The sequence below is a fragment of the Dactylosporangium sp. NPDC006015 genome (assembly GCF_040614215.1).
GTDB lineage: Bacteria > Actinomycetota > Actinomycetes > Mycobacteriales > Micromonosporaceae > Dactylosporangium > Dactylosporangium maewongense.
Genome location: NZ_JBEXUD010000006.1, coordinates 283,842 through 383,742, shown reverse-complemented (window position 1 = coordinate 383,742; position 99,901 = coordinate 283,842). Strand labels below are relative to the sequence as shown.

The window sequence follows — 99,901 nt, the reverse complement described above, 5'->3', positions numbered from 1 at the left end:
GCACTGATCGACTCGGCGAACTGGATCCAGGTGTTCGCCCGCGGCACCGACAACACCCTGCAGCACATCTGGTGGAACGGCACCGCGTGGAACCGCGAAACCCTCCCCGGCGGCGCCGGACTCGCCGGCGACCCCGCCATCTCCATCGACTCACTCAACTACATCCAGACCGTCACCCGCGGCACTGACGGCACCCTCCAACACATCTGGTGGAACGGCACCACCTGGAACCGCGAAACCCTCCCGGGTGGCGCCGGACTCGCCGGGGATCCCGCCATCTCCATCGACTCGGCGAACTGGATCCAGACCGTCACCCGCGGCACCGACAACACGCTGCAGCACATCTGGTGGAACGGCACCACCTGGAACCGGGAAACCCTCCCCGGCGGCGCAGGACTCGCCGGCGACCCCGCCATCTCCATCGACTCGGCAAACTGGATCCAGACCGTCACCCGCGGCACTGACGGCACCCTCCAACACATCTGGTGGAACGGCACCACCTGGAACCGCGAAACCCTCCCCGGCGGCGCCGGACTCGCCGGCGACCCCGCCATCTCCATCGACTCGGCGAACTGGATCCAGACCGTCACCCGCGCCACCGACAACACCCTGCAACACATCTGGTGGAACGGCACCACCTGGAACCGCGAAACGCTCCCCGGCGGCGCCGGACTCGCCGGCGACCCGACCATCACTCTCGACTCGCTCAACTACATCCAGACCGTCACCCGCGCCACCAACGGCACCCTGCAACACATCTGGTGGAACGGCACCACCTGGAACCGCGAAACCCTGCCCTCCTGACCCACACCGCCCGGCGTCCCGCACCACGGGACGCCGGGCGGCCGGTTTCACGCGAGTGCGGCGGTGACCGTCTCCGCGGCGACCAGGCCGGTCGCGAAGGCGTGGGCCAGGCCGTTGCCCGGCAGGTAGGTGTCGGGGCCGTCGCCCGAGATGCCGGCGGCGGCGCCGCCGGCCGCCAGCAGGCCGGGGATCTGGTCGCCGCCGGGGCGCACGACGCGGGCGGCGGTGTCGATGGTCAGGCCGCCCTGGGTGTGCACCAGGCCGCTGGAGACGGCCGAGGCGTAGTACGGCGGGTGCAGCCGGCGCCGGGGGGCGGCGCGGCCGAGCCAGCAGGGGGCGTCCACGGCGGCGTTGTAGCGCTCGACCTCATCCGTCAGCGCGGCGGCGGGGAGGCCGAAGGTGTCCGCGAGCGCGTCGAGGGTGGTGAAGGTCGCGACCACGCCGGCCGAGAAGGCCTCGGCGTAGGCGCCGTTGGCCAGCGCCCGGCGGTGGATCGGCTCGTCGAAGATCTCGACGCCGCGCCCGCCGGGCTGGGCGGCCAGCGACGCGGCGAACCCCGAGTTGGAGACGTCCTCGCGGGCGAAGCGGCGGCCGTCGGTGCCGACGATGATGCTGCCCAGGGCCGGTAGGGCGCCGCCGAGCCGGGTGCCGTACTTCGGGTTGAGGTGGCTGTGCCCCTCGTAGGCGGTCAGGTAGGCGGTGCCCGCGCCCAGCCGCAGCCCGATCTCCAGGCCCGTGCCGGTGCTGTTCTCGGAGCCGATGAAGTGGCTGTCGGCGGCGGCGTCGCCGATGTAGCGGCGCAGCAGGGCCCGGTTGGCGCCGAAGCCGGCGGTGGCGAGCAGGACGTGCCGGGCGCGCAGCCGGTCATGGCCGGTCCCGCCCCGCCGGACGGCCACGTCGAGGGTGCCGTCGTCGGCGACGTTCACGTCGACCACCTCGGCGGCGTCCACGAAGTCGACGCGGTCGAGGGCGCGCACGTACGCCCGCAGGCCGGCGATCAGCTCTTTCCCGGTCTCGGCCGGGGTGCAGTGCAGGCGCCGCACCGAGTGCCCGGCGTACGCGACCGCGTCGATGTGCAGGTCCAGGCCGACGGTGTCGGCCAGGGTGTGCACGACGTCGCGGGACCGGTCCGCCACCAGCTCGGCGACGACGGGGTCGCACCGGCCCCGGTTCTGCCGCAGGATGTCGGCCAGCAGCGTCGCCGGCGAGTCGTCGATGCCGGCGGCCTCCTGGAACCGGGTGCCGGCGCCCTGGACCAGCCCGCCGGAGAACTCGGCGTTGCAGCCCCGCCGCATGTCCTTCTCCAGCAGCAGGACGTCGACGCCGGCCTGTGCCGCGGTGAGCGCGGCCAGCAGCCCTGCGGCGCCGGCGCCGGCCACCACGAACGGCGACGCCGGCTCGGTCATGACCGGCCCGCGATCTCGTCCGTGATCGCGGTGAAGAACCAGCTGTGGTGCTTGCCGTCGAACAGGTCGGAGCGGGCCGAGATCCACGGCTTGCGGCCGGCCGCCAGGGCCTCCGCCCGTTCGGCCCGCTGGGCCCGGATCGCGGCCTGGGCGTCGGCCAGCCTGCCCTCGGGGATCGTGTAGATCACCAGGTACTTCCAGGTCGCGCCCTCCTCGACCTGCTGGTCGGCGAGCTTGAACCGCTGCGCGGTGGCGAAGCCGTCGAGCTCGTCGACGACCTCGTGCACGTGGACGTCGCTGTACCAGGCGTTGAACTCGTCCTCGACCTCCGGGCGGGTGTTGCTGAGCACGATCATGACATTCGATGGCATCGAAGGTTTCTCCGTTCCCGGGGGTGGTCGGTCAGGGCAGGTCCGCGGGGCGCGGCTGGTCGCCGTGCCAGCGCACCCGCAGGTTGTCGGCGAAGCCGGCGGCGAGCTGGTCGACGGGCATCGCGTAGATGAAGTTGAGCGACCGGCGCTGGAAGAGCCACCGTCCTTCGGACTTCACGTAGAGGTCGTGGTAGCGGTAGGCGGCGACGTGCAGGATCCCGGACGGCACCAGCTCGGCGTGCCCGGAGACCCGGCCGGCGACCCGCTCCCGCGGTGAGGCGCCCTCGACCGGGTCGAGCACCTGGCCGTGGTTGACGTGGTTGGTCAGGTCGTAGCGGCGCATGGAGCCGAGGAAGAACTCCCGGATGCCGTCCGCCCCGTCGACGACCCGGCCGGCCCGCTCGAACTGGGCGTCCGGCGCGAACAGCGAGATCAGCAGGTCGATGTCGCGGTCGTCGCGGGCGAGGGAGTACCTCGCGATCAGCTCCTGCAGGAGCAGGCGGTCCTCGACGGTCACGTCGAGCGGGGTCATTGCCTCACCTCACCAGGAAGAACTTGTCACGCAGGCGCATGACGAGCAGCACGACGGCGCTGGCGACCACGGTCATCAGCACGCCCAGGGCGGCCAGCTTGGGGAAGCTGCCACCGGTCCACATGTCGAGGATCACGAATCCCACCACCGGCGTGTGGGTGCCGGCGAGCATGGACGACGCCGTGATGTCGCCGGTCATGAGGACGAACAGCAGCGACCAGCCGGCGATCAGGCTGGGCGCCATCAGCGGCAGGAGGATCCGGCGGGTCGTGGTCGCGTCGCTCGCGCCGGCGACGGCCGACGCCTCCGTCAGCTGCGGGCCGATCTGCTGGTGCGCCGCCGAGGCGTAGAAGGTCGCCTGCGGGATGTAGAGGATCACGTACGCCAGTCCCAGCAGCAGGCTGGTCCCGGCCAGGTCGAACGGCGGGCCCGCGAAGGCGACGATGAACGCCACCGCCAGCACGACGTGGGTCAGCGTCGACGGGATCTTCACGATGCCGTCGACCGCGCCGGCGGCGAGGCCGGCCCGGCGGGTGACGGTCTGGGTGACCAGCACCGCGAGGAGGACGGCGACGGTGGCGCAGACGACGGCCAGCACGAGGCTGTTTCGCAGGCCGCTCCAGACCAGCTCGTTGTCGACGAGGTACTGGTAGTTGACGAAGGTGAGCTTGTCCCACTGGATCCGGGCGCCCCAGAACCGTTGCAACGACACCAGGACCAGCCCGCCCAGCGGCAGCACCGAGGTCAGCAGCAGGAACCCGACCATCGTCAGCCGGGCCACCCACTTCCAGCGGCCGAGGGGCACGGCGGCGCTGGCGCTGGACCGGCCGGTGATGGTCGCGTGGGACTGCAGCGCGACCATCTGCCGCTGCACCAGCCAGCAGGCGCCGACGACGAGGATGACCAGGATGGACAGGCCGAGCGCGCCGCCGGTGTCCCTGGGGTAGTTGTGCGTCATGAGGTTGACGATCTCGACCGGCAGGACGTCGATGCCGGCGGGCGTGCCGATCACCAGCGGGATCGAGAAGATGGCCATGCCCATCGTCGCGATCACCAGGATGCTCGCCCCGATCGCCGGCCGCAGCGACGGCAACGTGATCCGGCGGAAGGTGGTCAGCGCGCCCGCACCCGAGGACCGCGACGCCTCCTCCAGCGCCGGGTCGAGCGACTGCAGGCCGCTGGAGATCGTCAGGTAGGCGTACGGCGTCAGGAACAGCACGTACGCGAAGATCAACCCCGGCCACGAGTAGATGTCGATCGGGCCCTCGGTCACCTTGACCCCGAACAGCTCCAGGAACTGGCGGATCCAGCCGTTGAGGAGCCCGGCCCGCGGCGAGGCCAGGAAGACCCAGCCGATCGCGCCGGCGATGGACGGCACGAACATCGGCATGAGCGGCAGCATCCGCGCCACGAACCCCATGCGCGCGTCGGTGCGCTCGTTGATCCAGGCGAAGACCGCGCCGATCGCCAGCGCCAGCGTCCCGCCGACGGCGACCGCGAGCACCGTGTTGCCCGCCATCCGCCAGGTTCTACCGGCGGTGAGGACCTCGACGATCCTGTCCGCGGTGGAGTCGCCGCCGACGCCGAACACGCCGAGCACCGTGCGGCCGAGGGGGTAGACGATGACGAAGACGATGACGACCGTCGCGGCCACGCCGCCGTACCAGAGAACTCCGCGACGGCGTGGGCGCGTGGCCGTGGAGGTCGTCGGTGCCGCGGCCGGCGCCGGCCGCATGCCGAGGTCAGCCGCCATCGGGCACCACCCACGCGGCGTCGGCGTCGAAGCCGGTGACGACGCCGGCGCCGGGCCCGCCCCACTCGTGGTAGCGGTCCCAGATCCGCACCGTGAGCTCGCCCACCTCGACGAGGTACTCGGTGTAGGCGCCCAGCAGGTGGCGGGCCTTCACCACGCCCTTCCATCCGTCGCGGGCCGACGTTTCCTGCGGCTGGAGCCACCAGTCGTTGGCCCGGGTCATCAGCAGCGCCGTGGGGCCGATGCCGGGCGGGCCGGGCACGTCCACCCGGCCGAGCGCGGTCTGCAGGCCCACCCGGTCGGCCGCCTGCGACAGCACCGTGCCCGCGATGAGGTTGCTGGTGCCGACGAAGTCGGCGACGTGGCGGGACATGGGCCGGAAGTAGATGTCCTGCGGGGTGCCGGTCTGCACGATCCGCCCGTGGTCCAGCACGACGATCTGGTCGGCCAGGTCGAGCGCCTCCACCTGGTCGTGCGTCACATAGATCGCGGTGAACCCCCACTCCTCCTGCATGGCCTTGAGCTCGGCCCGGAGGTTCTCCCGGATCTTCGCGTCGATGTTGGACAGCGGCTCGTCGAACAGCACGACGCTGTTGCCCGCGACCAGCGCCCGGGCCAGCGCGACCCGCTGCTGCTGGCCGCCCGACAGCTGCCCGATCCGCCGTTCGGCCAGGTGCGCGATCCTGGTCTTCTCCAGCACCTCGGCGACCCGCCGCTGCACCTCGGCCTTGGCCGGCCGGGCACCCCGGGGCCCCGTGGTCAGCGGGTAGGCGACGTTCTGGGCGACGTTCATGTGCGGCCACAGCGCGTAGCTCTGGAACACCATCCCGACGGGCCGGTTCTGCGTCTCCAGCACGACCCGGCCGTCGAGGACGGCGGTCTGGCCGTCCACCAGGATGGTGCCCGCCGTCGGCGACTCGAGGCCGGCGATGCACCGCAGCAGGGTCGTCTTGCCGCAGCCGCTCGGGCCGAGCAGCACGCAGAACTGGCCGGCCGGGACCTCCAGGTCCACCTCCTGGAGGGCCGTCACCTCGGCGTGCTTGGCGTCCCGGAAGACCATGTGCAGGCCGGAGACCCGGACTCCGGCCTGCACGGTGCCGGGATTGCGGTGGAGCAGGTCAGGTGCCTGCATCACGAGGACAGTCCCACGGCAGCGAGCAGCCGCGACTTGTCGGCCTGCATGGCGGCGGTGTCGGTGGACCGGTAGTCCTTGGGCATCGGGATGCTTCCCGGGATGCCGGACAGCGGAGAGGCGGCGTAGCCCCGGTTGAGCTGCTCCTGACCGGTGCGGGTGAGGAGGTAGCCCAGCAGCAGCTTGGCGGCGTTCGGGTGGGGGCCGTCGGCGCTGGCCGCGGCGTACTGCTCGACGCCCACCGTCGGCGAGGGGGTCACCGTGGCCACCGGAGCGCCGGCGTCGACGACCTCCTTCACCCCGGACAGCACGTTCGGCACCATGAGGACGCGCTCCCCCGCCGCCAGCTGCTGGGCGCCCGGGACGGCGCTGTCGGTCACCGTCGGCTTCAGCGCGGCGAACTGGGTGAGCACGTCGGGCCCGTACTCGGTCTCCATCAGCTTCAGCCACGACAGGTAGAACGGGGTGTTGGCCGGGTTGACCAGGACGACCTTGTTCTTGAACCTGGGGTCGACGATCTTCTGCCAGGTGTCGACGTCGCTCTCCTTGACCTGGTCCTTGTTGTAGGCGATGCCGATCGGCTGGGTGTTGATGAGCGTGTACTGGTCCTTGTGGACGAGATCCTTCGGCCAGCTCGCGAGCATCGGCGCCTCCGGCTCGGTCAGCTTCGACCACCAGTTCTTCTTGACGCCGTCCTCGAAGAAGGCGGTCTGGGCGACGTTGATGACGTCGCCCTTCACCGCGCCGGCGTCCCGCTCGGAGGCGTAGCGCTGCATGAGGGTCGTCGACGTCAGCCGGACGACCTCGACGTCGATGCCGTAGGCGGCCTTGAACCCGGCGGCGACCTCTTTCACGGCGGCCTCGGGGATGGAGGTGTACCACACGACCTTGCCCTCGGCCTGGGCGGCGGCCTTGATGGTCGACTCGGCCAGCCCCTCCGCCTGCTCGGGCTTCTGGCCGACGGTCGAGTCGCCGGCGCCGCCACCACCGCAGGCGGCGAGCAGCAGACCGGCGGCGACGGCGACGGCGGCGAGACGGAATGAGGGCCGACGCCGCGACGATCTATAGGACGTCATTGATTCCACCTTCTCGAGTGGGTGAGCGGTGCCGGTCCTCGGGGTGTTGACCGCGCAGCAGATTTCATGCTCACCATTTCAATGATTAGGCACAATCTACAGACGCGTGGCCGCCGTCACAACAGTCGAAGTGCCTGGATTTCGGACCGCTCCCCCGTCATGCGAGTTCGAGCAGCGTGGCGTTGGCCATGCCGCCCCCCTCACACATCGCCTGGAGCCCGAACCGCTGTCCCTCCCGGCGCATCCGATGCACCAGGGTCGTCATCAACCGGGCGCCGGTCGCGCCGAGCGGATGGCCGAGCGCGATCGCGCCGCCCTGCGGGTTGAGCCGGGCCGGGTCGGCCCCGGTCTCGGCGAGCCAGGCCATCGGCACGCTGGAGAAGGCCTCGTTGACCTCGTAGGAGCCGATCTCGGCCAGGGCGACCCCGGACCGCTCCAGGAGGGCGGCGGTCGCGGGGATCGGCCCGGTCAGCATCGCGACCGGGTCGGAGCCGACCACGGTCAGCGTGTGCACCCGCGCGAGGGGGGTCAGGCCCCACCGCAGCACCGCCCGCTCCGAGGCGACCAGGACGGCGGCGGCGCCGTCGGAGATCTGGCTCGCCAGCGCCGCCGTGATGCGGCCGCCCTCGCGCAGCGGGCCGAGCGCGGCCAGCTTCTCCGCCGTCGAGTCGGGGCGGGGCCCCTCGTCGCGGCGGAGACCGTGCACCTCGACGATCTCGGCGTCGAACTCGCCCGCCGCGGTCGAGGCAAGGGCGCGGCGGTGGCTCTCCAGCGCGTACGCCTCCATCGCCGCACGGGACAGGTCCCACCGCCGCGCGATCCACTCGGCGCCACGGAACTGGGAGATCTCCTCGTCGCCGAAGCGCTCGGCCCAGCGCCGGCCGCCGCGGGGGTGGGCCATCCCGCGCTCGACCCCCATCGTGGTCGGCGAGGCGATCGGGACCTGGCTCATCACCTCGACCCCGCCGGCCACCACGAGGTCCTGGGTGCCGGACATGACCGCCTGGGCGGCGAAGTGCACCGCCTGCTGCGACGATCCGCACTGGCGGTCGATGGTCGTGGCGGGCACCGACTCCGGCAGGCCGGCGGACAGGGCGGTGGCCCGCCCGATGTTGGACGCCTGCGGGCCGACCTGGCCCACGCAGCCCCAGATCACGTCGTCGACGGCCGCCGGCAGCACGCCCGTACGCGTCATCAGCTCCGACAGCACGGCCGCGCCGAGGTCGGCCGGATGGACGCCGGCCAGCGCCCCGTTGCGGCGCCCGACTGCCGAGCGCACGGCGCCCACGATGAATGCCTGGAAGACCACGCGACCCACCTTCCCTTCCATTGCTCTCATAACTATGATGAGCATAGATTATGCCGACCGATCGGGGAGTTGCGTGAGACTCGGAGTGATCCTGGGCGATGTCCGCAAAAGCCTGCCGCCGGCGGAGCACCTCGACGCCCTGCTGCGCCAGGTCGAGGCGGCGCAGCGCAACGGCTTCTCGCACATCACGATGGGCCAGCACTTCCTCTACGGCGACCTGCGCTGGCTCCAGCCGATCCCGACGCTCGCGCGCCTCGCCGCCGAGCTGGACGAGCACGTCACCCTGGCCACGACGATCGTCCAGGCACCGCTCTACCACCCGGTGATGCTGGCCGAGGACCTGGCCACGCTCGACATCCTCACCCGCGGCCGGCTCGTCGTCGGCATCGGCGCCGGCTACCGGCGCGACGAGTTCGACGCCCTCGGCGTCGACTACACCCAGCGGTTCCGGATGCTCGAGGAGAGCATCACGATCATGAAGCAGGTGTGGACGCAGGACGAGGTGTCCTACGCCGGCAGGTACTGGACCGTGCGGGACGGGCACACCCACATCCGGCCGTTCCAGAGCCCGCATCCGCCGCTGTGGCTGGGCGCCATGGGCGAGCAGGGAGTCCGGCGGTCGGCCCGGCTCGGCGACGGCTGGCCGGTCACGCCCGAGATCCGGGGCCCCGAGCTGGTCCGGCTGATGTCGCTCTACGAGGACGAGCGGATCCGGCTCGGCCGCCCGCTCGTGCGCAACCCGCTCCGGCGCGAGATCATCCCCGCCGCCAGCACCGAGGCGGCCTACGAGCGGTTCGAGGCGATGGCCAAGGAGCGGCTGCTCGCGTACGCGAACCGGCAGCTGGCCACCCGCGACGCCGGCGAGCTCGACCGCGAGTTCCGGGAGGTCGCCCGCAAGGAGACCTTCATCGGCACACCCGACGAGTGCGTGCGCCAGATCGCCGAGTTCGCGCAGGTCTTCCCGGTCGACCCGATCCTGGTCCGGGCGCAGTGGCCGACCATGAGCGGCGATGACGTCGTCGCCTACCTCGACGACCTCGGCCGCGACATCGTGCCCGCGGTCGCCGGGCTCACCCCGGTCGACCGGGTCGTGCGGGTCTGAGTTTCTCCCACGTCACGAAGGAGGTTCGCAGTGGTCGCTCGGCAACCCGCGGCGGTCCTGAGCATCGGCTCGGGATCGGCGTACGCGGACGACCGGCTCGACGCGGTCGCGGCCATGGCCGACAGCGGACGGGTCACCTATCTGGGATTCGACTGCCTGGCCGAGCGCACGCTCGCGCTGGCCCAGATCCGGCGGATGGCCGACCCGGCCGCGGGGCACGACCGGCGCATCGGCGCGCTGCTGCCGCTGCTGCACCGCTATCTCGCCGCCGGCGGCCGGGTCGTCGGCAACTTCGGGGCGGCCAACCCCGGCGCCGCCCGGGACGAGTTCGCCCGCGGCCTGGCCCGGCTCGGCCTGAGCGGCGTGCGCATCGGCACGATCCACGGCGACGACGTGCGGCACGTGCTGGCCGAGCACGACGTGGAGCTGCCCGAGCTCGGGGTGACCGTCAAGGAGCTCGGCGACCGGGTCGTGTCGGCGAACGCCTACATCGGCGCCGACGGCATCGTCGACTGCCTGCGCCAGGACGCGCAGATCATCCTGGGCGGGCGGCTGGCCGACCCGTCGCTGTTCGTCGGGCCGATCTGCCACGAGCTGGGCTGGGCGCTGGACGACTGGGACCGCGTCGGCCTGGCCACCCTGGCCGGTCACCTGCTCGAATGCGGCGTCCACTCGACCGGCGGCAACTTCGAGGACCCGCCCTACCGGGTGGTGCCCGACCCGCACAACCTCGGCTTCCCGATCGGCGAGATCACCGACGGCGCGGTGACCATCACCAAGCTGCCCGGCACCGGCGGCCTGGTCGACGCCATGACGATGAAGACCCAGCTGTACTACGAGATCCACGACCCGGCCACGTACCTCACCCCGGACGTCACCGCCGACTTCAGCGCCGTCGACGTGGACGACCTCGGCGGGGACCGGGTCCGGGTCACCGGCGCCAGGGGCCGGGCCCGGCCCGACACTCTCAAGGTGCTCATCGGCGTGGACCAGGGCTGGCGAGCGGTCGGCGAGATGTCCTACGGCGGGCCGGGCTGTGTCGCGCGGGCCCGCCGGGCCGAGGAGATCGTGCGCCGGCGGCTGGAGCCGTACGCCGCCGACATCGACGAGCTTCGCATCGACCTGCAAGGGGTGGATTCGCTGTACGGCGACCAGCTACGCGGGGGCGCCCCGAGCGAGGTGCGGCTGCGGCTGGCGGTCCGGTCGCGGTCGCGCGAGGTGGCGGCGACGGCCGCCCACGAGACCGAGCTGCTGTACTTCGGGCCCGCCGGCGGTGGCGGCAACACGACCTCGATCGTCCCGGCGATCGGGGTCACACCGGCCTACCTGCCGCGGGAGCTGGTGCCGATCGAGGTGGAGGTGAGCGAGTCGTGAGCACCGTCAAGCTCCGCGAGATCGCGGCGAGCCGGTCCGGGGACAAGGGCGACGTCAGCAACATCTGCGTCTTCGTCTACGACCCCGCGCACTATCCGGCGCTGGTCCGGGAGCTGACCGCCGAGCGGGTCGCGGCGGCGTTCGGGCCGATCGCCCGAGGCCCGGTCACCCGCTACGAGCTGCCCCGGGTGCACGGGCTGAACTTCGTGCTGCAGCAGGCCCTCGGCGGCGGGGTCTCGATGACCCTGCGGGTCGACCCGCACGGCAAGGCGCTGCAGTCGCTCATCCTCGACCTGGACATCGACCTGGAGCCGGCAGCGTGAGCGCAGCGTTGTCGCCGCGCTATCTCGGGCTCGACGTGCGGTGGCTGGTCGAGACGTGGGCGCGGCGGACGCCCGACCGGCCCTTCCTCACCTGGGCGCCGTTCGACGGCGAGGCACGGACGTGGACGCGCCGGGAGTTCGCCCACGACGTCGACCGGGTCGCCGGCGCCCTGGCCGCCGCCGGGCTGCGGCCGGGTGGTCGGCTCGCGATCGTGCTGCCCAACTCCCCGGCCTTCCTGATCACCTGGTGCGCCGTCACCTCCCTCGGCGCGGTCGCGGTCTGCCTCAACCCGAAGTCGTCCCGCGACGAGCTGGCGTACGCGCTGGGCCACAGCCGCTCCACGTTCGCCCTCACCACGGCCGACCGGGCCGGCGACGTCGCCGCCGCGGGACCCCGCGTGATCGTCGACGGCGACCCGGGCCCGGACGGCTTCGCGGCGCTGCTGGCGGCCGGCCTGGCCGCGCCGGCGGTGCGGACGGACTGGTCCGACCCGGCGAGCGTGCAGTACACGTCGGGCACCACGGCCCGGCCCAAGGGCGTGATCTGGTCCCAGGGCAACTGCCTGTGGAGCGGCCAGACCGGCACGGCCCATCAGCGGCTGTCCCCCGGCGACGTCAACCTGGTGCACCTGCCGCTGTTCCACACCAACGCGCTGTCCTACTCGTTCCTGTCGTCGCTGTGGTCGGGCGGGTCGGTGGTGCTCCAGCCCCGGTTCTCCGCGAGCCGGTTCTGGCCGGCCGCGGTCGAGCACGGCGCGACCTGGACGTCGGTGGTGAGCTTCTGCCTGCGGGCGTTGCGGGTGCACGAGGTGCCCGAGCGGCACCGCTTCCGGGGCTGGGCCAGCAGCTCCGTCGTCGACGCCGGCCCCGCCACCGGCGGCGTCCCCGTCATGGGCTGGTTCGGCATGACGGAGACGGTCTCGCACCCGGTGGTCAGCGACCCGCACCACCCCGTCGCCGCCGGGTCGATGGGCCGGGTGGCGCCCGAGTACGACGTCGCCGTGCTGGCCGAGGACGGCGCGCAGGTCCCCGCCGGCACCGCCGCCACCGGCGAGCTGCTGGTCCGCGGCGTGCCGGGCGTCTCCCTCTTCGCCGGTTACCTCGACGCGCCCGAGCTGACCGCGGCGGCCTTCGACGCCGACGGCTGGTTCCACACCGGCGACCGGGTCCGGGTGGCCGAGGACGGCGGCGTGTGGTTCCTCGAACGGGACTCCGACGTGCTCAAGGTCGGCGGCGAGAACATCGGCGCCCCCGAGGTCGAGCGGGTGCTGCTCGGCGTCCCCGGCGTGAGCGAGGCGGCGGTGGTGAGCCGGCCCGACCCGATGCTCGGCGAGGTCCCGGTCGCCTTCGTCACCGCCCGTCCCGGCGAGGAGGTGTCGGTCGCCGCCGCCGCCCACCGCTGCGAGGAGCTGCTCACCCCGTACAAACGCCCCCGCGAGATCCGCGTCGTGGCGGAGCTGCCGCGGTCCACATTGGACAAGGTGGCCAAGGCGACGCTCCGCCGCCAGTTGCTGGCCGAGGCGGGCACCGATGAGTAGCGGACCCCTCGCGGGCGTGCGGGTGGTCGAGCTGGCCGGCATCGGGCCGGGACCGTTCGCCGTCATGCTGCTCGCCGACATGGGCGCCACCGTCGTCCGCGTCGACCGGACCGGCGGGCCCAACCCCGACTACACGCCCAACCCGGTGATCGAGCGGGGGCGGCGGTCGATCGCGGTGGACCTCAAGACCGACGCCGGCCTCGCGGTCCTCCTCGACCTGGTCGCGGCGGCCGACGTCCTGGTCGAGAGCTACCGCCCGGGGGTCGCCGAACGCGTCGGCTTCGGCCCCGACGTCTGCCACGCGCGCAACCCGGCCCTCGTCTACGGCCGGCTCTCCGCCTGGGGGCAGAGCGGGCCGCTGGCCCACGTCGCCGGCCACGACATCAACTACATCGCCATGTCCGGCGCGCTGCACAGCATCGGACGCGCCGGCGAGCCGCCCGTCCCGCCGCTCAACCTGATCGGCGACTTCGGTGGCGGGGCCGCGTCGCTCGCGTTCGGGATCGTCTGCGCGCTGTGGGAGGCGAGGGGCTCGGGGCGCGGGCAGGTCGTGGACGCCAACGTGCTGGAGTCGACCGCCGGCCTGATGGGCCTCGTCCACGGGCTGCGGGCGCAGGGCCGCTGGTCCGGCGAGCGGGCCTCGAACCTGCTCGACGGCGGGTGCCCCTACTACGACGTCTACACCTGCGCCGACGGCCGGTGGATCGCCTTCGGCGCCATCGAGGAGCGGTTCTTCCGCAACGCGCTCGCGGTCCTCGGCGGAGCCGACGAGGAGCTTGCCGACGCGCACAAGGACCGTGACCGGTGGCCGGCACTCCGGGCCTTCCTCACGGATGCGTTCAGGTCCCGGACGAGAGACGAGTGGGCCCGGGCGTTCGACGGCGTCGACGCGTGCGTCACGCCGGTGCTGGACCTCGACGAGGCCCGTCTCCATCCGCAGAGCGCCGCCCGGATGTCGTACGTCCCGATCCCTGACAGCGAGTATCACCAGCCGAGCGTGGCGCCGCGCTTCTCCAGGAGCAGCACACCTGTCCCGCCGCGCGGGTCGGGTCCGGGCGCCGACACCAGGACCGTGCTGACGGGCCTCGGCTATCCGCCGTCGAAGATCGACCAGCTGCTGGCCGACGGGGCCGTCGCCGGACGGTGAGCGCAAGGTGCCCGTGCAGCCAGGCTGCACGGGCACCCATTCGGTCATCGGCGGCGCAGGGACCACATCTGCGCGGGACGTTCGAGCTCGACGGCGACGTCCCACGACACCCCGCCCGAGGTCGTCTCGCGGCGGAAGTTCGCGACCATGCGCCGCGCCAGCTCCGGGTCCCGGGCCACGCGCCGCGCCATGGTCAGGGCCTGCTCCTCGACCTCGCCGTCGTCGTACGCCGCCCAGGCCAGCCCGAGCGCGACCGCACGCTCGCCGTCGACCTCGTCGCCGAAGAGACCGAGCGCGGACGCCGCCTCGCGGCCGGCCACCCGGGCGAGGAGCGTGTAGTGACCGCCGCCGGGGTGGATGCCGATCTGGGCGAAGCCGGGCAGGAACCGGGCGGTGCGGGAGACGATGCGCAGGTCGGTCGCCAGCGCCAGGTTGAGGCCGGCGCCGACGGCCGCACCCCGCACGGCGGCGACGGTCGGCACGCCGACCGAGCCGACGGTCGTGAACGCCTGGTAGACCGTCTCCAGGTTGCGGTAGGCGCCGTCCTCCGCCGGGTCCCGGCCCGCGTCGGCGAGCACGCTGCGGACCGCGCCGGCGCAGAAGTGGGCGCCGCCGCTGACCACGATCGCGCCCACGGACCTGTCGGCCCCGGCGGTGAGCGCCGCGTCGGTCAGCTCCCGCGACATCTCGACCGACAGGGCGTTGCGCCGGTCGGGGGCGTCGAGGGTGATGCGGGCGACGCCGTCGCCGACATCGTAGCGGATCTCGGTCATGCGCGAACCTCCTCGGTTTCCTGGCCGGAACGGCCCGTGGTGATCAGTGTCCACAGCCCGTCGTGGCCGGCGGACGCCGCCAGGTGGGTGATGGTCTCGTCCCAGTGGTGCACCGATCCGTACTCGCCGCGCCGGACGAGGATCGGCAGGGTCAGGGTGTGCAGCTCGTGCTCCAGGGTGGTGCCGATGGCGCCGACGACCTGGTGCGCCCCGCGGACGACGACGGAGGAGGCGTGGCCCGCACAGGACTTGGCCACGCCGACCGCGAAGAGCATCCCGGGGTCCTGCCAGTCCGACGCCACCGCGCGGGCGACCGCGGCGTCCGTCGCGGCCCGGGCCAGCGCGGTCTCCGCGGCGATGTCCGTCACGAGGTGCTGCATGGCCTGGAACCTGCCGATCGGGCGGCCGAACTGGACCCGTTCGTTGGCGTGCGTCAGCACCACCTCCAGGACCCGTTCCATCGCGCCGGCGACCTGCGCCGTGCGGGCCAGGGCGCCGCGCAGGCGGAACTGCCCGGCGACCGCCGGCGGCACCTCGACGCCCGCCGCGAGGTCGGCGCGGTCGAACCGCACCGTGTCGGACGGCTCGCCCGCGAGGTTGCGGCGCTCGTCGACGGCGAGCCGCGCGGCGGGCACGTCGGCGACCAGCCACCGGTCACGGTCGTCCCGCCAGAGGGCCACCACGGCGTCCGAGGAGCGCGCCCACGGCACGTCGGCGGCGGCGCCCGCGGGGTCGGGCCGGCACACCGTGCGCAGCGCGCCGTCGTGGGGCAGCCCGGCGGTGTCGAGCAGCCACGCGCCGAGCACGTCGTGCTCGGCCAGCGGCACCGGCGCGGCGGCGCCCGCGGCGACCGACAGCAGGGCGGCGGCCTCGGCCCAGCTCGCGCCGCTGCCGCCGCTCGCCTCGGGCGCCGACAGCCGGGTCAGCCCGAGGTCGTCGAGCTGCCGCCACAGGTCGCGGTCCAGGTCGGCGTCCGCCTGCCGGGGCGGCCGTTCCTTGCGGTACCGGCCGAAGATGTCATTGAGCAGCGCGACGACGTCGGGGTCCGCGACCACGGGCGTCACGAGCTCGGTCGGGCGATCGGTCATCAGCGCAGCCCCAGTCCTCGTGCGATCACACCGCGGAGCACCTCGTTCGTGCCGCCGCGCAGGGTGAATCCGGGCCGTTGCAGCACCGCCGAGCGCAGCAGCCGGACCAGCTCCTCGTCGCCGGGCGCCCGGCCGGTCCCGATGAGCATGTCGACGTAGTCGGCGATGTCGCCCTCCCCCGTCGTGCCGAGCACCTTGACCAGCGCGGCGGCGGTGTCGGCGTCGACGTGTTCCTCCAGTGCGGTCGACACGGCGAACGACATCTGGTGCAGCACGGCCGTCCGGGCGACGTGCCGGCCCAGACCGGCGTCGCGCGGCAGCCGGCCGTCGGCCATCGCCGAGGCGGTCGCCGCGAGCAGCCGGTACGTCGACAGGATGCGCTCGGGCCCGCTGCGCTCGAAGCCGAGCTCGGAGGTCACCTGCCGCCACCCGTCGCCGATCGCCCCGAGCACCCGGTCGTCGGGGACGAAGACCCCGTCGAGGTGGACCTCGTTGAAGTGGTGGTCGCCGCCCATCGAGACGATCGGCCGGATGTGCACCTCGGGCGCGTGCAGGTCGACGATGAACTGGGACAGGCCGTCGTGGCGGCGCGCCGGGTCCAGCGGCGTGGAGCGGGCCAGGGCGAAGAACGCGTCGGCGTGGTGCGCCCCGCTGGTCCACACCTTCGTGCCGGTGAGCCGCCACCCCGCGTCGACCCGCTCCGCGCGGGTCCGCACGCTGGCGAGGTCCGAGCCGGAGTCGGGTTCGCTCATCCCGATGCCGAAGAAGATCTCGCCCCGGCTGATGCCGGGGAGGTAGGCGTGTTTCTGCTCCTCGGTGCCGTACTTCAGCAGCGACGGGCCGATCTGGCGGTCGGCGATCCAGTGCGCGGCGACCGGGGCACCGGCGGCGAGCAGCTCCTCGGTGACGACGAACCGTTCGAGGAAGGTGCGTTCCTGGCCGCCGTACCGCCGGGGGATGACCATGCCCAGCCAGCCGCGGGCGGCGAGCCGGCGGGTGAACTCGACGTCCCAGCTGGTGACCCACGTGTCGACGTGCGGCACGAACGCCCCGGTGGCGATCTCCTCGGCGAGGAACCGCCGCACCTCGGCACGCAGTTCGGTGAGCACCGGCCCCTCGATGCCGCCGGCGGGAACGAGGCTCATCCTTCGGCCGGTGGGCGGCGCATGATCATGCCGGTGCGCTTGCAGAGGCAGACCACCTCGTCGCGCTGGTTGTAGCCGCGGTGCTCGAACCACACGATGCCGCGGGTCGGGTCGCTCTTCGACTCGCGCTTGTCGAGGATCGTCGTCTCGGCGCGCAGGGTGTCGCCGTGGAAGACCGGGTTCGGGAACTCGATGAGCGTGTACCCGAGGTTGCCCAGCGACGTGCCGAAGACCAGGCCGGGCACGGTCATGCCGCCGATGAGCCCGACCGTGTAGAGGCTGTTGACCAGGCGCTGGCCGTACGGCAGCGTCTTGGCGTACTCGGCGTCGAGGTGCAGCGGCGCGACGTTCATCGTCAACGACGTGAAGAGCACGTTGTCCATCTCGGTGACCGTGCGGGTGAGCTCGTGCTTGAACTCCGCCCCGATCTCCATCTCCTCGAAGTACAGACCCTTGAGCGTCATGCGTGCTGCCCCTCTCCCTCGGCGGCCGGTGCCGCGTCGAACTCCGTGACCTGCTCGGCGCGCGCCAACCATTCGGTCGCCTTGTCGACGTGCGCCTTGTCGATGTGGCGGCCGCGGTAGACGGCCGCGCCACTGCCGGCGTCGGCCGCCGCCTGGTACGCCTCGACGAGCCCGCGGTAGAAGGCGATGTCCTCCGGCGACGGGCCGAACGCCTGGTTGATGACGTCCACGTGCGACGGGTGGATGGCGATCTGCCCGCGGAAGCCGATCTGGCGGCCCTGGTCGCAGAAGGCCCGCAGCCCGTCGAGGTCGTGGATGCGTTCCCACAGCCCGGTCATCGCGTGCACCCCGGCGACGCGGCAGGCGAGCAGCACGCGCGCCCGGTGGGCGAGCGTCTCCAGCCCCTGCGGGGTCCACTCGAAGCCGATCTCCCGCGCGACGTCGGCGTGCTCGGCGGTCGAGCCGAGGATGATGCCGATCCTCGGGGTCGACGCGGCGATCGCCTCGACGTTCGCGAACGCCTTCGCGGTCTCCATGGGGATCGCGAGGCCGACGTCGCTGACGCCGTTGCGCCGCTCGAACCACTCGACGAGCGTGTCGAAGCGCAGCGCGTCGGCGGCGTCCTCGATCTTCGGCGCGAAGATCCCGTCGACGCCCGGCACCATCACCGCTTCGAGGTCGAATCCGGTCATCCCGGTCGGCAGGCCGTTGACCCGCACGAGGACGCCGATGTTCGGCTTGAGCCGCTTGGCGCGGCCGACCGACTCGGCGACCACGGCCCGCGCCGCTTCCTTCTCCCCCGCCGGGACGGCGTCCTCCAGGTCGAGACAGATCGCGTCCGCGCCGGCGCGGATCGCCTTCTCCACCCAGGTCGGGCGGTGTCCCGGCAGGAACAGCATTGATCGGTACGGTCGCAGCATCGTCGGCTGGGCTCCCCACATCGTCCCGCGCCCGGGCGTTCCCAAGGCGTCGACCGGACGGTATGCTACGTATCATAATCATGAATTGCCAAGTTGGGGAGGTCGCCACGTGGTCGACATGTTGAGCGCCGAAGCCGAGCGGGACATCCGCGAGGGCGTGCGGGCGGTCCTGAAGGACTTCCCGGACGAGTACTGGATGCGCAAGGACACCGACCACGAGTTCGCCTGGGACTTCTACCACGCGATGGCGAAGGCGGGCTGGCTCGGCATCTGCACCCCGGCCGAGTACGGCGGCGGCGGCGCCGGCGTGCAGGAGGCGGCGCTGCTCATCGAGGAGGTAGCCGGCAACGGCGGCGGCCTCAACGCGGCGACGATGGTCCAGGTGGCGCTCTTCGGGCTGGAGCCGGTCGTCAAGTACGGCAGCGACGCGCAGCGGCAGCGCTTCCTTCCCGCGGCGGCGGCCGGCGAGCTGCAGGTCTGCTTCGGGGTCACCGAGCCCGACGCCGGCACCGACACGACGAGCATCACGACGTTCGCCAAGAAGGTCGACGGCGGCTACCTGGTGAACGGCCGCAAGATCTTCATCTCCCGCGCGGAGCAGGCCGACCGCGTGCTGCTCATCACCCGTACCACGCCCAAGAAGGACGTCGAGAAGTCGACGCAGGGCATGACGCTCTTCCTCGCGCCGATGGACCGCGCGCACATCGACGTCCAGCCCATCCCGAAGCTTGGGCGCAACGTCGTGTCCACGAACACGCTCTTCATCGACGACCTGTTCGTGCCCGAGGAGGACCGCATCGGCGAGGAGGGCCAGGGCTTCAAGTACCTGCTGGCCGGCCTCAACGCCGAGCGCATCATCGTCGCCTCGGTCTGCCTCGGCATCGGCCGCGCCGCGCTGCGCCGCGCGGTGGAGTACACGAAGCAGCGGGTGGTGTTCGGCCGCCCCATCGGGATGAACCAGGGCGTGCAGTTCCCCCTCGCCGACTCGCTCGCCAAGCTCGACGCGGCCGAGCTGCTGATCCGCAAGGCCGCCTGGCTCTACGACAACGGGCTGCCGTGCGCCAAGGAGGCGAACGAGGCCAAGTACCTCACGTCGGAGTGGGCCTTCGAGGCCGCCGACCGGGCCATCCAGGTGCACGGCGGATACGGCTACACGAAGGAGTACCACGTCGAGCGCTACTGGCGGGACGTCCGCATCGAGCGGATCGCGCCGATCGCCAACGAGCTCGTGCTCGCCTACCTGGGCGAAAAGGTGCTCGGCCTGCCCAGGTCGTACTGAGGAGGCGGCGTGCTACGGGAGATCTATCTCTGCGCCTCGATGGTGAACGAGGCGTCCTTCGACGAGCGCCTGGCGGCGGCCTCCGCCGCCGGGTATCACGGCATCGGGCTGCGTCCGGCCCACGTCAAGGAGGACCGCGCCGCGGGCCGCACCGACGCCGACCTGCGGGCCCGGCTGGACGAGCACGGCCTCGAGGTGATCGAGGTCGGCTTCGCGGCCGACTGGTGGGCCGACGGCGAGCAGGGCGCCCGGGCGGTGGCGCACGAGCGGGCACTCTACGAGCTGGCCGAGGCCGTCGGCGCCCGGCACGTCCTGTTCATCACCGGCGCAGTCGACCTGCCCCCCGAACAGGCCCTTGAGATGCTCGCCGAAAGGTTCGCGGCGGTCTGCGACCGGGCCGCCGGGCACGGGCTGAAGGTCGCCCTGGAGTGCCTGCCGTGGACCGGCGTCCCGGACCTCGGCCTCGGCTGGGACCTGGTGCGACAGGCCGGCCGCGGCAACGGCGGCATCGTGCTCGACACCTGGCACCTGCGGCGGGGCGGCACCACCGAGGACATGCTGCGGGCGATCCCGCCCGAGCGGATCCTCACGATCCAGATCAGCGACGGCCGGCACGAGGTCGTCGGCGGCCACCTCGACGACACCTTCCAGCGCCGCGAGCTGCCCGGTGAGGGCGAGTTCGACCTCGCCGGCCTGATGCGCCTGGTCGAGTCGCTGGGCGTCACGGCACCGGTCGGCGTCGAGGTCCTCAGCGACCGGATGCGCGCGCTGCCGGTGCCCGAACGCGCCCGGCTCGGCCTCGAGGCCACCCGCGCCGTGCTCGCCGCCGCCCGCGACGGCGGCAGCGCCGCGCACTGAAGCCGCCGCCCGGCGCCCTTCCTGTCAGGGGCGCCAGGCGGCGACGACGGTGCCGAGATCGGTGGGCGCTGTGTCCCGGGCGGTGCCACGCGGGGCGGCAGGGGTGCGGGCGAAGCGGGGCGACGGAGCCGGCTGGACGACACCGTCGACGGTGACGAACGCGTCGCGGGCCCGGGCCTGCGGGTGGGCGGCGGCCTCGGCGAAGGACAGCACGGGCGAGACGCAGGCGTCGCGGCCCGCGAAGATCTCGACCCACTCGTCGCGGGTGCGCGAGGCGACGCGGCCGGCGATCCGGGCGCGCAGGGCCGGCCACGTGGTCCGGTCGTGCTGGTCGCCCTCGGCGGCCAGGCCCAGCCCGTCGAGCAGGGCCGCGAAGAACTGCGGCTCGATCGCCGCCACCGCCAGGTAGCGGTCGTCGCCGCAGCGGTACACGTCGTAGAACGGCGCGCCGCCGTCGAGGAGGTTGGACCGGCGCTCGTCGGCCCAGGTGCCGGCGCCGCGCATGGCCCACACCTTCGCGGCGACGACACCGACGCCGTCGACCATCGCGACGTCGACGACCTGCCCCCGGCCCGACACCGCGCGCTCGACAAGGGCGGCGAGGACGCCGGTGAGCAGGAACATCGACCCGCCGGCGTAGTCGCCGAGCACGGCCAGCGGCACCGGCGGCGCCGCACCGGGCTCGCCGAGCGCGCCGAGCACGCCGGTCAGGGCCAGGTAGTTGAGGTCGTGACCGGCGGCGTCCGCGAGCGGGCCGGCGCGGCCCCAGCCGGTGACCCGGCCGTAGACGATGCGGGGGTTCGCCGCCGTCACCGGCTCCGGGCCGAGCCCGAGGCGCTCCATGACGCCCGGGCGGAAGCCTTCGAGCACGACGTCGGCGGCGGCCAGCAGCTCCATGACCGCGTCGCGGTCGCCGTCGGACTTGAGGTCGGCGACGACGTGCGTGCGCCCCCGCAGGACCGGGTCGAACGCGCCCGCGAGCGGCGACATGGCGCCGCCGGGGCGGTCGACGCGGACGACGTCGGCGCCGAGGTCGGCGAGCATCATCGCGGCGTGCGGGACCGGCCCGAGCGCGGCCATCTCCACGACGCGGACGCCGCGCAGCGGCCCGCTCAGGACGCGCCCCGCTCGGCGACGGCGGTCAGGTGCACCGACCCGTCCGGCCGCGTGACCGTCACGCTGAGGGTCGGGCCGTCCTCGCCGACCACGTAGGAGAGGACGTCGCCCGGCCAGGCCGTCGACTGGAACCGGATCCGCAGGCGGCGGACGGCGGCCGTCCCGGCCCGCTCGGCGATCCGGTTCGCCGCGACGCCGGCGGCGAGCATCCCGACCGCGAAGGGCCCCGGGTAGCCGGCGGCCCGGGCGAAGCCCGGGTCGTGGTGGATCGGGTTGAAGTCGCCCGACGCGCCCTGGTAGCGGACGAAGTCGGTCACGGTGAGCGGCGGCTCGTCGCCCGCGACGGGGGCGGCGGCCGGCGCCGCGGCGGCCGGGCCGGCGGTCGACTCCACGGTGATCGTCACCGTCCGCATGTCGGCGGCCGGCTCCGCCTCACCGGCGCGCCAGAACCGGGTCACGACGTCCGTGAACCGCATCATGCCGCCGCGCCGACCCGCCTTCTCGTAGGTCCGCTCGATGAACTGCCGGGCGGTCAGCACGTCGCCGGCGCGCAGCGGGCCGGCGTGGAAGACGTACTCCTGCTCCCCGTGCAGCACGGAGCGGAAGTCGCGCTCCACGCCGTGCCAAGCGCTGTTCTCCGGGGCCATCCACAGCTGCGACGCCGTGAGGAAGGTCAGCGGCGCGAGCGGGTCCTCCGGCCGCAGGTGCTCCTCGCACCGCGACCGGGTCGCCCGGGCGAACTCGTGGACCTTGCCCTCCTCCACCACGAACCGGAACGGGGCGCCGGCCGCCACCGGGTCCTGATCCGTCAGCCGGCCGGAAGAGTTCGACTGGCTCGACATGTCCACCTCCGTTGTGGCCGATCGATGTAGCAGGAGGGCCGCCCGCCGAGCGGCCCTCCTGGTCGCTCAGGCGAGAGCGTCGTACGTGTCCGGGGTGACCCCGGCCTGGCGCAGCACGTTCTTCTGGACCTTCTCCGACGGGGTCCGGGGCAGCGCGTCCACGACCCGGATGAAGCGGGGCACCGCGAACGCCGGCATCCGGCGGGAGGCGAACTCGCGGATCTCGGCGGGGTCGGCCGCGCCGGTGACGACGACGCAGGCGAGCACCTCGTCCTCGCCGGCCTCGACCGGTGCCGGGACCGCGACCACCGCGCACTCGACCACGCCCGGGTGGGCGAGGATCGCCTGCTCCACCTCGTAGCTGGAGATGTTCTCGCCGCGGCGGCGCAGGGCGTCCTTGTACCGGTCGACGAAGTAGTACCACCCGTCCTCGTCGCGCCGCAGCGCGTCACCCGAGTGGAACCACAGGTTGCGCCATGCCTCGACGGTCTTCTCCGGCATGCCGTAGTAGCCGGAGCTGAGGGTCCACGGGTACTTCGACCGCACGACCATCTCGCCGACCTCGCCGACCGGCACCTCCTCGTCGGTCTCCGGGTCGACGAGCTGGATCTCGAACCAGTCCGAGACGAGCAGCCCCGCGGCGCCCGGCGGGCGCTCCACCCCGTACGGCGAGAGGATCGGCATCGACGTCTCGGTGAGGCCGAACACCTCCACGAACGCCTCGACGCCGAACCGCTTGCGGAAGCCGTCGAGGATGCTGCTCGCGGTCGGGGCCGCGAAGATGCACCGCAGCGCGTTGTCGGCGTCGTCCGGCCGCTCCGGCTGCTTCCAGACGAAGTCCATCATGACGCCGAGGAAGTTGGTCACCGTCACGCCGCTCTCGCGCACCCAGTCGATCCACCGGCTGGCGCTGAACTTGCGACGCAGCACGAACCGGGCGCCGGCGACGAGCGCCGGGTAGGCGGCGAGCCACTGCGCGTTGCCGTGGAACAGCGGCGTCGTCACCATGTACACGTCGTCGGCGGTCAGCCGGGTCAGCGCGACGTTCTCGCACGCGTCGAAGTAGAACTGCGAGTGCGGCATCGCGACGCCCTTCGACGGGCCCGTCGTGCCCGACGTGAAGAAGATGGCGCCGAGCTCGCGGCCGCGCGGCACGGGAAGCGTGACGTCGCGGCGCTCCAGGAGGTCGTCGAAGGGGTCCGCCTGCCAGCCGGCGCCGCGCAGGGTGGCCAGCGCCTCGTCCAGGTGGCCGGTGTCGATGACCCAGTAGCGCGTGATGCCCGCGCAGGCGTCGGCGACGTCGACGAAGCGCTGGGCGAACACGTCGTCGATGACCGCGCAGCGCGGGTCGCTCGTGCGCACCTGGTGGGCGAGGAAGTCGTACTCGTACGCCGTGTTGATCGGCACCTCGACGAGCCCGCCGACCATCGACCCGAACCAGGTGAAGACCAGCTTGGAGGAGTTGCCCGCCTGGATGAGCACCCGGTCGCCGACGACGAGCCCCGCGTCGAGCATCGTCGAGGCGACACTCTCACTGATGTCGAGCACCTGGGCGTACGTCCAGGTGCGCCCTTCCTCGGGTGCGTCGAGGTAGACGGCGTCCGGCCGCTCGGCCGCCTGGCCTCGCAGCACGTTGGCAAGTGTCCAGTCGCCCGGATCCTTGATCGGGATCGTCAGGTCGGTGTAGGTGAGCACGCGTCCTCCCTCGTGCGGTTGGGGTGTGGAGGGCCAGGCCCTGTGCTACGGCTGGCCGCCGTCGACGGCCAGCAGTGCGCCGGTGGTGTAGCTGGCGGCGTCGGAGGCGAGGTAGAGGGCCGCGCCGACGATCTCGTGCGGCTCGCCGCCCCGCTTCGCGGCGAACGTCTCCGCCCGCCGCGCGAAGGCCTCCATGTCCCACGACCGGCTGATGTCGGTGAGGAACGTGCCGGCGACGATCGCGTTGACCCGCACGGACGGGCCGAAGGCGTGCGCGAACCCGGTGGTCAGCGCGTTCAGCGCGGCCTTCGCGGCGGCGTACGGCAGCAGCCCGGGGCGGGGACGGGTGGCGGCCGCGCTGGAGATGTTGATGACGCTGCCGCCGCGACCGGCGGCCATCCGGGTGCCGACCAGCGCGGTGAGCCGGAACGGGCCCTTGAGGTTGACGTCGAGGACCTTGTCCATCAGCGCCTCGGTGACGTTCTCGACGCCGTCGTAGAGCGGCGACATGCCCGCGTTGTTCACCAGCACGTCGACCTGGCCGAACTCCTCGTAGACCCGGTCGACGAACGGCTCCAGGTCGTCCCACCGGCCGACGTGCACGCCGAGCCCGAGCGCCCGGCGGCCGGTCCGCGCGGAGAGGTCCGCCGCGTAGTCGGCGCACGCCTGGCCGTCGCGGCTGGCGATGACGACGTCGGCGCCGGCGGCGGCGAACGCCTCGACCATCGCCCGCCCGAGACCGCGGCTGCCGCCCGTGACGACGACGACCCGCCCGGTGAGATCGAACTGCTGGTGCATGGTGGACCACCCTCCGTCAGCGGGACACGTATCCGCCGTCGACGGACAGGGCATGACCGGCGACGCCGTCGCGCTGGCTCCTTCGGCGCCACGGGGGCTCGCCCCCGGGTCGATCTATGTATATCATGCGCCTAGTAATTCAGTGAAGGAGCGTGGTCAGGTTGACAGGACCCCTGGCAGGAGTGACGGTTGTCGAGCTCGGGTCGATGTACGCGGCGCCCACCGCGGGCCGCATGCTCCGCGACTTCGGCGCCGACGTCATCAAGGTCGAGGACCCGACGGCCGGGGACTTCGCGCGGCAATGGCAGCCGGCGCACCTCGGCCAGTCGATCGGCTTCGCGCGGCTCAACTCCGGCAAGCGCTCGGTCGGCGTCGACCTGCGCGCCCCCGAGGGGCGGGAGGTCGTCAAGCGGCTGGTCGCGCACGCCGACGTGCTCATCGAGAACTTCCGCCCGGGCCGGATGGAGGCGTGGGGGCTGGGCTTCGCCGCCCTCCGCGAGATCAACCCGCGGCTCGTGATGTGCCGGGTCAGCGGCTACGGGCAGGACGGCCCGAACCGCGAGCGACCCGGCTTCGGCACGGTGGCGGAGGTCATCGCCGGATACGCGTTCCTCAACGGCTGGCCGGAGACCCCGCCCACCGCCCCGCCGTTCGGCTTCGCCGACTCCATCGCCGGCATCTCCGCCGCCTACGGCACGGCGATGGCGCTGTACCGCCGCGGCATCACCGGCGAGGGCTCCGAGGTCGACATCGCGCTCTACGAACCGCTCATGTTCATGCTCGGCGACGCGGTCCTGCACTACACCGCGTCCGGCGAGATCATGCGCCGGCAGGGCAACTCCTCGGGCGCGGCCTCGCCGCGCGGCATCTACCAGGCGGGCGACGGCGGCTGGCTGGCCATCGCCGCGTCGAACCAGACGATCGCGATGCGCCTGTTCGACGCGATGGGCCGCGCCGACCTCAAGACCGACCCGCGCTACGCGACGAACACCGCGCGGATGACCAACAACGAGAGCCTGCAGAAGATCGTCACGGCGTGGATCCAGGAGCACGGCCGGGACGAGGTGCTGGCGATCCTCGAACGGCACGAGGTCGTCGCGGCGGCGGTCAACGACGCCAGCGACATCGCCGGCGACCCGCACTTCCGCGAGCGCACCCTGCGGCCGCTCACCGGCACCGTCCTCGGCGACGTGGTCGTGCCGGGGCCGATCCTGCACATCGACGGCTACGACGGCCCGGCGTACGCCGGCGTCCCGGGGGTGGGCGAGCACACCCGCGAGGTGCTCCTCGACCGCCTCGGCATGAGCGAGGAGGAGCTGGGGCTGCTGCAGGCCGCGGGCGTCGTGTCGGCACCCGCCGCCGCATGAGCTCCGGGGACCCCGGCGTGCACAGCGTGCGCGCCGTGCGGGTGACCCGCCTCGACGGGCCCGCGGCCCTCGAGGTCGCCACCGTGCCCGCGCCGGTCCGCCCGGAGGGGCACTACCTCGTCGACGTGCACGCGGTCGGCCTCGCCTTCCCCGACCTGCTGCTCAGCCGCGGGCGCTACCAGCTCAAGCCCGACCTGCCGTTCACGCTGGGGGTCGACTTCGCCGGCGTCGTGCGCGAGGCCCCGTCCGGCGCCGGGATCGCCCCCGGCGGCCGGGTCGCCGGCTGGCTGCCCGTCGGCGCCGCCGCCGAGGCCGTCGCGGCGCCGGCGACGCACGTCTTCCACCTGCCGGACGCCACGTCGTTCGCCGAGGGCGCCTGCCTGCCCCTCAACTACCTCACCGCCCACTACGCGCTCGTCGTGCGCGGCGAGGTCCGGGCCGGGACCCGGGTGCTCGTGCACGGTGCGGCGGGCGGCGTCGGGACGGCGACGGTCCAGGTGGCCAAGTGGCTGGGCGCCGAGGTCGTCGCCGTGGTGTCCAGCCCCGGCCGGGCCGGGACGGCCCGCCGCGCGGGCGCCGACCACGTGGTCGAGGCGTCCGACTTCCTGCGCCAGACCCGCGACGTCACCGGCGGCGCCGGCGTCGACGTGGTCGTCGACACCGTCGGCGGCGACGAGCTCGCGCTCGACTCGGTGCGCTGCCTGGCCCCGCTCGGGCGGCTGCTCGTGCTCGGCTTCGCGTCCGGCTCCATCGGCGCGTTGCGGCTCAACCGCCTGCTGCTCGCCAACGTCGACGTGCGCGGGGTCGCGTGGGGGCCGTACACCCGCCTGCACCCCGAGTTCCCGGCGGCCCAGTGGGCCGCGCTGACCCCCGGCCTCGCCGACGGGTCCCTGCGCCCGCAGATCCACGCCACCTACCCGCTCGACCGGGCGGTTCAGGCCCTCCTCGACATCGAGGAGCGCCGGGCCGCCGGCAAGGTCGTGCTGCTCACCCGCTGACCACCCACACCCCTCCGGAGGACGCCGTGACCGCCGATACCGTCGCTACTGCGAGCCGGCCCGCGCTCGACCTCGCCGGGCTGCTCGCCCCGCGTTCCATCGCCGTCGTCGGCGCCTCACCGGGGGTCGACCGGCACCCGGGCCGGGCGATCGCCAACCTGCTGCGCACCGGCTACCCCGGGCGGATCGTCCCGGTGAACCCGAAGTACCGGGAGGTGCTGGGGCTGCCGTGCGTCCCGTCGATCGCCGACGCCGGGCCGGTCGACACCGCGTACGTGCTCGTCGGCGCCGACCGCGTGCTCGACGTCACCCGGCAGTGCGCGGCGGCCGGCGTCGCGCACGTCGTCGTCTGCACGTCCGGCTTCGCCGAGGAGGGCGCGGCCGGCCGGGCGGCGCAGGCCGAGCTGAGCCGGATCGCCCGGTCGACCGGCACCCGGATCGTCGGCCCGAACTGCATCGGCGTGCTCAGCCCCGTCGACGGCGTCATCGCGACGCCGACCCTCAACATCGCCCAGCACCTGCTCCCCGGCTCGGTGACCGTGGTCAGCCAGAGCGGCGGGATGGGCGTCAACGTCGTCAACCTCGCCACGGCCCGGGGCCTCGGGACCCGCGCCCTGATCAGCGTCGGCAACGAGTGCGACGTCGACGTCGCCGACCTCGTCACGGCGCTGGCAGGCGACCCGCACACGTCGGTGATCGCGCTCTTCCTCGAACAGGTGCGGCGGGCGGACGCGTTCGTCGCCGCCGTCCGCGCCGCGCGCGACGCCGGCAAGCACCTCGTGGCCCTCAAGGTCGGCGCGAGCGACGCGGCGGCGCGCTCGTCGCTCGGGCACACCGGCGCGATGACCGGCTCGCACGACGTCTTCCGGACCGTCATGGCCGAGGAGGACGTCCACGTCGTCGACTCCCTCGAAGCGCTCGTCGACGTCGCCGACCTGCTGTCCCGCGGTGTGCTCCCGCGCGGCGACCGCCTGCTCGTCGTGTCCCCCTCCGGCGGCGAGTGCAGCTACGCCGCCGACCGGGCGGAGGCGGCCGGGCTGTCGGTGCCGCCGCTGGACGCCGAACGCGCCGACCAGCTGCGCCGGCTCATGCGCTTCGGCACGCCCGGCAACCCGCTCGACCTCACCGGCGCCGTCATCGGCGACCCGGCGCTGCTGCGGCGGATGCTCGACGAGGCGACCGCCGGCGACGCGTTCGACGCGGTCCTCGTCGCGCTGCCCACCTGGAGCGCGCACGACGCCGAGCGCCTGCTGCCGGTGATCCTCGACGCGGCCGCGGCGACCCGCGTGCCGACCGTCGTCTCCAGCTGGTCGGCGGGTGCGATGACGGCCACCGTCGAGCGGCTGCTGCAGACGTCGCGGGTGCCGACGTTCACCGACACGGACGCCGCCCTGCGCGCCCTCGGCGTCGTCGCGCGCCCGCGGCGGCCCCGCCGTCCCGCGCCGCAGCCGGTCGGCACCGCACCGCCGCCGGCCTGGGCGGGGAGCGCGCCGACGGAGGACGCCGCCAAACGCTTCCTCGCCGGGCACGGCGTCGCCGTCGCCCGCGAGGTGCTCGTCGCCCCGGGCGGCGACGTGCTCGGCGCGGCCGCCGGGCTGCGCCGGCCGCTCGTCGCGAAGCAGCTCTGCGTCGGGATCGAGCACAAGAGCGACCTCGGGCTCGTGGCCGTCGGCCTGCGCACGGACGACGAGGTGCGCGCGGCCGTCGAGAGCTTCGCCGCGGCCGTCGACACGCACCACCTCCAGCCGCACGGCATCCTGCTCGCGGAGCAGGCGACCGGGGCCGAGGTCATCGTCGGCGGGGTGCGCGACCCCGACTTCGGCCCGATGGTGCTCGTCGGGGCCGGCGGGGTGCTCACCGAGGTGTTCAGCGACCGGGTGCTGGCCCGCTGCCCGGTGACCGCCGACGAGGCGCAGGCCATGCTGCGCGGGCTGCGGATCTGGCCGGTGCTCGACGGCTACCGCGGCGCCCGGCACGACGTCGCCGCCCTCGCCGAGCTGATCTCCCGCGTGTCACACCTGCTCGCCGGCGGCGACTGGATCGCCGCCCTCGACCTCAACCCCGTCATCGTCGGCGCCACCGGCGCCGTCGCCGTCGACGCCGCCGTGCACGTCCGGGAGGTCTGATGGACCTGTTCACACCGATCCGCATCGGCGCGCTCACCGCGCGGAGCCGGGTCGTCATGCCGCCGCACTCCTCGGCGATCGGGAACCTCTGGGGCACCGAGGCGGAGGCCGGGCAGGCGATCGCGTACCTCGCCGAGCGGGCGCGGGCGGGCATCGCCTGGTCGACGATCCCGGGGCGGATCAGCAACGTCCTCGCGCCCGGGTTCGAGCCGTCCGGCATCAGCGCCGTCGTGCACGGGGCGTTCCGCGGCGCGAACTACGTCGAGCGGGTGCGCCGGTACAGCGCGGCGATGCACGAGGCGGGCGCGCTGGCCGCCACGCAGCTGACGATGAACGGCGGCTACCCGCACGCCCCGTCGGACCGGTTCGCAACGCCGGTGAACTTCCTCGCCCCGCACGCGATCACGGTGGACGAGCTCGCGCTGCTGCTGGACGAGTACGAGTTCTCGGCCGGGACCGCCCGGCAGGCCGGCATCGACGTGCTCGAGCTGCACATGAACCACGAGGACCTGACCCAGCAGTTCCTCTCCCCCAGCACCAACGACCGCACGGACCACTACGGCGGCTCCCTGGAGAACCGCATGCGCCTGCCGATCGAGGTGCTGGAGCGCGCCCGCGCGGCGTTCGGCCGCGACGGCGCGCTCGGCGTGCGGATGAACCTGGCGGTGCCCGGGTCCTACGAGCTGGACGAGGGCGTCGAGATCGCCCGCCGCATCGAGGCGACCGGCCTGGTCGACTACTTCCACATGGTCTACGGCTCGACCTGGGGCCACCCGAGCTACATCCAGCCCCACTTCTACGAGCCCGGCACCTGGTCGGGCCTCGCCCGGCGGTACCGGGAGGCGCTGTCGGTGCCGGTCGTCTACACGGGGCTGGTCAACAGCCCCCGACTGGCCGCCGAGATCGTCGCGCGGGGCGACGCCGACCTCGTCGGGATGGCCCGGGCCCACGTCGCCGACCCGCAACTGCTGGTCAAGGCGCGGGCCGGCGAGCACCAGTCGATCCGCCCGTGCGTCGGCGGCAACGACTGCATCAACCGGCGCTACGTCGACGGCCTGCCGTTCGGCTGCGCCGTCAACCCGCACACCGCCCGCGAGGTCGACGGTCCGTGGCCGGGCGGCGCACGCGTCGACCGGCCGGTGCTCGTCGTCGGCGGCGGACCGGCCGGAATGGAGCTGGCTGCCCTCGCCGCCGAGGCCGGCGCCGCGGTGACGCTGGTCGAGCGGGCCGACGCGCTCGGCGGGCAGCTGCGCACGGCGGCGCTCGCCCCGTCGTTCGGACGGCTCGGCGAGTACCTCGACTGGCAGGAGCGCCGCCTCGGCTCGCTCGGCGTCCAGGTGCGTCTCGGCACGGCCTTCGGCGCGGCGGACCTCGCCGCGGCGGACCCCGGGGCGGCCCTGGTCGTGGCCACGGGCGCGCGGGAACGCGTGCCCGACCTGCCGGGCGTGCACCTCCCCCACGTCGTCGGCGGCCGGGCGGCCCTGCGCGGCGCACCGGTGGGCCGGCGGGTCGCCGTCGTCGTGCAGGACGACCATCTGGCGCCGCTCGCCGTCGCCGAGGCCCTCGCGCACCGCGGCTGCGAGGTGACCCTGCTCTACTCCACGCACGTGCCCGCCCAGCTCCTCGGCCGCTACATCGTCGGCTCGGTGCTCGGCCGGCTCGACTCGCTCGGCGTCCAGGTGCGGATCATGGAGGAGGTCGTGGCGATCGGGGACGGGGTGGTGCACGTGCGCCACACGTACTCGGGACGCGCCCACGAGCTGACCGGGTTCGACACCGTCGTGCTCGCGTGCGGCGGGACCTCCGAGGCCGGCCTGTACGCGCTGGCGCGCGAGCAGGGCCGGGCCGACGTGCACGTGCTCGGTGACGCCTACGCGCCGCGCCGGCTCGTCTTCGCCACCCGGCAGGCCCTCGTCATCGCCCGGCTGCTCGCCGGCCTGGACCGCTGAGCGTCTCGGCCCGGCCCGGGACGGCGAGGCCCCCGAAACGCGAGCGTTTCGGGGGCCTCGCCGGTTCTCGCCTCGTGTCACATGGCGCTGTTGTTGTTCTTCCACTCCAGCGGCTTCTTCGTCACCCAGCTCATCAGCCGGTCGATGAGGAACCCGGCGATGAGCAGTGTGGCCAGCGCCGCGAAGGTGCCGGCGCTGTTGAACATGCCCGCGTTGCGCGCGACGAGGTAGCCCAGGCCGCTGTCGCCGGCGAGCATCTCGGCCACCACGACACCCACGACGGCCTGCGGCACGGCGAGCTTGAGCGCCGCGACGACCCAGATGAGGGCCGAGGGGAGCCGGACCCGCAGCATGACGTCGATCTCCGAGCCGCCCATGATGCGCACGGAGTTGACCAGCGACGGCCGCACCTCGCGGATGCCGAAGAAGGTGTTGAAGAAGACCAGGAAGAAGACGATCACGGCCGCGGTGAGGACGCCGAGCCCGCTGCCGATGCCCACCCACATGATGAACAGCGGGATGAGCGCGTGCTTCGGCATCGTGTAGAGGGCGGTGATCATCGGCTCGAAGATCTCGGCGAGCGTCTTGGCCTGGCCGAGCACGACACCCACCAGGATGCCGAGCAGGCCGCCGCACAGCAGGCCGAGCCCGGCGCTGCGGAAGGTCGCCGCCGCGTTGGTCAGCAGGGTGCCGTCGGTCACCCAGCCCCACAGCGTCGGCAGGAACTCGGAGGGCCGGCTGATGAGCAGCTCCTGCACGACGCGGCCGGACGCCAGCTCCCACGCGACGAGCACGACGGCGATGACGAGCGCCTGGATGCCGAGCACCATCAGGCGGTGCCGGCGGGCCGAGCGGCGCTGCGTCGCCTTGCGTTTCTGGGCCGGGCGGTTCCCGACGAGCGTGTCGGTCATGACCCGTTGCCTCCTCCGTCAGCGGTGGCCTTCGACCTGGCGTCGAGCAGACCACGGTTGAGCTCCTGCTCGACCCGGGCGAACTCGTCGGTGAACCGCAGCGCGTCGAGGTCTCGCTCGACCCCGAACGGCAGCCGGTACTCCGCCACGATCCCGCCCGGAGGGCCGCCGCCGACGATCAGCACCCGGTCGGAGATCTTCGCCGCCTCGGTGATGTCGTGCGTGACGAACATGACCGTCTGACCGGCGCGCTTGACGGTCTCGCGCAGCTCGATGTGCATCTGGTGACGCATCTGCGCGTCGAGCGCCGCGAACGGCTCGTCCATGAGCAGCAACTTGGGCTCGTAGATCATGCTGCGGGCCAGCAGCGCGCGCCGGCGCATGCCGCCGCTGAGCTGTCCGGGCAGGAGGTTCGCGGCATGGCCGAGGTCGAGGATCTCCAGGTACCGGCCGACCCGGCGGGCGATCTCGGCCTTGGGCACCTTGCGCATCCGCAGCGGCAGGCCGATGTTCGCCTGCACCGTCTGCCACGGCAGCAGGGTGTCGTCCTGGGTCATGTAGCCGACGTTGCGGTTCACCCCGTTGATCGGCTCCCCCGCGAACCGGACGTGGCCGGCCCGCGGCCGGAGCAGCCCGGCCGCGAGGTTGAGGATCGTCGTCTTGCCGCAGCCGCTCGGCCCGAGCAGCGTGAGGAACTCACCGCGCTCGATGGTGAGGTCGACTCCGTGGAGGATGTCGTCGCGCTCACCGAACCCGATGGCGAGGTCCTGCACCTCGAAGATCGTGCCCTGCCCCGTCATCAGTTCCCCCGGGCGACGGGCGCCACGAGCTTGTCGTACTTGAGTGCGGCGTAGTCGTTCTCCGACGTCGCGTCGAAGAGCGTGACGAGCGTCTTCCAGTTGACCTCGGTGAAGTTGCTGCCCGCCGGGTAGGCGCTCTTGCACTGCGCCCACATGTTGTCGAAGACCGCCTTGTCCATCTCCTTGAAGACGTTGCTCTTCAACAGCTCCGCGGCCTTGTCCGGCTGGTCGACGGTCATCTTCTGGCCGTCGTTGAGGGCGTCGTGCAAGGCCTTGACGGTGTCGGGGTTCTTCTCGATGTACGACCGCGACGCGTAGGTCACGATGCCCTGGTAGTCCTTCAGCGACGTGACGTCGCCCTTGGGCAGCGACACCCAGGTGACGGCCTTGCCCTGGGCCACGGCCACCTCGCCGCTCCCGACCGCGGCGAAGCTGGCGTCGAACGTGCCCTGGATGAGACCGGCGGGGATGGCGCCGAGGTCGTTGAGCGGCACGAAGCGGACGTCGGTGTCGGGCTTGAGGCCGACACCCTCGAGGATCGTGCGCAGCACGATGTTGCCGGTCGAGCCGCTGGGGCTCACCGCGATCCGCAGGCCCTTGAGCGCCTTGAGCCGGTTCTCGATCGGCGCGTCGGGGGCGACGCCGGTCTTCTGGGCCGCCTCGTTGCGCATCGTCAGGCTGAACAGCAGCGGCGCCATGCCGGCGATGATCTGCACGTCCGCGCCCTTGGCGATCGCGTCGATCACGGTGTTGGTGCCGCCCACCGCGACGTCGACGTCGCCGGCGAGCAGCGCCGCCACCTGGTTCGTGCTGCCGGCGCCGGCGATGTTCTGCCGGCGCAGGGAGATGCCGTGCGCGTCGCCGAGCTTGCCGTCGATGGCGAGGTTCATCGTCGCGTTGTTGATGCTGGAGGTGATCCCCACGCGGACCGTGGTCGGACCGCCGGTGCCGTCCGACTTCGAGGACTGGGGGTCGGAACCGCAGGCACTGAGCGACAACGCTACGGCGAGGGCCGTGGCGACGGCGGCGCCGGTGCGGCCGGCGAGCCGGGGGAGGCGAACGCCGAGCATTCGACGCTCCTTTCATCAAGACCAAGGGATTATGGTTACCATAATCATGAATTGGGGTGTGGTCAACATTACAAGGGATTCGAACGGCTCAACCTGGTAACCGTTCGGACATCTCAGGGAGACACCCGCGACGCCGCAGGGGTGTGCGTCGCGCCGGGGGCCCCCGGCGTACCGGCAGGCGCGGGTGAGCCCGGTCAGTCGCCGCGGAAGTTCGGCCGGCGCTTCTCCAGGAAGGCCCGGGCGCCCTCCACCATGTCCGGGCTGCCGATGGCCTGGATGAGCATCCCGACGCCGGCGGCCATGTTGTCCTTCGACGCGTTCCACCAGAGGTTGGAACTGATCTTCGTGATCTCCAAGTAGCGCGGGCTGAGCCGGTGGATCTCGGCGAGCATCGCCTCCACCGCCGGCTCCAGCTCGCCGTCGGGCACGACCTCGTTGACGAGGCCGAGCGCGAGGGCCTGCTCGGCCGGGTAGCGGCGGCACAGCATCGCCATCTCCTTGGCCCGCTTCTCGCCGATCTGGACCCCGAGGACGTTCGTCGCCCCGAGCACCGGGGCCGAGCCCACCTTCGGGCCGGTCTGCCCGAACGTCGAGCGCCGCGTGGCGATCGCGAGATCGCACGCGATGACCAGCTCGTTGCCGCCACCGGCCGCCGCACCGTCGACGGCCGCGATGACCGGCCGGGGGCAGTTGCGGATCGCGTCGACGAGCCGGAAGGACGCCGTGAACAGCTCACGCAGGGCGTCCGGGTCGGGATCGCCCAGGTTGGCCAGCGCGCCGCCGGCGCAGAACGCGCCGCCGGACCCGGTCAGCACGACGGCGTCGAACCGGGCGGCGCCCTCGACGGCCGCGGTCATCGCCCGCGCCATGTCCAGGTCGTACGCGTTGCGGCGATCCGGACGGTTGATGGTCACCCACAGGGCGTGACCGCGCTCTTCGACCTCGATGTCAGCCATGTCGTCTCCTTCGGTGCCCGCTCACCGGCCGTGCCAGCGCGGGGGCCGCTTCTCCTTGAAGGCGCGCGCGCCTTCCTTCGCGTCCTCCGACGACCGCACCGGCTCGTAGATCTCCGCCTGCCGGGCGAACGCCTCCGAGGAGTGCCAGTCGCGGGACTCGACGATGATCCGTTTCGTCGCCCGGACCGCGAGCGGCCCGTTGGCGGCGACGCGACGCGCCAGCTCGAGCGCCGCGTCGAGCGCCCCTCCCGGCGGCGTGAGCCGGTTGACGAGCCCGACCTCGGCCGCTCTCTCCGCGGTGAACGTGTCGCCGGTGAGCGTCCACTCCATCGCCAGCTGCAGCGGTACCCGCGACGGCAGCCGGAGCAGGCCGCCGCCGCCCGCGAGCAGTCCCCGCTTCACCTCCGGCAGGCCGAACCGTGCGCCCTCGGCGGCGGTCACCAGGTCGCAGGCGAGCACGATCTCGAACCCGCCCGCGACGGCGAAGCCCTCCACCGCGGCGATGAGCGGCTTGCCGGGCGGGCGCTCGACGAGGCCGGCGAAGCCCCGGCCCGGGACCGACGGCCGCTCCCCCGCCAGGAACGCCTGCAGGTCCATGCCGGCGCAGAACGTCCCGCCGGCGCCGGTGATGACACCGGCGGTGATGCCCGGATCGGCGTCCAGCCGCTCCATGGCGGCGGCGATCCGGCGCGCGGTCGCGAGGTCGATGGCGTTACGGACCTGGGGCCGGTTGATGGTGACGACGAGGACGCCGTCGGACACCTCGACGAGCACCGGCGGCGGGCACCGGTCGTCCCCGGCCACGGCCGGGGCGGCGACCCGCTCCATGATGTGGTCGACCATCTCAGCGGGCCTGCATCCGGACGGCGCCGTCGAGGCGGATCGTCTCGCCGTTGAGGTACGCGTTGCCGATGATGTGCACAGCGAGGGCCGCGTACTCGTCGGCCTGCCCGAGCCGGGCCGGGTTGGGCACCGACCGGGCCAGCCCCTGCTTGATCTCGTCGGAGAAGCGGTCGAGGATCGGCGTGTCGAAGATGCCCGGCGCGATCGTGCAGACGCGGATGAGCTTCGTCGCGAGGTCGCGGGCCGCGACGAGGGTCATGCCGACCACGCCCGCCTTGGCCGAGGCGTACGGGATCTGGCCCACCTGCCCCTCCCACGCGGCGACGGACGCGGTGAGCACGCACACCCCGCGCTCGCCGTCGACCGGCTCGTTCGCCGCCATCCGGGCCGAGGCGAGGCGCAGCACGTTGAACGTGCCGACGAGGTTGAGGCGGACCAGCGTCTCGTAGAGCTCCAGCGACCCCGGCGATCCGTCGCGCTCGACGAGGCGCACGGTGCCGCCGCGGCCCGCGCAGTGCACCAGCGCCCGCAGCGGGGCGACCCGCTCGGCCGCGTCGAGGGCGGCCGCGACCTGGTCGGGCTCGGTGACGTCGGCGGGCACGAAGCACGCCCGGTCACCCAGCTCCGCGGCCCGCTCGGCGCCGGCCGACGTCGGCAGGTCGAGGATGACGGTGTGCGCCCCCGCGTCGACCAGCCGGCGGGCCGTCGCCAGGCCGAGGCCCGAGGCGCCTCCGGTGACGACGGCACTGTTTCCCTGAAGATTCATCGGGGCGACTCCTGAAGGATCTCGATGATGGTGGCGTTGGCCATGCCGCCGGCCTCGCACATCGTCTGCAGCCCGTACCGGCCGCCCGTCTGTTCGAGGTGGTTGATGAGGGTCGTCATGAGCCGGGCTCCGGACGCGCCGAGCGGGTGCCCGAGTGCGATGGCTCCGCCGCGCGGGTTCAGGCGCCCGGCGTCGACCGGGAACTCGGCCCGCCAGGCGAGCGGGACGCTCGCGAACGCCTCGTTGACCTCGATCGCGTCGATGTCGTCGATGCGCAGCCCGGCCCGGTCGAGCACCCTGCGGGTCGCCGGGAGCGGCCCGGTGAGCATGAGGGTGGGGTCGTCGCCGACCACGGCGGAGGCGACGATCCGTGCCCGCGGCCGCAGGCCCAGCGCCGACGCCCGTTCCTCGCTCATGACGAGCAGCGCGCTCACGCCGTCGGTGATCTGCGAGGAGTTGCCCGCGGTGACCTTCCAGTCGACCTCGGGGAACCGCCGGGTGTAGGGGTCGGTGGCGAAGGCCGGCGACAGGTTCGCCAGAGTTTGCACGGAGCTGCCCGGGCGGATCGTCTCGTCCGCGTCGACGACCCGCTCCCCCGCACCGTCCGGCACCCGGATCGGGACGATCTCGCGGTCGAAGGCGCCACCGGCGCGGGCCGCGGCGGCCCGCGCGTGCGACTCGGCCGCGTACGCGTCGAGCTGCTCGCGGGTGAGGCCCCACTTGGCGGCCACCAGCTCGGCGGCCACGCCCTGCGGCACGAGGCCGGGATAGCGTGCGCGGGTCCGCGGGCCGAACGGGTCGGCGTCCATGCGACCGGAGCCCATCGGCACCCGGCTCATCGACTCGACGCCGCCGGCGATCACGACGTCGTAGGCACCGGCCAGGACGCCCCACACCGCGAAGTCGACGGCCTGCTGGCCGGAGCCGCACTTGCGCTCGACCGTCACCGAGGGGACATGATCAGGGAAGCCGGCGGACAGCCACGCCTGCCGGCCCGGCGTCGCCGACTGCTCGCCGACCTGACCGACGCAGCCGACGATGACGTCCTCCACCAGCGCAGGATCGACACCGTTGCGCTCGAGGAGTGCGGCGAGCACCTGCCCGAGCAGATCGACGGGGTGGAGCCCGGCCAGGGAGCCGGACGCCTTGCCCTTCCCCATGGGAGAGCGCACCGCGTCGACGATGACGGCACCAGTCACGAGAACCTCCTGCGAGCCGCTTGACCGACGTTAACTATATAAACCAATATCACAGATACGGGTGCAGGACTACAGGACGGAGGCCCCGTGAGCGAGGCACTTTTTGAGCTGCCGGAGGCGTACAGAGCGCTGCAGGAGCAGGCCCAGGCGCTGGCCAGAGCGGTGCGGCCGTTCTCCGCCCGGGCCGACGAGGCCGACCACATCGACCCCGACATGCGCGCCCAGCTGGCGGCGAGCGGGCTCACCGATCTGGTCGTGCCGGCCGCGTACGGCGGGCGGCACGAGAAGGTGGACGCCCTCGCCGTGACCGTCGTGCGCGAGGCGCTGGCCGCGGAGAGCGCCCATCTCGACTCCCTCTTCGCGATGCAGGGCATCGGCAGCTACGGCCTGGGCGTCGGCGGCGCGGAGCGGGTCAAGGCGGAGTGGCTGCCGAAGGTCGCCACGCTGGGGGCCATCGCCGGGCTGGCGCTCACCGAGCCGCAGGTCGGCTCCGACCTGCGGAACCTGGCGACGACCGTGGAGACCGACGGCGACCACGTCGTCGTCACGGGGCACAAGTCGTTCATCACCAACGGCGGCGACGCCGACTTCTATCTCGTCCTCGGCCGCCAGGGCGACGGGTTCACGCTGGTCCTCGTGCCCGCCGGGGCGCCGGGCTTCTCGGCCAGCAACCCGCACCAGATCATCGCGCCGCACGTCCTCGGCGACCTGCACCTCGACGGCGTGCGCCTGCCGGCCGACCACGTCGTCGGCCCGCCGGGCAAGGGCTTCTCGCTGGTGCTCGCCACGCTGGCGACCTTCCGGGTCTCGGTCGCGGGCGCGGCCGTCGGGCTCGCGCAGGCGGCCCTCGACGAGGCGCTGCGCCACACCGCCGGCCGCGAGCAGTTCGGCGTGCCGGTGGCCCGCCTCGGCCCGGTGCCCTCGATGCTCGCGACCTCGTGGGTCGAGATCGAGATGGCGCGCAGCCTCGCCTACCGCGCCGCCGCGGCCGCGAGCCGCGACCCCCTCGCGGCGCTCAACCTGTCGTCGATGGCGAAGGTCGGGGCCACCGAGGCCGCGGGCCGGGTCGTCGACCGCGCCGTCCAGGTCATGGGGCGGTTCGGGCTGGTGCGCGGCGGCCTCATCGAACGGCTCTACCGGGGCGCGCGGCCGATGCGCATCTACGAGGGGTCGACCGAGGTCATCCTCGATTCGCTGGCGAAGCAACTGCTGAAGGGACTGCAGTCATGATCATCGACGCGCACTGTCACGTGTGGCCCGACCACATCGCCCCGCAGGTGCTCGCGCAACGACCGGCGGGGCTGGACCCGCGCCACGACGGCACGCTGGACGGCCTGCGGCGCACCATGGACGAGGCCGGCATCGACCTCGCGATGACGCTCGCGGTCGCCACCGTGGCCAAGAACGTCGCGCGGACGAACGAGTTCATCGGCGGCGTCGACCGGTCGCGGTTCATCCCGTTCGGCACGGTGCACCCGGACCTGCCGGTCGCCGCGAACATCGCGTCGCTGCGGGACAACGGCATCGGCGGGGTGAAGCTGCACCCGCTCTTCCAGGGGCTCTCGCTCGCCGACCCCGCGGTGCACGAGATCCTGCACGGGCTCGCCGCGGAGGGCATCGTCGTGATCACCCACGCGGGCGCCGGCGGCGACGCGCAGGCCAACGACCGGGGCGCCCCGCACCATCTGCGCACCATCATCGACACGGTGCCGGGCCTCAAGCTGATCGCGTGCCACTTCGGCGGATACCACCGGCTCGACGAGGCCGAGCAGGCCGTGCTCGGCACCGACGTGCACCTGGAGACCTCGTGGCCGCCCACCCTGCGCGGGCTGGACGCCGACCGGGTGCGCGAGATCATCGCGCGGCACGGCGCGTCCCGGATCATCTACGGCAGTGACTGGCCGATGAGCGATCCGGCGACGGAGATCGCGGCGGTGCGCGCGCTCGGGCTCCCGCCCGCGGACGAGGAGGCGATCCTCGGTGGCAACCTGGCCCGCCTCCTCGGGATCGCGCCGCTAGCGCACGACTGACCAGGTGATCGAGGCGTCCATGGTGGAGGCGAACTTCTTCTCCAGGTAGCGCGTCATCTCCGCGATGTGCTCGCGCATGGACTCCTCGGCCACGTCACCGTCGCTGGCGGCGATGGCGTCGTAGATGGACCGGTGCCGCTTGAGCACCGTCCCCCGGCGGTGCTCGGGGTAGTCGACCCCGAGCACCGTGCCGTCGAGGATGTCGAGCAGCGCGTCGACCAGGAAGCCGAACACGGTGTTTCCCGACGCCCAGGCAATGACGTCGTGGAAGCTCTTGTTCGTCTCCAGGAAAACGCCCTGGTCGGCGATGTGCTCGCCCATTTTCTGCACCGATTCTTCGAGCTGGCGCAGCCGCTCGGCGTCGATGCGCTGCGAGGCGAGCCGGGCCATGAGCGGCTCGAGGGCGGCACGGGTCTCCAGAATGGACCGGAATGGCGCCTGCTCGAACTGCAGCAACAGAATCAGGGACGTCGCCAGATGAGAGGCGTCGGGCTTCTCTACGATCGGACCGCCGCCCGGCCCCGGCTTGAGGGAGATGACGCCCTGCAACTCGAGAAACCGCAGCGACTCCCGGAGGGTGCCGCGGCCGACCTGATACTCCTCGAGCATGACCCGCTCGGGCGAGAGCCTGTCGCCGACCTGCTTGTTCTGCCTGCTGATCTCGTTGACGATGCGCTGCGCCACGAGCATGGCGGTCTTCTGCGGACGGTCACGGTTCACTGCCGCACCCCCCTTCTGCGTCGGCCTCCCCTGAGGCTCATTGCTTCCTATGATATTCAGCAAAAGGGCGCGTTCGCTACCCGCCCCCACCAGCCCGGCGTCCGCATTTCCCCCCGATGTCGAGAATGTGCGAGGAATGTGACCATCCCTATCGCGCTGCGTGACCGCCGTCAATACGATCAGCGCCGACCCAGCGCGGGCAGCACTTCGTCGGCGAACAGTTTGAGGGTGGCGAGCATGTCCTCGTGGGGCAGGTCGTACCACTGCGCCCGGAGGATGACCGTCGTCACGCCGGCCTCCTCGAGCTCGCGCAGCCTGGCGACGCACGTCGCGGGGTCGGTGAAGAGGTACGCCTCGTCGGCCACCTCCGCGGCGGCCGCCTCGCTCTGCAGGTGACGATACTGGGCCGTCGCATCCGGGGCGTTGTACTTCGCGTACTGCTGGGTCACGCCGAGCCGGGCGCGGAGGCCGCGCTCGCGGGCCCGCTCCCGGTCCGGGTCGAGCACGAGCTCGCGGCGGACGACCACCTCACCGTTGAGCGGCCGGCCGAGCCGCGCGCGCTCCGCCCGCTCCACCTGGACGAGCTCGGCGAGCTTCGCCACCGACGCGTGCGGCGGCACGATCCAGGCGTCGCCGAGCTGAGCGGCCCGCCTGGCGCCCGCCTTGTGCATTCCGGCGCCGACCCAGATCGGCGGCCCGCCCTGCTGCACCGGGGGAAGGCTGATCCGCGCGTCGTCGAGCGAGTAGTGCTTGCCCGCGTAGGTCACCGGCTCACCGGACCAGAGCCCGCGGATGATCTCGACACTCTCGGTGTAGCGCGAGACGCGTTCGTCGAGCGGGATGCCGAACGCGGCGAACTCGTTCTCCCGGTAGCCCATGCCGAAGCCGGCGATCGCCCGTCCGCCGCTCAGGTGGTCGAGCGTCGCGAACGTCTCGGCGACCTGGACGGGGTGGTGCAGCGGCAGGATGAACATGTTGGTCCCGATCCCCATCCCCTCCGCCTGCTGCGCGAGCGCCGCCAGGGTGGGAATGGGCTGGAGGGTGGGCATGCTGCCGAGGTAGTGGTGCAGCAGCCAGATGCTGTCGATCCCGCACTCCCGCGCCACGGAGACCTGCTCCCGGAGCTCGCCGACCCGCTCGGCGGCAATGGTCCCCTGCGGGAAGTCATTCATGATCGCTAATCCGAACTTCACGGCCCGTAACCCCTTCGACGCCCAACGCTGCTGCACGATATAACGATTATAAGGATATAGTCGCCAGCAAGCGAGAGCGCACAGGGGCGTTCGCCAGTCGTCTCCGGGTGGGCGGTCACGGACCGAACGGGGCGGGCGGCGGATGGCGGTCCGCCTCCCGCGCGGCGAGCGTGGCCATGTCCCGCCGGTACTGCTCGGCCGACAGGTAGCCGGCGAGCAGCCACTCGGTCAGCACGGCCTCGGCCCGCTCGGCCCGCGGCGACGCCGGCGAGAACCCGAGCGACTCCCGGCTCCGGCGCCTGGCGATCCACGCACTACCGGACGACAGGATCGCCACAAAGATCAGGACGATCAAGAAGACGGCGAACTCCACCGCGACCACCCCCGCCGACATCCGGGGTCCACATTCAATCCTCGCTCGGCCGGTTTCCGGCGGCAACCGGTCCACGGGCAGCTCCGGGCGCGCCCCAAAGGCGCGCCGACGCGGATGGCGCAACTCTTCACATATTCAGCTTCATCAATCATCGGGTTCTCTCTACGATCCGCGCATGTCTGAGCATTTAGCGTCACCTGTCGATGAGCTTGATCAGCCGGGCGGCGAGCTCCCCCGGGCGTCCCCGCCCCGGCCCACGTGGGTCCGGCCGGCGCTGGCGGCGATCGTCGTGTGCGCCGCCGTCGTCTACGCCTGGGGGATCGGCGGCATGCAGCTGCACCTGTACTACGGACCTGGCGTCCGCACGATGGCCGGCAGCTGGCAGGCGTGGCTGTACGGCGCCTACGACCCGCAGCTGACCATGACCTTCGACAAGGCGCCCGGCACGTTCTGGCTGCAGGCGCTGTCCGCCCGCATGTTCGGCTACGTCCCCTGGGCCGTCCTGCTGCCCTCGCTGCTGGCGAGCCTGGCCTCGATCGTGCTGATGTACCGGGTGGTGCGCGAGTGGGCCGGACCGGAGGGCGGTGTGGCGGCGGCCGGGTTCTTCGCGGCGACGCCGATGGTCGCCGCGCTCGCCCGCACCCAGATCCCCGACCCGGTCCTCGTGGCCCTGCTGCTGGCCGCGACCCTCCTCTGGCAGCGGGCCGTCGCCACCGACCGGCTCAGGCCGCTGCTGTGGACCGGCGTGCTGGTGGGCCTCGCGTTCCAGGTGAAGATGGCCCAGGCGTGGCTGATCTGGGTGCCGTTCGGCCTCGGCTACCTGCTCGCCGCGGCCGCCCCGTGGCGCCGCCGGCTGACCCGGCTGGCCCTGGCCGGCCTGCTGACCGTCGCGGTGTCCCTCGTCTGGGTCGGCGTCATGGCGGCACTGCCGGCGTCGCACCGGCCGTGGATCGACGGGTCGGTCGACAACTCGATCTGGTCGATGGTGTTCGGGTACAACGGGTTCAACCGCTTCGGCGTCGACAACGCCGGCGCCGACGTCCTCGGCATCGGTGGGCCGCCGGGGAAGAGCGAGGGCCCGGCGCGGCAGTACCTGATCCGCAACGGCGTAGCGCCGCAGATCGGCTGGCTGTACGTGTTCGCCCTGGCAGGCCTGGTGGTGGCGGTCGTCACCCTGGTCCGGGACCGGAGGAACGCGGCCCCCTCGGTGCTGTGGCTCGCCTGGCTGGCGGTGCACCTGCTGACCTTCGCCGGCAGCGTCAAGGCCCACTCCTTCTACAACGTCGCCCTCGCACCCGCCCTGTCCGCGCTCGCCGCGGCCGGGCTGGTCGCCCTGTGGCGGGCCTACCGGACCTCCGGCTGGCACCGCTGGCTCCTGCCCGCCGCCGTCGCCGCCAGCGGCTGGTGGGCCTGGCACCTCGCCGGGCAGTTCCCGGCCTTCGCCACCTGGCTCCCGGCGGCGGCCGCCGCCACGGCCGCCGTCGCCGTCCTCGCGCTCGCCGCCGCGACGCTGACGCCCAGGCTCCAGTCCACGGCGCTCGCGATCGCCGTCGCCGCGGTGCTGCTGGCGCCGGTCACCTGGACGCTGTCGGTCACCGACAACCTCACCGTGTCCGACGCGCACCGCCCCGCCGCCGGACCGCCGTCGCGGGAGACCGCCACCATCCTCAGCGGCCGCCTGCTACGGATGCTGCCGGCCGCGGACGTCGACCGCATCACCGCCCACGTCCGCGCCAACCGCGGCGGTGAACGCTACGACCTCGCCGTGCAGTGGGCGCCGCAGGCCGGCCAGTTCATCACCCGCGGCCTCGACCCACTCCCGATCGGCGGGTTCACGGCCCAGATCCCGAACGTCGGCGTGCAGCGGCTCGACGAACTCGTCGCGGCCGGGGAACTGCGGTTCGCCCTCGTCGACGGCCCGCAGCTGAAAGGCAAACCGACCCGCGACTACCCGGACTACGCCGCCTGGGCGCCGATCGCCTGCCGACCCGTCGACGGGTTCAGCACCGGGCTCTACACCCTGTACGACTGCGCGCGGTAGCCGGTCACTCGCCTTCCTTCGAGCCGTCCGAGGTCATCGCCTCCTGACCGGGAGCCGACGGCAGGAAGGCGTGCTGGTGCCCCCGGCCGATGTCGACGTTGAGCTGGTCGAGTTGCGTGGCGCCGACCGACCAGCCGGCGACCGCCAGGTCACGCTGGCGGCTGGCGAGGCTCAGCAGCGCCGCCCGGTCCGCCTCGGGGGCCTTGATCGCGACGGCGTACGTGTCCACCGCGAGGTCGAGCTGCCGGGCGCCGCCGGCGAGGCTGCCCCGGGCGATGTTGACCGCCGTCCCGGCCGACGGCGGGTCCTTGAACTCCTCGACACCCTTGCGCGTGACCGCCTTCCACCCGTCGACCTTGCCCTGCTCGACCAGCGGTCCCGGCGCACCCTTGGGCGGAAGCGCCGTGGCCAGCTGCTCGACGGCCGGACCGAGCAGCTCCAGGATCCGGCGCGCCTGGTCGGTGAGCGCCACGACCTGGTCGGCGTCGCGCTTGACCTCCGCGACCTGCAGCTCGTCGATGCGCCGCTGCGTGTCGCTGCGCGGGTCGGCGACGGCGCCGCCGACGAGACCCCCGATCAGCCCGCCGACGACGAGCGCGACGGCCGCCGCGATCACGACGGGCCGCCACCGGAGACCACCGCCGCCGGTGGCACGGGCGCGGGCAGGCAACGGACGGGCGCGACTCGGCGAACGGGGTGGCATCACAGCTCCTGGGGGCGCGTTCGGCTGCCGCCGGGACGGAAGGCTCGCCGAAGACCGACCACCCGGGCGTGGTGACGCCCGATGCTATCGGCACACCCGACCGGCCGGAAAGTCCGGAATCGGGGGCATCTGAGGGTGTCGCGGGGAGGGCACGCCGGAGGTCACCGTTCCGGCGGGGCCGGTGAGAGCATCCGGATGGCCTGGTCGGCGTACGTGTAGGCGACCTGCTCCACGCTGTGCGGGCCGTCCGGGCGGAACCAGGCCGCCACGCCGATGCCCATGTCGAGGATGGAGTACGACGCCAGGCGCGGGTGCTCGACGGCGAAGACGCCCGCGTCACGGCCCTCCTCGATCACGCCGCGCAGGGTGCGCTCGTAGGTCGCCCGCATGGCCAGGATCCGGTCGCGGGCGGGCTGCTCCAGGTTGCCGATCTCGCGGTTGCCGACGAAGGCCTGGTCGCGGTGGCCGGCGTGGTAGCGGACGTGGGCCTCGACCATCCGGCGCAGCCGCAGGACCGGTCCGCCGCCGGCGCCGGCGGCGGCGCGCTGCGCGTCCAGCAGCGCCTCCATGGTCTCGACCATGACGGCGACCAGCAGGTCCTGTTTGGACCTGACGTGCCGGTAGAGGCTCGGCCCGCGGACGCCGACCGCGGCGCCGACGTCGGCCATGGTGGTGGCGCGGTAGCCGCGGTCGGCGAAGAGGCGCAGCGCGGCACGGCGGATCTCCGCCGCCTCCAGGCCTGGCTCGCTAATCATCGTTAGCCTACTCGTCACTATTGCTTGACTTTGCTCGTAGCAACAAACCTAAACTGCGCTAATGATGGTTAGCAAGCGGACGGCGGGCCGGAGACGGGAGGGGTCATGAGCTTCGACTTCTCGCTGAGCGAGCGGACCACCGAGTGGCGGGACCGGATCGCCGCGTTCGTCCGCGACGAGGTGATCCCCCGCGAGCAGGACGCGTTCGCCAATGGGGTCACCGACGCGCTGCGCGCCGAGCTGCAGCGGGCCGCGCGCGCGGCCGGCGTGTGGGCGCCGCAGGTGAGCGCCGGGCTGGGCGGCGGCGGGTTCCGCTTCGACGAGGCCGCGGTGCTGCTCGAGGAGGCCGGCACCAGCCTGCTCGGCCCGCTGGCGCTGAACTGCGCGGCACCCGACGAGGGCAACATCCACCTGCTCGACGCGGTGGCCACCGGCGAGCAGCGGGACGCGTACCTGCGGCCGCTGGCCGCCGGCGACGTCCGGTCCTGCTTCGCGATGACCGAGCCGCCGCCGGGCGCGGGCTCGGACCCGGCCGCGCTGCGCACCAGCGCCACCCGCGCGCCCGGCGGCTGGCGCATCAACGGCCACAAGCACCTGATCACCGGCGCGGACGGCGCGGCCTTCGCGATCGTCATGGCCCGGCACGACGACCGCGACGGCGCGAGCATGTTCCTCGTCGACGCGGACAACCCCGGCATGACGGTGGGCGCCCACGCGCGGACCCTGGACGCCACCATGCCCGGCGGCCACTGCCAGGTGGCGTTCGACGGCGCGTTCGTCCCGGACGCGGCGGTGCTCGGCGAGCCGGGGCAGGGTTTCCGGTACGCGCAGGTCCGGCTCGCCCCGGCCCGGCTGACCCACTGCATGCGCTGGCTCGGCGCCGCCCGACGGGCGCACGGGATCGCCCTGGACCGGGCGCTCGGCCGGGAGCTCTTCGGCGCCCCGCTGGCGAGTCACGGGATGGCACAGCAGCTGATCGCCGACAACGAGATCGACCTCGCCGCGGCGCGGGCCCTGCTGTGGCACGCCTGCTGGCAGATCGCCGAGGGTGCCCGCGGCACCGAGGAGTCGTCGCGGGCCAAGGTCTTCATCAGCGAGGCGGCCTGCCGGGTGGTCGACCGCGCGGTGCAGCTGGCCGGTGGGATGGGCACGTCGGACGAGCTCGTCATCGGCCGCATCTACGCCGACATCCGCGCGTTCCGCATCTACGACGGCGCCTCCGAGGTCCACCGGATGTCCATCGCCCGCCGGGTCGTGCGGCGCGCCGAGGGCCGGAGGACCACCGATGCCTGAGCTTCCGGGGCTGCCGTCCGGCCGGATCGGGCCGTGGCTGCGCGAGCACCTGCCGGAGCGCTTCCCCGGCGGCTGGGACGCCGAGCTCATCTCCGGCGGGCTGTCCAACATCACGTACCGGATCGTGCCCGCCGGCGGTGAGGCGGTGATCCTGCGCCGGCCGCCGCTGGGTGAGGTGCTGCCGAGCGCGCACGACATGCGCCGCGAGCACCGCGTCCTCACCGCGCTGGGCGGCACGGCCGTGCCGGTGCCGGAGACGCTGGTGCTGTGCACCGGCGAGGAGGTCCTCGGCTGCCCGTTCTACGTCATGACCGAGGCGCGGGGGCGGGTGCTGCGCACCGCCGCGGACACCGCGGAGCTGTCCCCCACGGTGCGGTCCGAGCTGGCCGACCGGCTGATCACCACGCTCGCCGACCTGCACGCGATCGAACCGGCGGCGGTGGGGCTGGCCGACTACGGGCGGCCGGACGGCTACGCGGCACGCCAGCTGCGGCGCTGGGGCGGGCAGTGGGAGCGGTCGCGGACCCGGGACCTGCCGGACATGGACCGCCTGCTGGCCCGGCTCGCCGAGCGGCTGCCGGCGCAGGCCGGGTCGGCGCTGGTGCACGGCGACTACCGGCTCGACAACACGGTCGTCGACCTGACCGGGCCGGCGCGGATCACGGCCGTGCTGGACTGGGAGCTGTGCACCCTGGGTGACCCGCTCGCCGACCTCGGCGTGGCGCTGTCCTACTGGCACGACCCCGGCGACGACGAGCGCGGCCTGATCCCGGTGGCGGCCGGCGTGACCGCGCACGAGGGCTTCCCGCGGACCCACGAGCTGGCCGAGCGGTATGCCCTGCGGACCGGCCGCGACCTGACGACCCTGCCGTTCCATCTGGCGCTCGCCGCGATGAAGCTCGCGGTGATCCTGGAGGGCGTGCACGCGCGCTTCCTCGGCGGGAAGACGGTCACCGCCGGCTACGACAACGTCGGCGCCGCGGTGCCGGTGCTCGTGGCCCGCGGCCTGCGCCGGCTGGACGGGTCAGACGCCTGAGCCGTGCCGCGGACGAGCTCATCGAGCTGCTGATCGGCCGTCACCACAGCCGCCTCGGCGCCGGGCCGGGACCGGCCCGCGATGAGGACCGGTCCCGCGACGTGCGTGCGGCGCTCGTGGCGCCGGTGGGTCAGATCAGGCCGTGGGCGAGCATCGCCTCGGCGACCATCCGGAAGCCGTCGATGTTGGCGCCGGCGACGTAGTTGCCCGGCATGCCGTACTCCTCCGCGGTGGCGTAGCAGCGGGCGTGGATGTCGCGCATGATGCCGTGCAGCCGCTGCTCGGAGTATTCGAACGTCCACGAGTCGCGGCTGGCGTTCTGCTGCATCTCCAGCGCGCTGGCGGCGACCCCGCCGGCGTTGGCCGCCTTGCCCGGCGCGAAGCGCACGCCGGCCTCGGCGAACACGCGGACCGCCGCCGGCGTCGTCGGCATGTTCGCCCCCTCCACCACCGCCACGCAGCCGCCGGCGACCAGCGCGGCCGCGTCGTCCGCGTCGATCTCGTTCTGCGTGGCGCTCGGGATGGCGACCGCGCACGGCACGTCCCGCCACAGCCCGCCGCCGGGCGTGAAGGTCGCCCCGGGACGGTGGCGGACGTACTGCTCGATCCGCTCCCGCCGGACCTCCTTGACCTCCTTGAGGACCGCCACGTCGATGCCCTTGTCGTCGCGCACGTAGCCGGACGAGTCGGAGCAGGCCACCACGAGGCCGCCGAGCTGGTGCACCTTCTCGATCGCGTAGATGGCCACGTTGCCGGAGCCGGACACCACCACGCGCTTGCCCTCGATGCCGTCGCCGGCGGCCCGCAGCATCTCCTCGGCGAAGAACACCGCGCCGTAGCCGGTCGCCTCCCGGCGCACCTGGGCACCGCCGTACACGAGACCCTTGCCGGTGAGCACCCCGGACTCGTACCGGTTCGTGATCCGCTTGTACTGCCCGAACAGGTAGCCGATCTCCCGGCCGCCGACGCCGATGTCGCCGGCGGGCACGTCGGTGTACTCGCCGATGTGCCGGTACAGCTCGGTCATGAACGACTGGCAGAACCGCATCACCTCACGGTCGGAGCGGCCCTTCGGGTCGAAGTCCGACCCGCCCTTGCCGCCGCCGATCGGCATGCCGGTCAGCGCGTTCTTGAACAGCTGCTCGAACCCGAGGAACTTCACGATGCCGAGGTAGACCGACGGGTGGAACCGCAGGCCGCCCTTGTACGGACCCAGCGCGGAGTTGAACTCGACCCGGAAGCCGCGGTTGATGTGCACCTCGCCCCGGTCGTCCTCCCACGGCACCCGGAAGATGATCTGCCGCTCCGGCTCGCAGATCCGCTCGATGATCTTGGCCTGGGCGTACTCCGGGTGCTTGCCCAGCGCGGGGGCGACGCTGTCGAGCACCTCGCGAACCGCCTGGTGGAACTCGCTCTCACCAGGGTTGCGGTGGACCACCGCGGTGAAGATCGAGTCAAGTTTGTCCTGTACCGACACCGTCGTCCTTCCGGTTTGGCCTGTCCGAGCACCCGCTGAGCCGAGTGCCGGGACACCCACACCGTTGTGGACCGGTCTCGCCTCGCGCGGGGCCGTGCCCTGCTGAAGGCCAGGCCGAGCAACATCGCGTGTTTACCTCCCGTTCATCGTTGCATCACTGCAACCACAGACGCGACCATCCGTGTTGATCAGCACACACGCCGGGCGGGCCCGTGCCAGATACCTGCTGCGGCGCGGCTACCGGTAGTGCTCAGGCGGCCGGCTTGCGGGCGTGGACGCGTTCGACGGTGCCGGCCTTGTGCCGTTCCGCCTCCTCGACGTCGAAGCCGGCGGCGCGCACCAGGGGCAGCTGGCGGCGGGTGAAGTACTCCCCCGCCGCGCGGCCGGTGAGCTGCTCGAGCAGCCACTGGGCGGCGCGGACCGGCGGCCAGCTGCTGCCGATGTGGTCGAGCAGCAGCAGGGTGCCGCCGGGGACGAGGACGCGGTGCATCTCGGCGATCGCGGCGGCCGGGTGCGGGATGGTGCACAGCGACAGCGCGCACACCACGGTGTCGAAGGTGCCGTCCGCGAAGGGCAGCCGCTCGGCGTCGCCCTGCCGCAGGTCGGCGGGGCGGCCGAGGTCGGCGGCGCGCCGCTGGGCGATGGCCAGCATCGCGGGGCTCAGCTCGATGCCGGTGAGGACGACGCCGGGCCGGTAGTGGGGCAGGCTGCGGCCGGTGCCGACGGCGACCTCGAGGACCCGGCCGTGCGCGCGTCCGCCGAGCCACTCCCGTCCGCCGGTGAACCAGACCCGTTCGAAGAAGCCGATCTGCTTGTCGTAGCCGGGTGCGTTGCGGTCCCACACCCGCTGCTGGCGGGCCGTGGGCGTCTCGGCGTCCCTGGTCACGATGGTCCCTTCGGCGCGGGAGGAGCGGTCGCCGCCGGCGGCGGCACCCCCCATGATGGTCGGCCCGTCGACGCCGGCGTTCAAGCGCGCGGCCGGTCGCGCCGGCGCCTGTCCTCGCGACGGCGGGCCGCGGCGCCGTCCTCGCGGCGGCGGGCCGCGGCGCCTATCCCTGCGGCGGCGGGCCGAAGTCGACCTGGATCGTCTCGAAGGCCTTGAAGCGCTGCGCCGTCGCGATCGACGTGTAGATGCGCCGGTCGGCCTCGGTCAGCTCGACGTCGTCGGTGAACTGGGTGAGCAGGGCCCGGGGCCACAGGCGGTAGGTCAGGATCATGTTGATCTCGGCGCAGAGCATCAGCACGAGCGCCTGCAGGTAGATCCAGGCGAGCGCGGCCAGGACGAGCCCGAACGTGCCGTACAGCTCGCTCGCGCGGCTGAGCCGGGCGGCGACGTACTGGGCGCCGACGGTCTGCAGCGCCATCCAGGAGGTCGCGGCGATCAACCCGCCGGTGATGACCTGGCGCACCCGCAGCTTCCGGGCGGTCAGCAGCTGCATCGCCGCGGTGAACAGGACGGCGTTGATCACGAACGTCAGCAGGTAGCCGAGGATCTGCAGTCTGGGCCCGGATCGGCCGGTGAGCTCGTTGGCGAAGGCCACGAACGCCGCGGCCGCAGCCGACAGCAGCACCGCGCCGCCGAGGATCAGCAGCAGCCCGAGGCTGCGCAGCCTGGACCGCATCGGATTGGGCTGCTCGTTGCGCGGGACGCCGTAGATGTGGTTGATGCCGGCCTGCGCGGCCTGCATCGCGCCCAGCCCGCCGTACAGCGCGCCGAGGATGCTGAGCACCAGGCGGGTGCCGCTGCCGACCAGCCCGCTGACATTGCGCTGCAGCTCCGGCCCGATGGCCGGCAGGTCCCCCACCGACGACTGCACCAGCTCCTGGTGCAGCTCGGGGTTGGCCTCCAGGAAGAAGCCCAGCGCGGTGAGGAACAGCAGCGTCAGCGGAAACAGCGAGACGAAGCCGTAGTAGGTCACCATCGCGGCGAAGTACGGGCCACGGTCGTCGATGAACTTGTAGACCACCGCCAGCGGGAATCCCAGCCAGACATGCCGACGCTGGAAACGATCCAACCACCCGACCACCGCGACCAGTTACCCCGCCGCCCCCGCGTCACGCCGCCCGTCCGTCCCCGTGCGGGGTCCGGGACGGGAGCGGTCGCGGCAGGATTGCCCGCGGTCCGCGGGGGTAGGGCCGATGCCGTCTGTCCCGCATCCGGCGTTGTGGACGCTGACCAGGTGACGCGCCCGCGTGACCTGTTGCCCGGCGCCCGCTGAGTGGAGGGAGTGCCGAGCATGGCTGAACAGAGCGCGCAGCAGGAGACGGTGGCCGTCCGGGAGGAGCCCCCGGGCGGATGGGCCGGCGGCTTCACCGTCTTCGCCGGGATCATGATGATCATCGGTGGCCTGTTCCACCTGGCCACCGGCCTGGCGGCGATCGTCGAGAACAAGTTCTTCGTCGTCACGGCGGACTATCTGTACACGTTCGACGTGACCGGGTGGGGATGGATCCACCTCGTCGTGGGCCTCGTGGTGCTCCTGGCGGGCTGCGCGGTGTTCACCGGACGGCTGTGGGCCCGGGTCGTGGGCATCGTCCTGGCCGGGCTGAGCGCCATCGCCAATTTCATGTTCCTGCCCTACTACCCGCTGTGGTCGCTGCTGATCATCGCGCTGGACGTGTTCATCATCTGGGCGCTGGCCGTGCAGGGGCGCAGCGTCCCGGAGTGACGGCCGGCGCGGCGATCGTCACTCCTTTCGGGCGAGGCAGCTCGACGACGGGGTGACAACGGTTGCAGTTGGGCACCCGCACGCACGACAGCAGGCGTGCGGGGGTGCCCCGCAGCAACACGAGTCGGGAGGCCCCCCGTGAACGCATATCCGGCCATCGAGGATCACGGGCTGATCGGCGACCTGCAGACCGCGGCCCTCGTGACGAACGACGGCGTCATCGACTGGTTCTGCGCACCGCGCTTCGATTCGCCGAGCATCTTCGCCGCGCTGCTCGACCGCAGCAAGGGCGGCTACTTCCAGGTCGTCCCGGACGGCATCTCGTACGTCAGCAAGCAGCTCTACCTGCCCGGCACGCCGATCCTCATCACGCGCTTCCTCAGCGCGGACGGCGTCGGCGAGCTGGTCGACTTCATGCCGATCGCGGGCGACCACGCCACCGACGTGCACCGCCTCGTCCGTATGGTGCGGGTCGTCCGTGGCCAGATGCGGTTCCGGATCGAGTGCCACCCACGGTTCAAATACGGGCGCGACGCGCACGAGGTCGAGATCACCCCTGACGGCATCGCGTTCCGCAGCCCCGGCTTCACCGTGAACGTCAACCCCGCCCGCCGCGGCGAACAGCTCTTCCGGCCCGAGGACATCCAGCGCAGCGACGACGGCCTCCGCCTGATCGGCACCCTGTCCGCCGGCAACGTCGGCGGCCTGGTCCTGGAGACCCAGCCCGCGGGACCACCCCGGGCGGTGTCCGCCGACGAGATCGTCGAGATGTTCCAGCAGACCCGCGACTTCTGGCGCGGCTGGATCGGCCGGTCCCGGTACAAGGGGCGGTGGCGGGAGATGGTGGAGCGCGCCGCGATGACGCTCAAGCTCATGACCTACGCGCCGACCGGAGCGCTGGTCGCGGCGCCGACCGCCGGGCTGCCCGAGCAGATCGGCGGCGAGCGGAACTGGGACTACCGCTACACCTGGGTCCGCGACGCCTCGTTCTCCGTCTACGCGTTGCTGGGGCTGGGCTTCACCGCCGAGGCGCAGGCGTTTCTGAACTGGCTCAACGACCGCGTGCAGCACGCGAGCGAGCACTCGTCGCCCCTGCAGATCATGTACCGGATCGACGGCTCCCCGGACCTCGACGAGGAGATCCTCGATCACCTGGAGGGGTACCAGCAGTCGTCCCCGGTGCGGATCGGCAACGCCGCCGCGAGCCAGTTCCAGCTCGACATCTACGGCGAGGCCCTGGACTCGCTCCACCTCGCCGACGCGCACGGACTGCAGCTGTCCCACGGTGCGTGGCAGCACGTCTCGCACGTGATCGAGTGGCTCTGCGAACACTGGGACCAGCCCGACGACGGGATCTGGGAGACCCGTGGCGGCCGGCAGGACTTCACCTACGGGCGGGTGATGTCGTGGGTCGCCTTCGACCGGGCGATCCAGCTCGCCCAGCACCGGGCCCGGCCCGCCGACCTCGGTCGCTGGACCAACATGCGCGACATGGTCTACCGGCAGGTCATCCAGCGCGCCTTCCACCCCAAGCGGGAGGCGTTCGTCCAGCACTACGACACCGAGGTGCTGGACGCGTCGCTGCTGTACATGCCGCTGGTCGGCTTCCTCGCGCCGACGGACCCGATGTGGCACACCACGCTGCGCGCGATGGAGGAGGAGCTGGTCGCCGACAGCCTGCTCTACCGCTACGACCCGATGGCGTCCCCGGACGGGCTGCGCGGCTCCGAGGGCACGTTCACGATGTGCAGCTTCTGGTACGTCGACGCCCTCGCCCGCGCGGGCCGGCTGGACGACGCCCGGCTGACCTTCGAGAAGATGCTGACCTACAGCAACCATCTCGGGCTGTACGCCGAGGAGATCGCACCGACCGGCGAGCAGATCGGGAACTTCCCGCAGGCCTTCAGCCACCTCGCCCTCATCAGCGCCGCGATGAACCTCGACTACCAGCTCGACCACGGCGCGGGCGGGGTCGTCGAACCGGTGCTGCGCCACGGCATGGCGACCTCCTCGGCCTGACGGGCCGACGGCACCGGCCCTCGGCCGTGACGTCCGCACCGAACCGCGCTCCGGGGTTCAGTCGCTCCACACCCAGTCGCGGATCTCGGGCTGGTCCTCGAAGTGCTCGCGGGCGTACGCGTTGGCCTCGGCGATGCGCGCGTCACACTCGGCCAGCAGCCCGGGAGCGCGGTCGCGCAGCCGCGGCACGCGCCGGATCGCCTCGGCCGCCAGGTGGAACCGGCTCATCTCGTTCAGCACGACCATCTGGAACGGCGTGGTGGTCGTCCCCTGCTCGTTGAAGCCGCGCACGTGGATGCGGTCGACGTCCGGGTGCCCGTGCACGATCTCGTGGATCGCCCGCTGGTAGCCGTGGAACGCGAACACGACCGGCTTGTCCGCGGTGAACAGGTCGACGAACTGGGCCTCGGTCATGCCGTGCGGGTGGTGCCGGGCCGGGAAGAGCCGCATCAGGTCGACCACGTTCACGACGCGGACGCGCAGGTCCGGGACGAGCCGGCGCAGATACCACGCGGCCGCGAGCGTCTCCAGCGTCGGGATGTCACCGGCCGATCCGAGCACCACGTCCGGCTCCCCGCCGTCGTCGGTGCCGGCCTCGTGCCAGATCGACGCGCCGTTCGCGCAGTGCTCGATCGCCGCCGCCATGTCCAGGAACTGCAGCTGCGGCTGTTTGTCGATCACGATCAGGTTCACGTAGTCGCGGCTGCGCAGGCAGTGGTCGGCGACCGAGAGCAGGCAGTTGGCGTCCGGGGGCAGGTAGATGCGGGTCACGCTGCCCCGCTTGGACAGCATCACGTCGATCAGGCCGGGACCCTGGTGGCTGAAGCCGTTGTGGTCGTTGCGCCAGCACGTCGAGGTGAGCAGGATGTTCAGCGAGGCGACCGGCGCCCGCCACTGGAGGTGCCGCGCCTCCTGCAGCCACTTGGTGTGCTGCACCGTCATCGACGCCGAGACCATCGCGAACGCCTCGTAGGTGGCGAAGAGCCCGTGCCGGCCGGTCAGCGTGTAGCCCTCCAGCCAGCCCTCGCACAGGTGCTCGCTCAGCACCTCCATGACGCGGCCGTCCGCCGACAGGTGGTCGTCGACGTCCAGGCCGGGTCCGACGAAGCACCGGTTCTCCACCTCGAAGACGTCGCCGAGGCGGTTGGAGTTCGTCTCGTCCGGGCAGAACAGCCGGAAGTTCGCCGCCCCGGCGTTGCGGACGAACACGTCGCGCAGCAGCTTGCCCAACTGCCGGGTCGACTCCCGCCGCACCACGGCCGGCCGGTCGACGGCGATCGCGTAGTCGCGGAAGTCCGGGAGGTCCAGGTCGACCAGCACCGTGCCGCCGTTCGCCCGCGGGTTGGCGCTCATGCGGCGGTCGCCCCGTGGCGCGAGGGCGGCGAGGTCGGGCACGAGTGTGCCGTCACGGTCGAACAGCGCATCCGGCCGGTAGGAGCGCATCCAGGACTCCAGCTGGGCCAGGTGCGCCGGGTTCGTGCGGATGTCCGCCATCGGCACCTGGTGCGACCGGAAGGTGCCCTCCGCGGGCTGCCCGTCCACCTCCTTCGGGCCCGTCCAGCCCTTGGGGGTGCGCAGCACGATGGCCGGCCAGCGGGGCCGCCCGGTCACACCGCCGGCCCGGGCGTCGCGCTGAATGCCGCGGATGCGCTCGTAGCACCAGTCGAGCGTCGCCGCGAACGCCTGGTGCACGTGCCGCGGGTCGTCGCCCTCGACGAACCGGGCGTCGTAGCCGTTGCCCTGCAGGAACGCCGCGATGTCGGCGTCGCTGTCACGGGCGATCACGGCGGGTCCGCTGATCTTGTACCCGTTGAGGTGCAGGATCGGCAGCACCGCGCCGTCGCGGGCCGGGTTGAGGAAGGCGGTGCTGCGCCAGGCCCCGGCCAGCGGCCCGCACTCCGCCTCGCCGTCGCCGACCACCGCGGCGACGATCAGGTCCGGCGCGTCGAAGGCCGCGCCGAACGCATGGGCCAGCACGTAGCCCAGCTCGCCGCCCTCGTGGATCGAGCCCGGGGTCTGCACGCTGACGTGGCTGGGGACCCCGCCCGGGGTCGAGAAGCGGCGGCACAGCAGCCGCAGGCCCGCCCTGTCCCGCGTCACCTCGGGGTAGACCTCCGAGTAGGTGCCTTCGAGGTACGCGTTGCCGACCAGCGCCGGTCCGCCGTGGCCCGGGCCGGCCAGGTAGATGACGTCGGCGTCGCGCTCCCGGATCAGCCGGCTCAGGTGGACGTAGACCAGGTTCAGGCCGGGTGAGGTGCCCCAGTGGCCGAGCAGCCGGGGCTTGACGTGCTCCGGCCGCAGCGGCTCGCGCAGCAGGGGGTTGTCGCGGAGATAGATCTGCGCGAGGGTCAGGTAGTTGGCGGCCTGCCAGTACCGCTGCATCTGGTCGAGCAGGGTCGGGGGGAGCGGCCCGGCCGCCGCGGCCTCGCGCTCCTCGGTGGTGCGGACCGCGCTGGAGTGCTGCACGTCGAACTTGAGCATTGCGGGCCTACCTCCGGGAACGGCTGATCGCGCTATCCGAATTGTCGGCCTTGTCCCGCAAGGATGGTGATCGCGACGGCGGGCATAGCCCGGCCGTTCACCCCCGGGATCGCGGGTCTGTGGGGCGAGTGTGTGGGCGCTGTGGGTGGGGTGGGGACGGCACCGCCCGGGAGGCTGGACGCACCAGATCCGTCCAGCCACGAGGAGTCACCGTGACCGCCCTGACCCGCACCGACCGGCGTCCCGACGTCCACGAGATGGTGGTCGTCCACCGCGCCTTCCGGCGGGAGTTCGGCGCCGCCGCCGGCCTTGTCCGCTGTACCCCCGCGGGCGACACCCGCCGCGCGAGGATCGTCGCGGAGCACCTGCGCCTGTGCGCCGCCGGCCTCGAGATGCACCACACCGGCGAGGACATCGTGCTCTGGCCGCTGCTGCTCGAGCGGTCCGCGCCGTCGACCGGGCTCGTCGAGACGATGCAGGCCCAGCACCACGGCATCGACGAGCTGGTCGAGGCCATCACCCCCGCGCTCGCCGCCTGGGAGGCCGCCCCGACCGGGGCCGCCGGCGAGCGCCTCGCGGCCCTCTGCGAGCGGTTCACGGCGGCCCTGCTCGAGCACCTCGACCTCGAGGAGCGCGAGGTGCTGCCGCTGGCCTCGCGCCACGTCACCGCCGCCGAGTGGAACCAGATGGGGCAGCACGGCAAGGACACGATGACCCCCAGCCAGCTGCCGGTCATGTTCGGCCTGGTGCTGCAGGACGCCGACGGCGAGGAGCGCGCCCGCATGCTCGGCAACCTCCCGCTGCCGGTCCGGTTGCTGCTGAAGACCGCCGGCGCCTGGCAGTTCAGGCGCTACGTCCGCCGCCTGCGCGCGTCGTGACCACCGCGGCACGGGCCTGGATCTCGGGACCGCTCGCGGCCCGCCCGGCGTCCCACTCGCGGGCGAACGCCTCGTCCCCGAGGGCGGCCCGGGTGGCGTCGAGCCCGCGGTCGGACAGCGCCCGCGAGACCGGGAAGGTGGGGTCGACGGCATCGGCCGCCGAGATCGAGGCGCCCGCCCCGAACAGCCAGGCCGCGGACACCGGGTCGCCGACCCGCTGCGCGAGGCTCGCCAGGGCGGGCAGCGCGTAGCCGAGGGTCCAGCTCATCCGGGCGGCGAGCGACAGGGCCACCGCCTCGCCGAGCAGCGTGGCGGTCGCCGGCTCGTCGCCGAGCAGCTCGGTGAGCGTCGCGTGCACGTTGAGCGCGGTGGCGAGGGTGAAGGCGTTGCCGGCCGTGCGGGCCGCGCGCACCGTCTCCGGCAGGGTCAGCCCGGCCGTCGCGAGGTCGCCCGCGACGAGGGCGAGCTGGCACCGCGCGAGCCGGGCGTGCACGGCCACCCAGCGACGTCCGGCGGCCTCCGCCTGCGCCAGCGCGCGGCCCAGCAGCGCGTCGGCGTCGTCGAGGGCGCCCGCGAAGACCGCCGCCTGACCGGCCAGGGTCAGGACCTCGCACGTCACGGCCGGCTCGGCCACCCGACCGGCCAGCGCCACCGCGTCGCCGGCGTCGCGCAGCATCGAGGCGGTGTCGCCGGCCAGCAGTTGCAGCCCGAGCCGGCCGGCCAGGGCGCGGCAGCGGGCGACGTCGGAGGCCCCGGGGCCGATCCGCTCCAGCCACGCGAGCCCTTCGCGGGCGTGGCCGCGCAGCGCGAGGTAGAGCCAGACGCTGCCGGCGAGCTCGGCGGCGTCGACGTCCCGGTCGAGCTCGAGCAGGCGGAGGAAGGCCGAGCGCAGGTTGGCGTGGTCGGCGTCGAGCCGGTCGAGCTCGGCCGCGAGGTCCGGCCCTTCCAGCAGTACCGCCGAGGCCGTGGCCCGCGCGTGGAAGTGCGCGGCGTGCCGGTCGGCGGTCGCGGTGGCCAGCCCAGACGCGTGCAGCCGCCGCATCGCGAACTGCCGCACCGGCTCCAGCAGCCGGAAGCGGGGCTGCGGGTCGGGCGACGGCACCCGGAGCACCAGCGACTGGTCGACGAGCGCGCCGAGGGCGGGCAGCACGTCGGCGTCTTCGCCGGCGACGGCCTCGATCGCGTCGAGGGAGCACCCGCCGCTGAGGACCGCGAGGCGCTCGAAGAGGGCGACCTCCTCGGGCTCGAGGAGATCCATGCTCCACTCCAGCACCGCGGCCATCGTGCGGTGCCGCTCGGGCAGGTCGCGCGGGCCCGCGCCGGGGCCCTGCCGCTCCAGCCGGGTGAGGAGGGCCGGCGGGGTGAGCAGCCGCAGGCCGGGCGCCGCGAGCTCGACCGCGAGGGGGAGCCCGTCGAGCCGCCGGACGATCGCGGCCAGGGCGGGAGCGTCGGCGGCGGTGACGGCCGTGGGGGACCCGGCGGCCGCGGCCCGGTCGAGGAGCAGGGCGACGGCGGGCGAGGAGGCCACCGCGTCCACGTCGTCGCCGGCGGGCGTGGTGAGCGGCCCCAGCACGAGCTCGTGCTCGGCGCGCACCCGCAGCGGCGCACGGCTGGTCGCCACCACGACGAGCTCAGGGCAGCGCGCCACGAGGCCGGCGAGCGCCGGCGCCGCCTGGGTCAGCTGCTCCAGGTTGTCGAGCACCAGCAGCATCCGCAGGCCGGCCAGGTGGGGCACGAGCGCGTCGAGCGGGTCGATGCCGACCTCGTCGGGCAGCCCGAGCGCGGCGGCGATCCCGGGCACGACGAGCTTCGGCTCCCGGACCGCGGACAGGTCGACGGCCCGGGCGCCGCCGGGGAAGCCCGGCGCCGCGAGGCGCAGCGCCTCCATCGCGAGCCTGGTCTTGCCCACCCCGCCGGGGCCGGTGACCGTCACCAGCCGGCGCGTGCCCGAGCGGACGAGGGCCAGCAGGTCGGCGAGCTCGCCGTCGCGGCCGATGAGCGGCGTGCCAGGACCCACCGGAACGTGGGCCGGCGACGGGACAGCGGCCGCGGCCGGCGACACACCCGCGGCCGGGAACACGCCCGCTGCCGAGGACGGGGCCGGGGGCGGGGGCGGGGACGCCTCCCGGCTGGGGACCGCGGCGACGAGGGCCGCCCGGTCGCCGTCGTCGAGGGCGAGCCCGTCGGCGAGCGAGCGCACCGTGTGCGGGTAGGGCCGGCGCCGTTCGCCGCGCTCGAGGGCGCCGATCGCCTTCGCCGTGAGGCCCGACCGCTCGGCGAGCTCCTCCTGGGTCAGCGACCGCGCCTCGCGCAGCCGGCGCAGCACGGCGGCGAACTCGCCGGATGCCGCCGCCCCCTCCACAGCTCAGATGCTAGTCGCGCGGGTGCCGTGGGCGGCCGCGACACGGGAGGGCGACCGGCTGTGGTGCCGGTGTGGGCCCGCTGTGGGTGGGGTGGCGCCCGGCGCGGCCCGAGGCTGGGAGCCGACGGCATCCCCGCCCTCACGACGAGAGGACAGACCATGACCACGACACCGGCCACCGCCCCTACCACCAACACCGCCACCGACACCGCCACCGGCACCGGCACCGCGAGCGGGAGGCGGACGGCACCGTACGGCCGCCACATGTCGAACGTGCTCGTCGCGGCCTTCACGCTGTCGGCGGGGCACACCGTCTACGCGAGCGTCGAAGGCATCGAGGACCCCACGTTCACCGTGACCACCCCGCTCGCGTGGGCGTTCTACGTCGTCGGGTTCGGGGCGGCGGTGCTGGCCCGGCGGACCGGGCGCGCGGCGCAGGCGGCGGTGCTCGCCTACCTCACGGCGCTGCTGGCGATCTCCGTCTTCTACTACCCGACGACGTTCGGGCCGCGGCAGCAGACGACGTTCGGGTGGTTCGAGAACGACGTCTACGTCGGGCTGCTCGTCACGGCGACGTACCTCGGGGTCCAGCGGCTGCGGCGCACGACGCTCACCCCGCGGTGACGCCGCCCGGGACGGCCGCGGGGCCGGGGCCGCGGGCGGGCGGGCGTTAAGAAACCGTCAAGGACGCGGTCGCGGCGTATGGATCGCATCAACGCATCTGGGCAGGGCATGCCGCCGGGGCTTCACTTCGGATGCGGCCGGACGTCGGCCGCGCGAAGTGGAATCAAGGAGGAGATCCCTCGTGGCTGACCTGTGGTTCGTGCTGCTGACGATCGCGTTGTTCGCGGTCCTCGGCCTGGTGGTGCGGGCGGTGGAGCGGCTGTGAACGCCGAGAACCTCGTCGGTCTCGTCCTCGCGGTCGCCCTGACCGCGTTCCTGGTGACGGCCCTGCTCTTCCCGGAGCGGTTCTGATGGGCACCGCGGGAGCGGGCGTCGTCTTCATCGCCTCGCTGATCCTCGCCCTGGTGCTGGTGTACAAGCCGTTCGGTGACCACATGTACCGGTCGGTGACCTCGGCCCGGCACACCCGCGCCGAACGGCTCGTCTACCGGGCCGTCGGCGTGAACCCCGACGGCGAGCAGTCCTGGGGCGTGTACGCCCGCAGCGTCCTGGCGTTCTCCGCCGTCTCGATCCTGGCCCTGTACCTGTTCCAGCGGGTCCAGAACCACCTGTGGCTGTCGCTGGGCTTCGACCCGGTCAAGCCCGACCAGGCGTGGAACACGGCGGTCAGCTTCGTCACCAACACCAACTGGCAGTCGTACTCGGGCGAGTCGACGATGGGTCACCTGGTGCAGATGGCCGGGCTCGCCGTGCAGAACTTCACCTCCGCCGCCGTCGGCATCGCCGTCGCGGTCGCCCTCGTCCGCGGGTTCGCCCGGTCCAGGACCGAGCAGCTCGGCAACTTCTGGGTCGACCTGGTCCGCATCTGCGTGCGGATCCTGCTGCCGGTCGCCGCCGTCGCCGCGGTCGTGCTCATCGCCGGCGGCGTCGTGCAGAACCTCAGCGGCGGCACCGACGTCACGACGCTGACCGGCGGCAGCCAGACCATCACCGGCGGGCCGGTCGCCAGCCAGGAGGTCATCAAGGAGCTCGGCACCAACGGCGGCGGGTTCTACAACGCCAACAGCGCCCACCCGTTCGAGAACCCGACCGGCTGGACGAACTGGATCGAGCTGTTCCTGATCCTGCTCATCCCGTTCAGCCTCCCCCGCACCTTCGGCCGCATGGTCGGCGACAGGCGGCAGGGGCTCGCGATCGCGGGCATCATGGCGATCCTCGCGATCGGCAGCGTCATCGCGATCAACGCCCTGCAGCTCGCGCACGGCGGGACGGTCCCCACCGCGGTCGGCGCGGCGACGGAAGGCACCGAGACCCGCTTCGGGGTGTCGCAGTCGGCGACCTTCGCCGCCGTCACCACGCTCACGTCGACGGGTGCGGTCAACTCGTTCCACGACTCGTACACGTCGCTCGGCGGCATGGTGACGATGCTCAACATGATGCTCGGCGAGGTGGCGCCAGGCGGTGTCGGCTCCGGCCTGTACGGCATGCTCATCCTCGCCGTCATCACCGTGTTCGTCGCCGGGCTGATGGTCGGCCGGACGCCGGAGTACCTGGGCAAGAAGATCGGCGCCCGCGAGATCAAGTTCGCGTCGCTCTACCTGCTGACCACGCCGGCGCTGGTCCTCGTCGGCACCGCCGTCGCGATGGGCTCGGCGACCGCGCGGGCGTCGATGGCCAACCCCGGCGCCCACGGCCTGTCCGAGGTGCTCTACGCGTTCACGTCCGCGTCGAACAACAACGGCTCCGCGTTCGCCGGCATCTCCGTCAACACCACGTTCTACAACACCGCCCTCGGGCTGTGCATGCTCCTCGGCCGGTTCCTGCCGATCATCCTCGTCCTCGGCCTCGCCGGCTCCCTCGCCCGGCAGACCCCCGTGCCGCAGTCGGCCGGGACGCTCAGGACGTACCAACCCCTCTTCATCGGCATGGTCGTCGCGGTCACGGTCATCGTCGTGCTCCTCACCTACCTGCCGGCCCTCGCGCTCGGCCCGCTCGCGGAAGGCATCCGATGACCACCCAGACCGTCGCCGGCGGGCTGCTCGACCCCCGGCAGCTGTGGAAGTCCACCCCGGACGCCCTGCGCAAGCTCAACCCGGCCACGCTGTGGCGCAACCCGGTCATGTTCATCGTCGAGATCGGCTCGGTCTTCACCACCGTCCTCGCCGTCCTGCACCCGAGCGTCTTCGCCTGGCTCATCACCGCCTGGCTGTGGCTGACGGTGGTGTTCGCGAACCTCGCCGAGGCCGTCGCCGAGGGCCGCGGCAAGGCACAGGCCGAGACGCTGCGCCGGGCGAAGCAGGACACCCTGGCGCACCTGCGCGACGGCACGACGAGAAGCGCGAGCGAGCTCCAGCAGGGTGACGTCGTGGTCGTCGAGGCGGGCCAGATCATCCCGGGCGACGGCGACGTCATCGAGGGCATCGCCTCCGTCGACGAGTCCGCGATCACCGGCGAGTCCGCGCCCGTCATCCGCGAGTCCGGCGGCGACCGCAGCGCCGTCACCGGCGGCACCAGGGTGCTCTCCGACCGGATCGTCGTGCGGATCACCCAGAAGCCGGGCGAGAGCTTCATCGACCGGATGATCGCCCTCGTCGAGGGCGCCAACCGGCAGAAGACCCCGAACGAGATCGCCCTCAACATCCTCCTCGCCTCGCTGACCATCATCTTCCTGCTCGCCGTCGCGACCCTGCAGCCCCTCGCCATCTACTCCAAGGGCGTGCAGGCGTTCGCGCCCGACAGCCTCGCCCTGAACGGCGACGGCGTCACCGGCATCGTCCTCGTGTCGCTGCTCGTCTGCCTCATCCCGACCACGATCGGGGCGCTGCTGTCCGCGATCGGCATCGCCGGCATGGACCGGCTCGTGCAACGCAACGTCCTGGCCATGTCCGGCCGCGCCGTCGAGGCCGCCGGCGACGTCAACACGCTGCTGCTGGACAAGACCGGCACCATCACCCTCGGCAACCGGCAGGCCGCCGCGTTCCTCCCCGCCGCCGGCGTCACCGACCAGGAGCTGGCCGACGCCGCGCAGCTGTCCAGCCTCGCCGACGAGACGCCCGAGGGCCGCAGCGTCGTGGTGCATGCCAAGACCGCGCACGGGCTCCGGGAACGCACCGCCGGGGAGCTCGGCGGCGCCGTCTGGGTGCCGTTCACCGCGCAGACCCGGATGTCCGGGGTCGACGTCGACGGCGACCGGCAGATCCGCAAGGGCGCCGCGGCGGCCGTCATGCGGTGGGTCCGGGACAACGGCGGGCACCCGACCAGCGACGTCGGCGCGATCGTCGACGCGGTCTCCGCGTCCGGCGGCACGCCGCTCGTCGTCGCCGAACGCACCGGCGACGGGCCCGCCCGCGCCCTCGGCGTCATCCACCTCAAGGACGTCGTCAAGCAGGGCATGCGGGAGCGGTTCGACGCGATGCGCCGCATGGGCATCCGCACCGTCATGATCACCGGCGACAACCCGCTGACGGCGAAGGCGATCGCCGAGGAGGCCGGCGTCGACGACTACCTCGCCGAGGCCACCCCCGAGGACAAGATGGCGCTCATCAAACGCGAGCAGGAGGGCGGCAAGCTCGTCGCGATGACCGGCGACGGCACCAACGACGCCCCGGCGCTCGCCCAGGCCGACGTCGGCGTCGCCATGAACACCGGCACCAGCGCCGCCAAGGAAGCCGGCAACATGGTCGACCTCGACTCCGACCCGACGAAGCTCATCGAGATCGTCGAGATCGGCAAGCAGCTGCTCATCACCCGCGGCGCCCTCACCACGTTCTCGATCGCCAACGACATCGCCAAGTACTTCGCGATCATCCCGGCCATGTTCGCCGCGATCTACCCCGGCCTCGACCGGCTCAACATCATGCGCCTCGACTCGCCGACGTCGGCGATCGTGTCCGCGGTCATCTTCAACGCCGTCGTCATCGTCGCCCTCATCCCCCTCGCGCTGCGCGGGGTGCGGTACCGGCCGGGATCCGCCGCGTCGATGCTGCGCCGCAACCTGCTCGTGTACGGCGCCGGCGGCGTCATCGTCCCGTTCATCGGCATCAAGCTCATCGACCTGCTCATCGCCTGGATTCCGGGGATCTCCTGATGCGCCTCCCAGCCTGGCTCAGCCAGCACCTCGCCGCCCTGCGCGCGCTGCTCGTCCTCACCGTCCTGCTCGGCGTCGTCTACCCGCTGCTCATGGTCGGCGTCGGCCGGATCCCGGGACTGTCCGGCCGGGCCGACGGCTCGCTCGTCGCCAAGGACGGCAAGACCGTCGGCAGCCGCCTCATCGGCCAGTCGTACACCGACGCGGACGGCCGCCCGCTCAGGCAGTACTTCCAGTCCCGGCCGTCCGCGGCCGGCAACGGCTACGACCCCACGTCGACGTCGGCGAGCAACCTCGGGCCGGAGAACGTCGTCGACACCCTCGGCGAAGGCGGCAAGCCGAGCCTGCTCACCCAGGTGTGCGCCCGCAGCAAGGCCGCCGGCGAGCTCGAAGGTGTCGACGGCGGCCGGCCCTACTGCACGCCCGGCGGGGTCGGCGCGGTCCTCGCCGTGTTCCACCGCGACGGCGCCACCGGCCCGGTGACCCGCGTCGTCAGCCTCAACGAGACGGGCCCCGGCGCGCCGTTCGTCGCCACCTACGACGGGGTCGCGGTCGAGCTCGCCGTGCCCGGCGAGGACTACAGCAAGGGCGTCGTCACCCCGGTCCGCGGCGGCGCACCGGACCGTCCGGCCGTGCCCGCCGACGCGGTCACCGCCAGCGGCAGTGGACTCGACCCGCACATCAGCGTCGCCTACGCCCGCCTCCAGGTGAACCGGGTCGCGGCCGCCCGCGGCATGTCGCCGGCGGACACGCAGCGGCTGGTCGACAGGTACACCACCGGGCGGGTGCTCGGGTTCGTCGGCGAGCCCGGCGTCGACGTCCTACAACTGAACCTGGCGCTCGACGCCGCGCACCCCGTCCGCGGCTGACCCGTGCCGGCCCGCCCCCACCCGGCGGCGGGCCGGCAACCTACAGAAGGCCACCTACAGAAAGTACGGTGCGAGCATGGCGCGCGGACAACTGCGGGTGTACCTCGGCGCCGCACCCGGCGTCGGCAAGACCTACAAGATGCTCGAAGAGGGCCACCGCCGGCAGCAGCGCGGCACCGACGTCGTCGTCGGGTTCGTCGAGACCCACGGCCGGCCCTTCACCGAGGCGATGCTCACCGGCCTGCGGGTGATCCCGCGCAGGGCGGTGGCCTACCGCGGCGCCGAGTTCACCGAGATGGACCTCGACGCGGTCCTGGCCGCCCGCCCGGAGGTCGCCGTCGTCGACGAGCTCGCCCACACCAACGTCCCGGGCGGCGGGCACGCCAAACGCTTCCAGGACATCGAGACGCTCCTCGACGCCGGCATCACCGTCCTGACCACCGTCAACATCCAGCACCTCGAGTCGCTCAACGACGTCGTCCAGCAGATCACCGGCGTGCCGCAGCGCGAGACCGTCCCCGACGCCGTCGTGCGGCGTGCCGAGCAGATCGAGCTCGTCGACATGACCCCCGAGGCGCTGCGCCGCCGCATGGCGCACGGCAACATCTACCGCCCGGAGAAGGTCGACGCGGCCCTGGGCAACTACTTCCGCGTCGGCAACCTCACCGCCCTGCGCGAGCTGGCCCTGCTGTGGCTCGCCGACAAGGTCGACGACCAGCTCGACCGGTACCGGGCCGAGCATCACATCGACGCCACGTGGGAGGCCCGTGAACGGGTCGTCGTCGCCCTCACCGGCGGCCCGGAGGGCGACACCCTCATCCGGCGGGCGGCCCGGGTCGCCGCCCGTACCAAGGCCGCCGATCTCCTCGCCGTCCACGTCATCCGCGGCGACGGGCTCGCCGGGGCGGACCCCGCGAACCTCGCCCGGCAACGCGTCTTGGTGGAGACCCTCGGCGGCACCTACCACCAGGTCGTCGGCAACGACGTGCCCGCCGCGCTGCTCGACTTCGCCCGCGGCGTCAACGCCACCCAGCTCGTCCTCGGCGCCAGCCGGCGCAACCGCTTCGCGCAGGTGCTCTCCCCCGGCGTCGGCGTGACCACCACCGCCGGGTCGGGCTCGATCGACGTCCACCTCGTCACCCACGAACAGGCTCGGCGCGGCCGGCTCCGCCACGGCGGCCCCGGCGGGCTCACCCTGCGGCGGCGGCTGGCCGGCGTCGCGCTCGCCGTGCTCGGCCTGCCGCTGCTGACGGTGGGCCTCACCGCGGTCCAGGCGGACATCTCGCTGCCCAGCGACATCCTCGCGTTCCTCATCCTGACCGTCGCCGTCGCCCTCGTCGGCGGCCTGTGGCCGGCGCTGCTCGCCGCCGTCGGCAGCTTCCTGCTGCTCAACTACTACTTCACGCCGCCGCTGCACCGGTTCACCGTCGCCGAGCGCGAGAACCTGTTCGCGCTGCTCGCCTTCGTCCTCGTCGCCACCGCCGTCTCCACCGTCGTCGACCTCGCCGCCCGGCGCACCAGGGAGGCGGCGCAGGCCCGCGCCGAGGCGCAGACCCTGTCCACGCTCGCCGGCGGCGTCCTGCACGGCGACCGGCCGCTGCCGGCGCTGCTCGAACGGGTCCGCGAGGCCTTCGGCCTCACCAGCGTCACCCTGCTGCAGCGCCGCACCGGCGAGGACGCCGGGCCCGAGCCACGCGGCGACACCGGCGCGTGGCAGATCGCCGCCACCGTCGGCGGGCAGCCGTGCACGTCGCCGGCCGACGGGCAGTCCGAGGTGCCGATCGACGAGGACCTGTCGCTGGTGCTGCGCGGCCCCATCCTCGCCGCGGCGGACCGGCGCCTGGTCGAGGCGTTCGCCGCGCACGCCGCCATCGCGCTGCGCCAGCAGCGGCTGTCGGAGCAGGCCGCCGCGGCCGGGAACCTCGCCGAGGTCGACCGGCTGCGCACCGCGCTGCTGTCCGCGGTCAGCCACGACCTGCGCACCCCGCTCGCCGCCGCCAAGGCCGCCGTCGGCAGCCTCCGCAGCCCCGACGTCGAGTTCTCCGCCGAGGACCGCGAGGAGCTGCTCGCCACCGCCGAGGAGTCCCTGGACAAGCTCAACCGCCTGGTCGAGAACCTCCTCGACATGAGCCGGCTGCAGGCCGGGGCGCTCGGCATGCACCCGCGGGCGATCAGCGTGGGTGAGGCGATCCCCCGCGGCATCGACGACCTCGGCGACGCCGCCGCCGGCGTCCGGGTCATCGTCCCCGACGAGCTGCCCGAGATCCACGCCGACCCGGCGCTGCTGGAGCGCATCCTCGTCAACGTCCTCGCCAACGCCCTGCGCCACAGCCCCGCCGACCGGCCGCCGCTGATCACCGTCAGCGAGCACGCCGGCCTGGTCGAGGTCCGCGTCGTCGACCACGGGCCCGGCGTACCCGCCGCCGACCGGGACCGGATCTTCCAGCCGTTCCAGCGCCTCGGCGACCGCGACAACACCACCGGCGTCGGCCTCGGCCTCGCCCTGTCCCGCGGCCTCGCCGAGGCCATGGGCGGCAGCCTCGAACCCGAGAACACCCCCGGCGGCGGGCTCACCATCACCCTCACCCTGCGCACCGCCGAGCTCGACGCGCGCCGCCGGTCCGCGACCCCCGACGAACGGGCCGACCCCGCGCTGCTCGACCGGCTCGACGCGTACACCCACGACCACCGCACCGGATCGCCGGCGGACCCCGGATCCGCGCGCTGACCGACGCTCGTCACCGTCTTCGTCCTTCAGGGATCAACGGCCGCCGAATGGGTATTCGGGGCCTCCCCCGCCGGATCGTCACGCGGACCTCAGGAGGCGACACGTTCATGGTCACGATGTCGACCAGGGAGGCGGAAGCGCCGCCCTTCCACGCGCTGTCAGTCACGGACACCCTTGCGGTGGAGCACGTCGAACCGCGCTCCGGCCTGTCGGACAGCGAGGTGGCGGCGCGTCGTGCCACCTACGGTCCGAACCGGCTGGCCGGGTCGCGCAAGGAGTCGTGGTGGCGGGCGTTCGGGCGGCAGTACGCCGACCCGATGCAGATCGTCCTGCTGTGCGCCGGGATCGGCAGCCTGTACCCGCTGCGGCAGCTCGGCACGGGGCTGCTCCTGCTGCTGCTCACCCTGTTCAACGCGGCCCTCGGGATGCGGCAGGAGGGCAAGGCCGCGGCGGCGGTCAGCGCGCTGCAGAAGATGATGATCGTCAAGGCGAAGGTCCGCCGCGACGCGCAGCTGACCGAGGTCGCCGCGGAGGACCTGGTGCCGGGCGACGTGGTGCTGGTCGAGGCCGGTGACCTCGTGCCGGCCGACGGGCGCCTGGTCAGGTCCACCGGCCTCGAGATCGACGAGTCCGCGCTGACCGGTGAGAGCGTCCCGGTCGCCAAGGACGCCGAGTCCGTGGCCGGGACCGAGGCGGCGCTGGGCGACCGGGTCGACATGGTGTACATGAACACGAACGTCACCCGCGGGACCGCCGAGTTCGTGGTCACCGCGACCGGGATGGCGACCGAGGTCGGGCACATCTCCGGGATGCTGCAGACGGCCCAGGACGCCGAGACCCCGCTGACCCGCCAGCTGTCGCGGCTGACCAACCAGATCCTCATCGTCGCCGGCGTCGCGCTGGCGCTGTCGATCGCGCTGAACCTGTCCCGCGGCAACGCGTTCGACGTGGTGTTCCTCGCCGCGGTCGCCTTCGCCGTCTCGGCCATCCCGACCGGCCTCCCCGCGGTCGTCACCACGATCCTGTCGATGGGGACCCAGCTGCTCGCCCGGTCCAACGCGATCGTCAAGCGGCTGCGGTCCACCGAGACCCTCGGGTCGACCTCCGCCGTCAACTCCGACAAGACCGGCACGCTGACGCTGAACCAGATGACCGCCGTCGAGCTGGCGATCCCCGGCCGCCGGTACGCCGTGTCGGGCGGCGGCTACGGCATCGAGGGCGACATCCGGCACACCGCCGGCCAGCCCGACGTGCCGCTGGAGCCGTTCCTGCTGCCGATGGCCCTCGCCGGCGACGCCGTGGTGCGTGACGGCGAGCTGATCGGCGATCCCACCGAGGGTGCGCTGGTCGTGCTCGCCGAGAAGGGCCACGTCGACGTGGTGTCGACGCGGCAGCGGTACCCGCGCCTGGCGGAGGTGCCGTTCGACGCCGCGTACAAGCTGATGGCGACGTTCCACCGGATGACCGACGACACCGGCACCGACGTGGTGCGCGCCTACGTGAAGGGCGCCCCGGACCAGCTGCTGGCCCGGGCGGCCACGGTGCTCTGGCCCGGCCTGACGCCCAGCCCCCTGGACGACGAGCTGCGCGGGCGTTACCTGGCCGAGAACGAGCGGCTCGCCGCGCAGGGGCTGCGGGTCATGGCCACGGCCCGCAAGGACTTCCCCGCGGCCGGCTTCGACCCGCAGGCCGCCCTGCTGGAGACCCTCGACGAGCTGACCCTGCTCGCCCTCGTCGGCATCGTCGACCCGCCCCGCCCGCAGGCGAAGGCCGCGATCGCCACGGCGAAGGCCGCCGGCATGCGGGTCCGCATGATCACCGGCGACCACGCCGTCACCGCCGCCGCCATCGCCGGGCAGCTCGGCATCGACGGCCGGGCGATCACCGGCGCCGAGTTCGGCGCGATGAGCGACGACCAGCTGAGCCGCGACATCGACGACATCGGGGTGATCGCCCGGGTGACCCCGGAGCACAAGGTCCGCCTCGTGGAGATCCTCCAGCGCAAGGGCCACATCGTCGCGATGACCGGCGACGGCGTCAACGACGCGCCCGCCCTGAAGCGCGCCGACATCGGCATCGCGATGGGCATCACCGGCACCGAGGTCTCCAAGGAGGCCGCCGCGATGATCCTCACCGACGACGACTTCGCGACCATCGTCAAGGCGGTGGAGATCGGCCGGGCGCTGTACGACAACCTCAAGCGCTACGTCCAGTTCCAGATGGGCGCCCTCATCGGCTTCATCGCCACGTTCCTCGGCGCCAGCATCTTCAACATCGCCGCCGGCGTGCCGTTCCTGCCGCTGCAGACGCTGTGGGTGAACTTCACCACCCAGGTGTTCCAGGCGATCGGCCTCGGCTACGGCAAGCAGGACGCGGACCTCATGCGCCGGCCGCCCCGCCGCTCCGGCGAACCGCTGCTGCCCAACCGCACCCTGCTCTGGCTCGCCTTCCTCGGGCTGGTGCTGGGCGTGGTCACCCTGGCCGTCATCGCCTGGGCCGGGCCCGCGTACGGGACCGGCGTCGCCCGCACCATGGGCCTGACGACGTTCTCGCTGCTCAACCTGGCGCTGTCGTTCACCGTCCGCAGCGACGTGCGGTCGGTGTTCACCCTGGAGACCTTCGACGACCGACGGTTCCTGGTCACCAGCGGCATGTCGGTCATCGCGACCATCATCGCCACCGAGCTCGGCCTGCTGCAGCGGATGCTCCACACCGTCAGCCTCAACCTGACCCAGTGGCTGGTGTGCATCGTCGCCGCCCTGTCGGTGATCGTGGTCACGGAGGTCCGCAAGCTGGTGCTGCGGCACCGGCACCCGGCGCCGGCCGGTGCCACGGCCAGCGCCACGACCGCGGCCACGGACACCGCGGCGGCCGGCTGATCAGCGCTCGTAGGCGGCGGTGCGGCCGGTGCGCCACGACCCCGCGACCTCGACGCGGTGCTCGACGTGGATCCGCCGGTCGTCGATCCGGATGACGGTCCACGAGCGGGGCGCGCCCCGCAGCCGCAGGCTCGTCGCCGTGCCGGCCACCACCTCGACCGGTCCGCGGCCGGCGGGCCGGTCACGGCGGCGGCTGGCGGGCAGGTGCGTGTGCCCGGCCAGCACGAGATCGACGCGGGCGGCGGTGGTGGCGCGCAGCAGCGCCGCCCGCCCGGCGATGCGGGCCGGGCCGCGCGTGAACGGCGGATGATGCAGCGCCAGCAGCCGGACCGCGCCGGCGGGGGCGGCGCCGAGGAAGGTGGCGACCGTCGCCGACTGCCGGCGCGACACCCGGCCGCTCTTCCACCGCCAGCGGGGCATCGACTGCAGGCCGAGCGCCCGGATGCCCGGCAGGTCCAGCCGCGGGTCGAGCTCGGGTTCGAGCCGGGCGCGGTACCGGTCGTACGGCGCGACGAGCCGGCTGGGGCGCAGCAGCGGCACGTCGTGGTTGCCGGCCACCACGAGCAGCGGTGCCGGGAGCCGGTCGAGAAAGGTCCGGGCCTGGACGAACTCGGCGTCCCGGGCCCGCATCGTGCAGTCGCCGGTGACGACCACCAGGTCCGGCGCGAGGGCGGCCACGTCGTCGACGAGCGGGTCCACGACCGCCGGCGCATGCCGCCCGAAGTGCAGGTCCGACAGGTGCGCGACGACCAACGGCGGGCGCCGCGGCCCGCCGTTCACGACCGCCGGTCCTCGCCGGCGGTGGGCGCCGTCCGGTCCCCGCCGGTGGTGAACGCCAGCCGCCACAGCCGGCGCCAGTCGACCCGCTGGCGGGGGCGGCGGACCGGCCTGGACCGCGGCACCCGGACCCGCAGCGCACCGGGCTGGATGCGGCACCGCACCGGCGTGGGCAGCAGGACCGACTCGCCGTCGATGCCGACCGGGACCGACGGCGCGTCCGCCTCGACGACCGCCGCGCCGGCGGTGAGCTGGGTGAGCCGCTCCGACCGGGTGCCGCGCACGAGCATTGCCGCGTCGGCGGCGTTGTTGACGGTGACCGCCAGCACGCCGAGCGCCCCGCCGTCGAGCCGCTCCCGGCGGCCCAGCCCCACGAGGTCGTTGCTCGCGTACGGGTTGTTGCTCACCAGGACGGCCTGGGCGCCGGTGACCTTCGTCCCGCCGGTGGACAGCCGCAGGGCGACGCCGTCGCGGCCGGCGAGCAGGTCCGGCAGCATGTCCAGCGCCGTCGCCGCCTTGTCCTGCCGGTAGCCGGGGCTCTGCACCACCTCCGCGTAGGCGCCGAAGGAGGCGTTGTTGACGAACATCCGGTCCCCGGCCCAGCCCACGTCGACCCGGAGCTCGACCCCGTCGGTCAGGGCGTCCAGGCACCGGGCCGGGTCCCTGCGGTCGAGGCCGAGGTCCATCGCGAAGTGGTTGCGCGTGCCGGCGGCGACCACGACGAACGGCAGGTCGTGCTCCACCGCCACCCGGGCCACCGCCGCCTGCGTGCCGTCGCCTCCCGCGACACCGAGCAGGTCGGCGCCGGACCGCACGGCCTGCTGGGCCAGCGCCGCGACGTCGACCTCCCGCGGCCCCTCCAGCAGCACCACCTCGGCCCCGAGCGCGCGGGCCTTGCCGGCGAGGTCGTGCCGCTCCACCTTCCCGCCGCCCGAGCGCGGGTTCATGATCAGGAACGGGTGGCGCGGCGGCGCGGCGACGGCGTGCTCGGCCGTGCCCGGGCGTGGCAGCGCCGCCCCGGCCGCCGTGACCGCCAGCGCCCAGAGGCCGGCGCAGACCAGCGCCACCAGCAGCAGCCCGGCGTGGGCGTACAGGACCACGACCGTCACCGGGGCCGCGACCGCGACCAGGCCGGCGAGCACCCGGCGGGCGCCGCGGTACGCGAGGGCCGCCCACACGCCGGCGAGACCGGCCCCGGCACCGGCGACCGCGACCGCCACCAGCACGACGCCGCGGAGCCCACCGGCGGCGACGAGCAGCCCGACCGCGGCGACGGCCGACACCATCGCCAGGCGGGCCAGCCACCGCGCGGCGCCGTCGCTCCCCGGCCTGTTCCCCTTGCCGTCCGCCGGCATCGACCAACCTCCCGAGCCCGTCCCGCCTCGCGTCTGACGCTCCCCCCGGCGCGGGCGGGCGCCGTCATCAGGCGCGGGTGACGTGCGGGGCGGCCCACGCCGCGTCCGGTCACTCGACGCAGGCGAGGCGGTTCGGCACCGGCGTGGCGAGCGTTGCAGGTGACACCACGACAACAGGTGAGAGGAGCCACCATGAGCGAGATCATCGCGATCGAGTACAGCGACATCCCCACCGCGAAGACCGCCCGGGAGAAGATGATCGACCTGCAGCGGCAGGGGCTCATCACCCTGCGCGACGCCGCGGTGGTGGAGGTCAACGCCGGTGGCAAGGTCAAGGTGCACCAGGCGGCGTCCGCGACCGGCATCGGCGCGGCCGGCGGCGCGATGTGGGGCGGCCTGATCGGGCTGCTGTTCTTCGCCCCCTTCCTCGGCATGGCGATCGGCGCGGGAGCCGGGGCGCTCGCCGGGAAGAGCGCCGACGTCGGCGTGGACGACACGTTCATGAAGGACCTCGCCGGCACGCTGCAGCCGGGCTCGGCGGTGCTGTTCCTCCTGGTCGACCAGATCACCGTCGACAAGGTCGTCCAGGAGATGGCACCGCTCCAGCTCGGCGGCCGCATGCTGCGCAGCTCGCTGAGCCGCGACGCGGAGCAGCGCCTGAACGACGCCGTCGACGCCGCCCGCCTCGCGCACGTCTGAGGCGCGGCCGGCCCGGGGCGTGCGGCGGTCCGCCGCCGTCCCGGGCCGTCGCATGCCCGCTCCCGGCCCGGGCCGCCGGCCGGGTCGGTGTCAGGCCGGGTCGGTGACGGTCAGCAGCGCGGCGAGCCGGCGCATGATGCCGGGCCGGGCGCGGTAGTAGACCCAGGTGCCGCGGCGGTCGGCGGAGACGAGGCCGGCCTCGCGCAGGGTGCGCAGGTGGTGGGAGATCGTCGGACCGGACAGGTCGAACGCCGGGGTGAGGTCGCAGACGCAGATCTCCCCGCCGTCGGCGGAGGCGATCATCGACATCAGCTGCAGCCGGACCGGGTCGCCGAGGGCCTTGAACGCGGGCGCGAGGACGGCCGCGGTCTCCGCCGGGATCCGGTCCTGGGCGATCGGCGGGCAGCACGGCGCGTCGACAACGTTGAGGTCCGTGAGGGTGAGCACCACCGGCCTGCCGGCCCCCGCCCGCGGGCTCGGCGCGCTCCTCGACGCGGTGTCCGGCGCGCGGATGGCCGCCACCGTCGCCACCCTGGCCGGCAGGCCGTTCACCGGCCGGCGGGTCGGCACGGCCGGTGCCGCCGCCGCCCGCGCCTGGCTCGACCGGCGCCTGCGCGACCTCGGCGCCGCGGTGACGGTCGAGCCGTTCACCGCCCCGCGCGTCCCCGAGGTGTACGCCGCGCCGGCCGTCGAGTGGCACGACGGCACCGCGCACCACCAGCTCGGCTTCGGCCGCGAGGTGGCGGTGCACCTCGCGTCGGCCGACCAGCCCCTCGCCCGGCGTGGCGACCCGGCCGTCGCCGGAGCGGGCGACCCGACCGGCCGGTGGCTGCTGGTCCCGGCGGGAATGCCCCTGTCCGACGCCTACGGTCACGCCCACGGCGCGCTCGGGCTGCTGGTCGGCCGGCGCGTGGACGCCGAGGGCTGGCAGTACACGATGCTCGCGGGGCCGGACCCCGGTCCGCTGCCGGTCCTCACCCTGGACACCGCCACGCACGCGGCGGTCCGGCCCGGCGGCTGGTTCGCGACGAACACGCCGATCCGCCGCCGGGACGCCGCGGCGGCCAACGTCCATGCCCGCTGGCGCACCGCCGGGCCCGGGCGACCGGACCTGCCGCTGACCGCGCACTACGACGGGGTCGGCGACCATCCGAGGCTGTGGCAGCCGGGCGCGGCCGACAACGGCAGCGGCGTCGCCGTCGTCCTGGAGACCGCCCGGGTCCTCGCCGGGGCCGGGGCGCTGCCGGACGGGGCCGGGCTGTCGGTGGCGCTGCTGGACGGCGAGGAGGCCGGCGCGCTCGGCTCCGCCTGCCACGCCGCGCGGCTGCGCCGGGCCGGGGCGGCGCCCCTCGTCGTCAACGTGGACGGCGCCGGCCACCTCGACCGGGCGGCGGCGGTCGAGGCCGGCGGCCCCGCGCACGGGCTCCTGGCGGCGCTCGACCAGGCCGGACGGCACACCGGGCTGCCCCTCGCGGCCGGGCCGGTCGCCTCGGACAACCGCCGCTACGCCGCCGCCGGGCTCGCCGCCGCCGGGCTCGCCGCCGTCGGTCCCGGCGCCGTCGGCGTCGGCGCCGGGATGGCCGGCTACCACAGCCCGGCCGACACCGCCGACCGCGTCGAGACGGCCACACTCACCGCGGTGGCGCGGCTCGTCGTGGCCACGGGGTGGCTCGCCGGCGCCGCGCAAACTACAGTTCCCCGGCAAGCGCTACCTCGACTGGCAGCTCGACGACCCCGCCGGGCAGGACCTCGACGCCGTCCGCCCGATCCGCGACGCCATCAGGGCCCGCGTCGAGCAACTGCTCGCCGAGCTGCCCACCGACGCGCGCTGACGGCACCGCCACCCAGGCCCGGCGCCGGACGCGGACGACGTACCGGCCGCCGGGATAGACTCTGCGCACCGGGTACAGGCTGGGAGGTGGGCGTGGCGCAGGCGGCGGCAGGCATCGTCGCTGAGCTGTGCCGGCGCATCGCCGCGGGCGAGCTGCGGCCGGGTGAGACCGTGCCGTCGACCCGGGGCGTCGCACGCGAGCTGGACCTCCCGGTGAGCGCCGCCGCCCGCGCGCTGGCGATGATGCGGCAGGACGGTCTCGTCGAGGACGCCGGCGGGGCGGGCCCGGTGATCACCGAGCAGGCTCCCGGGATCGCGTCCGGCTGGCGGCCGCCCGCCCGGCGGCGGCGTTCCTCGCCCGCGGGTGCGGAGTTCCTGGCGCTGGCGGTGCGCACGGCGATCGAGTCGGCCGACGCGGACGGGCTCGCCGTCACGTCCGTCCGGCGCATCGCCGTCGAGCTCGACACGGACTTCGCGACGGTGCGCAAGCACGTCGGCGACCGGGCCCAGCTGGAGGTCCTGATGGCCGACGCGATCTTCGCCGGGCACGAGCCGCCGGCGCCCAGCGGGGACTGGCGGGCGCAGCTGGAGGCGCTGTGCCGCGCGCAGCTGCTGATGTACCGCCGCCACCCGTGGCTCGCCGAGGCCGTGTCCTTCAGGAAGCCGCTGCTCAGTCCGCATGTGGCCGAGCACACCGAGTGGGCGGTGCGCGCGCTGGCCGGTGCGGGGGCGGCGCCGGACACCGCTCGGCGCGTCGCCGTGACCACCGCGAGCTTCGTGCGCGGCCACGCGATGCGCCTGGCCCAGGAGCAGCGCCACGACGAGCTGCAACACGAAGAACCGCAGCACGAAGAACCGCAGCACGGAAAGCCGCGGCACGGGGAGCCCGCAGCGGACGTGGAGCGGGGCACCGCGCTGTTCGAGTTCGGCCTGGAGCGGCTGCTCGACGGCTTCGCGCGCCTGGTGCCATAGGCGACGACGGGAAACGAAGGCGCGGCTAGAGTTGGGCCACAACACACGGCGGGAGGCGGCAGTGGCGCTGATGGCGACGGACATCGCCGCGCTGTTGCGCCAGCGGATCGCCACGGGCGAGCTGCCGCCACACACGGTGGTGTCGTTCAAGGACCTCATGAGCGAGTGGGACGTCTCGATGCACATCGCCTTCAAGGCGCTGCGGCAGATGCGGGACGAGCGCCTCGTCGAGAAGGTGCCCGGCATCCACGGGCTGTTGGTGACCGAGCCCGCCGCGGGCATCGCGTCGGCGTGGCAGCCCCCACCGCCACCGGGGACGGAGGCCCGTGCGCGGGTGGTCCGCACCGCGATCGAGCTGGCCGACGCCGACGGCCTCGCGGCCGCCTCCATGCGGCGCATCGGGGAGCGGCTCGGCGTGACCACCATGACGCCGCACAAGCACGTCGGCAGCCGGGCCCGCCTCGAGACCATGATGGCCGACGCGATCTTCGCCGGGCACCCGCTGCCGCAGCCGCCCGCCGGCGACTGGCGGGCGCAGCTCGAGCTGGTGTGCCGCACGCAGTGGCAGATGTACCGCCGCCACCCCTGGCTCGCGAGGATCGTGTCGTTCGAGCCGTCGCCGCTCAGCGAGCACGTGGTCGCGCACATCGAGTGGGCGGCGCACGCGATGACGGGCCAGGGCCTGGCGGCGGAGACCGCGTCGCGGGTCGCCGCGACCGCCGCCGACGTCGTGCGCGGGATCGCGATGGACGCCGATCAGGACCCCGACGACACCGAGCTGTTCGAGTTCGGCCTCCAACGCCTCCTGGACGGACTCGCGCCGCTGTTCCCGTAACGGCCGGCCACGGCCGCCGCAAGAGGCGGCACCATACTGGACGCGTGTATCCGTGGACGTTGTCGTGGCCGGAGGTCGACCCTGCCCGGCACCCGTTCGACCGGGAGGCGGCGCCCGCGGTGATCCGGGGGCTGCCGCCCGCCGCCGCGGTGCCGTCCCGCCGGGCGGGGCACGCCGCCGACCCCGCCGTCATCGGCTGGGGGCACGGGGAGGGGCGGCTGTGGTGCGACGCGATGAGCACCGCCCTCGTCGAGCACTACGGGCCGTGGGCGTCCGGCTGGCGGTGGTCCTCCGGCGAGGGCGACTACGGCGGCGGGCCGGTGCACGCGTGGTGCTGCCCGCGCGACTCGATGACCACCCCGGACGCCACCCTGGCCGTGGTCGCGGCGGCGCTGCTGGAGTGGCGGGCCTGGCTGGAGGACCTCGCCGCGCGTTTCGACGGGTTCCTGCCGCTGCCCGCCGGCCGGGAGGCGGCCCTCGCGGCGTGGGAGCGGGCGGTGGCGCAGCTGGTGACGGTCGTGGTGGACAGCACCGGCGCCGAGGACGCGTGGTATGAGCTCTGCGGCCAGGTGCTGCACTGGTTCCTGGCGGCCGCCGGGGTACCGGAGGCGCTGCGCGGGACGCTCGTCGGCGAGGCGATCGACGGCCGGTTCGAAAGCTGGTGCGAGCCGGCGGACGACCTGGTCACGGACGTCGCCGGGCGGCTCGCCGCGGGGGTCGTCGGCCGCGGCGATGCGTGACCACCTGCTGGACTGGATCCGCGTCCGCGAGGAGGTGCGCTGGGCCGAGGTGGCACGGCCGTTCCCCGGCCCCGTCCGGGGCGCCCGCGACGGCGTCGCCGACCATGTCCGCACGACCGTGGCGCACCGCGACCCGCACCGGGCACGGCGCCTGCTCGACGCGCTGCACCGGGCCCGGACCGCCACCGAACTGTCCCTCGAGGTCCTCGCCGACTGGCAGGCCGTGGTCCTCGGCGGGACGGACAGCGGGGCAGGCAGCGGGGCAGGCAGCGGGGCAGGCAGCGGGGCAGGCAGCGGGGCAGGCAGCGGGACGGACAGCGGGACGGACAGCGGGACGGACAGCGGGACGGGCACAGCCCGCTTCCGGACGGGCACCGCCCACGCGAAGCGGGGCCGGGACCGCTACGGGCTGCACGCCGACACCGAACCCCGCTTCCGGGCCTGCCTCGCCGACGCGACGGACCCGTCGGTGCCGCTGTCGGCCCGCGCCGCCCGCGTCTACCTCGACGTGGCGTTCTTCCACCCGTTCGAGGACGGCAACGCCAGAGCGGCCATGCTCTGCCTGTACCACATCCTGCACCGCGGACAGGTCACGCTGGACCTGGCCGCACCGCTGCTGCGGATCACCCGCCGCGCCGACGACCCGGCCGGCGCCGCGGACCTGGTGCGGCTGGTCGACATCCTGATCGCCGCCACCCACCGGCGCGCCGCGGGCGCCGCACCCGGACACCGCACCTGAGCCGACCGGGCCGCGCATCCGAGAAATCGATTGCTGCAAGTTCTTTACGGGAATTCCCCACGCCTGGCAAGATATCGACATCAAACGATGCCGGACCGGCCGTCAGGAGACCCCGTATGTCCCGTGTCCAGCGAGCCGCGCTCGCCGCCGCCCTGCTCACCTTCGTGCTGGTCGATGCCTCACCGGCGTCGGCGGCGCCGCTGTTCAAGGCGCCGTTCCCCTGCGGTCAGCGCTGGACCTACGACCACCACAGCGCCGAGGTGCGCCAGGCGCTCGACTTCGTGCGCACCGACGGCACCACCAACGGCACGCCGCAGGTCGCGACGGCGGCCGGGGTCGCGCACCGGCTGTCGCAGCCCGGCGGCGCCGGCAACTACATCTCCATCGACCACGGCGGCGGCTGGACGACGTACCACTTCCACCTGAGCGCCTACTCGGTGCCCGACGGCGCGTACGTGCAGCAGGGCCAGCAGATCGGCATCACCGGCAGCACCGGCAACTCGTCCGGCCCGCACCTGCACTACGAGCAGCTGTTCAACGGCGTCGGGCAGGTCATCTCGATCAACGGCGCCTCGCTCGCGCCGTACCCGGGGCAGTACAACCAGAAGTTCCTGGTCAGCGACAACTGCGGGCAGGGCTCGGGTCCGGGCGACCGCTACCTGGCCGGGTCGCCGACCGACTTCAACGGCGACGGCAAGGACGACATCGTCACGTTCACCCGGGGCACGCTCAACGACGTGTACGCGGCGACCTCGACCGGCACATCCTTCACCGGTACGTCGGTGAAGTGGAACGACTTCTTCGGCCTCACCGGCGAGACCCTGCTGACCGGCGACTTCAACGGCGACGGCAAGGACGACGTCGTCACGTTCACCGGCGGCTCGCTCGGCGACGTGTACGTGGCGCTGTCCACCGGCACGGCCTTCGCGGGCGCGGCGAAGTGGCACGACTGGTTCGCGCCGAACGCCGAGGTGCCGGCGGTGGGCGACGTCAACGGCGACGGGAAGGACGACATCGTCACGTTCACGCACGACGCGGCCGGGGACGTGTACGTGGCCCTGTCGACCGGCACCGGCTTCGGGCCGGGCGTGAAGTGGCACGAGTACTTCTCGATCCCCGGCGAGCACCCGGCCGTGGGCGACGTCGACGGCGACGGCAAGGCCGACATCATCACCTTCACGCAAGGCCCCGCGAGCGCCTCGGACGTGATCGTGGCGCTGTCCGACGGCACGTCGTTCGGCGCGCCGCAGAAGTGGCACGACCTCTTCGCCGTCGGCGCCGAGCTGCCCCGCGTCGGTGACATCAACGGCGACGGCAAGGCCGACATCGTCACCTTCACCTGCGACGCCGACGCCGACGTCTACGCCGCGGTCTCCACCGGGACGAGCTTCGCCGGCACGACCGTCAAGTGGAACGACTTCTTCTGCCTGCCCGGCGAGTTCCCGTACCTGGGCGACTTCAACGGCGACGGCAAAGACGACATCATCGTGTTCACGAAGGGCACCACGAACGACGTCTACGTGGGCCTGTCCACCGGCACGTCGTTCGCCGGCGGCGTCAAGTGGCACGACTTCTTCGGCCTCACCGGCGAGACCACGCTGTGAGTGACGGCTAGGCGACGGGGACCGGCAGCGGGAACGCCAGCATCGCGTCGTCGACGAGGGTGTGCAGGGCCGAGGTGTGCGGTGGCGTGCCGCCGAGGGCGTGCAGCGCCCCGTGCACCTCGGCGACCATCGCGTCGACCCGGCCGTGGTAGGCGCGCAGGTGCTCCGGGCCGGTCAGCAGCGCCTTGAACTCGGCCCGGGCGTCCGCCGACGTCGCCGCCGCCGCGTGCAGGGCCAGCAGTGCGGGGCGCTGCGCCGCCGGCACGCCGTCCAGCAGCAGCATCACGAGGAAGGTGGCGGCGCCGTTGCGGAGGTCCTCGTCCCGGCCGGTGATCAGGTCGCGCTGGTCGTTGGTGAGCTGGCGGAGGACCCCGAACCGGCGGCCGACGTCGCGCCAGCGGTCGACCCGGCCCGGGTCGGCGCCGGCCAGGCAGGCCGCCGTCGCGGTGGCCATGGCGTATGGCGCGCCGGTCTTGCCCTCGTAGCTGGCGAGGACCGACGCGGTCGTGGCGGTGGCCGGCCGGGCGGCGAGGTCCAGCAGCTGGCCGCTGATGCCGTCGAGCCAGCCGCGGGACAGCTCGGCCTGCGCCGCGACCTTCGTGGCGTCCGGCACGCGGGCCTCCCGCAGCAGCCTGGCCGGCAGGTGGCTGCCGACGCCCAGCGCGGCCAGGATGTCCGCGTTGCACCGCGCCGGGTCGAAGGGTCCCCCGTCGGCGAGGTCGTCGAGGTAGCGGGCGGCGGCCCACCAGAGCACGTGGACGACCGCCGCCGGCCTGCCACCGGCCGGGTCGCCGGTCTCGGCGGCGTGGACGAGCAGCGGCAGCCGGATCATCACGTCCACCGCGCCGGTCGAGCCGCGCGCGGCCAGCCGGCCCAGGAAGCCGCCGAGGAACCCGGCCATGGCCTCGTCGGCGACGTCGCCGCCGGCTCGCAGTCGCGCCAGCAGCGCGGCCAGGTCCTCGTGCACCGCGCCGACCACCTCGGTGACGTCCGTCGTCATGATGTACCCCCTGCAGCAGCGGTCACGGCCCACGAGACGAACGAGGCCAGCAGATAGAAGAAGGCGAGGCGGGCGTCCCAGCGGTCCGCGCGGCGGAACCGCCACCACGCGAGGGCCGGCAGGGCCAGCGGCGGCAGCGTCAGGAGCACCCACGCGGACGGTGCCGCCAGCACCAGGACCACGGTGGCGGCGACCGGGCTCAGCACGGCGACCGCGACCGTCGCGGGCAGGCCGAACGTGGTCACGTACGTGCGTTCGCCGGGGCGCGGCGACCGGGTGATCTTCTTGGCCACCTCCAGGTGCAGCGTCGCCAGGACGACCACGGCGAGCGCCGGCCAGAACGACGGGCCGAAGCCGCCGCCCGTCGTGCGGAGATGGAGGGTGTACAGGTACAGGTGCAGCAGCAGCTGCACGGGGCTGCTCAGCAGCAGCGTCAGCACCAGCCGCCCCGGGTCGGGGCCGGGGAGCAGCAACAGCAGCGCGTATGCCAGCTGGACCGCGATGACGAGCGCCGCCCAGCGGTCGAACAGGTTCACCAGCACCAGGAGCGCGCCGATCACGCCGTACCAGCGCAGCAACGACGACCGGGTGACGACGCCGGCGGCGAGCGGGCGGTCCGGGTTGTGCACGCGGTCGTAGGGCAGGTCGCGGATGTCGTCGACGATGCGCATGAGCAGCATGTCGACGGCGATGGTGAGCGCCGCGACGGCGGTGCCGAGCCCCGGCCTCCAGGGGCCGGCGGGCGGGCCGGTGAGGGCGAAGAGGCCGGTGACGCCGTAGGCCCAGCAGACCGCGAACAGGATCGACGGCACCGGCGGGTAGCTGCCGCGGATGAACGCCCTCACGGTCGCACCGGCGAGCCCAGGTGCACCGGCAGGCGCCACAGGCCGCGCAGGAACATCTTGTCCCGCCACTCGTCGGCGCCTCCGGAGGCGGGGCGCAGGTCCGGGAAGCGGCGCAGCAGCGCGCCGATCGCGGTGCGCAGCTGGACCCTGGCGTGCGGGGCGCCGACGCACATGTGCCGGCCGTGGCCGAAGCCCAGGTGCGGGTTGGCGGGCCGGTCGAGGCGGAACTCGTCCGGGTCCGGGAAGACCGCCGGGTCGCGGTTGGCCGCGTCGGTGAGCGGGACGACGACCTGCCCGGCGGGCAGCGGCACCCCCGCGAGCTCCGCGTCGGCGAGCAGGACGTGCGGCTGCCCGCCGGTGCCGGCGAACCACACCCAGCGCAGCAGCTCCTCCACCGCCGCGGGGATCAGCTCGGGGCGCTCGACCAGCGTGCCGCGGAGCTCGTCGTCGTGCAGCAGGTGGTGTACGCAGCTGCTCAGGTGACTCGCGGTGGCGTCCCCGCCGGCCATGACGAGCCCGGCCGCCATGACGACGATCTCCTGCTCGCTGAGCGCCGGCGCGAGCGACCCGAGGAACCCAACAGCCCCAGTCGCGCCCTCCCGGCAGCCTCCGAGCCGTTCGCGGAAGTAGCCGTGCATGGCGGCCGTCGCGGTGGTGACCTCGTCTGGCTCGCACCGGCCCGCGGACATCATCACGTCGGTCCACGCGACCAGCTGGTCGACGTCGCCGGCCGGCGTGCCCATGATGCGGGCGATCACCAGGTAGGGCAGCGGCCGCAGGTACGCCGCGACCAGGTCGACCGGTCCGGGCTTCGCGGCGGCCTCGTCGAGCAGGTCCTCGGCGAGCCGCTCGATCCACGGCCGGTCGGCCTCCGCGGCCCGGTGGGTGAACGCCGCCTGCACGGTCCGGCGGCGGCGGGTGTGCAGCGGCGGGTCGGTGGTGGCCAGGGCGAGGGTGTCGGGGCTGCGGGCGAACATGGTGCCGCCGTGCCACTGCTGCCGGCTGAACCGCGGGTCCGACAGCACCGTGCGCACGTCGGCGTGGCCGGTGACGAGCAGCGCCGGATGGTTGCCGCGGATGCGGACCGGCACGAGGGCGGCGCGGCGGAAGAGCGCCGCCTGCTCGGGGTCGAGGGCGACGCCGGGGCGGCTCTCGAAGGGGAACTGCGTCATGACGCCTCGGCGATGATCCGGACGGTCCCGGCGGTGCCGTCGAGCTCGATCAGCGCGCCGTCGGGGATGCGGCCGGTGGCGCCCGGCACGGCGACGACCGTCGGCACGCCGAGCAGCCGCCCGGTGATCGCGGTGTGCGACAGCAGCGTGCCGCGCTCCACGACGAGCCCCTTCGCCGCCATCATCAGGAACAGCCAGCCGGGGTCGGTCTCGCGGGCGACGAGGATCGCGTCGCGGCACGTCTCCGGCGGCACGGACGGGTCGAGGACGAGGCGGGCCGGGGCGCGCACGACGCCGGGCGCGGAGCCGAGCCCGGTCAGGACCCCGGTGTCGCCGGCGGCCGGCGCGGCGGTCACCTCCACGGCGCCCGGCAGCACGTCGGCGAGGGGGCCGGTGGCCGGGGTGCGCAGGAGGCCGGGCCGGCCGGGGCGGGCCTCGGCGAGGAGCCGTGCGCGGCGGCGGGCGGCGGCGAGGTCGCGCAGCGCGGCGCACGGCAGCGCGCCGTCGTAGGCGCCGAGGACCTCGGCGACGGTGAGGTCGCGGATGTCGAGCGGGTCGTCGAGGTGGCCGGTGGCGTGCAGGTCGGCGCCGAGCCGCCACAGGATGTCGCGGGACAGCCCGTACAGCTGCGTGCGGCAGAACCGGGTGTCCTCGCGGACCCGGGCGGTGTAGCGCACGTAGCGCGCCAGGGTGCGCAGGACGGTGCGGCGCAGCCGGCCCGGGCAGCGCGCGGCGAGCTCCTCGGCGGCCTGGCGGGTGGCCCGCTCCTCCGCCTGGATCAGGCCCTCGACCGTGCGGTTCTGGCTGATGTACGGGCGGAGCACCTCCAGCAGCGTCCACGGCTGCTGGCGCGGGGTCGGCTGCTCGAGCTTGAGGTCGTGCAGCGCGCGGTCCCCGTAGCGGCGCAGGTAGTCGGCGGCCGCCTCGGCGAGGGGCGTGCCGTGCCCGCCGGTGCTGATGGCGTGCCACACCTCGCGGGGGCGCTCCCCGGACTCGACGGCCGCGCGCAGGTCCGGGTCGGCGGCGACGAGCTCGGCGAGGGCGACGGCGGCGCGGACCGACCGCAGCGACCGGTTCGCGGGGCCGCCGGTCAGCAGGCCGGTGAGCAGGCCCTTCGCGCCACCGGCCCACCGGTCGAGCAGGCGCATCAGGGCCTTCACGGCGAGCAGCCCGTAGATGGAGTTGGTGAGCGTGACGCCCCAGCGGACGCTCATCGCCGCCCACAGCTCCCGGTAGGCGGCGACGAGCTGGTGCGGGGTGCGCCCGGACAGGTCGCCGGCATCCGCCATCACGCCGTCCCACCAGCGCAGGAACTCCCTGGCCTGGCGGGGGTGGCGGGTGGCCCGCAGGAGCGTGCCGGGCAGCGCGAGCCACGCCCGCCGGCGGGGGCGGGTGACGGCCGGGCGCGCCTCGCCGGTGACCCCCATGCCGTCCTGCCACACGTCGCGGACGAGGTCGAACACCGGCATCTGGCCGTGCAGGGCGTGCCAGGCGCTGAGGCGGTAGTAGACCCGCCCCTCCAGGTGCGCGACGAGCTGCTCCAGGTGGTGCCGGTTCGCCGCCACGGTGCGGGCCGGCACGCCCATGCGGTGGTACAGGTCGCCGAACGCGCGCCGGTAGAACTCCTGCGCCTGCGAGAAGGTGAGCGCGCCGGAGACGCCCGGGTAGCTCTCGGTGATGTTGTGGTTGGCCCAGTACACCGGCGGCCCCGCGGGCATCACCATCGGCCGGGCCTGCACCAGGTGCAGGGTGCCGTCGGCGGTGATGGTGCCCTCGACGTCCTGCGGGCCGCCGAAGAACGCCTCGGCATGGGCGGCGAGGGCGGCGACGGCGCGGGCGGTGCGGTCGTCGAGCACCGGCGCGTCGGCGAGGTCCGCCGGCACGGGCAGCAGCGCGAGGTCGCCGGTGCCGTCCGGCGGGCCGACCATGCGCTCCTTGCGGACCAGGTCGGCGGTCACGGTCGCGCCGGTGACGTGGAAGTGGTCGACGTCGGCCTTCTCCTGCACGACGCCCTCGCCGATGCCGTGCGCGGCGGCGATGACGGTGCGCCGGGCGCCGTCGCGGGGGTCGCGGGTGAATGCCACGAACGAGCGGATGCCGGGCACCATCAGCTGCACGCCGACCGCGATCCGGGTCCTGGCCGGGTCGAGGCCGCGGTGCCGCCGGTAGGCGACGGCCCGGGCGGTGAACGCCGACGCCCAGCAGGCCGCGATCCGGTCCGCGACCCGGTCCGCGGGCACGTAGAGGAAGCTGTCGCTCATCCCCGCGAACGGGTCGGCGCCGTCCTCGCCGTCCTCACCGTCCACTGTGGACGCGACGGCGCAGGCCCGGACGGCGAACAGCGCGTCCGGGCCGAACCGGTCGCGGACCTCGGCGAGGATGCCGTCCGGGACCGGGGCGGCGCGCAGGGCGGCGGCCGCCCGCGTCCACCGCTGCGGGTCCTCGGGGTCCCCCTCTGGGTCTCCCGCGGCGCCGGCGCTGTCCTGAACGGACTGCCACGCCGCGTCGAACGCGGTCGCCGGGACGGTGACCAGGTCCGGCACCGGGAACCCGGCGGCCCGCATCCGGTGCAGGCGGGCGAACTTGTGCCCGACGAGCGCCGGGTCGGCGACGTCCGCGCCGGTGGTGATCGTCATGTCTCGTTCCAGCCGTCGATGTGGATGACACTGTCCAGCGGGGCGCGCCGGGCCGGGCGGAAGCCGCCGCCGATCGGGTGCGCGGTCGGGATCAGCGCGCCCTGCCGGACGTGGCCGGGCAGCCGCAGCAGCGCGGCGACCTCCTCCTCCCGGTCCAGGTGGGTGGTGGTCCAGGCGGTGGCGAGGCCGCGGGCGCGGGCGGCGAGCATGTAGCTCCACGCGGCCGGCAGCAGCGACCCCCAGATGCCGGCCTGGTTGCCGGTGCCGAGCCCGCGGCGCACCTCCAGGCACGGCACGACCAGGACGGGGACCTGCCCGAGGTGCTCGGCGAGGTGCCGGGCGCTGGCGAGGGTCCGGGGCGGGACGCCCGTGTCGGTGGCGTCCGGCGGGTACCGCTGCTCGAAGGCCGCCCGGTACACCTTGCCGATCGAGGAACGCAGCACCGGGTCGGTGACGACCAGCCACCGCCAGTGCTGGCGGCCCGCTCCGGTCGGCGCCTGCAGGGCCACCTCCAGGCAGGCGCGGACGTCGGCGAGGTCGACGGGGCGGGTCAGGTCGAGCCGGTGCCGCACCGACCGGGTGGTGGTGAGCACCTCGGCCGCGCTCATCCCGGTGGTGCCGGCTGTGCCCATCACAGGGCCCATCACAGGGTCCATCACAGGGTCCATCACCAGACGCCCGGGACGAGACGCTTGCGGCCCACGGCGTAGTCGCGGTAGCCGGGCATGTCCCACAGCACCTGCTCCTCGACCCGCAGCCGCCACACGATCGACGCGACCAGCGCGCAGAGCGCCACGACCCCGGCGGGGCCCGGGAAGCAGCCGACGAGCCCGAGGTGGGCCAGGATCATGCCGGCGTACGCGGGGTGCCGCACCAGGCGGTACGGCCCGTGGGTGACGGCGACCTGGTCGCTGCGGCGCACCACGTGGTGGGAGTAGAACCGGCCCAGGGTGCGGATCGCGGTCTCGCGCAGGACGACGCCGACGACGAACAGCGCGGCCGACGCCCAGAACCAGGCCGGGCGCTCCCCCGGCACCAGCAGGCAGCAGCCGATGGTGGCGAGCCGGGCCGCACCGTACGGCACGATCGTCCACGCGTCCTGCGGCGCGCTGGTGGCCCGCAGCGCGATCGGGGCCTCGACGAGCAGCCACAGCGCGTACAGGCCGGCGACGACGAGCGCGGCCGGGTCGTCGCGGTGCGTGTACACGCCGCCGGCGAGCAGCCCGAAGGCGGTGACGAAGATGATCCAGGGTGCGGCTCTCATGCGGTCCACTCCGGTCGGTGCAGGATCTCCAGGACGGCGGCGCCGACCGCGATGCCGGTGCCGTTGGCCATGACCAGGACCCGGTCGCCGGGCTCCAGCTGGCCGGTGAGCACCAGGTGCTCCAGGGCGGCGACCTGGTCGCCGGAGCCGAGGTGCCCGAGGTTGCGGCCGAACTCCAGCATGCCGCGGGTGTGGTCGATGCCCAGCGGCTTGAGCACGTGCTTGACGTACCGCTCGTCGCCGGCGAACACGTGCAGCACGCGGGTCACGTCGGCGGCGGTGACGCCGGCGTCGGCGAGGGCCTCCTCCGCGGTCCCGGTCCGGGCGTCGCGGAGCCGGCGCAGCGCGGTCGCGAGCCGTCCCGGGCTCTTCGCGTCGTACGCGGCGAACCGGTTGCCGAGCCGGACCGGCCCGTCGGCGGCGACCGGCGGAGGAAAGATGCGCTCGTCGCCGCGGTACATCTCCTCCAGGTCCGACAGCGAGCGGTTGACGATGCTGCGCACCCGCGCGAACCCGCCCCGGTTGCTCAGCACTGCGGCGGTGCCGGCGTCGCCGAGGATCGAGCCGCGGTTGGTGCCGGCGTTCGTCGCGCACCGCCAGCGCACCGCCGGGTCGTACCCGGTGGCCGGCTCGACCCCGAAGTTGTCGCCGTTGGTCACCAGCACCGCGCCCGGCCCCGGGCGGGCCAAGTGCCCGGCGGCGAGGTCGAACGCGTTGAGCATGCCGGCGCTGCCCTGCCGCAGCTCGATCGCGGGCGCGCCGTGGCCGACGACGCGGTGCTCGATGTAGTGCTGCGGGCACCAGCCGTTGGGGCCCTGCGGCGCCGACGTCACGTGCAGCAGCAGCCCCACCAGGGCCGGGTCGATGCCGGAGCGGTCCATCGCGGTGCGGGCGGCGCGCACGGCCAGGTCGGCGGGCGCGATGTCGCCCGCGACCGCGACCCCGGTCCAGCCGTCCTGCTCGGCGCCGCACCAGCCCTGCCGGGCCGCCTCGGCGACCGTGAGGACGGGCGGGAGGCAGGTGCCGACACTCGCCAGCCACAGCTCGTCGAACCTCACGCGGCCCGCACCTTCCGGTAGGCCGCGGGCGACATCGTGTGGGTGACGAGCCGGATGGTGCCGAGGTCGGCCGTCCCGGCGTGCAGGCCCATGTCGAACGCGGTCCGCGGCCGGGGCTTCCCCGGCGGCCGGCGCCAGCTCACGTGCAGCGGCAGGCCGGCGGGCGGGGCGGCCGGGATGTCGGCGGCCAGGTCGATCCAGACGACGTGGGTGTCGAACGCGTGACCGTTGGCGATGTGGCCGAGCATGAGCACGAGCTGGCGGGCCGCCTCGATCACCTCGATCGGGTCCCGCAGGTCGCCGGGCGGGGCGAGGCTCGGGCAGCGCAGCACGGCGCAGGTGAACCCGCCGTCCGGCGTCTCGGTGGGCGCGCCCAGCATGACGGTGCTCAGGTCGGCCCGGTGCACGAGCCTCGGGTCGGCTGGGGCGGCGAGCGTCCGCTCGGCGGGGGCCGTGAGGGTCGCCGTCCCGCCGCGGCCGGACCCGCCGGCCGGCCCGGCCGCGGGCAGGGGCAGCGGCGGCGTGGCCTCGGGCAGGGCCGGCTCCGGCAGCACGGTGACGGTGCCGCGGCAGATGTCCCGGGTGGTGCCGCCGACCGACTGGGTGGCGGTGAGCTCGAGCGTGTCACCGGCCCCGCCGCAGTGCAGGTCGACGCCCCCTTCGAGCTCGCCGAACGCCGGGAACGCGAATTCGAGCCGCAGCCGGCGGCCGGCCCGCCGCAGCCCGCCGCCGGTGACGTCGCCGGCCAGCCCGAGCAGGCCGGCGACGAGCAGATTGCCTGGTAGATGATCCACCGGGTGGTCAAAAAAGAATGGATGATGTCGATCCACGGGTAATTGAACTGTCCGCATCAATGCCCCCCATTCACGTCCATGACGCGGTGTGAAGCATCGAAGTATGGTGTCGAAACTTGCGGCCGTCAATACCGCGAAAACAGCTTGTATTCACCTCACCGTCATACTTTCGGATGAACCTCATTCATACTTATGACGTTCAACTGATCACTGTGCACCAGTTGTCCACGAATGCGAAACAATGCGGTAATGAACTGCTGAAACGTCAGATGTATCGGTGCACAGAAATGTGCACTTTCGGTGCCAGGAACTCGCTCAACCGACCTGGAAGACCGTCAGGACCGCGGCGTGATCCGACGGCCAGGCGTTCGCCGACGGATTGGACTGCGACGGGGCGCCGACCCAGAGTGCGTCGGAGGAGACGACGGTCAGCGGGCCTTTGTAGTGAATGAAGTCGATGCGATCCTGCGGCTCCGCCTCGCCGGCGTGGGAGTCGTACCCGTAACCGCCGGTGAACGTCTTGAACACCGGTGACCAGGTCGTGCCCGGGAACGCCGCCGGGTTCGGGTGTGCCTGCCGGTAGGAGTCGGTCAGGCCCGCGTTCGCGGGGGCGGTCGACGTCGGCCAGGGCACCGCGCCGTAGCCGCAGCGCGAGTTCGACGCCGTCCAGTCCAGGTGCGACGGGGCGTTGAAGTCGCCGACCAGCAGCACCGGCGTGCTCGACGCGGCCGCCAGGTCGGGGCCCATCGCCGAGACGATCGTGTTGATCTGGCCCGTCCGCCCGGCCGCCGCCTCCTGGTTCAGCAGCTGCTGGACGCCCATCCGGCCGAAGCAGGCGTCGTACGGGCCGTACGGCGTGTACCCGAGGTGCGCGCTCCACAGCCGCACCGACCGCGCGCCGAGATCGATCCGCGCCGCGACCGCCCTGCCCGCGATGGCCGTGCCCGTGGCGGTGATCGGGTAGCGGCTGACCACCGCGACGGAGCCGTCCTGGTGGAACGACCAGCCCAGCGCGCCGGCGAGCCGCTGCGCGGCCCCGTCGTTCTCCTGGAGGCCGACCACGTCGGCGTCGCTGTCGAGCAGGAACTTGAGCTCCTTCTCGAACCCGCCGGTGACGGAGCTGCCGCCGTGCCACAGGTTCCAGCTCAGCGCGCGCAGCTGCGGCACCAGCACGCCGGACTGCACCCGGACCGTCACCGTGGCGTCCGCGGTGCCGGTCGACGACGTCGCCCGGACGCCGATCGTGACCGTGCCGGCCGCGGTCGGCGTACCGCTGACGACACCGGACGCGGAGACGCTCGCCCACGCGGGGCCGCTGGTCTTGGTCAGGGTCAGGCCGGCGGTGTCGCCCTGGACGAGACCGCCGACCGCCGCCGTGTAGGCGACGCCGACCTTCGCGTTGCGCAGCGCGAACGCGCTCGACGGGAACCGCGGCGCGCCGGTGCCGGTGACCCGGATCGGGAACGGCTGCGCCAGCCACGTGTACCCGTCGTTGTACAGGTAGTAGACGATGTAGTCGCCCGGCGTCAGCCCGGTCGTCGGCAGCGTCGCGGACCCGCTCGCGTTCGGGGTGTACGCCCACGCCAGCGACGGCCCCACGTAGACCTGGTTCACCGGGCCGTCGCCGGGGTTGCGGTACAGCCCGACCCAGTTCTTGGCGTTGGCGCTGGTCGTCGTGTACGACACCTGCACCGGCGAGCCGGCGGCGACGGTGGGGTTGGCGACGGTGAGCGTCCCTGGGAGCGCGGCGGTCAGCTTGAGCTTGACCGGCTGCGCGAGCCATGTATACCCGTCGTTGTAGAGGTAGTACAGGACGTAGTTGCCCGGCGTGAGCCCGCCCGTCGCGAGGACCCCCGACCCGCTGCCGTCCGGCGTGTACACCCACTTCAGCGACGGCCCGACATACGCCTCGCCCACCGGCCCGTTGCCGGGGTCCGCGTACAGCCCGACCCAGTTCTTCGCCTGGGGCCGCGGCGTCGCGTACTGGAACCGCACATCGGACCCGACCGCCACCGTCGCGGAGCTGACGGCGAGGGACCCGTCGGCCGCCGCCCTCGCCTCCGGAACCGGCCCGATCAGCACCGCCAGCATCGCCAGCACCACAAGGACAACTCTGCGCACTGAAGCTCTAACTATCGACACTCAACTATTGTGAGGGATCACCTGACGCCGATGTGACATCGTAGCCACATCCCGCCGAACCGCGGCCCAAGAAATCGCCGCGACCGCCGCAGGACACCGTTCATCGGCGCGGGTTCTGCCAGGTCCGCGGTCGCAGCGGGATGGTCCGGGGCGGTCCGGGGTGGAGCGGGCGGTGGCGAAGCGTTACGGTTCTCGATCGGTGGCGTGTTGCGGGGGCGGCTCACCGGGTGCGGCCCCGGCCCGTGCTGGATCGGGAGGACGGTGGCATGGCGGGGAGCGATCCGGTGCCGGGCGACGTGTGGAGCCTGACGGATCCCGATGAGGGCACCGCCGAACGTCCGATCGTGGTGCCGCCCGGCCCGCCGGCGATGGCGCAGGCCGCGCCGCTGCCGATGTCCGCGGCTCCTCGGGTGCCCGGGCCGCCGGTGCCGCCGGTGCCGCCGATGCACCGGGCCGCGCCGCTGCCGGTGTCCGGGCCGCCGATGCCACCGCCGGTGGCGCAGGCCACGGTGGCGCAGGACGCGACGACGGAGCTGCCGCTGGTCACGCCGTCGCCGGTCCCGGCACCACCACGGCCTCAGGTGCCGTTCACCGCTCCCCCACCGGCACAGCAGGCCGTGCCGCCGTCCGTACAGCAGGCCGGGCCGCCGCTCCTGCCGCCCGCCGTGGCGCCACCGGTCCAGCAGGCCGGGCCGCCGCTCGTGGGGATGGGGGCACCGACGGTACAGGGGCCGCCGGAAGCCTTCGCCGGGGAGGTGGCGCCGCGCGGAAGGGGGCGCACCGGGCTGGTCCTCGCCGCCGCCGGGCTCACGCTGGCCGTCGCGGTCGGCACCGTCGCCACGGTCAAACTGTCGGGGTCCGGTGGTGGCGGTGGCGCGCCGGTGGTCGTGGCGCAGGAAGGGGACCCGTCCAGGGCGGGCAGCCAGGCCGGCACGGCGTCGGGGACGCCCGACGGTGAGCGGGTGCCGCTGGCGCCGAGCGCCTCGGTGCCGCCCGCGCAGCTGAAGCCCGGCTTCAGGCTGGCCGCGGGGCAGGGGCTGCGCTCACCCAACGGCAGGTTCACGCTCACCCAGCAGCCGGACGGCAACCTCGTCCTCGCCGACGAGGCGAAGCGGGTGCAGTGGTCGTCGCAGACGCCGTCGAACCCGGGCGCGTACGCCAGCTTCAACCACGACGGCGACCTCGTCGTCTACGGCAAGAGCGGCGGCGTCCTGTGGCACACCGCCACCGGCGGGAAGGGCGCCCTGCTCGAGGTACGCGACGACGGCAACGCCGTGGTGTCGCAGGCCGGGAGGCAGGAGCTGTGGTCCAGCCAGGGCGAGCGGGGGCGGCTGTACCCGGGCCAGGCGCTGATCCCCGGGCAGCAGCGCCGCTCCCCCGACGGCCGGTTCACGCTCACCCAGCAGCCCGACGGCAACCTCGTGGTCGCGGGCACCGACAAGAAGGTCGTCTGGAGCGCGCAGACGGGCGGCCGCTCGGGCGGGTCGACGCAGATGCAGAACGACGGCAACCTCGTCGTGTACGGCGCCGACAAGCAGCCGCTCTGGTCGTCGGGCACGTACGGCGCCACCGCGGTGACGGCCACGCTCAACGCCGACGGCAACCTCGTCCTCACCTCGGGCGGCAAGGTCCTCTGGGCCACGACGACCGACGGCGTCAGCAAGCTGACCTCCGGCCAGCGCCTCCTCGCCGGGCAGTCCCGCTCGGCGGCGAAGGGCGGCTTCGAGCTGCTGCAGCAGCCCGACGGCAACCTCGTGCTGCGCAACTCGGCCAAGACCGTGGTGTGGCGCAGCGGCACCAGCGGCCACCCCGGCGCGTCGACGCGGATGCAGCCCGACGGCAACCTCGTCGTCTACGACACCGCGGGCAAGGCGCTGTGGAGCACCAAGACCTACGGCAAGGACGCCGGCTACCTGCTGGTCCAGGACGACGGGTCGGCCGTGCTCTACACCGCGGCCAAGAAGGCCGTCTGGACCAGCAAGACGGCCTGACCCCGGCCGGCACGATGCACCGCTGAATTCGGACGCATTTTATTCCGCGCGACACGTTCGTGTGACGCGCGCGGACTCCGTCGGCCGCGCCCAGATACCGTCATTTCCTGGACATCGCCCCCGTAATGCCCTGGCTACGCTTCGCGCACATGCCGGAGTCGTTGCAGGAAAGGGGCTACGAATGGGCAATGTCAGATCGCCACGACGGATATTCATCGCCGCCGTCTCGTGTGTGGCGATGATGCTCGGCACGCAGTTCATGCTGGCCAGACCGGCGAGCGCGGCCAGCACCGTCACGGTGCGGGTGGTCATCGAACACGTCCTGGAACAGGGGTGCACCGACAACCTGTCCGGTTCGGACTTCTATTCGAAGATCACGATCGGCGGGCAGGACTTCAATTTCGGTCCGATCGACGGTGAGGACGAGATATCACCGAACTGGACCGCGGAAAAGGCGGTCGACGTCGACACGGCGGCCACCGTTCCGGTGGTGATCACCCTGGCGGAGTCGGACGGTTTCCTCAATTTCGAGGACGACGTCTGCGACATCTCGCCCAACGGTTCGGAGCTCGACCTCACGGTCAACCTGGTGCCGTGCGCCGTCACCGGCGACGTCAGCGGCGTGTGCGCCGGGCCGATCACCTCCGCCGGCAACGGCGACGCCGACATCCGGTTCCGGATCGAGGTCGACCTGCCCGCGGCGACGCCGGGGCTGGCCGTGCGGTGCACCCACACCCCGCTGTGGCCGCAGCCCGGCGACACCGTGACCATCACCGTCGAGTCGCTCGACGGCACGGTCCAGGTGGGCGACACGATGGCCGACCTGTCCTCCGGCGCGCCGGGGCCCGCGCTGGTCGACCACAAGAAGATCGCCGACGACCTGGAGGTGTGGGTCAACGAACCGACCGGACCCGACCTGCACGTCACCGGCAAGACCACCGACAGCTACGTCATCACCGACGTGCCCGCCGGTGACCTCGTGTACGGCTGCACCGCCCACGCCGGCGCCGACCGGGTCTTCACCGGCTGGCGGCGGACCAGGGTCGGCGCGCCCGCCGAGGGCACCGCGATCCCGGTCAGCTTCACCGGCGCCCGCACCAACCGGGTCGACGTCGTCTTCATCGCCGACAGCGACAGCTACACCGCGGCGACCGACCCGGCGTTCCTCGCCGACGCGACCGACGTCATCAAGGGCGCCTACTACGGCCAGGACTTCTTCCTCGCCAACCAGCAGCGGTTCAACTTCTGGCTGGCGGACCAGCGCGGCGACGCCGACCGGGTCGCCGCACCGACGCCGGCGAACCCGGCCAACACCAACTGCGTGCTGACCCGGCCGCCGAACTGGTCGAAGGACTACAGCTGGGCCGACACCGGCGTCATCCTGCACCGCGACACCTTCCGGGACTGCGCCAACGGGGGTGTCTTCTCCACCGAGCCGACGTCGCTGGGCACGGTGCTGCACGAGACCGGGCACGCGCCGTTCGGCCTCGCCGACGAGTACTGCTGCGACGGCGGCTACTTCGAGGCGCTGCCGAACCCGAACATGTTCGACACCCTCGCGAAGTGTCAGGCGGACGCCCCGACGCTGGGCCGCACCGCCGCCGACTGCCGGACCGTCACCGACGTCCGGCCGACCCCGGCGAAGAGCTGGTTCCTGTCCGAGCCGACGCCGAACGACCTCATGAACGCCGACCGGCGGCCACCGCAGGCCGCCGACATCAGACGCATGAACTGGTACTTCGACAACTGCGCCGCCGGAAAGTGCTGAGGGGGACGCCATGAGACTCAACCGACGCGCGCTCGCGCTGGTCACCGCATCGGCGACCGCCCTCGTCGCGGTCGCGGTCACGGTCGCGACGTCCGCCGCCGCGCCCGGCGACCCGGTCGACCCGGGGACCGCGCCGCAGCCGCAGTACGACTACGCGGACACGGCCAAGTCGTTCCTGGTCGACCTGAACTTCGCCGGACCGTCCGCGACGCTCGCCGGCGCCACCGTCGGCGGGCAGCGGTCCGTCTCCCACCTCGGCGACCCGCCGCTGCTGCGGCTCACGCTGACGGACGAGGACGGGGCACCGGCCGGCGCGTTCAACGCCTGGGATCCCCGCTGGTACTTCGACCAGACCGACGACGGCGGCGAGCGGCTCGTCGTGCGCGACGGCCCGGGGACGCTGACGGTGCCGTTCGACGCCGACACCGCGACGATGGTGGTGCGCGACGTGAACGCCGGGACGGACCTGGTGACCGTGGACCTGCGGCCCGCGGTGCACGAGTTCTGCGTGGCGCACCCGGGTGACCCCGACTGCGTCGAGGCCGACCTGGCCGTCACCGCGGCGACCGTGACCGGTGACCCGCTCGCCGTCATCGGGCTGCCGAGCACCGTCCAGGTGCGGACGGTCGTGGCGAACCTCGGCCCGGACGGGCCCGTCGACGCCGTCGTGACCCAGACCGCGACCGGGTCGCCGGGCGTCACGGTCACCCCGGCGAGCCGCACGTCCGCCGCCGGCGGGCTCGCGGTCGGCGCCCCGGCCACCCTGGACGGCGCCTACGACGTCACCTGTACCGCGCCGGGCGCCCAGACGGTCACGGTCACCACGACGGTCGCGCCCGCGAAGGCAAAGGTCGTCGACGCCGTCGCCGGCAACAACAGCCGCACGGCCACCTTCGCCGTCGACTGCGCCGTGCCGGTGACGCTGAACATCATGCCGGGCAGCCTCACCAACCCGGTCAACGTCAACCCCGGGGTGCTCCCGGCCGCGGTGCTCACCACGACCGCCGGCCAGTACGGCAACCCCCTGGCCTTCAACGCCGCGACGATCCAGCCGGCCACGGTGCGCGTGGGCGTGCGCGGCCCGCTGATCGCCACCGGCGCCGGCGCGCCGGAGGACCACGGCAAGGTCCACCTGGAGGACTCGTACGAGCTCGACGAGCACACTCGCGACGGTGACAAGGACGGCGTGATCCACGCCCGCCGGGACCAGCTCGGCATCCAGCCGGGCACGGTCGAGATCTGCGTCCGCGGCCGGTTCGGCGCGGGCGCCGGCACGGCGTTCTTCGGCTGCGACCACATCACCCAGGTCCCGTGACGGACCCCTTCGAACGAGCGCCCCGGAGCCCTGGCACGCTGGGCTCCGGGGCGTCCTACAACGCTACCGCGGCGGCGCTCGCGTCCCAGAGTTTCGCGGCCGCCGCGGGGTCGCTCGCGTGCGCCGCCGGCGTGGTGAGCTTGTGCCCGACGTAGTAGCCGCCGTCCGTCAGCTCGGCCGCGGGCGTGGTGGCCAGCCACACCAGCAGCGCACCGGCCTTCTCCGGGGTGGTCAGGAACGGCGCGAACCGGTACACGAGCCGGACCGGGCCCTCGCCGAAGTTGGAGCGCACGACGCCCGGGTGGAAGGACACGCTGGTGACGTCCGGCCAGCGGCGCGCGGCCTCGGCGGCGAAGAGGATGTTCGCGGACTTCGCGGCGCCGTACGCGCGGCCCCAGCGGTACGTGCCGGCGTCGCCGGTGAAGTCGTCCGGGTCCGGGCGGCCCTGCGTGTGCACCCGCGACGCGGTCGCCACCAGCCGCGCCCCGGTGAGCCGCTCCCGCAGCAGGCTCGTCAGCAGGAACGGGGCCAGGTGGTTGCCCTGGATCGTCGCCTCGTAGCCGTCCGCCGTCCGCCGGTAGCCGCCGACCATCCCGCCCGCGTTGTTGGCGAGGACGTCGATCGACGGGCACGTGTCGAGCAGGTACGCGGCGAGGTCCCGCACCTCCGCGAGCCGCTCGAAGTCGGCCCGGAAGCGCCCCGGCTCGCGGCCGCCGCCCGCGGCCCGCACCCGCGCGACCGCCGCCTCGAGGCGCCCCTCGTCGCGGCCGACGACGACCACCCGGTCGCCCCGGGCGGCGAACTGCTCCGCCGCCGCCAACCCGACACCGGAGCTCGCGCCCGTGATCACCACAGTTCGATCCATCGATGCAGTCTCCACGCCGCGCCCGGGATTCGCACGGCCGCCACGCGCACCGGATCTGGTAGCGTCGGCCGCGTGAACACCGGACCGGCGAGACGCCATGCACGGATCGGTGACCCGGTGGACGACTGACCCGCCGCGGTTCGGCGCGCGGACCTCCCAGCGATCGACGCTCGAGAAGGTCCCAGTCCACGCCGAAGCCTGAAGTGAGGTCATGCCGGATGACGGCGACGTTCAACCACACCATCATCGCGTCGAAGGACCGCGCCGAGTCCGCGCGGTTCTACCGGGAGCTGCTCGAGGTGCCGGCCGCGCCCTCGTGGGGCCCGTTCACCAACGTCCAGCTCGACGGCGGCGTCCTGCTGCAGTTCGCCGAGCCGCCGGTCGAGATCCAGATGCAGCACTACGCGTTCCTGCTCGACGACGAGCGCTTCGACCGGGCGTACGCGCGGCTCACCGAGTGGGGCATCGAGCACTGGGCCGACCCGCAGATGCGCCGCCCCGGCGAGATCAACCACGAGCACGGCGGCCGCGGGGTCTACTGCAAGGACCCCGCCGGCCACGCGGTCGAGCTCATCACCCGCCCGTACCTGTAACGGCGCCACCCCAACGCCGCGGTCCCGGTGACGCGCCGGGACCGCGGCCCGGGTTTGTCCGGCGGCACGAACTCGTGGGGGTGGAGTTGTCGTAGCGGACCAACACCGGCCGGTAGGGCCGCCCTAGGGTTGCCGCATGTCGGAACTGGGTGACATCCATCACTGGTTGCGTGAGCGTCTGCCCGCGCTGCTCGTCGAACACAAGGTGCCGGCCGCCGCGGTGGCGGTCTCGGTCGGGGGTGACGTCATCGACGTCGCCGCCGGCGTCCTGAGCCGGGCAACGGGGGTGGAGGCCACCACCGACTCGGTGTTCCAGATCGGCTCGATCACCAAGGTGTGGACGGCCACGCTGGTGATGCAGCTGGCCGACGAGGGGAAGCTCGACCTCGACGCGCCCGTCCGGCGGTACGTGCCGGAGTTCGTCATCGCCGACGGGGACGCGGCCGCCGCGATCACGGTGCGGCAGCTCCTGAGCCATACGGCCGGGTTCGAGGGTGACGTGTTCACCGACACCGGCAAGGGCGACGACTGCGTCGAGAAGTACGTCGCGACGCTCGGCGACACGCCGCAGCTGTTCGCGCCCGGCGCGATGTTCTCGTACAACAACGCCGGGTACTGCGTGCTCGGCCGGGTCGTCGAGGTGCTGCGCGGCAAGCCGTTCGACGCCTGCGTCCGGGAGCACCTGTTCGGGCCGCTCGGGCTGACCCACGCCGCCAACGGCGCCGACGAGGCGATCCTGTTCCGGGCCGCGGTCGGCCACATCCAGCCGGCGCCGGACGCCGACCCGGTGGCGGCGCCCGTCTGGGCCCTGGCCCGCTCCAACGCGCCGGCCGGCTCGATGCTCACCATGCGGGTCCGGGACCTCCTCGCGTTCGGCCGGATGCACCTCGACGGCGGGAAGGCGGCCGACGGCACCCAGGTGCTCAGCGCCGACGCCGTCGCGCAGATGCAGCGACCGGAGGTCACGCTGCCCGCGCTCGGCCTGATGGGCGACGCCTGGGGGCTCGGCTGGGAGGTGTTCGACTGGCCCGGCGGCACGGTCATCGGGCACGACGGCAACACGATCGGCCAGGCCGCGATGCTGCGCCTGGTGCCGGGCCGCGACGTCGCGGTCGCGCTGGTCTCCAACGGGGGCAACCCGTTCGCCCTGTACACCGCGATCTTCACCCGGATCCTGCGGGACCTGGCCGGCGTCGAGCTGCCGCCGCTGCCGGCGCCGCCGGAGGTCCCCGAGACCGTCGACGTCGAGCGCTACCTCGGCACGTACCGCTGCGACGTCGCCGAGCTGGTGGTGGAGCGCGACGGCGACGGCCGGCTCTGGCTGGAGCAGCGGCCCCGGGGGCTGATGGCCCAGCTCGGCGGCCAGGTCGAGCGGACCGAGCTGGTCCACCTCTCCACCGACCGGTTCGTCCCGCTCAAGGCGACGCTCGGCGTCCACCTGCCGCACGTCTTCGTCGGCGACGACGGGACCGGGCACGCCCTGTACATCCACAGCGGTCGCGCGATCCGCCGCGTCGCCAACTGACCACCGGAGGCATCCATGAGATCTGTCCGGACCATCGCTGCCCTCGGTGGTCTCGCGCTCCTGCTCGGCGCCTGCGGCGGCAACGCCGCGACCGGCGACCAGACGTTCGCCGACGGCAAGACGTTCACCATGGTGCTCGGCGCCGACCCCGGCACGCTCGACCCCCACCTCACGTCGCTGTCCGTCGCGATGCTGGTCGACCGGTTCATGTACGACTCGCTCGTCAACATCGACCCGGACGGCAACGAGGTCGCCGGGCTGGCGCAGACCTGGCAGGGCACGACGACGTCCGCCACGTACACGCTGCGCAAGGACGTCAAGTGCGCCAACGGCA

85 protein-coding genes (1 of these 85 running past the window's edge) are annotated in these 99,901 nt (G+C 73.4%); 39 read left to right on the top strand and 46 right to left on the bottom strand.

From position 1 onward, the window contains the following. Window positions 1-804 (top strand): hypothetical protein (locus tag ABZ321_RS14075; protein WP_354891156.1); only part of this gene is annotated, 804 nt, incomplete at its 5' end. 47 nt (window positions 805-851) lie between these two features. Here the strand turns inward: ABZ321_RS14075 and ABZ321_RS14070 are convergent. The 7 genes from ABZ321_RS14070 to ABZ321_RS14040 form a co-directional block, all read right to left on the bottom strand. After that, window positions 852-2,210: an FAD-binding protein gene (locus ABZ321_RS14070; protein ID WP_354891155.1), complete on the bottom strand. Its 1,359-nt coding sequence runs from the start codon at window positions 2,208-2,210 to the stop codon at window positions 852-854. Continuing rightward, a complete protein-coding gene (locus ABZ321_RS14065; RefSeq protein WP_354891154.1) occupies window positions 2,207-2,581 on the bottom strand; it encodes a hypothetical protein in 375 nt (124 codons plus the stop codon). Before ABZ321_RS14065 ends, ABZ321_RS14070 begins: the two co-directional genes overlap by 4 nt. A gap of 31 nt (window positions 2,582-2,612) precedes the next feature. Then, window positions 2,613-3,113: a nuclear transport factor 2 family protein gene (locus ABZ321_RS14060; protein ID WP_354891153.1), complete on the bottom strand. Its 501-nt coding sequence runs from the start codon at window positions 3,111-3,113 to the stop codon at window positions 2,613-2,615. A gap of 4 nt (window positions 3,114-3,117) precedes the next feature. Continuing rightward, entirely contained in the window at window positions 3,118-4,866 is a 1,749-nt protein-coding gene (locus ABZ321_RS14055; protein ID WP_354891152.1) for an iron ABC transporter permease, read from the bottom strand. Continuing rightward, entirely contained in the window at window positions 4,856-5,998 is a 1,143-nt protein-coding gene (locus tag ABZ321_RS14050) for an ABC transporter ATP-binding protein (protein ID WP_354891151.1), read from the bottom strand. Before ABZ321_RS14050 ends, ABZ321_RS14055 begins: the two co-directional genes overlap by 11 nt. Next, the gene (locus tag ABZ321_RS14045) at window positions 5,998-7,074 is read right to left on the bottom strand and encodes an extracellular solute-binding protein (protein ID WP_354891150.1); all 1,077 of its coding nucleotides are present in this window, start codon (window positions 7,072-7,074) and stop codon (window positions 5,998-6,000) included. The genes ABZ321_RS14050 and ABZ321_RS14045 overlap by 1 nt, the downstream gene beginning before the upstream one ends. Window positions 7,075-7,231: 157 nt before the next feature. Further along, window positions 7,232-8,383: an acetyl-CoA C-acyltransferase gene (locus ABZ321_RS14040; RefSeq protein ID WP_354891149.1), complete on the bottom strand. Its 1,152-nt coding sequence runs from the start codon at window positions 8,381-8,383 to the stop codon at window positions 7,232-7,234. A 73-nt stretch (window positions 8,384-8,456) separates the two neighbouring features. Here ABZ321_RS14040 and ABZ321_RS14035 point away from each other — a divergent pair, with 73 nt between their 5' ends. Genes ABZ321_RS14035 through ABZ321_RS14015 form a run of 5 tightly spaced genes read left to right on the top strand, consistent with a single transcriptional unit; the run spans window position 8,457 to window position 13,867 of the window. Further along, window positions 8,457-9,485: an LLM class flavin-dependent oxidoreductase gene (locus tag ABZ321_RS14035; protein ID WP_344502084.1), complete on the top strand. Its 1,029-nt coding sequence runs from the start codon at window positions 8,457-8,459 to the stop codon at window positions 9,483-9,485. Window positions 9,486-9,515: 30 nt separating this feature from the next. Next, entirely contained in the window at window positions 9,516-10,859 is a 1,344-nt protein-coding gene (locus ABZ321_RS14030) for an acyclic terpene utilization AtuA family protein (RefSeq protein ID WP_354891148.1), read from the top strand. After that, window positions 10,856-11,182, top strand: coding sequence for a hypothetical protein (locus tag ABZ321_RS14025; RefSeq protein ID WP_344502082.1), 327 nt, complete (start codon window positions 10,856-10,858; stop codon window positions 11,180-11,182). The genes ABZ321_RS14030 and ABZ321_RS14025 overlap by 4 nt, the downstream gene beginning before the upstream one ends. Further along, on the top strand, window positions 11,179-12,720 hold the full coding sequence (locus ABZ321_RS14020) for an AMP-binding protein (protein ID WP_354891147.1): 1,542 nt from the start codon (window positions 11,179-11,181) through the stop codon (window positions 12,718-12,720). Before ABZ321_RS14025 ends, ABZ321_RS14020 begins: the two co-directional genes overlap by 4 nt. Then, window positions 12,713-13,867: a CaiB/BaiF CoA-transferase family protein gene (locus tag ABZ321_RS14015; protein WP_354891146.1), complete on the top strand. Its 1,155-nt coding sequence runs from the start codon at window positions 12,713-12,715 to the stop codon at window positions 13,865-13,867. Before ABZ321_RS14020 ends, ABZ321_RS14015 begins: the two co-directional genes overlap by 8 nt. A 44-nt stretch (window positions 13,868-13,911) precedes the next feature. On the opposite strand, the gene ABZ321_RS14010 is transcribed toward ABZ321_RS14015, so the two are convergent. Genes ABZ321_RS14010 through ABZ321_RS13990 form a run of 5 tightly spaced genes read right to left on the bottom strand, consistent with a single transcriptional unit; the run spans window position 13,912 to window position 18,236 of the window. Next, the gene (locus ABZ321_RS14010) at window positions 13,912-14,640 is read right to left on the bottom strand and encodes an enoyl-CoA hydratase-related protein (protein ID WP_354891145.1); all 729 of its coding nucleotides are present in this window, start codon (window positions 14,638-14,640) and stop codon (window positions 13,912-13,914) included. After that, window positions 14,637-15,728, bottom strand: a complete 1,092-nt coding sequence (locus ABZ321_RS14005) for an acyl-CoA dehydrogenase family protein (RefSeq protein ID WP_354891144.1) — start codon at window positions 15,726-15,728, stop codon at window positions 14,637-14,639. Before ABZ321_RS14005 ends, ABZ321_RS14010 begins: the two co-directional genes overlap by 4 nt. Beyond that, window positions 15,728-16,873, bottom strand: a complete 1,146-nt coding sequence (locus ABZ321_RS14000) for an acyl-CoA dehydrogenase family protein (RefSeq protein ID WP_354891143.1) — start codon at window positions 16,871-16,873, stop codon at window positions 15,728-15,730. Before ABZ321_RS14000 ends, ABZ321_RS14005 begins: the two co-directional genes overlap by 1 nt. After that, window positions 16,870-17,337, bottom strand: a complete 468-nt coding sequence (locus ABZ321_RS13995; RefSeq protein WP_354891142.1) for a MaoC family dehydratase — start codon at window positions 17,335-17,337, stop codon at window positions 16,870-16,872. Before ABZ321_RS13995 ends, ABZ321_RS14000 begins: the two co-directional genes overlap by 4 nt. Continuing rightward, a complete protein-coding gene (locus ABZ321_RS13990; protein WP_344502075.1) occupies window positions 17,334-18,236 on the bottom strand; it encodes a CoA ester lyase in 903 nt (300 codons plus the stop codon). The genes ABZ321_RS13995 and ABZ321_RS13990 overlap by 4 nt, the downstream gene beginning before the upstream one ends. Window positions 18,237-18,375: 139 nt before the next feature. Between ABZ321_RS13990 and ABZ321_RS13985 the strand changes: the two genes are divergently transcribed. Continuing rightward, window positions 18,376-19,536: an acyl-CoA dehydrogenase family protein gene (locus ABZ321_RS13985; RefSeq protein WP_354891164.1), complete on the top strand. Its 1,161-nt coding sequence runs from the start codon at window positions 18,376-18,378 to the stop codon at window positions 19,534-19,536. 9 nt (window positions 19,537-19,545) lie between these two features. Continuing rightward, entirely contained in the window at window positions 19,546-20,394 is an 849-nt protein-coding gene (locus ABZ321_RS13980) for a sugar phosphate isomerase/epimerase family protein (protein WP_354891141.1), read from the top strand. 24 nt (window positions 20,395-20,418) lie between these two features. On the opposite strand, the gene ABZ321_RS13975 is transcribed toward ABZ321_RS13980, so the two are convergent. The 4 genes from ABZ321_RS13975 to ABZ321_RS13960 form a co-directional block, all read right to left on the bottom strand. After that, window positions 20,419-21,498 (bottom strand): CaiB/BaiF CoA-transferase family protein, encoded by a 1,080-nt coding sequence (locus tag ABZ321_RS13975; RefSeq protein WP_354891163.1) that lies wholly within the window; start codon window positions 21,496-21,498, stop codon window positions 20,419-20,421. 8 nt (window positions 21,499-21,506) lie between these two features. Next, complete coding sequence (locus ABZ321_RS13970; RefSeq protein WP_354891140.1) at window positions 21,507-22,352, bottom strand: MaoC family dehydratase N-terminal domain-containing protein; 846 nt, start codon at window positions 22,350-22,352, stop codon at window positions 21,507-21,509. A gap of 66 nt (window positions 22,353-22,418) precedes the next feature. Beyond that, window positions 22,419-24,047, bottom strand: a complete 1,629-nt coding sequence (locus tag ABZ321_RS13965) for an AMP-binding protein (RefSeq protein ID WP_344502072.1) — start codon at window positions 24,045-24,047, stop codon at window positions 22,419-22,421. A 45-nt stretch (window positions 24,048-24,092) separates the two neighbouring features. Next, a complete protein-coding gene (locus ABZ321_RS13960) occupies window positions 24,093-24,845 on the bottom strand; it encodes a glucose 1-dehydrogenase (RefSeq protein WP_344502071.1) in 753 nt (250 codons plus the stop codon). A gap of 182 nt (window positions 24,846-25,027) precedes the next feature. Here ABZ321_RS13960 and ABZ321_RS13955 point away from each other — a divergent pair, with 182 nt between their 5' ends. The 4 genes from ABZ321_RS13955 to ABZ321_RS13940 are packed head-to-tail and all read left to right on the top strand — an operon-like array spanning window position 25,028 to window position 31,285. Then, window positions 25,028-26,212: a CoA transferase gene (locus ABZ321_RS13955; protein ID WP_344502070.1), complete on the top strand. Its 1,185-nt coding sequence runs from the start codon at window positions 25,028-25,030 to the stop codon at window positions 26,210-26,212. Next, window positions 26,209-27,210 (top strand): NADPH:quinone oxidoreductase family protein, encoded by a 1,002-nt coding sequence (locus tag ABZ321_RS13950; protein WP_354891139.1) that lies wholly within the window; start codon window positions 26,209-26,211, stop codon window positions 27,208-27,210. The genes ABZ321_RS13955 and ABZ321_RS13950 overlap by 4 nt, the downstream gene beginning before the upstream one ends. Before the next feature lie 26 nt (window positions 27,211-27,236). After that, a complete protein-coding gene (locus ABZ321_RS13945; RefSeq protein ID WP_354891138.1) occupies window positions 27,237-29,336 on the top strand; it encodes an acetate--CoA ligase family protein in 2,100 nt (699 codons plus the stop codon). Next, window positions 29,336-31,285 carry an FAD-dependent oxidoreductase gene (locus ABZ321_RS13940; protein WP_354891137.1) on the top strand — a complete coding sequence of 650 codons (1,950 nt, stop codon included), beginning with the start codon at window positions 29,336-29,338 and terminating at the stop codon, window positions 31,283-31,285. Before ABZ321_RS13945 ends, ABZ321_RS13940 begins: the two co-directional genes overlap by 1 nt. 77 nt (window positions 31,286-31,362) lie before the next feature. On the opposite strand, the gene ABZ321_RS13935 is transcribed toward ABZ321_RS13940, so the two are convergent. The 7 genes from ABZ321_RS13935 to ABZ321_RS13905 all read right to left on the bottom strand — a co-directional run bounded on the left by ABZ321_RS13935 (window position 31,363) and on the right by ABZ321_RS13905 (window position 37,830). Beyond that, window positions 31,363-32,196 (bottom strand): ABC transporter permease subunit, encoded by an 834-nt coding sequence (locus ABZ321_RS13935; protein WP_344502066.1) that lies wholly within the window; start codon window positions 32,194-32,196, stop codon window positions 31,363-31,365. After that, the gene (locus tag ABZ321_RS13930) at window positions 32,193-32,996 is read right to left on the bottom strand and encodes an ABC transporter ATP-binding protein (RefSeq protein WP_344502065.1); all 804 of its coding nucleotides are present in this window, start codon (window positions 32,994-32,996) and stop codon (window positions 32,193-32,195) included. Before ABZ321_RS13930 ends, ABZ321_RS13935 begins: the two co-directional genes overlap by 4 nt. Beyond that, window positions 32,996-34,066, bottom strand: coding sequence for an ABC transporter substrate-binding protein (locus ABZ321_RS13925; protein ID WP_354891136.1), 1,071 nt, complete (start codon window positions 34,064-34,066; stop codon window positions 32,996-32,998). The genes ABZ321_RS13930 and ABZ321_RS13925 overlap by 1 nt, the downstream gene beginning before the upstream one ends. Window positions 34,067-34,260: 194 nt before the next feature. Further along, on the bottom strand, window positions 34,261-35,022 hold the full coding sequence (locus ABZ321_RS13920) for an enoyl-CoA hydratase/isomerase family protein (RefSeq protein ID WP_344502063.1): 762 nt from the start codon (window positions 35,020-35,022) through the stop codon (window positions 34,261-34,263). 21 nt (window positions 35,023-35,043) lie between these two features. Next, window positions 35,044-35,865, bottom strand: a complete 822-nt coding sequence (locus ABZ321_RS13915) for a crotonase/enoyl-CoA hydratase family protein (RefSeq protein WP_344502062.1) — start codon at window positions 35,863-35,865, stop codon at window positions 35,044-35,046. 1 nt (window position 35,866) lies between these two features. After that, window positions 35,867-36,631 carry an SDR family NAD(P)-dependent oxidoreductase gene (locus ABZ321_RS13910; RefSeq protein WP_344502061.1) on the bottom strand — a complete coding sequence of 255 codons (765 nt, stop codon included), beginning with the start codon at window positions 36,629-36,631 and terminating at the stop codon, window positions 35,867-35,869. After that, window positions 36,628-37,830: a thiolase family protein gene (locus tag ABZ321_RS13905; protein ID WP_354891135.1), complete on the bottom strand. Its 1,203-nt coding sequence runs from the start codon at window positions 37,828-37,830 to the stop codon at window positions 36,628-36,630. The genes ABZ321_RS13910 and ABZ321_RS13905 overlap by 4 nt, the downstream gene beginning before the upstream one ends. 87 nt (window positions 37,831-37,917) lie before the next feature. Here ABZ321_RS13905 and ABZ321_RS13900 point away from each other — a divergent pair, with 87 nt between their 5' ends. Together ABZ321_RS13900 and ABZ321_RS13895 are read left to right on the top strand one after the other, a co-directional pair. Continuing rightward, window positions 37,918-39,060 carry an acyl-CoA dehydrogenase family protein gene (locus tag ABZ321_RS13900; protein WP_344502059.1) on the top strand — a complete coding sequence of 381 codons (1,143 nt, stop codon included), beginning with the start codon at window positions 37,918-37,920 and terminating at the stop codon, window positions 39,058-39,060. Next, entirely contained in the window at window positions 39,057-39,860 is an 804-nt protein-coding gene (locus tag ABZ321_RS13895; protein ID WP_344502058.1) for an amidohydrolase family protein, read from the top strand. The genes ABZ321_RS13900 and ABZ321_RS13895 overlap by 4 nt, the downstream gene beginning before the upstream one ends. Here ABZ321_RS13895 and ABZ321_RS13890 read toward each other — a convergent pair. The 3 genes from ABZ321_RS13890 to ABZ321_RS13880 all read right to left on the bottom strand — a co-directional run bounded on the left by ABZ321_RS13890 (window position 39,846) and on the right by ABZ321_RS13880 (window position 42,167). Next, entirely contained in the window at window positions 39,846-40,580 is a 735-nt protein-coding gene (locus ABZ321_RS13890) for an FCD domain-containing protein (protein WP_344502057.1), read from the bottom strand. The genes ABZ321_RS13895 and ABZ321_RS13890 overlap by 15 nt on opposite strands. Before the next feature lie 179 nt (window positions 40,581-40,759). Further along, window positions 40,760-41,773: an LLM class flavin-dependent oxidoreductase gene (locus tag ABZ321_RS13885; RefSeq protein ID WP_344502056.1), complete on the bottom strand. Its 1,014-nt coding sequence runs from the start codon at window positions 41,771-41,773 to the stop codon at window positions 40,760-40,762. 115 nt (window positions 41,774-41,888) lie between these two features. Next, a complete protein-coding gene (locus ABZ321_RS13880; RefSeq protein ID WP_344502054.1) occupies window positions 41,889-42,167 on the bottom strand; it encodes a hypothetical protein in 279 nt (92 codons plus the stop codon). Between the two features lie 154 nt (window positions 42,168-42,321). Here ABZ321_RS13880 and ABZ321_RS13875 point away from each other — a divergent pair, with 154 nt between their 5' ends. Continuing rightward, window positions 42,322-44,187: a glycosyltransferase family 39 protein gene (locus ABZ321_RS13875; protein ID WP_354891134.1), complete on the top strand. Its 1,866-nt coding sequence runs from the start codon at window positions 42,322-42,324 to the stop codon at window positions 44,185-44,187. A gap of 4 nt (window positions 44,188-44,191) precedes the next feature. Here the strand turns inward: ABZ321_RS13875 and ABZ321_RS13870 are convergent, their stop codons facing one another. Both ABZ321_RS13870 and ABZ321_RS13865 read right to left on the bottom strand, forming a co-directional pair. Beyond that, on the bottom strand, window positions 44,192-44,890 hold the full coding sequence (locus ABZ321_RS13870) for a hypothetical protein (protein ID WP_354891133.1): 699 nt from the start codon (window positions 44,888-44,890) through the stop codon (window positions 44,192-44,194). Window positions 44,891-45,051: 161 nt separating this feature from the next. Next, a complete protein-coding gene (locus ABZ321_RS13865; RefSeq protein WP_354891132.1) occupies window positions 45,052-45,645 on the bottom strand; it encodes a TetR/AcrR family transcriptional regulator in 594 nt (197 codons plus the stop codon). A 105-nt stretch (window positions 45,646-45,750) separates the two neighbouring features. On the opposite strand from ABZ321_RS13865, the gene ABZ321_RS13860 reads away from it, so the two are divergent. Together ABZ321_RS13860 and ABZ321_RS13855 are read left to right on the top strand one after the other, a co-directional pair. Next, complete coding sequence (locus ABZ321_RS13860; RefSeq protein WP_354891131.1) at window positions 45,751-46,938, top strand: acyl-CoA dehydrogenase family protein; 1,188 nt, start codon at window positions 45,751-45,753, stop codon at window positions 46,936-46,938. Continuing rightward, window positions 46,931-47,974: a phosphotransferase family protein gene (locus tag ABZ321_RS13855; RefSeq protein ID WP_354891130.1), complete on the top strand. Its 1,044-nt coding sequence runs from the start codon at window positions 46,931-46,933 to the stop codon at window positions 47,972-47,974. The genes ABZ321_RS13860 and ABZ321_RS13855 overlap by 8 nt, the downstream gene beginning before the upstream one ends. Window positions 47,975-48,104: 130 nt before the next feature. Here ABZ321_RS13855 and gdhA read toward each other — a convergent pair whose 3' ends face one another. The 3 genes from gdhA to ABZ321_RS13840 all read right to left on the bottom strand — a co-directional run bounded on the left by gdhA (window position 48,105) and on the right by ABZ321_RS13840 (window position 51,418). Further along, window positions 48,105-49,451, bottom strand: coding sequence for an NADP-specific glutamate dehydrogenase (gene gdhA / locus ABZ321_RS13850; protein WP_344502048.1), 1,347 nt, complete (start codon window positions 49,449-49,451; stop codon window positions 48,105-48,107). 250 nt (window positions 49,452-49,701) lie between these two features. Then, window positions 49,702-50,421: a methyltransferase domain-containing protein gene (locus ABZ321_RS13845; protein ID WP_354891129.1), complete on the bottom strand. Its 720-nt coding sequence runs from the start codon at window positions 50,419-50,421 to the stop codon at window positions 49,702-49,704. A gap of 79 nt (window positions 50,422-50,500) precedes the next feature. Then, window positions 50,501-51,418: a YihY/virulence factor BrkB family protein gene (locus ABZ321_RS13840; RefSeq protein ID WP_354891128.1), complete on the bottom strand. Its 918-nt coding sequence runs from the start codon at window positions 51,416-51,418 to the stop codon at window positions 50,501-50,503. 270 nt (window positions 51,419-51,688) lie between these two features. Between ABZ321_RS13840 and ABZ321_RS13835 the strand changes: the two genes are divergently transcribed. Both ABZ321_RS13835 and ABZ321_RS13830 read left to right on the top strand, forming a co-directional pair. Continuing rightward, window positions 51,689-52,120, top strand: a complete 432-nt coding sequence (locus ABZ321_RS13835) for a hypothetical protein (protein WP_344502045.1) — start codon at window positions 51,689-51,691, stop codon at window positions 52,118-52,120. 138 nt (window positions 52,121-52,258) lie between these two features. Continuing rightward, window positions 52,259-54,139 (top strand): glycoside hydrolase family 15 protein, encoded by a 1,881-nt coding sequence (locus tag ABZ321_RS13830; protein WP_354891127.1) that lies wholly within the window; start codon window positions 52,259-52,261, stop codon window positions 54,137-54,139. A gap of 57 nt (window positions 54,140-54,196) precedes the next feature. Here the strand turns inward: ABZ321_RS13830 and ABZ321_RS13825 are convergent, their stop codons facing one another. Further along, window positions 54,197-56,620, bottom strand: coding sequence for a phosphoketolase family protein (locus tag ABZ321_RS13825; protein ID WP_354891126.1), 2,424 nt, complete (start codon window positions 56,618-56,620; stop codon window positions 54,197-54,199). A 212-nt stretch (window positions 56,621-56,832) separates the two neighbouring features. On the opposite strand from ABZ321_RS13825, the gene ABZ321_RS13820 reads away from it, so the two are divergent. Next, window positions 56,833-57,498 carry a hemerythrin domain-containing protein gene (locus tag ABZ321_RS13820; RefSeq protein ID WP_354891125.1) on the top strand — a complete coding sequence of 222 codons (666 nt, stop codon included), beginning with the start codon at window positions 56,833-56,835 and terminating at the stop codon, window positions 57,496-57,498. Here the strand turns inward: ABZ321_RS13820 and ABZ321_RS13815 are convergent. Next, window positions 57,464-59,860, bottom strand: a complete 2,397-nt coding sequence (locus ABZ321_RS13815; RefSeq protein ID WP_354891124.1) for a helix-turn-helix domain-containing protein — start codon at window positions 59,858-59,860, stop codon at window positions 57,464-57,466. The two genes, ABZ321_RS13820 and ABZ321_RS13815, sit on opposite strands and share 35 nt — an antisense overlap. Window positions 59,861-60,019: 159 nt before the next feature. Here ABZ321_RS13815 and ABZ321_RS13810 point away from each other — a divergent pair, with 159 nt between their 5' ends. The 7 genes from ABZ321_RS13810 (at window position 60,020) to ABZ321_RS13780 (ending at window position 71,047) form a co-directional block, all read left to right on the top strand. Next, entirely contained in the window at window positions 60,020-60,484 is a 465-nt protein-coding gene (locus ABZ321_RS13810) for a hypothetical protein (protein WP_354891123.1), read from the top strand. Window positions 60,485-60,745: 261 nt separating this feature from the next. Beyond that, window positions 60,746-60,835, top strand: coding sequence for a K(+)-transporting ATPase subunit F (gene kdpF / locus ABZ321_RS13805; protein ID WP_344502038.1), 90 nt, complete (start codon window positions 60,746-60,748; stop codon window positions 60,833-60,835). Beyond that, a complete protein-coding gene (gene kdpA, locus ABZ321_RS13800) occupies window positions 60,835-62,496 on the top strand; it encodes a potassium-transporting ATPase subunit KdpA (RefSeq protein ID WP_354891122.1) in 1,662 nt (553 codons plus the stop codon). Before kdpF ends, kdpA begins: the two co-directional genes overlap by 1 nt. Beyond that, complete coding sequence (gene kdpB, locus ABZ321_RS13795; RefSeq protein WP_354891121.1) at window positions 62,493-64,571, top strand: potassium-transporting ATPase subunit KdpB; 2,079 nt, start codon at window positions 62,493-62,495, stop codon at window positions 64,569-64,571. The genes kdpA and kdpB overlap by 4 nt, the downstream gene beginning before the upstream one ends. Further along, a complete protein-coding gene (locus tag ABZ321_RS13790; RefSeq protein ID WP_344502035.1) occupies window positions 64,571-65,440 on the top strand; it encodes a potassium-transporting ATPase subunit C in 870 nt (289 codons plus the stop codon). The genes kdpB and ABZ321_RS13790 overlap by 1 nt, the downstream gene beginning before the upstream one ends. A 76-nt stretch (window positions 65,441-65,516) precedes the next feature. Further along, on the top strand, window positions 65,517-68,168 hold the full coding sequence (locus tag ABZ321_RS13785; RefSeq protein WP_354891120.1) for a DUF4118 domain-containing protein: 2,652 nt from the start codon (window positions 65,517-65,519) through the stop codon (window positions 68,166-68,168). A 116-nt stretch (window positions 68,169-68,284) separates the two neighbouring features. Then, complete coding sequence (locus ABZ321_RS13780) at window positions 68,285-71,047, top strand: cation-transporting P-type ATPase (protein WP_354891119.1); 2,763 nt, start codon at window positions 68,285-68,287, stop codon at window positions 71,045-71,047. Here the strand turns inward: ABZ321_RS13780 and ABZ321_RS13775 are convergent, their stop codons facing one another. Both ABZ321_RS13775 and ABZ321_RS13770 read right to left on the bottom strand, forming a co-directional pair. Beyond that, the gene (locus ABZ321_RS13775) at window positions 71,048-71,827 is read right to left on the bottom strand and encodes a metallophosphoesterase (protein WP_354891118.1); all 780 of its coding nucleotides are present in this window, start codon (window positions 71,825-71,827) and stop codon (window positions 71,048-71,050) included. After that, complete coding sequence (locus ABZ321_RS13770; protein ID WP_354891117.1) at window positions 71,824-73,179, bottom strand: diacylglycerol kinase family protein; 1,356 nt, start codon at window positions 73,177-73,179, stop codon at window positions 71,824-71,826. Before ABZ321_RS13770 ends, ABZ321_RS13775 begins: the two co-directional genes overlap by 4 nt. Window positions 73,180-73,371: 192 nt before the next feature. Between ABZ321_RS13770 and ABZ321_RS13765 the strand changes: the two genes are divergently transcribed. Beyond that, window positions 73,372-73,878 (top strand): DUF1269 domain-containing protein, encoded by a 507-nt coding sequence (locus ABZ321_RS13765; protein WP_354891116.1) that lies wholly within the window; start codon window positions 73,372-73,374, stop codon window positions 73,876-73,878. 90 nt (window positions 73,879-73,968) lie between these two features. Here ABZ321_RS13765 and ABZ321_RS13760 read toward each other — a convergent pair whose 3' ends face one another. Continuing rightward, window positions 73,969-74,325, bottom strand: coding sequence for a metalloregulator ArsR/SmtB family transcription factor (locus tag ABZ321_RS13760; RefSeq protein ID WP_344502028.1), 357 nt, complete (start codon window positions 74,323-74,325; stop codon window positions 73,969-73,971). Between ABZ321_RS13760 and ABZ321_RS13755 the strand changes: the two genes are divergently transcribed. The 5 genes from ABZ321_RS13755 to ABZ321_RS13735 all read left to right on the top strand — a co-directional run bounded on the left by ABZ321_RS13755 (window position 74,318) and on the right by ABZ321_RS13735 (window position 80,599). Next, window positions 74,318-76,681 (top strand): M28 family peptidase, encoded by a 2,364-nt coding sequence (locus ABZ321_RS13755; RefSeq protein WP_354891115.1) that lies wholly within the window; start codon window positions 74,318-74,320, stop codon window positions 76,679-76,681. The genes ABZ321_RS13760 and ABZ321_RS13755 overlap by 8 nt on opposite strands. 70 nt (window positions 76,682-76,751) lie before the next feature. Continuing rightward, the gene (locus ABZ321_RS13750) at window positions 76,752-77,516 is read left to right on the top strand and encodes a TetR/AcrR family transcriptional regulator C-terminal domain-containing protein (protein ID WP_354891114.1); all 765 of its coding nucleotides are present in this window, start codon (window positions 76,752-76,754) and stop codon (window positions 77,514-77,516) included. A gap of 44 nt (window positions 77,517-77,560) precedes the next feature. Next, a complete protein-coding gene (locus ABZ321_RS13745) occupies window positions 77,561-78,256 on the top strand; it encodes a hypothetical protein (protein WP_344502025.1) in 696 nt (231 codons plus the stop codon). Next, window positions 78,249-78,995 carry a Fic family protein gene (locus ABZ321_RS13740; protein WP_354891113.1) on the top strand — a complete coding sequence of 249 codons (747 nt, stop codon included), beginning with the start codon at window positions 78,249-78,251 and terminating at the stop codon, window positions 78,993-78,995. Before ABZ321_RS13745 ends, ABZ321_RS13740 begins: the two co-directional genes overlap by 8 nt. Window positions 78,996-79,111: 116 nt before the next feature. Further along, on the top strand, window positions 79,112-80,599 hold the full coding sequence (locus ABZ321_RS13735) for a VCBS repeat domain-containing M23 family metallopeptidase (protein WP_344502023.1): 1,488 nt from the start codon (window positions 79,112-79,114) through the stop codon (window positions 80,597-80,599). A gap of 7 nt (window positions 80,600-80,606) precedes the next feature. Here ABZ321_RS13735 and ABZ321_RS13730 read toward each other — a convergent pair whose 3' ends face one another. From ABZ321_RS13730 to ABZ321_RS13690, 9 genes are all read right to left on the bottom strand, one after another. After that, window positions 80,607-81,599 carry a polyprenyl synthetase family protein gene (locus ABZ321_RS13730; RefSeq protein ID WP_344502022.1) on the bottom strand — a complete coding sequence of 331 codons (993 nt, stop codon included), beginning with the start codon at window positions 81,597-81,599 and terminating at the stop codon, window positions 80,607-80,609. Next, window positions 81,596-82,444, bottom strand: coding sequence for a hypothetical protein (locus ABZ321_RS13725; RefSeq protein ID WP_354891112.1), 849 nt, complete (start codon window positions 82,442-82,444; stop codon window positions 81,596-81,598). Before ABZ321_RS13725 ends, ABZ321_RS13730 begins: the two co-directional genes overlap by 4 nt. Continuing rightward, a complete protein-coding gene (locus ABZ321_RS13720; protein ID WP_344502020.1) occupies window positions 82,441-83,616 on the bottom strand; it encodes a cytochrome P450 in 1,176 nt (391 codons plus the stop codon). Before ABZ321_RS13720 ends, ABZ321_RS13725 begins: the two co-directional genes overlap by 4 nt. Beyond that, window positions 83,613-86,252, bottom strand: coding sequence for a PEP/pyruvate-binding domain-containing protein (locus tag ABZ321_RS13715; RefSeq protein ID WP_354891111.1), 2,640 nt, complete (start codon window positions 86,250-86,252; stop codon window positions 83,613-83,615). The genes ABZ321_RS13720 and ABZ321_RS13715 overlap by 4 nt, the downstream gene beginning before the upstream one ends. Further along, entirely contained in the window at window positions 86,249-86,884 is a 636-nt protein-coding gene (locus tag ABZ321_RS13710) for a nitroreductase family protein (protein WP_354891162.1), read from the bottom strand. The genes ABZ321_RS13715 and ABZ321_RS13710 overlap by 4 nt, the downstream gene beginning before the upstream one ends. A gap of 35 nt (window positions 86,885-86,919) precedes the next feature. Next, entirely contained in the window at window positions 86,920-87,516 is a 597-nt protein-coding gene (locus ABZ321_RS13705) for an isoprenylcysteine carboxylmethyltransferase family protein (RefSeq protein WP_344502017.1), read from the bottom strand. Next, on the bottom strand, window positions 87,513-88,574 hold the full coding sequence (locus ABZ321_RS13700) for a ketoacyl-ACP synthase III family protein (protein ID WP_354891110.1): 1,062 nt from the start codon (window positions 88,572-88,574) through the stop codon (window positions 87,513-87,515). Before ABZ321_RS13700 ends, ABZ321_RS13705 begins: the two co-directional genes overlap by 4 nt. Continuing rightward, window positions 88,571-89,368: an AfsA-related hotdog domain-containing protein gene (locus tag ABZ321_RS13695; protein ID WP_354891109.1), complete on the bottom strand. Its 798-nt coding sequence runs from the start codon at window positions 89,366-89,368 to the stop codon at window positions 88,571-88,573. Before ABZ321_RS13695 ends, ABZ321_RS13700 begins: the two co-directional genes overlap by 4 nt. A 315-nt stretch (window positions 89,369-89,683) precedes the next feature. Beyond that, window positions 89,684-91,489 (bottom strand): endonuclease/exonuclease/phosphatase family protein, encoded by a 1,806-nt coding sequence (locus tag ABZ321_RS13690; protein ID WP_354891108.1) that lies wholly within the window; start codon window positions 91,487-91,489, stop codon window positions 89,684-89,686. 287 nt (window positions 91,490-91,776) lie between these two features. On the opposite strand from ABZ321_RS13690, the gene ABZ321_RS13685 reads away from it, so the two are divergent. The 3 genes from ABZ321_RS13685 (at window position 91,777) to ABZ321_RS13675 (ending at window position 96,584) form a co-directional block, all read left to right on the top strand. Then, window positions 91,777-93,501 carry a hypothetical protein gene (locus ABZ321_RS13685; protein ID WP_354891107.1) on the top strand — a complete coding sequence of 575 codons (1,725 nt, stop codon included), beginning with the start codon at window positions 91,777-91,779 and terminating at the stop codon, window positions 93,499-93,501. 181 nt (window positions 93,502-93,682) lie between these two features. Beyond that, window positions 93,683-95,269, top strand: a complete 1,587-nt coding sequence (locus tag ABZ321_RS13680) for a hypothetical protein (RefSeq protein WP_354891106.1) — start codon at window positions 93,683-93,685, stop codon at window positions 95,267-95,269. Between the two features lie 10 nt (window positions 95,270-95,279). Further along, complete coding sequence (locus tag ABZ321_RS13675; protein WP_354891105.1) at window positions 95,280-96,584, top strand: hypothetical protein; 1,305 nt, start codon at window positions 95,280-95,282, stop codon at window positions 96,582-96,584. Between the two features lie 55 nt (window positions 96,585-96,639). On the opposite strand, the gene ABZ321_RS13670 is transcribed toward ABZ321_RS13675, so the two are convergent. Beyond that, window positions 96,640-97,449 (bottom strand): SDR family NAD(P)-dependent oxidoreductase, encoded by an 810-nt coding sequence (locus tag ABZ321_RS13670; protein ID WP_354891104.1) that lies wholly within the window; start codon window positions 97,447-97,449, stop codon window positions 96,640-96,642. Between the two features lie 218 nt (window positions 97,450-97,667). On the opposite strand from ABZ321_RS13670, the gene ABZ321_RS13665 reads away from it, so the two are divergent. The 3 genes from ABZ321_RS13665 to ABZ321_RS13655 all read left to right on the top strand — a co-directional run. Then, window positions 97,668-98,042, top strand: coding sequence for a VOC family protein (locus tag ABZ321_RS13665; RefSeq protein WP_354891103.1), 375 nt, complete (start codon window positions 97,668-97,670; stop codon window positions 98,040-98,042). Window positions 98,043-98,178: 136 nt separating this feature from the next. After that, window positions 98,179-99,567, top strand: coding sequence for a serine hydrolase domain-containing protein (locus tag ABZ321_RS13660; RefSeq protein WP_344502008.1), 1,389 nt, complete (start codon window positions 98,179-98,181; stop codon window positions 99,565-99,567). A 15-nt stretch (window positions 99,568-99,582) separates the two neighbouring features. Continuing rightward, window positions 99,583-99,901 carry the 5' end (the start) of an ABC transporter substrate-binding protein gene (locus ABZ321_RS13655; protein WP_354891102.1) on the top strand. The gene runs 1,265 nt beyond the window's last position, so the window shows 319 of its 1,584 coding nt (coding positions 1-319); it begins with the start codon at window positions 99,583-99,585; its stop codon lies off the right edge, out of view.

Excerpts from the sequence above, each read along its gene's own strand:
- ABZ321_RS14070 (WP_354891155.1), bottom strand. The coding sequence starts at position 2,210 with ATGACCGAGCCGGCGTCGCCGTTCGTGGTGGCCGGCGCCGGCGCCGCA.
- ABZ321_RS14065 (WP_354891154.1), bottom strand. The coding sequence starts at position 2,581 with ATGCCATCGAATGTCATGATCGTGCTCAGCAACACCCGCCCGGAGGTC.
- ABZ321_RS14060 (WP_354891153.1), bottom strand. The coding sequence starts at position 3,113 with ATGACCCCGCTCGACGTGACCGTCGAGGACCGCCTGCTCCTGCAGGAG.
- ABZ321_RS14055 (WP_354891152.1), bottom strand. The coding sequence starts at position 4,866 with ATGGCGGCTGACCTCGGCATGCGGCCGGCGCCGGCCGCGGCACCGACG.
- ABZ321_RS14050 (WP_354891151.1), bottom strand. The coding sequence starts at position 5,998 with ATGCAGGCACCTGACCTGCTCCACCGCAATCCCGGCACCGTGCAGGCC.
- ABZ321_RS14045 (WP_354891150.1), bottom strand. The coding sequence starts at position 7,074 with ATGACGTCCTATAGATCGTCGCGGCGTCGGCCCTCATTCCGTCTCGCC.
- ABZ321_RS14015 (WP_354891146.1), top strand. The coding sequence starts at position 12,713 with ATGAGTAGCGGACCCCTCGCGGGCGTGCGGGTGGTCGAGCTGGCCGGC.
- ABZ321_RS14010 (WP_354891145.1), bottom strand. The coding sequence starts at position 14,640 with ATGACCGAGATCCGCTACGATGTCGGCGACGGCGTCGCCCGCATCACC.
- ABZ321_RS14005 (WP_354891144.1), bottom strand. The coding sequence starts at position 15,728 with ATGACCGATCGCCCGACCGAGCTCGTGACGCCCGTGGTCGCGGACCCC.
- ABZ321_RS14000 (WP_354891143.1), bottom strand. The coding sequence starts at position 16,873 with ATGAGCCTCGTTCCCGCCGGCGGCATCGAGGGGCCGGTGCTCACCGAA.
- ABZ321_RS13995 (WP_354891142.1), bottom strand. The coding sequence starts at position 17,337 with ATGACGCTCAAGGGTCTGTACTTCGAGGAGATGGAGATCGGGGCGGAG.
- ABZ321_RS13990 (WP_344502075.1), bottom strand. The coding sequence starts at position 18,236 with ATGCTGTTCCTGCCGGGACACCGCCCGACCTGGGTGGAGAAGGCGATC.
- ABZ321_RS13985 (WP_354891164.1), top strand. The coding sequence starts at position 18,376 with ATGTTGAGCGCCGAAGCCGAGCGGGACATCCGCGAGGGCGTGCGGGCG.
- ABZ321_RS13970 (WP_354891140.1), bottom strand. The coding sequence starts at position 22,352 with ATGTCGAGCCAGTCGAACTCTTCCGGCCGGCTGACGGATCAGGACCCG.
- ABZ321_RS13960 (WP_344502071.1), bottom strand. The coding sequence starts at position 24,845 with ATGCACCAGCAGTTCGATCTCACCGGGCGGGTCGTCGTCGTCACGGGC.
- ABZ321_RS13950 (WP_354891139.1), top strand. The coding sequence starts at position 26,209 with ATGAGCTCCGGGGACCCCGGCGTGCACAGCGTGCGCGCCGTGCGGGTG.
- ABZ321_RS13940 (WP_354891137.1), top strand. The coding sequence starts at position 29,336 with ATGGACCTGTTCACACCGATCCGCATCGGCGCGCTCACCGCGCGGAGC.
- ABZ321_RS13935 (WP_344502066.1), bottom strand. The coding sequence starts at position 32,196 with ATGACCGACACGCTCGTCGGGAACCGCCCGGCCCAGAAACGCAAGGCG.
- ABZ321_RS13930 (WP_344502065.1), bottom strand. The coding sequence starts at position 32,996 with ATGACGGGGCAGGGCACGATCTTCGAGGTGCAGGACCTCGCCATCGGG.
- ABZ321_RS13925 (WP_354891136.1), bottom strand. The coding sequence starts at position 34,066 with ATGCTCGGCGTTCGCCTCCCCCGGCTCGCCGGCCGCACCGGCGCCGCC.
- ABZ321_RS13920 (WP_344502063.1), bottom strand. The coding sequence starts at position 35,022 with ATGGCTGACATCGAGGTCGAAGAGCGCGGTCACGCCCTGTGGGTGACC.
- ABZ321_RS13915 (WP_344502062.1), bottom strand. The coding sequence starts at position 35,865 with ATGGTCGACCACATCATGGAGCGGGTCGCCGCCCCGGCCGTGGCCGGG.
- ABZ321_RS13910 (WP_344502061.1), bottom strand. The coding sequence starts at position 36,631 with ATGAATCTTCAGGGAAACAGTGCCGTCGTCACCGGAGGCGCCTCGGGC.
- ABZ321_RS13895 (WP_344502058.1), top strand. The coding sequence starts at position 39,057 with ATGATCATCGACGCGCACTGTCACGTGTGGCCCGACCACATCGCCCCG.
- ABZ321_RS13880 (WP_344502054.1), bottom strand. The coding sequence starts at position 42,167 with ATGTCGGCGGGGGTGGTCGCGGTGGAGTTCGCCGTCTTCTTGATCGTC.
- ABZ321_RS13875 (WP_354891134.1), top strand. The coding sequence starts at position 42,322 with ATGTCTGAGCATTTAGCGTCACCTGTCGATGAGCTTGATCAGCCGGGC.
- ABZ321_RS13870 (WP_354891133.1), bottom strand. The coding sequence starts at position 44,890 with ATGCCACCCCGTTCGCCGAGTCGCGCCCGTCCGTTGCCTGCCCGCGCC.
- ABZ321_RS13865 (WP_354891132.1), bottom strand. The coding sequence starts at position 45,645 with ATGATTAGCGAGCCAGGCCTGGAGGCGGCGGAGATCCGCCGTGCCGCG.
- ABZ321_RS13860 (WP_354891131.1), top strand. The coding sequence starts at position 45,751 with ATGAGCTTCGACTTCTCGCTGAGCGAGCGGACCACCGAGTGGCGGGAC.
- ABZ321_RS13855 (WP_354891130.1), top strand. The coding sequence starts at position 46,931 with ATGCCTGAGCTTCCGGGGCTGCCGTCCGGCCGGATCGGGCCGTGGCTG.
- ABZ321_RS13835 (WP_344502045.1), top strand. The coding sequence starts at position 51,689 with ATGGCTGAACAGAGCGCGCAGCAGGAGACGGTGGCCGTCCGGGAGGAG.
- ABZ321_RS13825 (WP_354891126.1), bottom strand. The coding sequence starts at position 56,620 with ATGCTCAAGTTCGACGTGCAGCACTCCAGCGCGGTCCGCACCACCGAG.
- ABZ321_RS13810 (WP_354891123.1), top strand. The coding sequence starts at position 60,020 with ATGACCACGACACCGGCCACCGCCCCTACCACCAACACCGCCACCGAC.
- kdpA (WP_354891122.1), top strand. The coding sequence starts at position 60,835 with ATGGGCACCGCGGGAGCGGGCGTCGTCTTCATCGCCTCGCTGATCCTC.
- kdpB (WP_354891121.1), top strand. The coding sequence starts at position 62,493 with ATGACCACCCAGACCGTCGCCGGCGGGCTGCTCGACCCCCGGCAGCTG.
- ABZ321_RS13790 (WP_344502035.1), top strand. The coding sequence starts at position 64,571 with ATGCGCCTCCCAGCCTGGCTCAGCCAGCACCTCGCCGCCCTGCGCGCG.
- ABZ321_RS13785 (WP_354891120.1), top strand. The coding sequence starts at position 65,517 with ATGGCGCGCGGACAACTGCGGGTGTACCTCGGCGCCGCACCCGGCGTC.
- ABZ321_RS13780 (WP_354891119.1), top strand. The coding sequence starts at position 68,285 with ATGTCGACCAGGGAGGCGGAAGCGCCGCCCTTCCACGCGCTGTCAGTC.
- ABZ321_RS13770 (WP_354891117.1), bottom strand. The coding sequence starts at position 73,179 with ATGCCGGCGGACGGCAAGGGGAACAGGCCGGGGAGCGACGGCGCCGCG.
- ABZ321_RS13765 (WP_354891116.1), top strand. The coding sequence starts at position 73,372 with ATGAGCGAGATCATCGCGATCGAGTACAGCGACATCCCCACCGCGAAG.
- ABZ321_RS13750 (WP_354891114.1), top strand. The coding sequence starts at position 76,752 with ATGGCGACGGACATCGCCGCGCTGTTGCGCCAGCGGATCGCCACGGGC.
- ABZ321_RS13740 (WP_354891113.1), top strand. The coding sequence starts at position 78,249 with ATGCGTGACCACCTGCTGGACTGGATCCGCGTCCGCGAGGAGGTGCGC.
- ABZ321_RS13735 (WP_344502023.1), top strand. The coding sequence starts at position 79,112 with ATGTCCCGTGTCCAGCGAGCCGCGCTCGCCGCCGCCCTGCTCACCTTC.
- ABZ321_RS13730 (WP_344502022.1), bottom strand. The coding sequence starts at position 81,599 with ATGACGACGGACGTCACCGAGGTGGTCGGCGCGGTGCACGAGGACCTG.
- ABZ321_RS13720 (WP_344502020.1), bottom strand. The coding sequence starts at position 83,616 with ATGACGCAGTTCCCCTTCGAGAGCCGCCCCGGCGTCGCCCTCGACCCC.
- ABZ321_RS13715 (WP_354891111.1), bottom strand. The coding sequence starts at position 86,252 with ATGACGATCACCACCGGCGCGGACGTCGCCGACCCGGCGCTCGTCGGG.
- ABZ321_RS13710 (WP_354891162.1), bottom strand. The coding sequence starts at position 86,884 with ATGGGCACAGCCGGCACCACCGGGATGAGCGCGGCCGAGGTGCTCACC.
- ABZ321_RS13705 (WP_344502017.1), bottom strand. The coding sequence starts at position 87,516 with ATGAGAGCCGCACCCTGGATCATCTTCGTCACCGCCTTCGGGCTGCTC.
- ABZ321_RS13685 (WP_354891107.1), top strand. The coding sequence starts at position 91,777 with ATGGCGGGGAGCGATCCGGTGCCGGGCGACGTGTGGAGCCTGACGGAT.
- ABZ321_RS13680 (WP_354891106.1), top strand. The coding sequence starts at position 93,683 with ATGGGCAATGTCAGATCGCCACGACGGATATTCATCGCCGCCGTCTCG.
- ABZ321_RS13675 (WP_354891105.1), top strand. The coding sequence starts at position 95,280 with ATGAGACTCAACCGACGCGCGCTCGCGCTGGTCACCGCATCGGCGACC.
- ABZ321_RS13670 (WP_354891104.1), bottom strand. The coding sequence starts at position 97,449 with ATGGATCGAACTGTGGTGATCACGGGCGCGAGCTCCGGTGTCGGGTTG.
- ABZ321_RS13665 (WP_354891103.1), top strand. The coding sequence starts at position 97,668 with ATGACGGCGACGTTCAACCACACCATCATCGCGTCGAAGGACCGCGCC.
- ABZ321_RS13660 (WP_344502008.1), top strand. The coding sequence starts at position 98,179 with ATGTCGGAACTGGGTGACATCCATCACTGGTTGCGTGAGCGTCTGCCC.